This window comes from Brevibacillus halotolerans, assembly GCF_026891775.1.
In the GTDB taxonomy this organism is placed as follows: domain Bacteria; phylum Bacillota; class Bacilli; order Brevibacillales; family Brevibacillaceae; genus Brevibacillus_B; species Brevibacillus_B halotolerans.
Genome location: NZ_JAPTNK010000008.1, coordinates 1 through 115,343, shown reverse-complemented (window position 1 = coordinate 115,343; position 115,343 = coordinate 1). Strand labels below are relative to the sequence as shown.

Here is a 115,343-nt window from a genome sequence, read left to right as displayed (position 1 = left end):
CCCTCTCCTTATTAACCAATATTTACTAATTAAACTATACATCAGCTTTCATCAAAACCCTGACTGAGAAAAATGTATAAAAAGTTAACGCGATAAAAATGGTTTAATACTTATATTAATCTTTTATCGGAACCAGACATCAAAATAACATAAAAAAACGTTTATACGGAGGTCTCTAAACATCCGTATAAACGTCATAACAGGTGCAAGCGCTATATGATTAAGGGACATATATTATGTTTAACCAAAAAACGGAAGGTGAATAAGAATAACTTGGCTCCTTCCACACTTAATACGATTACCCACCTACACCATGTTGATAAGCTATAATTGCCATGATAGCTACATGAAATCCACTAATTAATCTGGTTGACACGGCTAACGAAAATAAAGGTTTCTTCATCCTCACAACCTCCATCCATAATTTTTTGAAAGTAATCTATTTGTTGATCTGATGCATAATCTTTATATTTCCAAAACAATTTCAAAGAACGTTTATACTCCTCATGATGATTGGCGATATCAGCTAAAGCTATACACCTTAATATATCATCTATCCCTGTTCCAATGCGAGAATTTTCAAATTCATACTTAGATTTGTGATACCTGAATTGCAGATATCTACTAACATTTATAGGATCTCTGTAGGAATCAAAACTAATGATTGAGTCAGAAAAACGCTCAAGAATGTCATCTATTGAAAATTTAAATATATTAGCAGATTGCACAATAGTTATTAGTGCAGGTAATATTTCTTCTGAATGATTTTCAAGAAAATCTACATAGTCGGTCAAAATATTTATATTCCCCGATAATAAATCTAGAGTGTATAAATTTGCTTTGCCCCAGACGGAGAACTTTTCTACTTCTCTCTTTCCCACATCATCTAATAATTTAAACCAACTTAAATCCGCGTATCCTTGAAGATATTTTTTAGATTTTTCATATTGTCCTTGCATTTCAAGAGCTACACTTTTCAATAAATATCCTTGCCCATAATATACAACGAGATGTCGATCGATTGTAAGTGGTTCAATGATATTATTATTACTCTTTCTCAATTCATCATTGTAAACAGCTTCTGCCAATTCCCTTAATTCATCTGCATATGTCTCAACTTCTTTCCATCTGTGTAATGTAAAACAAATAGTAGATAATTGTAATAATGCATCTAATTGAAATCTCTCTGGCACGCGTTTTCGAAAAGGATGGAATTGAATAATCGCTTTCCAGTTCTCTTCTGCATTCTTCCCCAGATAAACTCTAAATAATTTGTAGTGGCTGATAGCTAAACGTTCAGAATGACTGTCTTTTTCATGTTCAGTTATAATCTGATAAAAGAAAGCAGACTCTTTCTTTTTTCCATTGTCAAACAATGATTCAGCAACAGAAAACAAAATATCAATGTTCTTTTGATCTTCCAGTAACCTTGGCATAACTAAATTTATGCAGTTAAATTTACTTAGCTCTGAACATCTTATTAAGTATGACACCATCTTATGACGTATTACTTTCTCATTAGAAAAACATTCATCCACGTACAATGGATAAAACCATCCATCACCATATCCAAATGCCCTCGTAATTCGATCAAGTTGTTGTATGGGTATAGGGCGATTTTTTTTTAAAAAGGTACTCAAATTTCCTGTCTTTATATCTGCTAACTTACTTAGCTGTGTGAGATTAAAACCGAATAACATCATGCTCCTTTCAATTTCAGAGCGTAACGTTTTTATTGAACCCATTTTAAAAATCCCCACCTATTGATATAATTGTAATATTTTTTTATTTTAACTTATAATACCAATTATTAGTAATATATGTTATAAAAAAGGTGGAAAGATTATAAATAATAAACATTTAAAAGATTAAGCATTATGAAAGGAAAAAACATGATTACACGATCTTTTTATTACTTATTGGGGACTCAGACGCTTTCAAATATAGCTGATATTATTTATTTGATGGGTCTGATATCCTTAGTATTAAACAGCACTGATTCGCTACTGATAACTATTTTTGTTCCCTTATTCCGATTCTTCTCAAAAACGTTGAGTGGTTTATTGGCACCACTGATACTCTCAAGGTACAGATTACCTGGAATCCTACTTTTTTCGCAATTCGGACAGTTCTTTCTGTTTGCTTTGCTGTTATTTTATCTTTGGATGGTTCCAGAGGAGCGCTCATATACTATCGTTTTTCTCATTGTATTTGGAATGTCCTTTCTGGATGGGTGGACTAATCCAGTGCGTAATGCCCTTGTGCCCCGCTTAGCATTGGGGGAAGGATTGATGAAAGCAAATGGTTTCATTTCCGTAAGTGATCATATTGTAAAATGCGCAGGGTGGGCTCTAAGTGGGGTAATTGTTGTTTTGATTGGCTCGCAATCTACGCTCACGTTAGCGTTGGTCTGTTACTTTATAGCGATGGTGTTTACAGCTTTTATTAAAGATCCTCTGGACATGAATTCAGAAAAGAAAAAACAGCTTGATAAAGAGGAAAATGTAACTGGAACGGACAAAACTACTGAGGAAAAAGAGTCATTTTGGAATGATTTTTCAGAAGGTTGGAAAATCATTGGACATAACCGACGTATTCGTACACTTACCATCATTGATACATTGGACACCATTGGGGGAACAGCCTGGATTGGCGTGTTTGTATTGGCTTTTGTTAAGCAAGTCCTGAATCGTGATGAGATTTGGTTAGGCATCATGAACGGCTCTTTTTTTGCCGGGTCAATTGTAGGGGGTATCCTTGTAGTGGCCTTGGTAAAGCGGCTACAAAAGCGCAGTTTTCTCTTCATGTTACTTGGATTTATCGTATATATCCTACTAGCTGTGTTTTTTGCATGTAATACACACCCTCTACTTGCCCTCGTTCTCATGACATTAACTGGACCACCAATAGAAATAGCTGCTGTAATAAGAAGGACTCTTTTTCAGCAGAGTATAACTGCTCTTCAGTTGCCCAAAGTATTGGCTGCGTTGGATGTTATGGTCAATCTTACATTTGGTGTTTCTTTATTAATGTTGGGATGGTTCGCTGATCGATTCGGTATAGCCAATTTGTATCTTTTAGCTGCACTTCTGACGACAGTAGCTGTTATTGTTGGTTTCTTTAATCGTAATACATTTAGTAAAACAGAAGAATTACAAGAGGCTACGTAAGATAAATTCGTACAATTTAATAATAATGATATCATTGGGAGTCCCTTCAATATTAGTTGTTACTGGCATTGAAGGGACAACACAAACAAAAATCCTTCATTATTTTTGATGAAATACTAAAATTGGACATAGCTTCGCTAGACTCCTGTATCATCCTCTACCGGTTTTCGAACCAGTTTGAGAAAGTTCATACCGTGGTGGTACGTCTTGTCTTAACTGTACTCTCTAAGGATTCGTTAAGTGATAGGGTCTGATTACTATCAGTTGGGCTTATTCTCTCTCTGCATTGAGAGCTTAAGAAGTTCTATAAGCATGAGTCTGATGCGTTTCCACATTCAGTTATACCATTTGACTTTGTCAATTACGGTATGCCTCTTTCTTTTAAGTGATACTTACTCTAAAGAGAATGCTAGAGGACTTATTTATGGTGAATTCTAGCAAGAAAGTCTTGCTTTTCAAGTAATCGAAGATATGGTGTCCTATCGTAATCGAATCAGGTTTGCCCCATCGCTTCCAGACTCTCTGGAATAATCTGACCGCCATCAACGATGATGGTTTGGCCCGTAATATAACCTGCCTCCTTCGAAGCTAAAAAAAGAGCGGCATAAGCGATATCTTCGACGCTTCCGAGCCGCTTGAGCGGGATGGACGCCGTCATCGACTGCAAATAATGATCTCCAAGGCTATCCAAGCCTTCCGTCATTATGTTGCCGGGCATGACGGCGTTAATGGTAATGCTGTAACGCGCGAGCTCGAGCGCCGCACTGCGCATGAATCCAAGCTGAGCGGCTTTGCTTGCGCCGTAGTGCGACCATCCGGCATAGCCAGTAACCGGCCCCGTAATCGAAGAGGTAACAATGATCCGGCCGTATTCCGCCTTCTTCAGAAAGGGCAGGCAGGCTTGAAGGGAAAACAGAGTCCCGCGAGCATTCGTGTTCATCACCTGATCCCAATGCTCGCCGGTCATCTCCTCGATCGGCGCATTCGGAAAAATACCGGCATTGGCGCACAGCACGTCGATCCCCCCGAAAGTACCGGCCGTCTCGCTCGCAACGCACTTCATCGACTCCAAATCGGCGACATTGCCCTGGAAGGCATGAGCAATGCCTCCGTTCTTCCGGATTTCCGCCGCGGTTTCCTCCGCTTTCGTCAGGCTGCGTGCAACGACCGCGACTTTCGCCCCCTGTGTGGCGAAGGTTCTCGCAATTCCTTTGCCGATTCCTTTGCTGGCTCCGGTCACTACGACCGTCTTATCCTTCAGTGGTGTCAGCATTCAGTAACACTCCCATCATATGTTAAATAAGTTATATTTTACTATTTGTTGGATTTCTTATCATCGTACTACAAATCCAAACGTGGAGGCAACTTGCTGAGCAGCCTTTTTTCATCTAGCGAAGGAACTGCACTGTACCACGGATTTGACTTAAAATAAGGTTTGGATCGCTAATGTCGAGATCCCTTGTAAGTGTTTTGTACCCTTGTTCACCGCTCAAATAAAGCCGTACGGTTGAGCGATATCATATCTTTAGTATTGAAAAAACGCCCGGATTTGAAGTTTCGAACGCACAGCACGATTCTCAATCCATTTTCCCATCAATGAAATCTCCTCCTCTGACGGGAATGAATAATCTAAATGACTCATTCATCATGCTGAAGATAATGCTAAGGTATGTTATAGATGGCCAAACCAAATAAGCCTTTCCCTATTTTTATTGGAAGGCTTATTTGTAAATCAGCGATTTTAGTTTTATTATACCTGAGCTGCTTTATTACCATTAAACCGAAAAACATATCCCAAATGATAATCTTACCCAATCCCCAACAGCATGATCTTTATCTACTCCCCTGTCCTTTTTTCAAATTGATAATTGTCACTGAATAGATTGTCATCATGGCAAGCGATGATAAGGATATCGTATTTCTCATTAGCCAAAATCTTTTTCAAGCTGAAATCCGAATAGTAGCGATTGTCTAAAACGGTTAGTTTGTTAAAATGCTGTGCCAGATACGGCGTAATTGGATTCATGTAAGAATCTTTTATCAACAGGACCTTTAATTGATTATTGGCTTTTGGATTTTCATAAGCGATTTTTCGTTTGTCCCCACCATATAGGATCTTATAAGAATAATCGCTTTGATCATGTTTGAAACGATAAAAATCATGAAAGTTCGTGATAACTTCTTTGCCGTCCGTGCTAATTGCCTCAAAATTCTTAAATGTAAACGGCATTTTTGGTTCATAAATCGGCGTTCTATCTGCATTTTTCGGATTTACAGCATAATTGATTTGAGTATTGTAACTACCTTTGAAGTTACCGGTTGTTAATGTAGAAACATTGAATTCATGTAAGGACATTGGCTTGCCTTCAAATTTGGAGGACTTCTTAGATAGCTGCGTAATCATTTCCTGATAAGCTATGAAAGCGCCTTTGATATTCCAATGATGGTCGGTTTCGAAGTAAAGCTCTTCCAACTGCGCCTTTGTAAAGGTATCGAACTTTTCTCCCACGTTAATCACGTTTACATCTTTGTCGAGTTTAGACAAGAAATACTCTTTCGATTGAGCATAAGCGTCGGTTTGAAAATATTTCGGATATAAATGCATCAACGCTTTGGTCCTTGACGGATTAAAGACAAAGTATGCTTCTGTTTTTTGATTTTTGGCGAATGTAACCGCGTCGTTCAATTTTGCCGTCGCAGCGTCGATTTCACTCTTATGAACGACCTTGTTGGGAATTGGCAAAATCCATTTATTGTTTGTCACTACAAGCTTGGACACGATGCGTGAATTTTTTATTTTTGTTCCGTCTTCGGGTTTCCGCGGCTTGTTGGCCTCAAACAAGTTTTCGAATAGCATGGAATTAAAGATCTCTGAATTTTGCTGATTTTGGTAGATTCTAATCATTTCATTGCGAAAAACAATTTGGTCATTCCAATACTGATTTATTTTTTCGAAAAAATTGCCTGTTGTAATGGCTGCGAGGCTGATCTCCGGAAATTTACTCAACGTCCGATTTTCGATGTCGGAAATCTCTTTATCTGGAGAAATGAAGGTAACAATTGCGAAACCATAAATAATAGCTAAAAATATGACCATATAAACGATTGAAATATGTTTATTCACTTCGATACTCCTTTTGAAAAATTAAAATCTAAAATATAAGAAAGGGTTATACGTAGAATTAATAAGATACAAAATCACTTCTGTAAAAAGGAAAAAGTTGAACAGCATTCCAAAAACGGTTTGTACTTTTGTCATCGACTTACTCCATTGCAATTTTTGTAGCTTCGGATATATCGGCGTGGCAACAATCATCGCAATGACAAAGTAGAACCAATTGGAAGATAACAACGAAAGTGCCAGAGAATCGAATATTTCGTTACCCCGGGTATAGAACAGGGAAGCAATGAATTCTGTTGCATATCCAAAATTGTCAGCGCGGAAAAACACCCATCCTATCATGACAAGCAGCAACACAACAACATGGTTTAACGGATAAATCTTGGAAAGCATCTTTTCAAGACCAGCTTTTTCTAAAGCGATTAGGATTCCGTAGTATGTCCCCCATGCAATGAAAGTCCAACTGGCTCCGTGCCAGAAACCGGTTAGCGTCCACACGATAAATAAATTGCGATAGACTTTCCAAGGAGCAACTTTGTTTCCGCCAAGCGGGATATAAACATAATCTCTGAACCAACTGCCAAGAGAGATATGCCAGCGTCTCCAGAACTCGGAAATGCTCTTAGAAATGTACGGATAATGAAAGTTTTCTGCGAACTCGAATCCAAACATTTTACCTAACCCGATAGCCATGTCGCTGTAGCCTGAGAAGTCAAAATAGATTTGTAAGGTATAAGCGATAATACCAATCCAAGCGCTTCCAGTTGAAAGGTCCATTGCAGAAGTGGTGAACACGGTGTCTGCAACGGACCCAAGAGGGTTGGCTAAGAGTACTTTTTTAGACAGGCCTAGAATGAAACGCTTAATTCCCTCGGCGAATTGTATGGAAGAAAAAACGCGTTTGCTAAGTTGTTCAGCGACGGCATTATAGCGAATAATGGGACCTGCTACAAGCTGCGGGAAAAATGTAATGTACAGCGCCAAGCTGAAGAGATTTCGTTGCGCTCTTTCTTTTTTTCTGTATATATCAATCAAATAACTGAGAGCATGGAACGTATAAAAAGAAATTCCTATAGGCAAAGGTACAGGGTCCAAATGAAGATTGGTTTGAAATGCGGCATTGATTACATCAACAAAGAAGTTGGCGTATTTAAAGTAGCCGAGAAGTCCGATATTAACAACGATTGCAAACGTTAAAATCCAGACTCTCTTTTTCGCGTGATTTTCCGATTTATCAATCCAAATCCCATACCCATAGTTAATGAGAATGGATAATACCATGAGAAGCACATACCTCGGTTCGCCCCAGGCATAGAAGACTAAACTGAATAGTAAAAGAATCGTATTTTTTAATTTGAACGGAACAGAGAAATACAGCATAAGAACAAGCGGTAAAAAGCAAAACAAAAATATGACTGAACTAAAGACCAAAACAAACTTCCTCTCTATGTTGTTATTTTGTGTAATGTAATCAGAATTAACAGAGTAAAATGTCTACGGGTAAGTAACCTCTCTCTTTCTGCTCATTCTATAATAGGTTATTCCTAGATGTTTGCAAACCTGAGACAAATTTGTCCACGATGGCATGTCTTTTGTGAAAGTTCATAATCAGTTCCATATCTTGTTTTACCTGTGATGGTTTTAAGGGAGTAAGGTTAGCGAATTGGACTTAGAGATTAAAGGAAAAAAGCTGATCCTGAAAATAAGCATTATAAAACAAACGCCCGAATCTTCAAATTCGGGCGTTTGTTGATATTAAACATTATTTATTACTTTTATCTAACTCAATTATTTATGCTACGGCTTCTGTCCGCTTCCCTTTGAAAAAATGGGTTATACCGATCCAAGCAAAACTTTTTTCCTTACCACTTCGTTAAACCATTATGGAGAAATCCCTTTACTACTTTCGAGGTGATGTTGTGGTTTTTAACCAAAATACACGCACATTTCGTTTGCAGGTTTTATTCTTCTATATTTAACATCCATACCCTTTTTAAAGGTATTTCAGTTTTAATATCTTCACTCAATTTATCGTAATTTTCAAAGAGTTGTTCTATAATTTTCTTTGAATCCCATAGTCTTACCTTAAAAAACTGTTTTGGAATTTCTTTTATCACAGAGGTTTTGAATCCAGTCCAGGAGACCAACAATCCATAGTCGGCATTAAAGTTACTCATTGTTCCTATTAATTGATCCATCGTAGGTCTATCAATAGGTGAATCAGCGGTTTTTACTTGAACACAAATTTTTGTTGAACCAAATCCTAAAATATCAGAAGCTGCTAAGATATCTACCCCATTATCTGCACCTTCTGGACTTCGATAGGTTGTAAATCCCTTGGCTTTTAATATTTCTTCAACCAAAATCTCCATTTTATGGCCTTTAAATTTCTTGATTATATAATCAGAAATTCTATCAAATATGTACTCATCTAAATCAAATCGTATCTCATCATCTGATTCATCAATTTTTTGAGGTATAGTTTTATCCTTTATATTCCAATTATTCTCATACATTATCTTAATTCTTTCTTCCGCATTATTTTTATGTATCCTACATACAGTCATAAAAGCACCCATTGAATATAAGATATCTTGTTCAAATTTATCTCTTGGAATATCGACTGCAAACCATTCTACTTCTCTGTAATGGTAATATGGACTTCCTAAGCTTTTATCATAATTATAATCTCCTACAATCTTTCCAAAATGTATCGTTCTATTAATCTTACTTGGAAGTACAATCCAATCTCCTATTTCCATTCTATGGGCTATGGGATAGATTTGAGAGGCCCAATTTATCGCTGTTTTTTCTTTTTCTAGATCATATTTGTCTACAAGAAACATGTAGAGATCTTCTTTTTTGTTGAAATTTTTTAAATTTATATCTAAGTCATCCCAAGTTAGATATATTCTCTTGTCATTCAAAAACTTACTTTCATATTCTCCATTTGATCCAGCTCTAAATAACCAAATACTCAACCTTAGTTCCTCCTATTACTAAATCTTTATATATTATATAGTAAAACTTACCATTCAATGGGTCCCCATGCAAAAAGACTTGTTATTATTTTTTGATTAGTTAACCACCGTCTCAGTCCTAAGTCTAAAAAACTTCATTACCACTATGCTGACCAACTTATCAATATTTGTCTCTAAGTCCCCTCCCCTACCATTACAAAATTTTATTCATATTTACATAATTATACATTCAAGTTAGAATGTTAAGAAAAATCATGTTTTATTAATTCGGGAAGGGGATTTATATGTCTGATATTTTAGCTTCCACAACATTAGGGGAACTGATAAAAGAAACAAGGGAAGAATTTGGAATTACTTTGTCAGAATTATCAAGAAGAACAGGGGTTAGCAAAGGAATCATTTCCAAAATAGAATCAGGTGAAACAAAGCGTCCAGAACTAAGAAATCTCAAACTAATTGCAGATACTATAAACATACCTTACGAAGAAATTATTGATCGCTACGTTGATGTCGAACTACGTACTGATATCTTGGAGACATTTTTAGCAGAGGCCGTTGAAATTGCAAATATCTCATTACTTACAAAAGTAGCTTTAAAATTCCTTGGAAATCCTAAAAAAGATACTTACACAATGTTAGAACATCTGTATAACCTTACCTCTACACTTGAAGACACTGAAGCAAGGTTAACTCTTTACAATGTCATTGTAAAATACGCAAGACAGCATGGAGTACCGAAGTATATAGCCAAGGGACTATATCAAAAATACATGATTGAAATTCAGAATATCAAAAGAGTAGAGAATACATTTAGAGACGGAGAAGAGATTTTATATTACACAAATTTTTTGAGCAAAGAAGAACGGATAAGTTTTTATTATCAAATGGCATTTCATGCACATGGTATCGAAAAGTATGAAAAGTGTATTGAACTCGGTAAAATGGGACATGCCGAAGACACAACAAGCAATGAGATAAAAGAACGTGTTGCTCTAGCAATTTGTAATTCTTACTTCTATATGGATAAATTTTCTGAGTTAGAGGAACATCTTCAAGAATATGAGAGGTTGGGTTATGTTTTTATATCTGAACGTTCTAAATATTTACGTGCAATTATACTCGCAAAAACTGGACAACATCAGGAAGCTGTTCCTTTGTTAAAAGAATGTGTGGAAGAAGCTCCTGATAACCATCGATTACATAGGGTTAATCAATTATTAGAAGTATTACATAAAATAAAAGATCTAAGTTCTCTACAGCAGGTTTTAGAACATGAAGAGAAGAATACCTTTGTCAAAATTATTACACCTTATAAGTATTTAGAGTTGGGTAAATATTTCAGGCACAAAGGGAAGTACCTTTTAAAATGTGGCAAGTCTGATGAAGGAATAAACGCGTATCTTCAAGGAATACAATTTCTTAGTAATATTAACGCTATAAATGGCATCTTAGATTTTTCTAAAGAAATTTTTAAGCATTATTGTGAACAAGGAAAAGATTTAGATTTATCTCTTCTGAAAAAACTAATGGAAGTATATAATATGGTAAATAAAGGTGAAAAGGAGGGGGATAATTGATGAAGAAATATTTAGTTCTTATCACAACTGTTTCGCTTGTATTATTAAGCTCTCTTTTTACCATGGAAATTACAGGTAAACTCGAAGTCAATAATGTAGCAAGTAGCATGAAACCATATACTGATGACCCACAGGGCTGATAGTAAGAGAACATTATAAGCTCATTTTCTTTAAAAACGCTATTATCTTAGCGTTTTTTTGTTTGTAATTATGTGATTATTTGTCGAAATTTGAAGAACGTTTCAATTTTTTTATTCTCCATTAATTATCAAAACGGTGTGGTAAATTAATACATAGGAGGAAGAAAGGAGGAATTGAAATTAGCCCATAGTCTTTGAAAATCACAAAGGAGTGTTCCCTTTATCGCTAAACTTACGGGAACACCCCACCTTGAGCAACCAAAAATGTCACTAAAGAATATTTTACCATCCGGTTACAGATTATGAAAACAGAAAATTACCAATTAGAGAATGATTTACTAATGTTTATAGAAATCCTCCGCACAGAATTAGAACAGTTGTATATAAGAAAAGGTTCATTTTCACATCCATCCTACAGCAAATGAGTCATCAACTAGACGAGTATATCGTTACTTTTGAGAAATATAAACGCTAGTTGTTAAATATGAATTAGTTGTACGGAAACCTATGACCCCTTTTTTGGGATATACAATGCCGTTTTTCAACTATTCTTATATGACAACTAGAACATTTCGGTGTGAATAGGGAATAGCTCTTATCAAGAAGTCAAAATTGAAAGAATAACCTAAGCAGCAACTTGATAATGAAGCTACAATATTTTGCTAGAAAAAGCAATCTAGCAAGGTTACAACGGTAAAAAAAGTATTAATGCATTCAAAATACTAAAATGAGGTGATACCTATTATTATTTTGTAATCACCCTTAGCAACTGATCAATCTTTTCTTTATCGGTTGGGTTTTCGGATAACACTTCTAAACAAGCTATAAGAGTCTTATTATCCTCTGTATTCAATTGGATACCTAACTTTTGCTGATTCAAAAAGAAATTTACCAATATGTATGAATAGCTACCTACTAATGAACTTTTTTTAGAGTAAGAAGTGTACTCTACTAAACTTTGTAGTTTACTGGAAAAAGATATAGCAAGAATATATCTTGTATTCCAATCAGAGTCACGTTTAAGAGACTTTGCAATGTCAGCCAAATTGGATCTAAAGTTAGTGTCAATTGAAGATTCTATTTTTGTTATTTCAGTGTAATTTTTCGTATAAAAATAGACATTTGAAATGACTAATACCACAAGAATTGTGAATAGAATCATTTTATTTCTTTTCAAATGAAAAACCCCTTTACAAAAAAATATCCCTTTAAGGAGGATTATGATGAATATTGCTAAACCCTTGCTGGCAATAACAATAGGTTTATCTTTTCTTATACCAAATTCATCCGTATTTGCAAATAATAGCAAAAATATTACGGAAGATCAAAGGAAAGTGTTTAAAGAAACCTTCCAGTTTTCAGACAAACATATAAATGATCTTAGTGATGAAGCTATTAAAAAATATCTTTCCTATGAAGACCCTATTGTCTCTAAAAAAGAAGAATACTTTGAGATTACTTATAATAAACACTCCAATCCAAAAGTAGAAGAACTTTCACAAACAGAAGCAGAAGAGAAGGCTAATTTACTCACACGAAAAGAGGAAAAAAACGCTCCAAATAAAGTAGATGCTCTAGGGTCAGATGTCGAAAAAAATGATATTTTGAAACTAGAGACGTGGCTTATTAAAAATAAAGGTGATAAAGAAGCCCAAGCATCCGCACGATTTGAGTTTTTAAGTACTCCTGACTATAGTGATTTTCATCAGGATATTTTGGCAATCGGAACTAGTCAGAACCTCGCTATCGTAAAAGGATCAGAAGATTTCGTTTTTAAATATGACGAATTTAAGTTTACTAGAGAATATGATAGATATGGCCATCCAATATATGATTGGGTCCCAGAAAAAGAAAAAAGCAAACGTGCAGATCAACGCGATTCAGGAGGATATGCTTTTAAATTTGATCTTCCTGATACAGGAAACCGTATTCGTGACATGAGAGGATATATGAAAGTAGATGTTACCCCGAGAAGTAAGAAATGGAGGGGCGAAGTTTATGACATATATAGTCATTATCTTCATTCCACCTCCTCTGTGAAAATAGGATTTTCTATTCCATTAGGTGGGTCGTTCGAAATAGATAAAGGAGACGCTATAAAACTTACTGGCCATGTGCAAGAAGAGTATGATAAGTAATTAGCAATCGAATCATTTAGTTAGTAACATTATGTAAGAAAACGCCCGAATTTGAGATTCGGGCGTTCATTAAAGTTATTATTATAACCATCTCTTTTTGTCTTAAACTAAATTACTTGTTCAACGCCCCCTGTCCGCTAGAAACCCATATCAGTGTTCAAATCCCCTCTATAGAGAGCCTTTTGTACTTTATATATTCGCGTCATATTCGTACACCATTTTCCATGAAGTAATCAGGTTACGTTTATTAAAACTGGCGTGATGCTACATCTTATACTTTAGAAAACAAAGCCATAATACGACTTGCGGCTTCTTTGTACCCGCCAGCATTACGTAAGGAATCACCTAACCGCTCGGCATGCTGTTTATAAGCAGATTCGTTCAACACTTGCAACAATGCGGACTTCAAAGCTTCAGGGGTAAGCTGACTCTTATCTAAAGTAATACCAGCTCCAAATTCCTCTACCTGCTTGGCAACAAGTGGCTGATCTGAGCTTAACGGAATCATCACAAGTGGTACATTATAATAGAGAGCCTCACTTGCACTATTCATGCCGGCATGTGTAATAAAAGCATCGGCTTGCTGGAGCACTTCCAACTGGGGAACATACGGCTCAATGATAAAATTATGTGGAATCCTGTCCTCTAGCGAACTCATATCCGTGCCTTGACCGCTCGCTAACACAAATTGAGCCGGGATATCTTGAAGGGCTTCAAAGCAAAATTTATAAAATTCGATATCTTTGTTTAAGATACTGCCCATTGAAATGTAGACAACTTTGTCATATTGAGCTCGAAGCCGGTCAAGTGGAAATGAAGGAGCATCAAGACGCGGTGTAATGGAGGGACCAGTAAATATATAGCTATCATCAAGCTTATCAGCATCTGGTTGGAAATCACGGCTTGTAAATACAATCTTAATTTGACCATATTGGCGAGTGATATCTTCAATAGCAGGAACAGCTACGTTGCATGCACTCGCGATGCTTTGCGCTGTATTCGTTAGTCTTTCATAAAGAGCCTCTACATCTAAATCTCCTGCATCAATCTCTTCTATAATTTTGCTTAGAGGGCCAGCGAAAGCGAAGTTTGTAACGGAGCAAATCGTCGGAATACCTAACCTTTTCCCTAAAATTTCCCCTCCCCAACCAAATAAGGAGTCAAAAATTAAGTAGTCAAAAGAATCATTCTCTACCTGCCTTAAGATTTCCGGAATATGTGGTTCAATAATGCCTCGCAGCATAAAATCGGTGAATTGAAGCGGATGTCTAATTTCGGTTGGATTAAAACCAAGCTCTCTAAATATCTGTTCGTCCAATTGATAGGCCAAAAATTGTGCCCCAGTCTGGGCAAGCCTAGTCCGATATTCTTCTGAGCACATATAGACGACTTCTTCTCCATTGTCGATGAGCTGCTTTACTAATCCTAATGTAGGATTCACGTGACCTTCTGCTGGAATCGTTACATACAATACCCGTGCCACTAACTACACCTCCCCAAAAATATCGAAATAGAAGATGTTACTATAAATAGAAGATGTTACTATTTGATTATAGATTAGGGAAAATATTGGATCAAGTCTGACGTTAAATCCCTAGCACATTGTATAGGGGCGGCTGGGTTATGGGTAATCTATCAATTTCTATGCTTGTTAAAATGCTTAGACAAATACTTGATAATACCATCCTCTGCATAATGCGAATATTTCCATGGCATGGCACCAGCCAAGTTTTTTCCTTAACGTAGCTGACTTTTGCCTGCAATGATTGCTTATCCTCATACGTTATAACTGTATCTCCATCATACAAGTAAGCCACCTTCGCCTTTCGTCTGTCAGTACTTTTTTGGGGATGGGGGGATAGCTTTCTTAAAAATATAAGATGTCCATTTTCAAAAATAAAGTTAATTAAAACTAAAATAAGGATGTTCCCATAAGCTATTCATGCTTAGGTACACCCTTTAGAAAGATTACAGCAATGCTTCATATACTCTCAAAAACCCTAGTGAGATTGTAAATTTTGCTTATTACAGGCTCCTTTGCAATGATCGGATGACTAATACACCACTTAGAAAGACAAAAAGGGAAGCGCATAAAATAAGCAAATGCGACTCAAATGGTGTAACTAATAAGATACTAGAGAGAATAATGAGTATGCATGATAAAATGAGCAACATTTTCCCTTTTTTTGAACATTCAAACTTCCAACTTCCTTTATTCCCTAAGTTAGACAAAAGCGAAGCAAGATTAATTTCGGAACATGTTGTACATGGTAATATTAATACACAATGAATATTTATAGACAGCATTGCAATCTGCTGACCAATCCGTTGCCGATAAGCTTCATAGCATCGTATCAAACAAAAAGGGCCAAAAATAAATTTCATCCCCAATTCGTCCCCAACGATATATTAACTCTCTTAAAAACCCTTATATATCAAGTATGCCACTCTCTCCACATATCTAGATTAATCAAAATTGACAAGTAAGACACGCTAACCCGCTAGTTAATTCCTCCACTAATTAGCCCAGAACGATCAAACTTAAGCACTATTTATACCATGCATGAGTATGGTTCTTTTGGCTTTTACTCTTCATTTTGACACTTCTTTTATATGTTTTAACATTATATTACTAACAAGTTGATTCTATGGAACTATACAAAATGTTAATAATAGAAGGTATGATTTACCAAAAGGAGTTGATGTTTCTTGAGAATTCTAAACCATTTAAAAGTAACAAAATTACTCATTTGCTTAAGTACAAGTTTATGCATTCTTACTTATCCTTTTATTTCCTTTGCTGAAAAATCTAATACTAGTGTAGCTAGTGAAACAAGCGAGCCTAATGATATTGATACTGGAATAGCTAACTTAAACTATAATGTTCACGATATTTTAGCAGTAAATGGTGATCAAATAGATAGTTATGTCCCAACAGAAGGTGTTAAATCAAATGGTAAATTTATAGTAGTGAAACGAGAGAAAAAATCACTTACAACTTCACCAGTGGATATTTCTATTATTGATTCTGTGGCGAATCGTACCTATCCAGGCGCAATACAACTTGCAAACGACTCTTTTGTGGCAAATCAACCTACTTTGTTAATGGCAAAGAGAAAACCTTTGAATATTAGTATAGATTTACCTGGGATGAAAAGAGAAAATACAACAACTGTTGAAAACCCAACATATGGTAATGTGTCTGGAGCAATCGATGAATTAGTATCTACTTGGAGTGAAAAGTATTCAACATCAAATACTTTACCTGCAAGACTACAGTACGCAGAATCTATGGTTTATAGCAAAAATCAAATAGCAAGTGCTCTTAATGTTAACTCTAAAATTCTTAACAATTCACTAGGAATTGACTTTAATGCTATTGCTAGCGGAGAAAAGAAAGTGATGATTGCTGCGTATAAGCAAATATTTTATACGGTAAATGCAGAGCTACCAGACAATCCATCAGAGCTCTTTGATGATAGTGTTACTTTTAAGGAACTAACCCGTAAAGGGGTAAGTGATGACGCTCCGCCTGTTATGGTGTCAAATGTAGCTTATGGCCGAACCATTTATGTAAAATTAGAAACAACCTCTAAGAGCAAAGATGTACAAGCTGCATTTAAAGCCTTACTCAAGGATACCAATGTAGAAGCTAGCGGACAGTACAAAGACATTTTTGAAGATAGCTCCTTTACTGCTGTAGTATTAGGGGGAGATTCAAAAGAGCATAACAAGGTTGTCACAAAAGACTTTGATGAAATACGAAATATTATTAAAGATAATGCAGAATTTAGTCTAAAAAATCCAGCATACCCTATTTCATATACCAGTGTTTTCTTAAAAGATAATTCAATTGCTGCTATTCATAACAATACAGACTATATTGAGACTACCTCTACAGAATATTCTAAAGGTAAAATCATTCTTGATCATCATGGTGCATACGTTGCTCAATTTGAAGTATCCTGGGATGAATTTTCATATGATGAAGATGGAAATGAGGTACTTACTCACAAAACTTGGGATGGAAACTACAAAAACAGAACAGCTCATTTCTCTACCGTAATACCACTTCCACCTAATTCTAAAAATATAAGAATTTTGGCCAAAGAATGCACAGGTCTAGCATGGGAATGGTGGAGAACAATTATTGATGAATACAATGTTCCATTAACTAATGAAATAAAAGTTTCAATTGGAGGAACTACATTGAATCCATCAGCTAGTATTAATCACTAGAAAAGAGAAGTATCCATTGGAAAAACAGTACCTCTCCTATTTTTAGAGGCTAGCTAGAATAAAAAAGGATTACATGATTATGATGTAAACCTAAAGCATACCAAAGCAATGAATCGGATTAGCGTAATGTAAATCGGTCACACTCTCCTTACGTTTAATCATTTATAAGATTGAGGGATTGAAAAGGGCTAAAATTCTTGCTACACAAGGACTTTAGCCGTTTTCTTTATTCTTATTTTCTCTCCAACAAGCAAGCCTACTCCACATGTGTTGTATGCGGGAACATAATCGGTGTATTTGGTTTATGATACATAATGAAAAAACTCGGTAAACCTCCGTTACTTTTAACGTCAAACTTCTGTGGTTAAGAACATAATTTTCTCAATCATTTTTTATAATCCTCAACTATGCTTTTTATTAGTAATGAATTCATTTGCTCTAAAGAAGATTTATATTTTGTTAGTCCATCCTTTCCTTTTGGAATGTCCATATTTAATTCTCTCTCTGCCTTATAAATATCCTTATAATAACTTGACTGACCTTTTATCTTTTGTAGACTTTCCTTATCTAGCAATTCCTTTATCTGTTTCATAAAGGATACTTGGTTATGCACCATATCAACTATATCTTCGTGGATAACCGGATCAATTACTTTACTATCACCTCTTTTATCGCTCGAAACAATCATTGACACCATAAATTGCGAATTATTGGTCAAATAAGTTTCAACCATTCCATTAATATATGTAATATTATCCTTAGTTTTAATCTCAGAAAGCTTGTTTACAATCTCGCCAAAGTTAAATAAAGAAACAGAGTACCCACGATTAAAAAGATGTACTAATGTCGTATTTGTTGCATGGTTTGTTTCTACCGCCTGATTGCCACAAGAAGTCAGTATGAATATACTTATTATTAATATGAATTTCCGCATCATTCTTTACCCTCCTGTTATTTTGAATAAACTACTCGTAAAGGAGACACCAATAGATGCCTCCTTTTACATTATTACTAATATTTTACTTTAACCGCTCCATCATCCCATTTTTCCCAAGAGCTTTCATTACTAGAAGGGTTTATTGAATAGGACAACGATGTTCCAATATTCCCCTTCCCAAAACTAAAAGATGCTTACCCAATTGAACCAGACCCGCTTGTCACATAAGTATGGGTATATTTCGAACCGTATTCTAACCATTTATCCTTAACTTTAGGTTCAACATATACTGCCGCATAAGTATCAAAATCTTCTCTGTAATCGTATACATTAAACATGTAGATACCTTGTTTTCTTTTGCTTCCATCTCTTAAAGAGGCTCTTTTTTCATTTCCTACTACTGCATCGTAATAGGAAGCAACTTCTGGATCCCATTCAATTGATACTAGATCATATGATCCGTGATCGAAAACAGCATATTTTGCACCAAATGTGGAGATTAATCGATAAAATGAGTCTTTTCCACGCTTAGATTGAGTGATTGAAAATTTTATATCTGCTGCTTCTAAATCCTACGTTTAGTTTATGACAAATTGTAATAATTCGTTATAACCCCTAGCTTTTTCCCTATTGAAAATTGCAGATTGTTTATTTATTTTATAGATATTCTTAAACAACTATCACATATTTTATTAGTATCTGCTTTAAAAATGTAACAATGGAACAATACGCATTGATAAGTAGAGTCTACTCCCTCCTCCAGCAAACAGGAAGCCATGGGTACTTAATATTTTTAAAAACAATACTAATTTCCTTTTATTTTTATTTACAATAATATCTAGTTAAAGTATGATGTGGTAAATAAAATTCCTTATTTTTACAAAAACTAAAGGAGGATAGATTTAATGCACGTCTTGGAATACAATTATCAAGTTTCACAGATAGAATTGCGACAACGTTTACAAGAAACACTTGATCCACAAAGGGTGGAAACGAAAAGATCTTGGACGAGCTACTGGACTTGATTCAGTCCTTATCAGTAATGTAATGAAGAACAAACGCCGATTGGTATTATCTCAATTAGACATTATTACAGAAGCTTTGGGGTTATCTAAGGATACCTTCTATGAGTATTTTATTGGGGAATGCTTTAACGAATCAGGAAAATTGTCGCCTGTAAAAACTGCTGATTTTTTCATAAGTTGTATCACCGTAGAACGATACGATATTACAAAGAGAATCATAGAATTGATCAAAGAGGATACAGACAGAAAAAGGCTTCTCGATAACACCTTTAAGATGGCAGAGCATATTTTTTCTTCCGATCTAAGAAATTACAGTCTGCCCTTATATGACATTGTAATTGCTAACAGTACAACACGGAATGAACGAACAGCCATTTCTTACTTTAGAAGATTTTTAATAGCTAGAGATGTGGATATCACTATATCTGGATATGAAACCCTTTATCAGCTTTTAGAGTACCTTCCTATACTGCCAAAAAAATATAAACTAGAAGCGTATTACAAAATATTAACGTTCTATAACACGGTAGAAAAATGGAATGAATTACTAAAATTTTCTACCGAATTAAAAGCCCTAGCAATGAAGGAAGAAAGCAGAGAATACATTGCTACTGCTCTATTGTATGAATTTTCAAGCTATAAAGGGATGAATGATCTGATTAATGGAATCCGTGTTATTAGGGAATATGCCTGCTATGGTGATGCTAAGCTAGCTCAAATAAATGAAACTCTACTTCTCATTGAAATGGGGCATGTAGAATTTATTAACGAACATTTAAAACTACTTTCCTCTGACTCTCAAAAAATATTTACATTTTTACCTGTAGCTATAGAGGTCTATCTTCAAAAAGAAATGCTGCAAGATATTCAAGTGCTCTTACAAAAGTACAAAAAGGAAATCGAACAATTATCCTGCAAAACAGATAAACTTAGTCAAAAATATAAATTAAGGTTATTTCAAGCGTTAGCGACATATTATCTTATGAAAGGAGAAACTTACTTAGGGTTTAATTATAATATTGAGGCGTTAGAATTGGCACTCATGTTCAAAAATGTTGAACGATTAAAAAGTATTATGCTAATGCATTATGAGTATAACCCTTCTGAAGAGCATAAAGAAAAATTTATTAACATTATGGCAAGGGGGAACAACCATTATGAAAAGAATTTTAACGTCTTCACTCATGATTCTGTTCTTATTAAGTTTTATCGCAATGAATTTTGAAATACCAGCCTCATTCGGAACGGATCAAAGTTTGTCAAGCACTTACACATACGGTGAAGGCTGGTAATCAGAGAGGACATCCTCTCTTTTTTTGATTGAATTAGGAAAAGAATCTATATTAATTAACAGAAATTTCTGTTAGGAAAATTTGTTCCTACTGATATATAATTAACTTCAATGACTGGTAATCAATGTAAAAAATAGAATTTTATATTTTTTATCGTTGTTGTGGTTGCCAGAGAAAGGAGGTTAACTAAAAAGGAATACTCATAGAAAGGAGCTGAAAGATGTTAGCATGGAGCGATGATAGATGTCGAACGCAGGAATCTAAAAAAGCAATAAATACGGGATGTTCCCATATGCCCTCAGAAAGCTTTGGAACACCCCATAACAAGCATTTAAAAAATGCTCTATTCAAGTTTATCATGCCCTTGCGTTCAAAAGGGAAAAAATATTTTTTAATGGAAAAATAGTTGTCTCACATTTGAATAATCTGTACAGAAAATCTTGTAGCAAAATAAAGCCGTGTTTCAACTATTAGTTGAAGACAGCTAGGATGCTTCATCATATTGATAACCATTGGTAGCTATTGGAAGGGGTCTATTTTTGTTTAGTATGCATTTGGATGAGGATAAAAATTAACACCCAGAATATTCCTCCTAATATGATGCTACTCTCTCCTCCGAATAATATCCCTGTAAAATAACCTAATACAACAATAAGCAGGAGTTCCAAAAATATAACCATAAAAAATACCCCCTTTTCCTCTTATAGTTTTTGGTTTTATTAGATAAATGAAAAAACAAAGGTGGAGTTAATATGAAGAAATTTGCAATGCTTTTTTCTGTTGGCGCTATGACTATTTTATCATTAACCCCAATTCCAAATTCAAGTGTACTAGCAAAAAATAAAGAAAAGGAACTAAAAATTATTGAGATATCATTGAACGAAAAATCTTCAAAACCATTAAAATTCTTAAGCAGTGATAAAAACAACTATTATTTTATTCATAATGAGGGGAAAGAAATAGACACCGAAAAAATTGAAGAATATACCAAGGCGGAGCTAAAAATTGATCGCTCCAACACAGATAAAGGTATAGCACCAACTTTAATAGGTGTAGGGGTATACGAATCAGACAGTTCTATTCGTGTAGATTACATTTTTGATCAGGTAGAAGAAGTACCTTTAGATGAAATTCGTACACATATTAAAGACAAAGTTGAAGAAACTGAAAATCAAAATTCAATCTCATCTGATGAGGATACTCGCTCTGAATCTTACACGTATCGAATTAGAGATGAAAGACGAGATGAATTAGCTGGAGTATACACGAGCAACGTTGACTATACAAAAAAAGGAACTTCCACATTAGATAAGAAAAAAGTTTCCGTCTGGGATGTTAAGTATTTTAATCAGTCAGAGCCAAGAAACGATTATCAAACACGTCAATTGTCAATGCGTTATAAACATACTGGATTAGCCGATAATACACAGACCATTCGTTCTTATGGACCATACACTACTGATACCGAATCGTCTGCATCAGTTGGGCTTTCTGGTTTGGTTCCCTCAGTAAGTTGGACGTTTAATACGAAATCAGCAAATATTACAGACCAATCCAGTCTATCAGATAACTATGCTAAATGGAATGTGGATATAGCTTTGGGAACCAACACCTCAAAAAATAATTTTGTATGGGAACCTGGAGTCCGTGTAACAAATAGCAAAGGAAGAATACTGTTTCAACATAACCATTATGTATACTATTACAGAAACCTTGATTCCGCTGTTCCTTTCAATACTGGAACAATTAAAGAAACCTTTAAAGATTTATAAAAAACATTTCGAAAACCAAAGCAATAAAACAAACGTCCGAACCTCAAGTTCGGACGTTTATACTGTTATCTGTACTCATTCCCTTTTCCATGTTAGAAGAACTAAGAAAATACTATCTACAAAGAAAAAGACTTGATAGATTAGGAGATAACTACAAGACAGTAATTATTTCTTCATATTTTGCCATCCTGTTATCAAAGCTTTTCATCAGGAATGCTCTTACCTAGGGTTTAGGAACTTTATTAAGAAGTAATTTAAGATATATCGGATTTCATGGTCTTCATTATACATTGGCTACATTACTAATTAATCAAGGGGTTCATACAAATTTAATTTTGGAACACCTTGGATATGGAATTATTAATACGACAATTAATATTTATGGACCTGCAATACATATGCTGACCAACCTGTTGCCATTAAGTTTGAATTCGTCCCCCAACGATATATTGACTCTCTTAAAAATTCTTATACAACAAGAGGGCACACTCTCCACATGCCCTGAGTAGATAATAATGATGTCGTTTGTGGTTAGTGGTCTTTGGCGACAAAATCCATGTTGAGTAAATACTCTATTATTCCTCAGTAGATTGATAATCACCAGTGGGTTTTTCTACGAATGAATTTGTTAGCTGATTTACGTAGTATTTCACTCCATTTGGCTTAAGCCAGCTATCCAAAAAGCGAAGCAGGTTTCCTTGATCTTTTACAGCTTCTTCTGGCATACCATTGTAACCAAGAATTTCGCCTGTCATAACACCTGTCTTGAAGATGAAAACCGTCTTCTGCCAATCCCCTTTTGATGCAACCAAAACAAACTTTGCGTTCTTCGGTACAATCTTTTCATTGTAGGTGTTCGTAATTTTTTCTACATTATATGGAATATTTCTCATTTCCCTTGTAACTTTAGGTACCTTTTTATGTAGGCGAAGATATAATTTCTTACGAGATGTCTTCACTTCCAAAACAGTGTTATTACCTATGAGCGAGGGTAAAGATGGAGCAGTATATGAGTATCTGTGTGATGTCACTTTTTGTGCTGTATATGCTTCCAATATTAATGGGCTTTCAAACTTTTTTACCTGAACTTTATATTTGTTATCAATAATGAGGTATATTTCTTCTATAACTAGCGGAGATAATGATTTATTTTCCAAAACTACCGAAAAATTATCTCCGTCGGTAATAGAGAAGGATTCAGATATAGACATGAACTTAATTTTTTTTGAAATGAAAGTAAGATAAAATGTGTAAATAGTAATTAATAGAATGCAAATATTTGCAGCAAATGTTACCCATTCTCGAATACTAGAAAAGAAACTCATACCGCGATCCCCCTTTTCATATATTTACTCGAACACTCTATCCAAATGATTTACCATATAGCTCCTTTATCCTGCTTAACAATGAAAAAATAAGCCATAAAATGTATGACTCCTTAACTATTGAATCCTTTTTTTTAATAAAACATATTTACTCCTATGTAATAATTGGTGATGCTGTCAACATAGTGCAAATTGAGAAATTAATTCCTCTTGAAAATCTTTCCCATATAGTTCCAATGGGAAACTAACACTTGCATCGATATTCTTTGCAACCCAGTCTTCGTATATAAATACCACCCTTCGTGCTATTTTCAAGTCTGATGTATTTTCTGTAAATCCTGGTACTCTATGTGCTGAATAATTATTTGGCCATTCAACTACACTTCCCTAGTACAAATCATAATCTTTATCACTTATGTCTAATTCAGACAATATAATTGACTTAAGTTGACCCTTTAATCCGAGCTTCTTCCAGTGTGTTTCATTATTGTTAGTGCCATACACTAAAGATTAATTGACTGAAAGTAATGTGCATTTATTGTATACACCCAAAATTCCTGAGAACCAAATTTACATAGGTCATCAAATTTATTATGTAGATATCTAAAGCTCGAATAATGGTATAAAAAACTTTTTAGAACTTCATACTGTTCAATCAAAACCGACTCATTATAATTCATGTTACTCTCCCTGAAATTATTTACTGTCTAATTCGATTTTTTGTTCAACAATCCTGCCCGTTAGTGCAATAAGACTTACAAAATTAAAGGATTGTGGTCAAAATGTAGTCAATCTCTCCATTCCACCAAATCCCCAAACAAAAAACCCTTGTATCCCAAGGGTTTTCGCCATTTACTTCAATGTAAGCAAAGCCACACTCTCCACATGCCCCGTATTGTGGTAATATGAATCGGTGATGAATTGATATTACTCGTTTTAATTGAAGTGTGTTTTTTATAGCATTTTGTTAATCCTAGTTAATCTAAAGACGAAATAAAATATGTAAGTGTGTGGTCAAAATGTGGTCAATAAGTAAGAATTACATTAGAGTATTTTTAAATAATATAAGATATTAGGATCACCTAAAAGTAATTCCTCTAATATTCCAGATGCACCTTATATTATTATCTCTTCGTCCTCCCTTTCTTCAAATGCAGCCTCACCTTCTTCTATTCTTAGTAATAAATACTTTTGAATTGCATTGTCTACTCTTCCAAAATCTCTGATTATTGAATTTCTCATTCCTAAATTCTCTTTATAAAAATTCATGTAAGATTCCTTTTTTCTTTCTTTATCTGCTTTCGTGGGTATTAAATACTTCCTTATACTGTTTTCTAAATCGTTGAGTAAAGAATCCGAATACAAAATCAAATGGTAATTCTGAAACCAAAATTTTTCATCTGTATTTTCTTTTAAAACCTCTTTATCTTTATCGTTAAATATGCCATCTTTTAAATAATAGGATATTAATATTTGATTATTTGACTTAAATACTACATCTTTCATCCCTTCTAAAATGTCTGTAAAATTAAACATTTTAATGGCATAGTAATAATAGAGTTGTTCTTCATTAAATGATTCTTGCAGTGCCTCTCTATATCTAACCTTAAAAAATTTGTATAATTTACGAGAATCAAAATCGCTCATCGTACTAAATTTTTTAACTGCATACACCATAACCTCAGGTGAAAATTTCATAATAAAGCAGAGCTGATGATAGTCATATCTCCTAATCTGGTATTTCTCAAGATCAAGCTCCATAAAATATCTTGTCTTAAAAAAGTTATTGATAAAAACCGTCTTAAGTTTGTCATCCTCCAACTTAGACATTCTATACACTAGTTGATTAATAAAATATAGTTTATTATTATCTCTCTCTTCATTAAATCTAATATTGCAATAGGCAATTAATTTTTTCCAATATCTTGCGACTAGATTGTAGTTATTATAAGTTTCATAATCCCATACTTCCTTTTTACTTTCGTTTCTTTCAAAGTGATATTTTTCTAAAACCTTATCAAAAATCTTAACCACTTTCTCATTATCATTCTTGTTGCAAAAGAAATAAAAATCATCCGAGAAATACGAGAAATCACATTCAATCTCAGCATTAATTATTTCCTGCTCTATATCATCACTTATAGATTTTAAAATAGTTTCTGCAAAATATAGCGACAAATAGTTGCCCATTAGTAAACCATTCGTTCCACCTAAATTCAAATTAGATAAATAATTTTCTTTTTTGTCCTTAAAATCTATATGATGTGTATAGATTCTTCCATAGTATTCTTTTATATCCATCCTTATCAAATTATCATATACACATAATCTTTCAAAATCTTCTTCCAATTGTTTTTCATATTCACCAGATATAAAATCTCCAGTCTCGATATTCGTAGATAGTCGTTTATGCGAGAAATCTAGCATCTTAACATTGTCGAAATTAGGTAAACTTTTAAATTGCTCATACGCACATGCAAAATTCAAGATATTAGGCATCTTTAGAGTGCGATACTTATCACCTTGCTTTTTCACTCTGAAACTAAAGGGTTCAACCCAGCTCAATTTTTTAATGTCCATAGAAGATACATCATCTGGAAATTTCAAGGAATCTACATCTAAAAAATGCTTAACTGGATTTTTAAAATTATATGCATTATTAAGTTTCATTTGTTTCCTCCATGGTTTTATACTCTCCTTTTTCTTATTAATTTCTCGTTATCCACTTAAACTTAGTCTACATTATCTAGAGTCTCCATCCTTACAAACAATGCTCAACCTCTAGCTAAGTCTCCAAAGTATGTACCATCTGTTAAATTATAACATAAGGCAACTTCATTACTGAAGAATCATCACTAACACCAAAAATAAAATCTCTATACCGAGGAGATCCTTCATAGGGTGGGTGGAGGTACGATGCCCACCCTATGAAGAGTCTCCTTAGTATTAGAAATAAAGCCATATAGCTTAACATCCAAGTTTTTCAGTAGATGTATAAGAAGTAATCTTTCGTAATAACTTTACATCTGACGCATTGACTGCTATTGGCTCATGAATAGGATTGTCACTTGTAAAGATGATTTGATAATCCTCACCTTCATAGTACTCCTCAATATTAGGATAATATCTTTTAATCTGATAATCACCTTCCACAAATGAGACAAACACTATATCGCCAGCTTTTATATTAGCTTTGCTATCTATGTGAATTATCGCTCCCTCGGGTATAGTAGGCTCCATAGAATTATCTTCCATCTTTATATCATATATCTGTTTCGAAAATCCAATATGTTCTTTGTCTTCAAGCTCATCAATTTTTTGTATTTTAAATTCAGTAAAACTATCGCTAAACTTACTTATTTCTTTCATAAATTCAAAATCCGATAATTGATTAAAATGAGCTTCGACTACAGATAATTTATCGTTTGGAACATTATTTTTATAAGCAAGAATGTTTAATTCTCTAGTCACTTTAATTAAATTCTTTATAAATGATTTCATAGAATCTGGTGCTTTTTCTAAATAAGCCTCGTAAAGAAATTCCTCAACATTTGCCCCGCACACCCTAGCAATTGCCTCATTTATTTCATCAGATGCTGGAGACTGCCTAACTGTTTTTAATTTGCTGATATACGACCGGTTAATTTTAACTCCAAAGTCTCTTTCACATCTATCAGCTATTTCTTGTAAAGTAAGTCCACTCTTTTTAAGCATCTCATCTAACAAATCATAATAACCCATCTTTATCACCCCGTTAGAGTTTTACTATACATGATCGTTTCCTACCAGTAACATTGTTGACAATTAAGAAACAAAACATTACAATAAGTTTGCGTGAATTATTAGTAACACAAGTTTCTAAATAGTAACTAATAGGAGGTAATTACTTGTCTCAGCAAGTCACACATCTTTTAAAAGAAATTGAAAAATACTTCCAAATACTAGCGAAGTCTAGAGCCATTCAAATAAGTACCGAAAAAAAAATAATACAAAAAATCGCCGAAGCCCGGCAAGCCATGAAATGAGCGCAGCCGATACCGGCATGGAGCAAAGCGGAATGCTGGCTTGGCCTTGATAGGGAGTGGTAAGGCGTGCTAGGCTTTGCCAGCGGTCAGGCCCTCCCCAAAGGGGCTGACCGCTAAGCCTGACCTGCACGCCTTACAGAGGCTCACTATCAAGGCTGAGGCGTTATTCCGAGATTCCACTGAGGCAACCATATAACATGCCGGGTGCAAATTACAGCAAGAATGAGGTGAAACCCTTGATACTAAAAGGCATAGATACCCTTGAATTCGGATTAGATGTTGAAGATTACTTGCCTACTTTTAATAGTTATCTAGATTATTTCAAAAAATTGAAAGAGGCTGCCCAAACCTCAGGAGTAGAGCAGACACTGACTATCGGGAATCTAACATTAACTGTCCATAGAACTGGAATTCCTTTCTACGCATACAAACTTACGTGTAACGACTTCAGTATCTGCTTTATGGATAAAGAAATGAAAGGGAACTCACCAATCTTTGTTCGTCTGATGTCTAGTTTCTTATGGTCATACGGATACAAGCAAGCATATTACAATTTTCTTGAATGGTTTCTATGCTTTCAACCTAATTTATCTGGAATTAGATTATCACGTTCAGATATATGTGTCGATCTTGATGAAGCTTCATTCAAACAATGCGACTCAAAAGGAGTTGTAAAGAGAGCTAGAAGACAAATTGAACATTTCGTAAATGGCGAATACAAGGAAGGACGAAAATTTAGTGGTTTTACGATAGGTGGCGGAGGACCTATACTAGCAAGAATTTACAATAAATCACTTGAAGTTAAAAAGTCTCAAAAACTATGGTTCCAAGATATTTGGCGTGAAAATGGTTGGAATGAGTCAAAGGAAGTATGGAGAGTTGAATTCCAAATAAGGCGAGAAGCACTTAAGGAATTTTCTATTCATTCAGCTAATGAATTATTTGATAATGAGGATCAACTATGGGCTTATCTTACTGAGGAATGGTTGACTATAAAACAGCCTACTAAAGACAACGTATCCCGTTGGAAAATAAAACGAAAATGGAAACTTGTCCAGACAGCAGGAATGAATTATAAACCATCCCCACTTATAAGAGAAAGAGTAAAGAAGGCAAATCTAAAACAGTTATTAGATCAAGCCGCAGGTCTGATGCTTTCTGTTGCCGCCCTGAGTAATCATGACTCCTTTAAAGATACGACACAAAAGGTACAATCTTGGGCTGAAAATAATTTGATAAAAAAGAATACATCCTTTCTTAAAGAAAAACAGCTTAGAAGAGGTAAATACCTCTTTGCTGAGGATGCTTCAAATATTACTGGAGGAACAGAAAATGAGTCTACATAAAACCAACAAAATCGAAGACTACCCATTAATATTACAGGCTTCACACCTTGCAGAAATCATTGGTGTATCTAAAAGAGTTGCTTATGAAATAATGGATAAAACCGGATTTCCATTGGTTAAAATCGGACGTTGCAAAAGAGTTCCCAGAGAAGCCTTTTTTAAATGGTTGAACGAGCAATATCAACGATAAGAGGTGCATGACGATTAAAGGTTACTTTAGAAAACGAGGAAAATCATGGTCTTTCACCGTTGATGTTGGTAGAAAGTCAGACGGTTCTCGGGATCAAAAAACAAAAAGTGGTTATAAAACAAAAAAAGAAGCTGAACAAGCATGTGCCGAACTAATTTCCCAATTAAATAAAGGCGAGTATTTAGAACCTAGTAAAAAAACACTTCAGGAAGCTATTATGCTATGGCTAGAATTAATCGTTAAGCCCACAGTAAGAATCTCTACATTTGACAACTATTCAAAGGCAGTTTTAAAGCGGATAATACCAGCACTAGGTCACTATAAGCTAAAGGATATGACGATTGAACACGTTCAAAAATATTATCTATCCTTGCTTGCAGAAGGGCTATCTGCTGAATATATCAGATATTTACATGCAATTATAAGAAGTTTTTTTAAATATCAAGTTAGAATACAGAACATAACCAAAAATATCATAGACTTTGTTGACCCACCTAGGATAAGCAGGAAAGAACAAAAAACATGGACTATTCAGGAAGCTACTCAACTACTAGAAGTTGCTAAAGCTGATAATCCAACTTACTACATGATTTATCTACTTGCCTTGTACACTGGACTAAGGCGCGGGGAACTGCTGGCTCTACGATGGAAGGATTGTGATCTAGTCCAAAGGAAGATTAGTGTCTACCAAACCCTTTATTATGCCAAACAAGCATTTTATTTCTTAGAGCCAAAAACAAGCCACTCAGCCCGACTCGTATCTATCCCAGACTATGTAGTTGCAGAACTGAAAAGACATAAAGAATGGCAAGAACAGCTCAAAAAGAAGCTAGGAAATTCATATGAAGATCATGATTTGGTTGTAGCAAATGAAATAGGTCGCCCTATTCATCCTCGTAGCTTAACGGGGCATTTTAATCGAACTATTATTAAAGCAAATGTACCAAAAATTAGATTCCATGATCAACGGCATACTCACGCAACGATCCTATTAAAGCTCGGTGAACATATAAAGATTGTGTCAGAGCGGCTTGGTCATTCCAACTCAGCCATGACCATGAATGTCTATAGTCACGTTACTAAAGATATGCAGGAACATGCTGCAAGAAAATTTGAAATGGCAATGAAAGAATCAATCATAAGTGAAAAGAGATGAAAAATTTTGAATATGACTAGAGAGCAAGCTATTTTCTTTGAAGTCATGGAAGACTTAAATCTTGAGGGGGCTATCGAGGCATTATTTTTTGCCTATCATGAATTTATTGTAGAGACAGATACGGAGAATGCCACTGATCTTGAAGTTCATAGAAAGGCTAAAGAATGTTTACTACGCTGCAAATACTTACTCAACTCCGACATTTGTTTTTATGACTTAAGATGGGATATTCTCAAAAATTTAGCTTTAGATGACGCTGTTTGGGAGTATGCCGATATTGAAAGCAAGCTCCAATTTTAGAATACGGTAAAGGTGATGATTAAGAATGAAACCAAATGATTTTTACGATTATTACAATGTTGAGGTGTTAACCGTAGACAATCTTTATGATGATTACTTCATTGGTATTGGAGAAAACATCTATTATGTAGTCGCCCACCCGAATACAGAATCGCTGAAAACATTCTCTACATATGACGAAGCTTTCATTTATTGTTGGTCAAACTACACCTGGTGCTTGCATTGCGAGACAGTTCATACTAATGAACAATGGAAAAGTAATCATCAACATTGTCCGAAATGCTCTGCTTCTTATTTTAGAGATGGCTGGGCTTGGAGAAAACTAGTAGAGGTTAATAAATATCCTGATGAACCCATTATTGGTAATAGGTATTCTCTCTATCCTAAAAAGTAATAATTAGCCATATATTTTTGCTAATGTGGTCAAAATGTGGTCATTGATGTAAAGTTACAATCGAATCCATACAAAAAACCCTTGATTATCAAGGGTTTTTACTTTTTAATTTCTCTCTAGCAAAGCCACACTCTCCACATGCCCTGTATGCGGAAACATATCCACCGGCTGCACTTCCGCAACCTCATACTTCTCCGCTAACACCTTCAAATCCCGCGCCAACGTAGACGGGTTACAGGACACATATACCACTTTTTTCGGTTGCATTTGCAAAATGGTTGTTAATAAGGCCTCGTCGCAGCCTTTGCGCGGTGGGTCAACGACGATCACGTCAGCGACAATCCCTTGCTTGCGCCAGTTAGGAATCACGACCTCGGCAGGTCCCACTTCAAAGCTGACGTTTTCCAAATCATTTAGTTCCGCATTTTTTTTCGCATCAGCGATGGCCTCTGGTACAATTTCTACACCGTACACGCGCTTGGCCTTCTGAGCTAGGAACAGCGAGATTGTTCCGATACCGCAATAGGCATCAATTACGGTCTCATCTCCTTCTAGCCCTGCGTATTCCAGTGTTTTGCTGTACAACACATCTGTCTGTTCGGGGTTCACCTGATAAAAGGAGCGGGCCGAGATCGCGAACTTAATTGGTCCAATATAGTCATAAATAACGTCATCGCCCCACAACGTGAAGGTTTGGTCTCCGAAAATCACGTTGGTTCTGCGCTCGTTAATGTTTTGGACGATGCTTTTGACTCCTGGCAATTCCGCACGGATGAGCTGGATGAGCTGTTCTCTTTCTGGCAGAAACGCCTCTGTCGTGATAAGCACTACCATGAGGTCTCCTGTTTTGGCACCTACTTTTGCTACGACATGGCGCAATAAGCCTGTGTGCTTTACCTCATTGTATGGCTCAATTCCTAGACGTTCTGCGATCCGCTTTACCGTAGCTACCACTTCATCGTTGGCTTGATGCTGGATCAGGCATTCGTTGATATCAATAATATCATGCGATTTTTCAGCATAGAAGCCACCGATTAGCGCACCGTTTTCCTCTCCAATCGGCACCTGTGCCTTGTTACGATAGCGCCACGGGTCTGTCATTCCGAGGGTAGGAAGTACCTTTACAGTCTTTGCTGGTTCATCGTTATATGATGTAGCCACGGCTGAATTAAAGGCGGCTTTTTCAGAAGACGAAGCTTCACCATTCGCCATTCCTGCTGCTGTTGCCGCTTTACTAGAGACTGTATTTGTTGCCACGCTTTGTCCATTAGCCACAGCGTCTGTGTCTGCTTCTCCTTTTCTAGCCAAGCTCTTCTGCTGCTCAGCCTCGATAGAGAACCCGCCAATTCGGCGCAGGTTATCCATGACGATCTGCTGCTTGTGTCGCAGTTGCTCACTATATACGAGGTGCTGTAAGGAACAGCCGCCACAACGATCGTAGACCGGACAGGGTGGCTTTGCTCGATGCTGGCTTGTAGCCGTTATTTCGAGCAACTGAGCATAACCAAAGTTCTTTTTGGCATGAATGACCTTTGCCTTGACAGTTTCACCAGGCAATGCGCCTTTCACAAATAGGGTATAGCCATTATATCTGCCGACCCCTTCCGCTTCATGGTTCAGACCGGTTATCTCTATTTCCACCACCTGCTCTAGCTGCACAGGGTAATTCTTAGACTGTTGCTCCTTTGATCGATTCGTTTCTTTTCTCTGTTTATTGCCGCGTTGCGATTTTCCTGTTCCTGATTTTCTCACTCTGTCTAGCTCCTTTAATATTGCATAAATCTATGTCATGGTACAAAAATCTCAAAATGATTGGCAAGGGTGTAGCACTCACAAGGTAATTCTCCACCCAATTCTCCATCCAGATTTAGAAGTACCTGTTGTTTGTCCCTCGTTGTTGCTTTGATATAATCCGCTTGAAAATATAATACATGGGAGTCTTTAATGTGGTCCCCTTTGATTGCCATGGTAACGATACGTACGATTTCTGGCAATGTTGCCTTCTTTAAGACGATGCAATCGAGCTTTCCATCTGAAAGACTGGCCGCAGGGGCTATCTTCTCAAAGCCACCCACAGAATTGCTATTCGAAATAAGAAAAAGCATAACTTCCTCATCGACCATGACCTGATTACGTGTTTCGATGCGAATATGTGTCGGCGTGATAAATGGAAGCTTTTCTATTCCTTTTAAATAGTAGGCAAGCTGTCCCACCACGGTTTTTAATTTGCTTGGCACTTCGTAGGTTAGTTCGGTTAGTGTTCCACCGCCAGCTATATTAATGAAATAACGGTCGTTCATTTTTCCAACGTCTATTTTTTGCGTGTGACCGGCCGCGATGATTTGACTTGCTTTTTTTAACGATCTTGGTATACCTAAGGCTCTGGCAAAATCGTTGGTTGTACCAGCAGGAATAATCCCCAGCTTGGGTCTATTTTTCTTTTCCGCCATGCCATTGATTACTTCATAAATAGTACCGTCTCCACCAGCTGCGATAACAAGGTCAAACTGTCTGGATACGGCTCGGGCAGCCTCTCTAGTAGCGTCCCCTTCCCCCTTGGTAGCATGACAAGAAGTTTCGTATCCGGCCCTTTCCAGCGTCTCTAAAATCTCTGGCAACTGACGGCGAACAGCTTCACGCCCTGAGGTCGGATTATAGATTAGACGTGCTCTCTTCACTCGCGTCCCCTTCTTCCGTTTACGTATATATTTTTGAATTTTATCATGATACCATACCCATCATATCCTGTATGACCATTTTTGGGAATCATTATGCGGCTTGTCACATGATTTTGCCTATTTTATCCGCTCTGCTCATGGTACTATTAGTGAATAGATGACTTGTACGAGGGGTGTATGCAGTTTGACGAAGCGTATGATTGTAGGAGTAGATATCGGGGGAACCACGATTAAAATAGCTTTACTAGATCCGAATGGGGAAATTATTACAAAAACACAAATCCCTACTCCTGTTTCTGAGGGAGAAGATGCTATTATTGGGCAGATGACTAACACGATTGACCAACTGATGGCCGAGCAGGGCTTCACCAAAGAAGAAGCCTATGGAATTGGCATCGGTGTGCCTGGGCCGGTAGATACGGACACGGGCTTTGTATATGAAGCGGTGAATCTGGGTATTAAGGATACTGCGTTGAAGGCTAAAACAGAAGCTTTAACTGGTTTGCCCACATATGTAGAAAACGACGCCAACGCAGCCGCTCTCGGTGAAATGTGGTGCGGCGCGGGACAAGGGACCGATAACCTAGTTGCTATTACACTTGGTACAGGTATTGGAGGTGGAATCATTATTGACGGCAAGATCGTCCATGGTGTAAAGGGAGTAGGCGGCGAAATCGGTCACGTAACCGTTAACCCAGATGGCCCACTATGCAATTGCGGTAAAAAGGGTTGCATGGAGCGATATGGTTCAGCAACAGCCATTATTGTAGGGATAGAGACAGCGGCGAAGGAAGGTCGCAGTGCATATTTAGCCAAACAGCTAACAGAGAAAGGCTCCTTAACTGCCAAGGATGCATTTGATGCAGCCACAGAAGGAGATTTAGCGGCTCAGGAGGTCATTGATCAGGCTGCGTTTTATACCGGATTTGGCCTTTCACACATAGCCAACCTACTGAACCCTGCCAAAATTGTAATCGGTGGCGGTGTTTCTGCAGCAGGTGACGCTCTATTCTCGCTGATCCGTAAGTCATTTGATACCTACACCTGGAAAATTGCAGCGGATTCATGCGAAATCCTGCCGGCTACACTGGGTAATGACGCTGGTGTGATTGGGGCTGGCTGGCTAGTAAAGCAAGGGGAATCCAAGTAAATCCAGTAATGATTTCTATCAATAGCTATTAGATAAAGATGACTGTTAGAATCGTTATTCCTGATTCTGCGGATTTATGTCAGTTCTGCTGATCGGATATAATTATTATACAAGCTTGGCTCCTACTAAGAGCCAAGCTATTTTTTATTTCACTAATAAATTCTCCCGTTTAAAGAACTTCGCTGCCACTTTAATCGCAATGATTACATAGAGAAGCGAGGTGAACATTACTAGAAGAGCATGCATCGGTTGAAGCTCACCATAGAAAATTTCTTTAAAAATCGCCACTCCATTAAAGATCGGCAGTAAATAGTACGCATATGGAATATCAATTGGATTAAGAGGCATCATCAGGTAAGCCGGTACTAATCCGACCAAGACGAGTGGTGTCATGTATGTCTGTGCTTCCTTAAAGGATTTAGCAAAGGAACTAATGCTTAGCATGACGCCAGCAAACATAGCTGCCAGCAAGATTAGCACCACAAACAACACGATGAGCGAGCTAGCGGTGAAAAATTGCAAGGAGAGTCCTCCCGCATCGTGATTAATGGGGATGAACGAAAAAATTACCGATACGCTAATTACCGACGCCAACGAACTGACGCCACTCATAATCATGACGGTAAATAGCTTGGCTGTTAACACGCTATTAGCTGTTATCGGGGCACTTATCAATGTCTCCAGAGTACCTCGTTCCTTCTCTCCCGCAACTAAATCTGTCGCGGCTGGCAATCCTCCAGAGATGAGCGAAGCAATCATCAGGATAATCAGAACCCCAGATAAAATACTCCCAGACACCTTCTCATCGCTTGCTACGCTTTCAAATTTGGTTTGCATTGGCTCAATCGCCCCAATCGTCAAGCCCACACGCTGTAAACGCTTGGAGACAACCTCTTTTTCATATTCCTTTATGGATTTTTCAATTAACGTTTTCGCATAAGTAGACTTTTGGTTAGACGGATCGTACCAGACTGTAATATCAACAGACTCACCAGCTTGCAGCTTACTCTGCAAATGCTCCGGCAATTTAATGAACGCTCTTGCATCGCCATCCTTAATTGCTGCTAAAGGGTCTTCTACCTGAATCATTTTTACACTAACATTCTTTTGTAAGATTTTCACAAAGGGATGCTGACTGTCTGCATTAACAATCAGCGGCACGAAGGATTGCGCCTCTTTGACTACCCCATTCATAGAAAAAGACATTAGAAATACAAGTAATGGAACGACCACCAAAGGTATGACTAACGCTCCAATCCACGTTTTGCGGTCCCGAATGAGGTCGGTCATTTCCTTTTGAAAGACAATCCAGATATGCTGTCTATTCATTTTCTTTCTCACCTCCGACCGCTCGCATAAAAATGTCGTCCATATCCCGTAGATCATAGCGTTGGCGCAAATCCGGGATGCTGCCCTCCACAATCATCTTTCCTTTATGCATGATCGTTACTCTTGAGCATAGCTTCTCTACTTCCCCCATGTTATGCGTGGAAAATAAAATCGTTTTGTTCTGCTGCTGTAATTCTTTAATTAATCGTCGAAATACACTAGCTGCTGTAATATCTAATCCTGTAGTAGGCTCGTCAAACAAAATTACCTTAGGATCATGCACTAACGATCTGGCAATCGCTACCTTTTGTCGCATTCCACGGGAAAAAGGCCCCACACGACGATCCAAGAATTCACTCATGTCCAATTGCTTACTAACCTGTTCAATCCGTTGATCCAAGAGCTTCTGGTCCAGCCCATGTAGCTTTCCTATGTATTGAATATTTTCCCTTGCTGTCAGCCTAGCGTACAGCTCCACATCCCCGCCAAATAATAATCCAATGCGTTTGCGGACTTCCATCGGATGCGTTTTAACCGAATAACCATCCATGATAATATCGCCGCTGGTAGGGGTCAAAATTGTTGCCATCATACGCATCGTAGTAGTCTTACCCGCTCCATTTTCTCCTAAAAGACCCAGTACCTCTCCCGGTCGACACAGAAGCGATAGCTGATCGACAGCAACGACATCTTTAAATGCTTTTGTCACATTCTGGACTTCAATCATAGATACCCTCTCTTTCTTGAAAAAAACGCGGTTCGCCCTAATTTTACTCGTTTCCCCAACTTTTTTATGTTATGTATGCATCCCTTTGCTTTGTGACTATACATTTTTTTCATAAATAGATACAATGAAGGCTTGCAGAGATTATTGTTGCACTTCTCCTATTGTACCGCAAGTTTCTTCTCCTGCCTTACACAAGAAAAAAGAAGGCCTCGATTGATGAGCCTTCTTGTAGATTATTCTAACCGTTACGCATTATGCACCTGTTCATCTACAACTTCTTGCAACCACTTCGCTACAAAAGGATGTGGCAGGTATGTTTTACCACTATAGGCATAATTTAATCCATTCAGATTGGAGGGGATGACCTTCTTAGTGAAATACCCCTCGCTTAAGAATAACGGAATCACAATCGTTCTGCCTTGATTGATTGCTTCCTCCGCCCTAGAACGAAGATTGTCCGGATGCAAAGTTCCATAGGTAGCCTCAGAGAATTTCAAGCGCTCCTTCAGAGTCTTGGTCATGCTCTGTAATACTTCTTCCCACTTCCGATGATTTTCACCTTCGTTTGCTCCGTGTCCAACTAGGAACAGGATCTCTTCTTGTGGGTCTGAGGAAAGCTCGCGAATCCGATCTTCTAAAATATCTAAAATAAACGGGTGATCGTTCATTGGAGGGCAATAAATCATCTCCATGGTTGTGTGCAATCTTTCCCACCCATCATCCAATTTATTATCGGTAGCACCTAACAAATAGCCGATCTCATCAATATGTGTACTGCCTTCTGCAACAAAAAGGGGAATCGCAATGACTTTTTCCACACCGCGAGCCTCAAGTTCTCGTAGACCATCCTCAACGAGGCGTCCTTCTACCATTTCCAGAAAACAGGTGGTGTAAGGTACCTGGATGTCTAAACTAGCAACTGCTTGATCCACGAGCTCTACCCATGCTGCACTGCTGGAACCATGACCTATTATGAGTACTCCGACTTGTTTCATTCCGTGCTTCGCCCCTCTATCTATGTCGTTTCTTGTTTGCGATTGTAATCGTGTAATCGCTAAATAAGAATAGTTATCAAATAATACAAATTATATTATGCAAAAATTCGAGGGGAACTGCAATCATTCAAGTGTCATAAACACGTGTTGTCACAAAAATGTGATATTTTGGTCAAAAATATGTCTATTTCTACTCTGTTTCGACGAAATTTTGACATCTCATACCAATGATGAGTATTTTTCTTTCCACTTTTCTATAGAAAACGTTGCAAATAGTTTAGTGAAGGATTCAGCATCATTAAAATAGTGGCGTGATTCTTTGGCCTGGGGATTTTGTTCTAAAAAAAGAGTAGCTGCTACTTGATTGACAGGCACTCCTTCCTTCTCCTGATCGTACACTCCTTGTTGGGCTAGAAGTTTCTCGAAATAGCGGACATAGGTAACAGTAAGCGTTTTCGTTTCTGCCCCTACTTGATAAGTGACAACTGATCGTTCAAAGGTATCAGCAGGTGAGCCTCCTTTTCCAGCAGACACACTTTCCCCTATAACTGACAGAATTTTCATTATCTCTTCCCCTTTTATTCGCATACTCGCAGACCTATATCCTTTATTATAGAATAGAGTGACTATTTCCACAAACTAGTTCATTCCTTTTTAACCCATTACAAACGTCTTTTCATCTCATAATATCCAGTTTGAGCAATTTTTTAGCAGGAAGTGTATGACATCCAAATTCAATCACTTACATTCTCGCCTTGCTAAGCAGTATCAGTGTTGATTCTTGTCGTCCTATACACTCGATTTTAGAGTAAACCGACACACAGGTTACTCCTTAGCAAAGCGTGTCATTTCTTGGGAAATAAATCCCGACATTTTAGATGACAGTCAATGGTCTCTCATATACCTTCCGAATTAGCTCCTCCACCTCAGCTTCATGCATGGATATATCTCCAACTTCTCCCCATCTGCCAACACTAGTAATTAAATCTATGGCAGTAACCAAACGTTTGTCGTAAAGAAACGTTACTTGTTTATCAATCAGCTCGTAGGTAACACCTGCTGGTAATGGGAATGGTTGAGGAGTTGTCTTATACTCAACCTGTAACATGCTAGGTAATCCAATCTGTTCACGCAATTGGTCGATACTCCCATCTGAAATGATCGTACCATGGTTGATAATCATTACTCTGGAACAAATAGATTCTATATCATCCATATCATGTGTGGTGAGGAGAATCGTTTTTTGCTCTTGTTTATTGATCTGCTGTAAAAAAGTCCGAATATTGGTTTTCGCAACCACATCCAGCCCGATTGTCGGTTCATCTAAAAATAATACATCCGGATTATGTAGCAAGGCAGCCACCAGATCAGCTCTCATGCGTTGTCCCAATGATAGTTTACGTACAGGTGTATCAATAAACTCTTCTATATGTAAAAGATCATCATACTGCAATAAGCGCGAACGATACTGCGCCTCCCCAACCTTGTACATTTCCTTGATAATTTCAAAGGAATCACGGACAGGCAAGTCCCACCATAGCTGGGTACGTTGCCCAAATACTACGCCAATCTGATGAGCTAGCTTTCTACGCTGACGTTCTGGATGCAGACCGCTGACCGTGATTTCACCGGAAGAAGGATGCAGAATGCCGCAAAGCATTTTAATGGTTGTAGATTTTCCTGCTCCGTTAGGGCCAATGTAGCCGACCGCTTCTCCTTTGCCAATCTCAAAAGAAATATCATGAACGGCATGTACAATTCGTTTTTCCCGTGAAAAAAGACTTCGAATCGAGGAAAAACGACCCGTTTTCGGCTTTGCCAGCTCAAAGTGCTTATGTATTCCTCGTGCTATGATCATCGTAATTCCTCCACTCCTTCCTCTATTAATTGCCTGTACTGTGATAATGCCGGATACCAAAATTCCAAAAGGAAATAGCCGCTCCAAGGAAAGCAAGGGCAACAAGCGGGCTAACCAGTAGTAGTATCCAGCTTCCTCCCTTATCTAGTAAATAAGAAAGAGCGGTATAGTTAACAAACGCAATCGGCATCAATGTAAAGAACAATGTTTTTAACCATCCGGTATACAAGCTGATCGGATATTTGGAAGCATTCATGGGAGCATAAAATAAGAAAACCTGTAAATCACTGATTCTCCCCATCCAAAAGCTGAATGTAGCTACGATCAGCGACAAAGAAAAACAAATAAGCGCTCCTCCTATAATGATAATAGGCATCCACATCAGGATATCTGTAATATCCTGTCCATGCCTCACCAGTTGAAAAAAAGAGTAGCCACAAACAAGCATACCCTGTCCTAATTGTCCTAGTCTTCCAATATCAATATTGCGACTTAAAAGCAACACTAATGGAGAGATGGGACGAATTAATAACTGGTCGAATTCTCCCTGTAAAATGTATTTTTCAAACTCATGAATTTCGGAAGCAAACATTCGAAACAACGCTTCTGAAATGCTAGCAAAACCAAAAATTAACCCTAATTCATAGAGAGTCCACCCTTGAATGTCAGTAAACTTCCATAATAACACGGTGATTCCCAGGAAATCGACTACAAGCAAGAGCCCTATCATCACATTCGAAATAATGAAATTCCATTTATATTGCATCCGTGAGCGGATACTTGCCCGCAGTAAACGTCCGTAAATTCTCAGCATCGCTCGCTCTCCCTCCTAACCACCTTGGACTTCCAAGCGTTTTTGTGCGAATCTAGCCAAGATCATATTACATACGGTCAGCAAAATAACCCAGACTACCTGGATAAAGATAGCTTGTGGAGCCTGTTTTTCTAGTAGAATCATGCTTGGATAATAGAGGATACCTGCATAGGGCAAGTAAGATAGGATCATCTCAAAAGAACGAGGGAAAAATTCCAAGGGTAACATTTGACCACCTAGTAATAGCATGAAGGACTGATTTAAATAGTGAGCCCATTTTACTTCGGTACTCCAAAAAGCGAAAATACCTACCATAAAATATAAATTAAGACCAATCCACACCGCACAGCAAGCCGATAGGAAAAACCATACTAAGGTTATGAAATTCGTAGGCACATAAAAGCCAACAACACAGGAAAGAATCAAATAAATCGGAAGAAATCGGTGGAAAAAATTATAAATAACCCGGCCTATTTCCTGACTCACTGTATAAAAATAAAAATGAATGGGTTTCATGATATGTAGGGAGATTTGTCCCGTACGAACCCATTCAGGTATAGAAAGTCCTGGAGTAAGAAAAGTAGTGATCCATAGCATACATTGGGTGAGAACCAAATAAAAGAGAACATCATGTAAAGCAAGAGGACTAAGTACTTCTTTTCCATTCATGACACCTGTCCAAATCGCCATCATGACAAAGCTGAAAATACAGCTTCCTAACGTGTTAATAAAATGCGCCATCCGATACTGAATGCTTGCTTTGTAGGTTTTAATTGCCAATACATAATAAACCATAGCCTCCCTCCTTTATCTACCTATATCCTTATTCTGAAAAATCAGTCAAGGGTTTCATACTAGCAAAATCTACTTTTTTTGTAAAGAAAAAAGTTCAGAAATTTTCATTGGATATTCCAACTTTATTACAGCGGAAATTCCTTTCCTCATCCATTTCGTTGAAACAACAGAAATGCCTACCTCGTTCTATGACGAAGCAGGCATTCGTTTCCGTACATTCATATAACAACTTCCAATCACAAATACTAGATTAAATAGCGGAAGTAAATATACAGCGTTGAAATCACAATGGATAGAATCATAAGTGGAAAACCAATTTTCAGGAAGCCAAGGAATGTTATCTTTTCGCCTTCCTTAGCCGCAATGCCGGCAACGATCAGGTTTGCACTCGCTCCAACTAGAGAACCATTGCCACCCAAGCATGCTCCTAGCGCCAGACTCCACCATAGGGGCTCCAGGTTATCTATACCCATTCGCCCCATCTCCTGAATCATTGGGATCATAGTTGCAACAAACGGAATATTATCCACGAAAGCAGATGCAATGGCACTCAGCCACAGAATTAGTAAAGCTGTTGCGGTCACGTTTCCTTTTGTTAAATTAACTGCTTCCTGTGCAAGAGATGCAATAATTCCTGTCTCGACAAGTCCTGAAACAAGTACAAATAACCCTACGAAAAAGAAGATGGTTGTCCACTCGACCTTAGTCAAGGCTTCCTCTAAATAATGCTCGCCCGTAATTAATAACAATAAAAAGGCACCGACTAAAGCTACTGTTGCTGATTCAAGATGAAGTACTTGATGTACAAAGAAGCCAATGATCGTCAGTGTTAAAATGATCAATGATTTTACTAATAACGTCCGGTCTGTAATTTCAGCAGCGGCATCCAGCTTCATAAGCTTTTGGCGCAGCTCTTCTTTTGTATGCAGTTGCTTACGGAACATAAAAGCAAGCACTACAATCGTAACCACAGCGATAAACATAGAGATAAGGGTCAAATTATTGATAAAGGCCACGAAGGAAAGCTCCTTGACAGCACTTCCAATCATGATGTTAGGTGGATCACCGATCATAGTTGCTGTCCCTCCGATATTTGACATCAGAATTTCTGACATCAGATACGGAAACGCAGATACCTCTAATTTTCGTGTAATGCTAAACGTAACAGGTACCATTAATAAGACGGTAGTTACGTTATCTAAAAAGGCAGAACCTACAGCTGTAATAAGCGATAACGCAATTAAAATATACAGCGGGTTACCCTTTGCCTTTTTAGCTGCCCAGATCGCAATAGCTTTAAACAATCCTGTCTTGGCAGTAATCGCAACAATAATCATCATTCCGATCAATAACCCAAGCGTATTAAAATCAATATGGTGTAATGCAGTTTCTTGGCTAACAATTCCTAGCATAACCATACATACCGCTCCCACCATCGCAATAATGGTGCGGTGAATTTTCTCTGAAATGATAATGGCATACGTAACCAAGAAGATTACAAGTGCAATGATTGCCTGTTGTTCCATATCTGCCTCCCCTAAGCATTCTTGTACCTTCTGTTAAATGATTTGTCCATTTTTCTAATACGTCATCCATTTTACCTAATATCAACTATAATCTCTAGGTTTTATAGGTAAAAAAATCCTGCAAAGCACCGTTTTTTTCTTTCCAAGTCAGGAAAAAACGGACTTTGCAGGCTAGTTTGGCATTCTATAGAATCATTCTAAATGGAGGGTTACTTCTCTACATACCCTCTCCATTTGTAAGAACTACTTCATCTCCCTCTTTCAAACCACTCACAATCTCCACGTATTCAGCCCCCTCAATGCCTATTCCCACGTCTTTTGGCATCGGGTTTCCACTTGGGTCCTTAACCATAACCGTAGCTTTGCCTTCCTCCATTACTTCTACAGCATTAGCCGGCAAACGCAGGGCATTGTCTTTCTTATGAATATAGATATCACAATCACCGCTCATGCCATGCTTCAGTTGACTGCTATCCTCAACAGCGATTTTCACTTCGAAACGCACCGATTTATCCTGCTTGCTTCCCTCTTTCGGCAGTTCTGTTACCGTACCCTTAAATGCTTTTGTTCCAAAGGCTGTGATAAATACATCCACATTTTGTCCGACTTTCACTTGTGGAAAATCTAATTCATCTACGGCTGCTTTAAAGGTGACAGAGGAGGTATCCATGATGATTGCCGCAGGATCACTGCCAAGCGCTTCTCCCACCTTCACATTCAATTTCGTGATCTCTCCGCTAATGGGAGCAACTACTCTTCGCTTGGATAGGTCACGCATCTTTTGGTCCATCCCAAGCTGAGCTTCCTTCCAATTTAATTCCTTCTCTTCGATCTCTGATTTATCTGCTTCTCTATCCATTTTTGCTAGGAGCTGATTCTTCTTAATGGTGTCTCCTTTTTTAAACAAAACCTCGCCAACTTTACCTGTAGTGCCTGCTAAAATTTCGATATCATCCGCTTTGGTAAAAGGAGAATTTCCCTGGCTTGCGTATTTCAAGCCTTTCGCATCTGTATACTCAACAGAACCAAGGTCATTTACATACAAGGATCCAGAATTTTTGACCAAAACGTCTACAGCATGCTGTGCCATCTTTCCGTCTTGCTTGGTACCTTCCATATCAATACGGTCGATTTCACCATCTACGTACGTCATTGAGCTTGGTAAAAATACCTTTACCTTTTGCCCTTCCCGTAACAATTCGGCTTCGTAAGGGGAGAAGTAGCCTGTAATTTTTAAATAATTGGGGTCATTTACCTTTGCAATGACTGTCTCAGGTGATATGCTATCTCCACGTTTAACCGATATCTCTTTGACAACCCCACCGGCATTAGCCTCAATTCTGTCTTTTCTAGCTTTCAAATCCTTTATCTCTTTCTCCATACGAGACATCGATAATTTTTGTTTCTCAATTTCGAAGCCAGTATCTGTAGCCTCCATGGTAAATAACAAATCGCCCTTTTTAACATGCTGGCCTTCCTTAACCACTAGACTCTCTACTTTACCACTGACATCCGGCTTCACTTCCTGACGAGCTGTAGCCTCAACTGTACCTGTCGAATACACCGTTTTCTTAACTTCGCCCATATCTACCCCTACAGTCTGAAGCGCAGGTGGTTCAACAACCTCCTGTGATGCATCTGTAGCTGGAGCAAAATATTTATACCCTCCATAACCGCCACCCGCTAGTACGAGCACGGTGATGGCTGAAATAATCACTTTTTTCTTCATAGCCATGCGTTAATTCCCCACATTTCTTCCGTTTATATTTAAAAAACCTTTCTTTGCCAAAGCAGTCACCTAAGCAAAAATCACTGTAACGTTACTGAGAGCGAATAGCCTCCAATGGACTTAGACGGGATGCACGGATGGCAGGAAGAATCCCCGCTAATAACCCGATTACAACTGAGAAAATGATGGCGAATATAGCAAGAGAAGGTGGTACCAATGCAATTTGTGCTGCTACCTCTTCTTCTGCTCCCATTCCTCCTCCCATGCCCATGCCAAAGTTATCTAAAAACTCGCTGTTTTTACCCAGATAATTAATCACCGCTACAGCTCCATAAGCAAGACCCAAACCAGTCAGCCCACCTATTAAACCGATTGAACCCGATTCAATCAAAAAGAGCCAACGAATATTATACACGGTAGCACCAATAACCTTCATAATCCCTATTTCCTTGGTTCGCTCCAGAATGGACATGATCATGGTGTTTACGATACCAATCGTGGCAACTAATAAAGAGATAGCTGCTATACCACCAAGCACTAATTGAATAACAAAGAAAAACTTATTTAGTTCTGCAAGACGACGTGCTGACGAATAGTTATCATAGCCGATATTTTGTAAATCCTTAAGAACCTGCTCCACTGCTTCTCTTGATTCAACCTTTACGTTGATTGAATCATATTCCACAGCTGGCTTTTGATTACGATTCTTGGAACGGTTCGGTTTGTTTATCCCCATTTCCATTTCATAATCGCTTTGTTCCCTCTTTTGTTCCATCCAGGTATTTAGTTCATTAGCCATCTTCATCGGAACATAGATAGTGGCATCACGATAGCCCTTTTCATCCTTTTGCATCTGACCGACGACACGAACACGTATTTCCTTCTTTTCATACTTCGTTTCGTTATCAATGGTGTATTCACGTCTCAGCTCTAATATCGCCGTTTTTCCAACCATTTCTATGATTCCCGGTTCCTTAGAGCCCTCCATATCGAATCTGGGTTTATTTCCGCTCTGGTTAGCATTGCGTTTTCGAGCTTCTCGACGATCCTTCTCCACGTCTCTCATTTGTCTGGGTACTTCGTAGGAAATGACAATTTCATTGTTTGCCCCAGTTAGATACTCACCCTTTTCCAACTCCTTGGTTCTCACAGGTCCTTCTTGTTGCGGATCAACCCCAACAATCTCCAAATATTTTGCCTCTCGACGACCTAGCTTTAAAGTGGCTTCTCCCATCAACCTTTTCTGTGGCATAACCGCCTCAATTCCAGGAACAGCCTTTATTTCCGGTATACTTTTACTATCTAAGTGTTTCATTTGATCTGGCTTTCTCTCAGTGGTCCCATCTGGCATCAAATAAGCTGGATACAATTTAAGCTCAGTTAAGTTACCGAAGTTCTCTAAGCTTTTAACTGCATTCTCTTTTAAACCAATACTAAGCGATAGCATGGTCACAATAGCAGCAGTACCAATCATAACCCCAACCGATGTCAGTACCGTCCGTAGCTTCATACGCCAAAGATTGCGCCAGACGATACGTAGCGAATCAAGCAGTTTCACAAATTACACCTCATTTTTCCCCTTGCCTTTTTAACGGATAAGAGCATATAAATTCTTGTCTTACTACATGAAAGCTCAGGCTAGTCATCGCTGTAGGCCTGAGTATAGCCACTTTCCTTTATTGCTGAATGTAACCATCCCGCAGAAAAATGGTGCGATCAGATTGACTTGCAACCTCCTGATCATGTGTGACAATCACAAAGGTTGTACCACTTTCCCGATTCATTTGACGCATGAGCTGTAAAATCTCTTCCTCTGTTGCTGTATCCAGATTCCCGGTTGGCTCATCCGCAAGCACAATTCCTGGTTCATTGACCAGTGCCCTCGCAATACTGACACGCTGCTGCTGACCACCACTTAGTTCATTTGGCTTGTGGTGCTCTCGATTTTCCAGTCCCACTCGGTTTAAAATCTCTATCGCTTTTTTTCGTCGCATACGCGGACTGACTCCAGAAAAGACAAGCGGCAGTTCCACATTTTCAACTGCTGTCAAATTAGGCAAGAGATTAAACGATTGAAAGACAAATCCTAAGCAACGCCGTCTAAACAAACATAGCTGATTCTCGTTAAACTTAGAGATTTCTTCCCCATTTACATGAATGGTTCCTTGCTCGGGACGTGTTAACCCCGCCATCAGGTTCAGCAGCGTTGATTTCCCAGAACCTGATGTTCCGCATAACGAAATAAATTCGCTTTTTCCAATATGCAGGTTGATATCATGCAAAACGGGAACCTGAAGCTTACCTGCCCTATAAAAATGATTGACATCTCGTACGGTTAATTCACCAATGCTATTACTCACTTTCTCTTCACCTCATAGCTTCCCTCTTCCTAAAATTTTAGATAATTTTTCCTTTATTCAAAAAAACATCATCCTCCATACAGAAAGATTGTTGTTTTGCCTACGTATGTACAGGAAAAAGTTTCTCTTTGAAAAGACGCTTTAGTAGGCCAAAAAGTAACATTATTTTCTTGCACTCTACTAAATTTTGTTGAGAAATGCTGGAATTTATTGCTCATACAATATTAGCCATAAATAGGACGAAGCTCTTAGACGTTCGTTACAAACTATCTATTTTACTCTTTGACATGCTTGCTTTTTATTGCTACGCTGTATGAAATGCTTGAAAATTCATGATACGGAGTCGATTCCATTGTAAAGCCCTTTTCAAGAAAAAGAAAAAACAAATGGAAACATGGTTTGTTGAAGGCAGAATAGCTCTGTCTATCTTTCTCATGAAAAGAGGTTTTTTTGACATGCTTACCAAACAAGTACGCTTTCTTTGGGTTGGCCAAATGCTTGCCAACGCAGGAGACGTTTTTTACATTATTTCTCTACTTACCCTCGTTTTTGAAAAGACACATTCCGCTGTCTATACCGGCTTCGTACCGCTTACTATTATTCTAGCGCAAACCGTAAGCGGCTTTCTCGCGCCCCTTATGCAACGCCGCTTTTCCCTATCTACCCTGCTGTTTTTATCTCAATTTGCCAAAACAATCTTGTTGGGTCTGCTTGTTTTTGTAACACAATGGTCGGCCCTACCCTTGCTTTTCAGTTTAGGTCTTGCGTCTTTCATTTCCTTTTTGGACGGTTGGGCTACTCCTGCACGAAATGCCCTGTTGCCACGGATCGCACAGCCTGTTCATCTGCTGCGATTAAATAGTTTGTTTGCGACCACCGATCAAGTCATCCAATTTATGGGCTGGGCTTTAGGCGGCATGCTCGTAGCTTTTTTAGGAATCACATACCTTTTTGCTGTTAGCCTTGGATTATTCATCCTTTCAACAGTCTGTATGGCTTATTTACATGATCCAATCTTTCAAGCAACAACGCGTACGGATAGCTCCTCCAACAAAGAAGCGCTACTTCGCGGCTGGAACTATATTCTGCGTTCCCGCGCGCTCTTCACACTTACTTGTATGGATGTTCTTGAATCCTTGGCAGGGGCCATCTATGTAGCTGCTATCATGCTGTTTTATGTGTCTGATGTTCTAGGAAAAGGTCAGGAATGGTGGGGATACCTCAATGCCAGTTACTTTGTTGGAATGATTGCAGGGGGCCTGCTGCTAGTCGTTATTGCGACTCATGTATCTCGTTATTTTCTTTCGTTTTTGTTAGGAGCTGGGCTATTTTCTGCCCTCGTAACTTTAGGCTTAGGAGTTACTCATAGCGCCTGGGTTGCCTTAATCCTATCATTTCTTTCGGGACCTGCCACACAAATTCAATATGTTAGCAAGCAAACCTACTTTCAAAGAAACGTAGACTCTCTTTATTTACCTAACGTTCTATCGGCCAAAAGCACAGTGGAATACGTAGGCTACGGCTTATCCGTACTTATCCTAACCAATGTGGTAGCGGTCTATGGTGCGGCTATGGCATATATAGCAGCTTCGGGAATACTACTTACAAGCCTGTTACTTGGATTTATCATGCGTCGAGCATTTAAGATGGAGCTAGGAAAGTTGAACGGGTAAGATATAAATAAAGCATAGAACAATCAAATAAAAAAGCTCCTCCTGCCAATTTCAGATGCAAAGAGGAGCTTTTGTTGTTTACAATGCTTCTAGTGATTCTACCAATAATTTATTGACCACACCTGGATTAGCTTTTCCTTTGGTCTGTTTCATAACTTGCCCTACTAAGAAGCCAATTGCCTGCTTCTTACCCGCTTTGTAGTCTTCTACCGATTGCTGATTAGCTGCAATGATTTCATCAACAATGCGTTTTAATTCGCCCTCATCGCTAATTTGCACCAATCCTTTTTCTTCCACAATCGTTGCTGGGGCCTTGCCTGTTTCCAGCATTTCTGTAAAGACTGTCTTCGCAATTTTAATGGAAATGGTTCCTTTTTCGATCAGCTTCACCATTTCTCCTAAACCCTCAGGCGTCATTTTCACGTCTGAGAAGTCTAGATTGTTTGCATTCAAATATCCAAACAGATCTACCATTAAAAAGTTAGCAACCGTCTTTGGATCAGCACCTGTTGCTACTGCGGCATCAAAGAAGTCGGCTGAATCACGTGTCATCGTGATAACTTCAGCGTCAGATGCAGGTAGTCCATATTGCTCAACATAGCGCACCCGACGAGCATCTGGCAATTCAGGGATAGAAGCTTTTATGCGGTCAATCCATTCGTCAGTAATCGTAGCATTCACCAGATCAGGGTCCGGGAAATAACGGTAATCATGCGCTTCTTCTTTTGAACGCATGACGATGGTTTTCTTATTCGCATCATCCCAGCGTAGCGTTACCTGCTTAATTTCTCCGCCGCTTTCGATTACTTCTTCCTGACGTTTCACTTCATATTCCAAGGCAGCCTGTACATTACGGAAGGAGTTCATATTCTTCAATTCCGTTTTTGTACCTAATTTGGTCTCTCCTACAGGACGAATTGATACGTTGGCATCACAACGAAGGGAGCCTTGCTCCATTTTTACATCAGATACTTCCGTATATTGAATGATTGCTTTTAATTTCTCCAAATAAGCTTTTGCTTCTTCTGGTGAACTAATATCTGGCTCTGTAACAATCTCTACTAACGGCACACCTACACGGTTGTAGTCCATCATCGTACCGCTTCCGTATTCGCAGTGTGTCAATTTACCAGCATCTTCTTCTAAATGAAGACGATTGATGCGAATGCGCTTGGTTTTGCCATTCACTTCAATATCAATCCAACCGTTCTTACCCACTGGTTGGTCAAACTGCGAGATTTGATATGCTTTAGGAAGATCAGGATAAAAATAATTTTTACGATCGAATTTTGTATCACGAGAAATTTCGCAGTTAATTGCTAAGGAAGCCTTGATCGCAAACTCTAATGCTTGTTGATTCAATACAGGCAATACACCTGGATGTCCTAAACAAATAGGGCATGTGTGCGTATTAGGCGGCGCACCAAATTCCGTTTTGCAACCGCAGAAGATTTTACTATTAGTCGATAGTTCAGCGTGAACCTCCAAACCAATGACCGTTTCGAATTTTTGGCTCATGTTACACTTCCTCCCTTCCCAATTGTGGCTTGCTTGGGAACAGATTAGTTGATTGCTCGTACGCATGTGCCGCACGTAGAATCGTGGATTCGTCGAAGGCTTTCCCAATCATTTGCAAACCAATTGGCAGCCCGTTATCAGAGAATCCGCATGGAACTGAAATAGCCGGAAGACCAGCTAAGTTAACCGTTACCGTACAAATATCCTCTAGGAACATTTGCACTGGATCGTTCATTTTCTCGCCAAGTTTAAAAGCTGGGCAAGGAGTAGTCGGATGTAGCACAATATCAAAGTTCGCAAAGATTTCTTCAAAGTCTTGGATAATCAAAGTGCGCACTTGTTGTGCCTTTTTATAAAAAGCATCATAGTAGCCAGAAGACAAGGCATATGTCCCTAGCATAATGCGGCGTTTGACCTCTGCACCAAAGCCTTGGCTGCGAGATTCCATATATAAATCCAATAGATTTTCTGCGTTATCAGCGCGTACACCATAACGAACACCATCAAAGCGCGCTAAGTTGGAAGAAGCCTCTGAGGAAGCTAATAGGTAATAAGCTGGTACGGCATATTTGGTGTGCGGCATTGATACCTCGCTCCAAACAGCACCCATGCTTTCCAATTGCTTCAAGGCTGCTAATACCGCGTCGCGAACCTGTGGATCAATTCCTTCTCCAAGCAACTCTTTTGGTACCGCAATGCGCAAGCCTTTGACATCACCTGTCAGCGCAGATAGATAATCAGGAACTTCAACATCAGCCGATGTGGAGTCGTATGAATCATGTCCTGCAATGGCCTGTAACACAAACGCTGAATCCTCTACGTTCTTCGTCAACGGTCCGATCTGATCTAGTGACGATGCATATGATACCAAGCCATAACGGGATACACGTCCATAAGTTGGCTTCAGACCAACTACTCCGCAGAAAGCAGCCGGTTGACGAATAGAGCCACCTGTATCCGATCCAAGTGTAAAGAAAAATTGGCGAGCAGCCATCGCAGCAGCAGACCCACCGCTAGAACCGCCTGGTACATATTCTACATTCCACGGATTGCGAGTTGGGTAAAAGCCAGAGTTTTCATTGGAACCACCCATCGCGAATTCATCCATGTTTAGTTTAGCAAATACGAGTGCGTCAGCTTCCTTTAGCTTTTGACTAACGGTTCCATCATAGATGGGATCATAGTTAGACAACAACTTGCTTGCGCATGTTGTTTGTAAGCCTTTTGTTACGATATTATCCTTCACACCAGCCGGTAGACCGAACAAGAGGCCGAGATCCTCCGTTCCTCTAGCTAGCTTTTCATCCAACGCTCTTGCTTGGCTAAGAGCAGCTTCCTCGTCAACGAGCAAAGTCGCTTGTACATCCTTGTCCACTTCACGGATACGTGCAAGCGATTCATTAGCTAAATCTGTAACAGATAGCTCTTTCTTTTTTAGCTCGCTATGTATATCAGCTAAGCGTTTATCAAATAGGGACACAATGTCTCCCCCTTTCTCTCCTATTCAAAAACAGCCGGTACCTTGAACTGTCCGTCTTCTTGATCTGGTGCATTGCGCAGTGCTTCTGCATTGGATACGGAAGGACGGTTTACGTCAGGGCGCATAACGTTACGAACGTCAAATGCATGACTAGTCGGCTTCACATTGGTCGTATCCAATTCGTTTAATTGTGCAGCAAAGTCTAAAATCGCATCTAATTCACGCGTGTAGCGCTCTGCTTCTTCCTCTGTTAAACGTAGTCGAGCCAGTTTAGCCACGTGCTCAACTTCTTGTCGGGAAATCCTACTCATCTATTGTCCACCTCCAAATGTCCTAGTTGTACGTTTCTACATAACATTGATATTACTTGAAAAATCCAAGGTTAGTCAATTTGACCTCCCATTTTTTCTTTTTATCAGTAAAGCATGAAAGAGGTTCCCATTATCCTTGAGCATTTCCGAACTGTTAAAAAAACGCCGTTTGCTCTCCTTTCAGCAAAACGGCATTATGGCATCCTTATTTATTATACCAAGTTAATCCAATGGCTCCAGGACCCACATGAGTGGCAATAACTGGTCCAAAATGACTGATTGTCACCGTTACATGTGGATAGGTCGCTTCAATGTAAGCCTTCCATTCCTCTGCCTCTTCTTGAACCTGCGCTTGGATGATGGAAAGCTGTATAGGTTTGCCTGCTTTGGCCTCTGCCTCAAATAATTCCATAATCCCGGCCTTGGCTTTGGCACGTGTTCTGACTTTTTGATAGGGAACAATCTTTTTATTCTCAAACGTTAGAATCGGTTTGATTTTAAGCATATTGCCCAGCATCAATTGAGCCGCTGACAAGCGACCTCCGCGGTACAAGAAATCTAAATCCTCAACTAAAAAGTACGTTTTCATTTGCGTACGTATGTATTCGATACGCTCAAGAATCTCTTCTCGTGATTTACCAGCTTGTGCCATTCTAGCTGCTTCCACGACAACAGCACCCAATGCATATGTAGTAATCTCAGAATCAATGACATCAATAGGAAAATCATCAACCATCGTGGTCGCTGTTACCGCTCCCTGATAGGTACCACTAATACCACTAGACATATGGATAGCAATTGCTCGCTTATGATTTTTGGATAATTTCATATAGGCTTCCACAAACTCGCCTACAGGTGGCTGAGATGTCGTCGGCAACTGATCACTCGTTTTTAGCTTGGAGTAAAAATCAGCCTCCGTTAATTCTACTTCTTCGCGATACGCTTTGTTTCCATAAACCACTTGCAGAGGCACTACTGTAATTTGTAATTCATCTTGGAGCTCTTTTGGAATATAACTGGTGCTATCTGTTATAATTGCAATTTCTGACAAAGATAGTCCCTCCACTTTCTTCATTCATATATGATGCTTAGAGAGGCACTCCCTATTCATCTTTTAGTAACGTTTATCGCTAGAAGCCGGATTTTATTTATATTTAATTATTGTAACATAAAATAGGTCCTCATGATAAAGCCGATAGTCCCTAGAACTTCTCTATGAAAAGTTTTACCCAAGCCAAGCAAAATTGATAAAAAAAAATAGAAGACCCTACCTATGAGTCTCCTATTTCAGCTTTTTTCCTGTATATAATTTACGTAACTCTTTTAATCCACGGTGGGAAATTGTTTTAACGCTTGCTTCTGTTTTTCCTAGGATGTCAGCCACTTGTGCAATGCGAAGATCGCCGAAGTAACGCAAGGACAAAACATCACGTTGGTCGCGTGTCAGCTTTTCTAATGTTTCACGAAGAAGAAGCGTCTCTTCATTTGAGAGAGCATGTTCTTCCGGATTCCATGTATTATCAATACTGCTCTCAAAGAACTCCGTGTGATCCATCGGTAATTCTTTCTTTTTACGACAAAAATCAATAAATGTATGATGGGCTATACTAAAAATCCATCCGGCGAACGGACTTGTACGGCTATATTGTTGGAATTTTTCCAAAGCCTTAATAAATACAACAGTCGTCAAATCGTCGGCATCCCAGGTATTATGTACTCGGCAACGCAAATAACGATTTACACGGTCAAAAAACTCATCATACAATTCATGGAATTCGCGATCCTCATAGTATTCAGTTGTCTGACTTTTAGCGTGCATCGGTACACCCATGTTCAACACCACTTCACCTAATTGTTGTTGAGGAGGCACGTAAGATAATGCAATCTCTTACCTAATCTCGTGCCGTCCCTACATGTACAATGATACATGGTTACTCTTTCATCAATCTTACACAAACCTTAAGATTATCTTAATTTAATGGTAGCATTTTGCTAAACTTGAAGATTAGCAAGTAATTCAGCTTCCATTTCATGCAAAATTTCGGCTTTTACGTTATTTATTTTTCCATACTTTTCCTTATATACATCTTGAACAAAACGATACCATTCTTTTTGTAAGAATCCATCTGTTTCCTTTGTCCATTTTACTAGTAAATGCAGGGGAACCTCTTGCGTATTCTCCCATAACGGTGGTTGCTTGTAAGGAACGCCTTTCACAGGCACCAAGCCATTTCGGCTGAAGAATCGCAATCGGCGCTGAGTCAAGATCTGTTCTTCCTCATCATGTGCATCCTCTTCACGCTCTGTCTCCAATATAAAACCAGTCAGTTCCGCACCATGCTTACGGGCATCCTCTTGCAGAATTTTCTCAATTTTATCCATCATTTTACTACCTACACCACCGCTTTGAATAGCAGGGTTCACCATCATATATACAATAAATCCGAAATTCCATGCTGCCAGGTAATGGAATGTACTAACAGCCACCACTTGTTGATTCTCATTGGTTCCTACTAATAGATGAAAAGCATCTGGTGCTGTTGGGCCTTTATCCGTAAGCCCTTTTAACAATATCTCATTAGGCTCACGTAAATCTTCGGTAAACATTTGCTCGTACAATTCTAGTGCTTGAGGGATTAATGGTGACGTAATGTCCTTGATATCATGCCAAATGATCTCCATAGCTTATTAACTCTCCTTTTCTCGATGTGTAATCTTATTTGGTCGATTCCGTCTCTGAAATCTGTTCCTGCCATATTATGTTGTTACTCGAAAGCCAAAACGATATATGTATCTTCCAGTATATCGAATAAAAATTGCCTCAGCAAATTATGGAACAATTTCGCTTAGTAAGAATCTCGCTCCTCGTCCTATTACAAACTAGGCTGACTGTATGCTGCAAACGAAAAGGGCCTCCCACTCTATCACCTCTATATCTATAGAAAAACACAAAAAATCCCTTTTGCCCCCACCTATCATCAAGATAAGCAGCAAAAAGGATTTTTTTACGTGTTCTTATTCTACAGTTACGCTACTTGCGATTTTTTGCCCCATTTTTAGCACACTGCCTTCTTGAATTCCTTCTGCCCAATTCATCTTGCTTTTTTCAAACAACAAAATAACGGTGGAACCGAATTCAAACCAGCCTAGTTCTCTTCCTTTTTCAAAGAGGGGAGTGCCACCAATCGCTTCACAAACTTGTTTTCCATTTTTTACGTTCGTGGTTTGCGTATTATACGTTACTTTTACGCTACCTACAAATAATGCGCCCACCTTTACCACAGCTACATTTCCACATGCCTTACTCTGAACATAAGTGATCAGTCTTTCATTTCGAGCAAAAAGCTGTTCAACATGCTCAACGCCTATATTGTTCACAGGGTAAAGCTTCCCTGGCAGGTAGGAGTATTTAAACAGCTTGCCTTCAACTGGCATATGAATACGATGATAGTCACGCGGGCTTAAATAGATGGTCATAAAGGAGCCTCCATTGAAGCGGCATGCCACATGTTCATCATTGCCTAGCAATTGGCTGACCGTATACGTTTTACCCTTTGCTTGGATGAGTGTCCCTTGTTGAATATCTCCCATCTGGGATACTTTCCCATCAACTGGACTGACTATCTCAGCATCCATATCGATAGGTCTCGCTTCAGGTTTCAGGCGGCGTGTAAAAAATTCCTTTAACGAGCGATACTCACGAACAGGCTTTTCAATTTCCGACACGTCAATCTGATAATGATTGATATATTTTTGGATGGCAAAACGGCTGAAACGGGAGCTAGCCACTTTTCCCATTTGTCTGGACATTACGTTTTGCGGAAGTTTGTTTATTAGCCCTTGAAACACACGTTTCTTCATAAGACCTCTCCTACTCATGGTATACATTGCTACTCTACCACGACAGGAGGCTCCCCGCAAATACTAGCAGAGGCCTTCTGCATGGGCCTTAATGCAAAGAGTGACGTAAAGAGTGTGAAAGCTCGTTTAATTGGTGAATTTCCTCCGTAATACTGCTGATTTTATCACGCTGTGTCTCAGCCGAAGCGAATAGCTGCTCTAAACTAGCTACAGATTCCTCGGTGATGGAGGTAATATTCGAAACTTCATTTGTTACCTCACTAGATCGTTGCTTTACTTGCACCATGCTGACCTGTACCAGTTCAACTGATCCCATAAAGCCCGCCATTCCTGTACGCACTTTTCCCATGGATTCAACTGTCTTATTGGCTAGTTCCTGCCCCTTGGAAACAGAGCTTTCACCCTCTTTCATATGAACTACAGCAGTTTGTGTATCCTGATGTAGCGCTTCCAAAATTCTAGCGATCTGCTGTGTAGCCGTTGCGCTCTGCTCTGCCAGCTTACGAACCTCATCTGCCACTACACCAAAGCCTCGGCCATGTTCGCCTGCACGCGCTGATTCAATGGCAGCATTTAGGGCTAGAAGGTTGGTTTGCGTAGCAATTTGATTAATCGTCTCCACAATAGCTTCTACCTGGCCAGCCTGTTGATTTAACTTATGAATCGTATTTGACGCCATATCGACCGTACTGACAATATGTTGCATTTGAGCTGTAAGATCGGTCATCATATCAATGCCTTCAGAAAGACGACGATTATTGCGCAAGGCTTCCTCTTTCATTTCATTTGCTTGTTCATTTACTTTCTTTATTTCATGATCAATGGACTGAATATCCTCTTCCACCTTCACAGTGGACTGTGCCTGCTGTTCCATGCCTGTTGCCACTTCTTTAAAGGCAACCAGCATTTCATCCGTGTTTTGCTTCGTGATATCAGCATTTTCATTCACTTGATTAGAGGTCGCATCCAGGTTCTCAATCATAGTTGAGACACGGGACAATAGCTCGGTTAGCTGAGCCTCTTTCACCTCTGCTTCCTGACGAGCCTCTTCTACACACTGCAAGGATGCACGCCCCGACAAGCATAAGTATATCGAAACAATTGTAGTGAATACGACACCAACAAGACGAAGGCCCAGATTAATAAGATCATGCTCACTTTTAAATAAAGTATACCAATCTGTCTGATAACCAATTAGCATAGAAGCTATATACAAAAGACCTGTAAATAACACTACCTTATAATCTAAATAAGCAGACATCAATGCCAACACTACGATTGGTAGGATCGCCATTTCTGGATATGGTGTAAAATGATCAAAGGATAGTGAATAAAAGACAAAGCCTACTGCAACCAAATAACGCAACCAAATGCTATCCTTCTTGATAAAATACCAGAGTGACACAAGCAATGTCACAATGAGTCCTACCGATGTAAGGTTCCACACGGATATACCTGTAAACCATGAGTAGATGATCGACAGCCAAAGATGATCCCATAAAAGAAAGATCATAAATCCCTCTTTGTTTGTCAACGTATTTCGTACTAAATCAATTGTTCCATTGATCAACCTATTGATCATTCCCGCAGCTCTCCTTTTCCCTACACCACCAGAGGGATATGATGTCATGTAGAACGCCTCTGACGATAACAAATTAAATAGTACAATCCAACAGCCAACGGATCTATCGTTTTGTAGGTCGTGCTGTGCGGAGCCAATCCAGATCGGCTTACCTAGATTCTATGTATTTCATGTACAAGAAAACAGGTATAAAGTATGATTTCTTATTTATATACCATACTTATCGTACCATAGATGTAAGAATTTCATAGTTCTACCGAAAGATATTTTTAAAAATTTAAAAAAAGGAAGCAACTCGGTTATCATCCAAGCATTTTTTACAAAAACTGACGGTTCATCGTATTTGTCGATTAAGTTGACAAAAAGAATATGAAGATCAGGGATAAGAAATGTAAAAATAGTGAAAATTCTTGTATAATAAACAATAGAACAATTCTGACAAAAAGGGTGAGGTAAGGTGAGCAATCAAATCGGAAAAGGAATTCGAGAATATCGTAAGAAGCTAGGCCTAACCCAAGGTGAGCTAGCTGAAGGTATTTGCAATCGTAGTTATATTAGCCAAATAGAAAAAGGAGATGTCGTTCCCTCTCCTGAAATCCTAGAAGAACTAGCTAAGAAATTACAGACCGATCTCTCCACTATTTTTACTCCAACTGTCAAACCAGCCTTTACAAAAATTGAAATCGAAAATAACTTTCGCCATCTGGTAAATAGCATTGATGCACAGGATTGGGAGATCGCCCAAAAATGGTTCAATAAATTAGAAGGCGCTGAAATGAGTCTTGAGCAAACGTGTATGTATCTCTGGTCGAAAGCTGTCTTATCGGAGAATAGAAATCATTTCGATATTGCGGAATCCCTCTTTCAAGAAAGCATTAAAATTGCCCGTGAACTTGATAAATATGAATGGCAAGTACGTATCCTTACTTCATTGGGCTTTTATTATTGCAAGACGAAGAAAGCAGATAAGGCTCTTCCCTATTTAAACGAAGCAATGCAATTAACCAATCGTTACCAAATTAATGGCTTATTACATATCACCCTGTTACATGCTACTGGCTATATGCACGTCTCCATGGGTGAAATCCATTCGGCAATCGAACATCTTAGGCAAGCGGAACAGATATGCAAAAGCCTACGCGCCATATATCGGATGGAGTCCATTTATTTATTATTAGGAGTTTGCCATCAAATTTTAAAGCAGTACGAAGTAGCCCAGCGCTACTACGAAAAATCGTTAGATATTCTAAAAATCTCTCCTTCTCTTGCCTTAGAGGCTAATATTTACAACAATTTAGCCGTCATTTATACCGAGCAAAAGCATTATCAGCTAGCACATGAATATATCACGCGGGCTATGTCGCTTCACTCCCCTCAAGACCTTGCGAAACGGATTGAATCAAAGATTGAACATGCGAATATCCTCAAAGGCTTGCAACGCTATGAGGAGGCTAGCCAGCTATGCTTAGACATCTTTGAGCACTCAATAAATGAGCATGCCTATGCAGAGGCCAAGTTAGTCTATGCTTCTATCTTATGTGAAATGGGAAAAGGCTCTGAGGCGCTGTCACATTTAGAAGAAGCCCTGCATTACTTTAATGAGTACAAATCCCAGCGTTATTTGCTAAAAGGACTAGCCTTGTTAGCTAAAATAAACTTAAAGTTTGGCAAAATAGACTCCTTTTACTATCTGTACGAACAGTATATATCATAATTCTTTTCCGGTATAACGTTATCTGCACTTTGATTCAAATCAGATGCATTCAAGTAGCATAGCTTGGCTGGATCATGTCTCGAACAGTAGCTACAGCCAAGCTATCCTGTCTACATCTAGTTAACTCGTGTTCGATCTTACTCATAAATAAAGAGGGTAGCCCAAGTAGTTTATCTACTGCGGGCCCCCTCTTTTTGTCAGGATGCTTATAGTAATTCAGACACTAATTTTGCTTGTGTAAATAACAGAAGGTAATCAGGTCCGCCTGCTTTGGAGTCCGTTCCTGACATGTTGAAGCCGCCGAATGGATGTACACCTACTAATGCACCTGTACATTTACGGTTGAAATACAAATTGCCTACATGAAACTCCTCACGTGCGCGTTCTAAATGAGCACGATTTCGGCTGATAACAGAACCAGTTAGTCCATATTCTGTATTGTTAGCGATTTTTAAAGCATGGTCAAAATCATTAGCTTTGCAGAAAGCCACAAACGGCCCAAAGATTTCCTCCTGCATAATTCGAGCATCTGGAGCCACGTCAGCAAATACAGTTGGCATAATATAGTAGCCTTCCTCCGGCCCTTTTTCTCCACCAGCCATTAATTTACCCTCTTGTTTTCCGATCTCGATATATTCCAAAATTTTATTATATGCTTTTTCATCCACTACTGGACCTGTATAGAACTCAGGGTTGCTGACATTTCCTACTGTTAATGCTTTTGTATGCTCAACAACACGCGCCAGTACCTCGTCGTATACATCTGCATGAATGATTGCGCGGGAGCAAGCCGAGCATTTTTGACCAGAGAAGCCAAACGCAGATGCTGTAATCGCTTGTGCGGCTAATTCCAGATCAGCATCGTTATCAACAATAATCGAGTCCTTGCCACCCATTTCAGCTACTAAACGCTTCATCCATTTTTGACCTGGACGGTGTTTGGCCGCCAGCTCATTAATACGCAGACCTACATCACGAGAGCCTGTAAATGAAATGAAACGAGTCAATGTATGTTCTACTAAATAATCACCGATTTCGCTTCCGCTGCCTGGCACAAAGTTAACAACACCAGCAGGAACGCCTGCTTCATCGAGAATCTCCATGAACTTAGCTGCAATGACCGGAGTAGTAGAAGCTGGTTTTAAAACAACGGTATTCCCTGTTACCAACGCTGCCGTGGTCATGCCTACCATAATAGCGAGCGGGAAATTCCATGGAGGAATAACGATTCCCACACCCAAAGGAATATAGTACAACTCATTATCTTCACCAGGAATGCGCGGTAGTGAATGTCGCTGACCTAATTGATCCATTTGTCTTGCATAGTATTCCATGAAATCGATTGCTTCTGCTGTATCAGCATCAGCCTCAGGCCAGCTTTTGCCTGATTCCTTTACCAACCAAGCTGAAAATTCATGTTTACGACGGCGCAGGATAGCTGCTGCCTTGTACAAATAGCGAGAACGAGCAGTAGGAGCAACACGTTTCCAGGTTTCAAAGGTTTTTGCTGCTACTTGAATGGCTTTCTCTGCTAATTCTTGGTCAGCTTGAGAAACAACCCCGATGCATTCATCTTTTTGGGAAGGGTTCATGGAACGGCTTTTCTTCTCCGTTTTGATACGTTCTCCACCAATGATGAGATCATATTCACGTCCAAGTTCGCTTTCAACTATATCCAAAGCGGCTTGAAATGCTTGCTTATTTTCAGGCAGATTAAAATTAACGAACGGTTCATTTTTGAATTCTACTTGCACTTAGGTTCGCCTCCTACTTCATCTTCCATGATCAACTTGTTACATCAAATAATATATGCAAGATATATGCCATTCTTTATAATTCTGTAAAAACGTACGAAAAAAGACACCAATTGAACAGTTCTGTCTAATTGGTGTCTCACTCTGTTTATACACATGTGTTAATTTCGATAGATATGCATGTACGATTTTCCATCAGCCGGTCGCACATAAATCGCTAATGGTTGATTGATGGACTGAACATAAAAATTAACATGAACCCTTTTATCTATATATTGATCTATTGCTTGAGCAATCATCTGTGTGAACTGAATTACTTCTGTCCGAGAATCATACTCTGCGGTCGCATTGATGGTCAATTCTGTCAAATCCCCATTTAAGAAGCGTGCCGTACCTGTCATTCCCACAAATTCCTGGAAGAAGCTCTGTCCCTGCTTCATCAATTTCTCGTATTGCAAGGAGGCCTGTGGATACTTACTGTATGCCGCATCCCCTGGCAGCAGGAAATATTCTTCATTGATGGGCTGCCATTTCGCAACACTGCTGTCATTCGCATTCACGATACCAGACATGATAAAGTTACCCGGTACTAGGTTAGAGCTTGATTCTGGCACTTGATACATCGCTACAACAAGCGGTATCTCTGGATTCTCCGCTCTTACCTTCATGACGATTTTGGCAGCGATTTGTTGTCCCTTCAACCGTAGCTCGTCCACACTTAACCGTTTTTCCAAACCAGACGGATCTTGATAAATTGGGGATAAAGATAGGCCTAAGACTATACCCGCCAGCTTTTGGTCTTTTTTATCCAGATAATTATGCTCCAGTACGTTGACAAGCAATTTATTGGCTTTATCCGGATTTAAACCTTCCGGGTTCTTCTTTTCCCATTCAATCCAAGTGGTTACCTGCTTGCGGGAGATTCGCTGGCCTTCCTGAAACAAGTACGAACTCGGAGAAAAGCTTTCCTTTGCAATTTCCATCATGCCATACTCTAAGTGGCTAAAATCAATGCGATATTTAGGATTAGAGCTAAGCATGCCTCGTGTTTGGTTCTTTTGATAAGGCATGGCGGCGCTGCCGTAGTAATTTTCGTCCACCTGTAGAACAGAAGACACGGCAGGCGCTACCGGATCTGCGCTATCCTTCTTTCCCGGTAACAATGAACATGCTGACAACAGCACCGAACAAGCTATCAGGATGCAAAGATAACGTACAAGCTTTCTTTTCGTTTTCATATTGCAAACTCCTTACTTGTTACTCCCACTTTTTCCACTTTTCTTGGCTGTATCTATAAATTTGGGCTGATTCTCCAATTCCGATGATAGGTGTATCGGCTGTACCGTAGGAGATATTAATCAGTTTTTCTGGAAGGTCTGAGGATAGGAGAGTCCACTCCTTGCCAGCCTTAATTAAAATGCCTTTATCACTTGCTGCATATAAGGTGTCTGTAGATTTATTTGCTGCAATTGAGTAAATGTGCGAATCGCTTTCTCGCCATTCAACCTGCCAATCGCCACCATGTATATCTATTGATAACAGTTCGTTTTGAGTGAGTACGTACAATTTCTGCTCACTGGGTACATAATCCAAATCATATCCTTCTACTGAATCAATAGGGAATCGTAAATGCCAATTTGCACCGGCATCTGTTGATTCATATACGCCTTCACGGTTCACAAATGCATAGAGGAATGTCCCTTTATCGGTTAAAGCTCCGATTAGAGATTGAATATCATACCCTTGTGGCAATCCTCCCTCTATCCGTTTCCAGGATTTACCCCCATCCTTGGATACCTTGCAAACCTTTTCACCGGCTATATATACCTGTTTCGGCTTCTTCGGATCAAAGTAGATCGTCTTGACATCCGCCTGTTCCAACTCGTCTGCAACTGCTCCCCATAATCCATGATCGGCAGATGCATAGAGTCCCGCATGTGTTGCCAGCCAGACTTGTTCTCCCCCTTGATCCAGAGCCAATGAATTGATACTGTCCCCTTTTTGCAACACGTCCTGATACGTCAGTTCACCTGTGATCTGAGCCAATTTCACCGATTGTTTTACACCCGGTTCTTCCATCGTCTGGCCCGCATCTACGATTTCTGTTTCAACTGATTTATGTGTTGCAGTAGCACAACCACTGAGCAAAAGGAGCACACTAATGCTTGCTCCCATCTGTTTAAGCGTGAATCTATCCATCACCTTCACACCTTTGCTTAATATCTCCTCAGCCCACCTATGATAATAGCGCTAAAAATGCCTCTTCATCCAGTACAGTTATACCCAATTTTTCAGCTTTTTCTAATTTGGAGCCTGCTTTTTCGCCAGCAATTACGAGATCGGTTTTTTTACTAACGCTCCCTGTCACTTTGCCGCCAAGCATAGCAATCTTTTCCTCCGCCTCCTGCCGTGTTAATTGCGTCAGTGTACCGGTTAAGACTACTGTTTTACCTGAGAAGGGAAGGTCCTCACCTGCTTGGACGCGAACACCTTTATATTTCATGTTCACACCAGCATTCTTGAGCTTCTCAATCAATTCTTGTACTTGCGGCATGGAGAAATAGGTTAAGATGCTTTCAGCCATTTTGGGACCGATCTCGTCAATAGCGATCAGTTCTTCTGCTGTCGCCTGCATGATATGATCAATGTCACCGAATTGCTCAGCAAGTACCTTCGCTGCTTTGGCTCCCACCAACCGAATTCCTAATCCGAAAAGTAGGCGCTCCACAGAATTTTCCTTGCTAGCTTCAATTGCTTGTAGCATCTTATCGACAGATTTCTCACCCATTCTCTCTAATTGTAACAGTTGTTCCCGCTTATCGTGCAGATAATATAAATCAGCGACGCTTGTAATGAGACCTGCGGCAAATAGTGAAGCTACCACTTTCTCTCCAAGTCCATCTAAATTCATCGCTTGTCGGGATACAAAGTGAGACATTCCTTCACGAATAACGGCTGGACATTCTGGATTAATACAACGCAATGCCACTTCGTCCGGTAGACGAACCAATTCGCTCGCACACTCCGGGCAGTGAGTTGGCATCATAAATGGACGTTCTTCTCCCGTGCGTCGTTCCTTTAACACTTCTACAATCTCAGGTATAATGTCACCTGCCTTTTTTACAAGCACGTAATCACCTAAGAGTAGACCTTTTTTCATAATAATGTCTTCGTTGTGTAAAGATGCTCGTTTTACCTCAGTTCCAGCTAAAATGACAGGCTGAAGCAACGCTGTAGGTGTCACCACTCCGGTACGCCCAACTGACACCTCAATATCCTTTAACTGTGTCACGGCCTCTTCAGCCGGGAATTTATAAGCAATCGCCCAGCGTGGACTCTTCGCTGTAAAGCCAAGTTCCTGTTGCTGAGCAAAGCTATCTACTTTAATTACCATACCATCAATCTCATAAGAGAGCTCTGGGCGTTTGAGCGTCCAGCTTTGCACAAATTCTATTACTTCTTCTATGTCATCAAAGGTACGGCGTTCCTGATTCACCGAAAAGCCTAGCCGCTCTAGGAAAGTAAGGCCCTCACTGTGAGAATCAATCTGACGCCCTTCTACTTCACCGATCTGATAAATAAACGTGGAAAGAGAGCGAGAGGCTGCAATCTTAGGATCTAGCTGACGCAAGGAACCTGCCGCTGAGTTGCGCGGATTAGCAAATAATGCTTCTTCCCGCTCCGCCCGTTCTTTATTCAAGCGGTCAAAAGCAATTTTTGACATAAAGGCCTCTCCGCGAACCTCCATGGTAATTGGTTCTGGTAAACGCAACGGAATAGAGCGAATCGTTTTCAGGTTTTGGGTGATATCCTCCCCGGTAGTTCCATCTCCACGTGTTGCTCCCTTTACGAAAAGTCCGTTTTCATAACGAAGAGAGACAGCTAGCCCATCAATTTTTAATTCGGAGACATAGCGAACGGTTTGGTTCCCTAAGCCCTGACGCACACGACGATCAAAATCGCGTAAATCATCCTCATCAAAAGCATTCCCAAGGCTTAACATCGGTGTTTTATGCACAACCTTTTCAAAAAAAGGCAATGGCATACCTCCGACACGCTGGGTAGGAGAATCAGGAGTAACCATGTCCGGCCATTGGTCCTCCAGGTCTTGCAATTCACGCATCATTTGATCATATTCCTGGTCCGTAATCTGCGGATTATCCTCTGTATAATAATGACGGCTTTCCTCTTCAATCCGTTTCTTTAGTTTTGCAATTTGTTGTTCTGCAGCAACACGATCCACGTATCTCTTCATCCTTTCCGTTCGTTCAAAATCAACCTTTTTCAATAGGAGCAAACTTAGCAAGTAATTTCTTAATGCCTACTGGACTAGGGAAGGCAATATCCAGCTCGGTGTTGTCACCTGCACCTTTCACACTAACCACTGTTCCTGTTCCCCATTTACCATGCTTAGCCTTATCTCCTACCTTCCAATCTGTTTGCGAGGCTGCTCCGTGTGCCGGCAATTTTGTTGCCTGATTCAAGCTACGAAATGCGCTTGGCTGCATTGAGACAGTGGATTCTGTAGGTTTAGGGGAACGTCCAAATGTACCCCCTGTACGTCCGCCTGCTCCAAATCGACCGGGTTGACCTTTGCGGCCAGCACCAAATCCTGAGCCTGAGCCGAAGACGCCACTTGAACCAAAACCGCCTTCAGACCCACCTCCTGAACCGAGGTCACCAGTAAGTAATTCCTCTGGTATTTCCATGAAAAAGCGGGATTGCATATTCATATTTGTACGTCCATATAGCGTACGCATTCTTGCTCGTGTCATAAATAATTTTTGTTCGGCACGAGTAATTCCCACATAAGCCAGACGTCGTTCCTCTTCCATTTCACTGTCATCAAATAGAGCGCGACTATGAGGGAAAACGCCTTCCTCCATACCTACTAGGAAGACAACAGGAAACTCCAAGCCTTTAGCGCTGTGCAAGGTCATTAGCACGACTTGTCCATCATCTGGTACCGCTTCCTCTGTATCATCATCGCCAAGTGAATCAATGTCTGCCACCAATGCTAGGTCAGTTAGAAAAGCCAGCAAGGTTTTATCCTCGCTCTTTTTCTCAAATTCTTGCGTAACGGACAGAAACTCGTCGATGTTTTCTAAGCGAGCCGCTGCTTCTAGTGATTTATCCTCTTTTAACGATTCACGATAGCCCGATTGCTTCAAGATTTCCTCAACAAGCTCGGTTACACTTAAATAATCCACCATCTGCATCAGGTTCTTTATCATATCTGAGAAGGCTAAAATAGCATTGGTTGTTCGAGAGGCAAGCCCCATATACGCTACTTCCTGGACGGCTTGAAAGAGTGTCAAACCATGTGAGCTGGCATAGGCTTGCAGCTTTTCTACCGTGGTATCCCCTATATTACGCTTTGGTACATTAATAATACGGGTCAAGCTGATATCATCGTCAGGATTGGATACTAAGCGTAAATAAGCTAGTACATCTTTAATCTCCTTGCGATCGTAGAACTTCGTGCCTCCGACGATGGTATAAGGAATAGTCGATTTAACCAACACATCCTCCAGTACACGCGACTGGGCATTCGTACGATATAAAATGGCAAATTTGTCGTATCGTTTATAGGTTTTCAGTTGTTCTCGAATCATATCCACCACAAAGTAGGCTTCGTCATGCTCTGATTCAGCCTGATAGCAATAAATTTTGTCTCCTGCCTCTTTGTTGGTCCACAGATTTTTCTCTTTGCGGTTCTTATTATTTTTAATGACGTGGTTAGCTGCTTCTAAGATAGTTTTCGTCGAGCGATAGTTTTGCTCCAGCTTTATTAATTTCGCATGAGGATATTCCTTCTCAAAGTTAAGAATGATCGAAATATCAGCACCGCGCCATTTATAAATACTCTGGTCTGCATCACCCACACAGCAAATGTTTTTGTGCATGTCGGCAAGCATACTAATCAGCATATATTGGGCACGGTTTGTATCCTGATACTCATCTACATGGATATATTTGAACTTGCGCTGATAGAATTCCAACACTTCCGGCACTTCTTTAAATAAGCGAATCGTCGTCATGATTAGGTCATCAAAATCAAGCGATTGGTTCGTTTTCAGCTTCTTCATGTACAGCTCATATACTTGTGCTACAATGCGCTGGAACTGATCTCCCGCTACTTGCTCATAACGCTTTGGATCTAGCAATTCGTTCTTCGCTCCACTAATTGCGCCTAAAATAGACCGTGGTTCAAATTTTTTCACATCAATATTTAGTTCTTTCATACACTGCTTGACCACAGTCAACTGATCGCCCGCATCCAAAATGGTAAAATTACGGCTAATGTTAATCCGATCGACATCTCTTCGTAAAATGCGTACACACAGAGAATGGAAAGTAGAAATCCAAATATCATCCGCTCCAGCATCCCGACCAACCATTCTTTCCACACGCTCTTTCATCTCACGAGCCGCTTTATTCGTAAAGGTAATCGCCAGAATGCTCCAAGGAAACGCCTGCTTATATCCAACTAGATATGAAATTCGTTGGGTAAGAACGCGGGTTTTACCACTGCCTGCCCCTGCCAGAATCAGCACTGGTCCCTCTGTGGTCTCCACTGCTTTTTTCTGTTCAGGATTTAAACCCGCGAAAAAATTATCTTGAGCTAACATGCCGTAAGCCACCTTTCATTTTGCTTCTTTTCCTTCGTCCCAAAAGAAAGCATATGTTCCTATTTTGTCATATCTTTCCCCGTTATGCCACTCACTCTTTTAGGAAAAAAGACTCCTTTTTTATTCCATTTTTTATCTGAAAGAAAAGAAACTCCTCGGCATTGGCTCAAGGAGTTTCCTGTAAATCATGTGTGAGTAAAACTAAACTAGAAACGACGCTCTGTCTCTTTTACCGCAGCAACAGTAGATAGAGCCTGTTCCAGAGAATCATAGATGATATTGCCAACAACCACTGTATCAGCGATTGCTGCCATTTCACGAGCTTGGCTTGCATCCGTAATCCCGCCACCATACATGAGGTGCCCTTCATCCAAAGCTGTTTTACAGGCCTCAACCATCTGCGGGTCGCCATATGTACCGCTGTATTCGATATACACGATTGGCAAACGACATAATTTTGTAGCCGTTTGCACGTAAGCCTTCGCTTCTGCTTGTGACGAAATGGCACGAGCGCTGGTTACCTCAGCTACCGCCGAATCCGGATTAAACACCAGATACCCCTCCGCTACAATATCATCCCAATGTATATAGCTTCCCAGTGAGCTTAGAGCCTCTACATGCGGAGCAAAAATCACATCTGGATTGCTTGCATTTAAAACGATAGGGATAAAGTATCCATCAAAGCCTGGAACGATGGCCTGCAAATTGGAGACCTCCAGCATGCACGGTACAGCATAGCGTCTAATACGCGACATTAGGTCAAGCGTGTTGTCAAATGTGACACCAAGGGTTCCCCCTACAATAATCGCATCTGTACCTGACTCGCAGATTTGCTCCAATTGATCGTCATCAATAGGCTTTTCTGGGTCCAGTTTAAAAACATGTCGCCAGTTGCTAAATTCAATCACGTTGATACCTCCGCTTTATTTACCGATCCGATCCAATGCCAGCTGGTAACCATCATTACCGTAATTGAGGCATCGCTTAACACGAGAGATCGTCGCTGTACTCGCACCTGTTTCCGATTCAATGTGGTTATAGGTATATCCTTTACGCAGCATGCGCGCCACTTCCAAGCGTTGAGCAAGTGACTGCATCTCATTTACTGTACATAGATCATCAAAAAATTTATAGCATTCTTCCATGTCTTTTAAGGACAAGATTGATTCAAAAAGTTGTTCAATTCCCTTACCCTTCAATTTCTCTAATTGCATGAAAAATCACCCCGTGATCGTCTTGGGAACTTTTTCTCTCTGTAAAGTTTTTAAGTACTAAAGTTCTGCTTTCATGATAGAGCAAAAGACATCTCTGTGCAAGACGATGTTTATCAATTTTACCTGTTTCCTAAAGTTTGGTTATTGAAAGCTAAGATGCTGGTCTAGGCTTGGTGTATTCGGCACGATGTTTACCCATGTATTACCCGGGAGCAAAGGAATTTCCTGCGTTAGAGTAGCGTCCTCAAATGCCCGAATAACGCCATCCTTTCTTGCCCATTTGATTGGTTTTGCTTTTCCTTGCTGGAACAGATAACCTTCCCCAGGGCCATTTACATCGACCTCACGCCGGCCTTCATTATCTAGAACCTTATGCTTAGTGGAAATCACCAGTACATTCGTTATTTCAAGTTGTTTGTCTGATGTTAGATCCTTATGAACCTCACCTTGTGTAAAGCGTAAATATTTCCCCTTATCCGCATCATATTTGTAACTAAGCGAGTATTGTGGATGCGGTTTGACCTTAATTTCTGCCGCAGGCTGTCCTTGCTCTATTTTGGTGTCTTTAGGCAGGAAGGGGAAAAACGGTAGATCAGAGGTCAAACGCATATTTTTCGCCTGCATCGCTTTTTCGATATGGCTTAGATCGGTATATACATTATGAGGAGCGGAACGGAACTTTTCCCTCCAGAAATACGTACTGTTACTGATCTCATTAATATCGTCATCTGCGCCTTTAAGTATGGTGAGAGCATCCGGGCTTCCACCTACATGCACCAGAATAGAATCTAAGCCTCTGCCCAATTTAATAAAGTACGGACGAATACTTCTTACTGGTCCAATCGTTTTAGGAGTTTGACTGTGAAAAATGGCTAAAAAGCGTGTCACTTCACCTTCCGACAGCACTTCGTACACGATATCAGCTTTATCCAGTCCAGATTGCGGTCTAGCTTTTGGATGATTATTAACCATAACCATTACGGGACGATGATCAATTCGCTCATCCACCCCCACCCCTGTTAGCGGAGCTGTATAAGGAAATGTCTTTTCTTGTAAAGGTTCAGAAACTGGTGGCGTTACCGGATTTGGTTGCGGTGGTTGTTCTTTATTTGCAAACGGATTACATGATGCCAATAAAGCTGATGCTGTAACAACGACAACCGCATACTTCCAGAAATGTGTCATATATGCCTCACTCCTTTTTTGTCCCTACTATTTTTCGAGCAAGTTCCGCATAATTCCTGCCACAACTTTCCCACATTCCTTCTATTTGGTTCCCACATGTTTTTATGCAAGCTATGGTACTATGATAGGTAGAAAGGAAGGGTGACCATGACTCAGACCACACCTTATCTGGTTTATCTGGTTGATGATGAAACGAATTTGCTAGAGCTATTGCGCTCCTATCTTGTGCGGGCGGGTTTTGAAGTAAAAACCTTTCAAAGCGGTGAAGAGGTTCTAGCTGTCCTTGACGATACGAAACCACACTTATGGATTCTTGATATTATGTTGCCTGATATAGATGGATACGAGCTTCTTAGACTAATCCGAAATAAATGGGAAGACGTTCCGATCATGTTCATTTCTGCTCGGGATCAGGATATTGATAAAATTATCGGGCTAGAGCTAGGTAGCGATGACTATTTGGCAAAGCCCTTTTTGCCTCGTGAGCTAGTCATTCGCACACAACGTTTGTTGCATCGCACCTATGAAAAGACTGGACTATCTGTAACAACACCTGCCCAATCTCCGGTAGTGTATGAGGACTGGATAAATGTCTCTTCATATTTCATTTCAGAAAAAGGCAGATTGGTTAAGGAAAACGAGCAAATGATTGATTTAACGACAAAAGAGTTTGATTTGGTGCTTTACTTTATAAAAAATCAGGGCCAAGCTTTGCAGCGCGAGCAAATCCTTACGGCTGTTTGGGGCGATGACTACATCGGATCAGATCGTGCCGTGGATGATCTGGTAAAACGGATTCGTAAAAAGATGCCTGATTTTCCATTGGAGACGGTATATGGCTTTGGTTACCGGATGACGAAATGAGAGAAAAATTTTCGTTGCAGAACATGCCGTTAGCCAAACAGATTTTTTTACTGTTTTTATCTATGACAATCGTGCTTGGGGCAAGTGTAGCCATTCTATATCCTTATACCTTAAAGCAGATTCTACTGGATAATACGTATTCATTGCTTGAGGATGAATTTGAGAAGGTGTCAGATCAAATCTCCTTTACGCAACAGCACGAGCTTGTACCACTACCATCTTTCACTTCTCCACGAATGCTGATGTTATTGTTACAAAACTATAACTTTTCTTTTCAGATGATGGTGTTTAGTAAAGATGGTCAACTGATCGGGTTCCAGCATCTGCCCAAGGAGGGCGTTCCACTGAAGGTTGCAGCTGGACTTTTTAAAGAAGCTTCTGCTCACAAAGGCTCAACCCCTTATAAAGGAAGCACCGAGTGGGATAATGAAAATTTCTTGATGGTAAGCCAGAAAATGGACTATTTTGGATTCCCTTATTACCTCGTGATTTTTACAAAGGAAAAGGAAATCATTCAAATCAATAACATGCTTACCAAAAGATTCTTCATTATTTTTGCCTTTTTTATCTTTGTCAGCTTGTTATTAGCTGGTTGGTTTAGCGGGTATTTGAGTACCCCCTTACGCCGTTTAGAGGAATCCTGCCAAAAGATTGCGCGTCGTCAATTTGACATTCCTCTAATGGTTGATCGCAAGGATGAGATCGGTCAATTGGCTCGCTCCTTTGACATGATGAAAAAGCAATTGAAGGATCATGACGAATCTCAGCAACACTTTGTGCAAAATATTTCTCATGAATTAAAAACACCAATTATGGCGATTCAAGGCTATGCACAAGGCTTGATAGACGGCGTTTTTCAAGGTGCTGAGGCCCAAAAAGGCTTATCCATTATTATGGAGGAAAGCAACCGTTTGGAGAATGTGGTTGAACAACTATTGTATTTAACCAAAGTAGAATCAGTTGATAAAATGATGACCTTTACTTCATTAGACTTAACAGAAATGATAGGTCTATTACATCAACGCTATCATCTTCTGCACCCACATTTAGCATGGCAGATCGAGATACCGGAAACCCTGCCAATGAAGGGCGACGGTGAACAGCTTTACAGTGCTTTTACTAATATTGTGGAAAATCAGCTACGATACGCCAAAACCACAATCACCATCACAGCCAAAGTGGTAAAAGAACAAATCGAAATCGCTATTTCTAATGACGGTCCACCTATTGAGGAAAGCGTCATGCCCTATTTATTCCAACGTTTCCGGAAAGGGAAAACAGGTAAGCACGGCTTAGGTCTGGCTATTGTACGTGCTGTTCTAGAAGCGCATGGAGGATCGATTACGGCTAAAAATATTTCTGAGCAGCAGGGGGTTATGTTTATTGCGACCTTACCGCAAAAGCAATCTCATTTAGGATAACAAAACGGTAATTGGGAGGAAATTTCCCGATTACCGTTTTTTAATCTCTTCCAGTTTGAGTCTATTCTCACAAGTAACATGTATAACTTTTTATCAATTGCCACATGTTAAAACTAACAATCAGGATAAAACTACCTTTATGATTAAGAAAGGAGAGAAGAAATGCCACGTCTCTTCTCACGCTTCTTCACCTTGTTGTTGGTGATTAGCTCTTTGCTGGTAGCTTCTTGTCAATCCGGTTCACCGTCCCAAAATAAATCTGCTACCTCTGCTCGAAATACTTCTCCTCATTTTGCATCCGTTCACGAGACTCCTACTATACAAAATGTAATTTCTAGCACCCGCCCCAGAGAGGTGCTTGGCTTTTATACAGAAGCAGAGGAGCCTTATCCTGGATCTCTTCCAACCTTATCTGCTCAGCATGAACAGCTTAGTACAATCGTACCCTTTTGGCATAAGCTAGATGATAAAAATCCTGGATATTTACAAACAACCCTTCCAAAAGAAGAGCAGCAAAAGATCATAGATCGGGCACATGCCAATCAGGTTCAAGTCTATCTGTTAGTTCATAATCTGTTCTATGGTTCTATCCAAAAAGGAAAGGATGTTGCGCGAGATATCTTACGCAATCCTAAGAATCAGCGTTATTTTTTGCGTAATTTAGAACGTGAAGTGCTTTCCATGGGCTATGACGGCATTAATTTGGACATTGAGAATCTATATCTAGAAGACAAGTTTGCATTCACTCAGTTAGTAAAAAATGTAACGGAATTGATGCACCGTTATGGTAAGACCGTGACAGTCTGTGTTCCTGCAAATACAGGCGATGAGCGTTCCAATGTATGGTCTCCTTGGTTTGATTATAAGCTACTAGGTCGCTACGCTGATCGCTTGGTGATCATGGCCTATGACGAGCATAATCCGCGAACCAAACCAGGACCTGTTGCCTCCATTCAATGGGCTGAAGATACGGTGCGCTATGCACTCTCACAGGGGGTTCCTGCTCAAAAAATCTTACTTGGGGTTGCTGGGTATGGTTGGAATTGGAACAGCAACGGCGAAAAAGCGGAGTATCAATCCTATAAAAGTCTTATGGATCAAAGCAAAACCCACGGAGCCACTCTTAATTGGGATCAGGAACGCCTCTCTCCTCACATGCAATACATGGATGAGGCGGGGAATATGCACATCGTTTGGTTTGAAAACTCTTTTAGCACCCGCTCCAAGCTAGATTTAATTGAGAAATATGATCTGGCTGGGATAGCCCTTTGGCGCTTGGGACTAGAGGACCCAACCATTTGGGATAACCTTTCCAATCAAATTAACGTCTGGAAAACAGATATGATTCATTAATGAAAGGGCAAGCCCTATACACAACAAAAACCTTGAATTCTGGAGTAGATTTCAAGGTTTTTGTTGCTATTCTATGCCAAATACGCCTCTCTCACCTGAGGATCTGATAGCAGATTTTTTGCATCATCCTTCAAAATGATCTCACCCGTCTGGATGACATAGCCTCGGTGTGCAATGGCAAGTGCCTGATTTGCATTCTGCTCGACCAACAGGATGGTCATACCCTCTTGATTTAATTCCGTGATGATCTCGAAGATTTGCTCAACTAAAATGGGAGCTAATCCCATAGATGGCTCATCTAACATCAGAATTTTTGGCTTCATCATTAATCCACGAGCGATAGCCAGCATTTGCTGTTCACCACCTGACATCGTGCCACCTTTTTGAGATACTCGTTCTTTTAAGCGTGGAAAATAATGAAAGGCTCGTTCGATACCCTCTTCCATCACTTTTTTATCCTTGATAGAAAAGGCCCCCATCTCCAAATTTTCCTTCACTGTTAATTTTGGAAATATCCGCCTTCCCTCCGGAACATGAGCAATTCCTAATGCTGAAATTTCATGCGGTTTTTTACCAGTAATAGCTTGCCCGTTAAATAACACTTGGCCTTCTTTGGTTCGTACTTGACCACATATGGCTTTTAAGGTAGTTGACTTTCCAGCTCCATTAGAACCTATAAGAGTTACAACTTCTCCCTGCTCTACCGTAATACTTAGACCTTTTAACGCATGGATGCCACCGTAATAGGTATGAACCTCCTTCAATTCCAATAATGCCATCGCTCTTCCCTCCTACGAAGCTTCTGTTGCGCTCTTGCCCAGGTACGCCTCAATTACTTTTGGATTGGTTCTTATGTCGTCTGGAGTACCCTCCGCAATCTTCCTGCCGTAATCCAGAACATGAATATACTCGGACAGCCCCATAACCAGCTTCATATCATGCTCGATTAAAATAATGGTTAATTCCAATTCGCGTTTGAGCTGACGTATGAAGTCTGTCATTTCCACCGTCTCTCTTGGATTCATTCCTGCCGCTGGCTCATCTAACAAAATGATTTGAGGGTTCGTAGCTAAGGCCCTAGCGATCTCTAGCCGGCGCTGCAATCCATACGGCAGGCTTCCCGCGGTTTCATTAGCAATCTGTTCAATCCCTACATATTCAAGAATTTGATAAGCTTCAATTCGTGCTCGTTCCTCTTCTTCCCGTACTCGTTTTGAATGAAACAAAATTCCCAGAAGACCAGCTTGCAGGCGTCCATGCTGCCCAATCATTACGTTCTCTAACGCCGTCATTTGTTTGAACAGTCTGACATTTTGGAATGTCCGTGTAATGCCTCGGTTTGCTATTTGATCAGGTTGAAGTCCTTTAATACTCTTTCCATTTAGGACAACATCCCCCTCGTCTGGCTCGTAAAAGCCTGTCACCATATTAAAAAAAGTGGTTTTACCTGCCCCATTTGGACCGATGACTGCCGTGATGCTTCCTTTTTCAATATCAATCGACACGTCTTCATTAGCTACCAGACCACCGAATTTCTTAGTTAAATGTCTCGCTTCTAACAATGCCATGCTACTCCCTCCTCTAACCTACTTTGTTTCGTCCAGTCAGCTTAGCAAGAATGCCCTGCCGTTGTTCAACCTGAGCGTGATTTTTAATGGACTCCATATTTTCTTTCCTTCTTTTTGCTGGAATTAAGCCGTTTGGACGATAGAGAGCCGCTACTACCAGCAGAATTCCAAACACCATCCGCTGTAGCTTAGACGGGTCTAGCTGACTGGGTAGATACAGGATTCCTGCCTGAGATAGCTCATGTAAATAATTAGATAGCTCTTTTAAAATTTGAACCTGTAGCAGTGTCACAAACGTTGCACCTAAAATAACGCCAGGAATGCTGCCACTCCCACCTAAAATAACCATTACCAAGATGCTAAATGACTCCATCAATGTAAAGGAGGTAGGATCAATAAAGGTTTGCTTTGCCGCAAAGATAACTCCCACTACCCCTGCAAAGGATGCTCCTGTAGCAAATGCCGCTAATTTCGTTTTTAACAGAGAAATGCCCATAGACTGCGCTGCCAGCTCATCTTCACGAATCGCAATCCATGCCCGCCCTAGTTTGGAATGCTCCAAGCGAATGTTGGCAAATACAATCAATAAAATCACCACGAGCACAATAAAATAGAAATGAAAAGCATCAGAAAAGGGTTCACCCCATATCTGCGGGGCATTAATAGAAGTTATCCCCTGAGGTCCATTTGTTATATTGATTGGCTTATCCAAATTATTAAAGATTATTCTGATAATTTCGCCGAATCCTAAGGTAACAATGGCTAGATAATCTCCTTTTACACGGAGAACGGGGAGTCCTAGCAGAATTCCAAAAATGGCCGCAACCAGCAAACCAACCACTAAAAATGCCCAAAACCACTCTCCACTTAACGGGAACAAATCTCCCGGAATAAAATGATTAGCCTGTGCGGTAGCAAATATGCCATATGCATATGCTCCAGCGGCAAAAAAAGCAATATAGCCTAAATCCAATAATCCTGCAAATCCAACCACAATATTTAAGCCAAGCGCCATCGCTACATAAATACCGATATTGGTCGCCACTTCCATATAATAGCTGTTATCATAAGCAAGTAATGGAATAAGACCAAACAGCACGAATACCCCTAAAAACACTTGTGTCCATTTATTCGTATTCGTGTAGTAAATGAACAATACGGAAAAAATGAGCCCCACAAAGCTTGTTACCGATTGCTGTAATAAATAAAGGGCTACAGAGCATACTACAATCCACACCAGCGTAAGAGGAAGCGGGATTGGTTTTTCCTTTGCTAGCACATTTTTAAGAGTTCCCATTTCTTTCACCTACACTTTCTCTTTTACGGCTTCTCCAAGCAGACCCTCTGGTTTGAACAGAAGCACTAGAATGAGAATGGCAAAACCGAAGACATCCTTATACTCTCCACCGAAGGCTCCCCCTGTTAACGGCCCCATATATGCACCAGCCAACGACTCAACCAAACCAAGAAGCACTCCGCCCAGCATCGCCCCTCTGAGGTTGCCAATCCCGCCTAATATAGCAGCAGTAAAAGCTTTCATGCCCAAAATGAAACCAATGAAAGGATCAATCGTTCCATAGTTTTGTGCAAACAACACACCTGTTGCTCCACCTAAGCTTGAGCCAATAAGGAAGGTTAGCATAATGACTTTGTCCACATTTATGGTCATAAGTGATGCTGTGGATTGATCCTGTGAAACGGCACGCATCGCGATACCCCATTTTGTCTTATTAATAAAAAAGGTTAATGTACTCATCATTACGATTGCTACGATAACAACAATTACAGCTTTGGAGGGAACTTGAGCAATTCCGATATCGATTTTTCCAGGGAATAAAATCGGTCCTGTTAAATAAAAGGTATCCCGATGAAGCGCTTCTGCAAAACGAACGACATCCTGCAAGAAGAAGGACACACCAATAGCAGATATCAACGGAACCAGCCGCGGGGCATTACGTAGAGGTCGATAAGCAACCCGTTCAATCCCCACACCCAATAAACCGGTTACGATCATACTGATAACGAGAGCAAGAACAAGAGCTAAAAATGGATTCATTCCTTGCAATACACCGTTAGCATCCATAATCAGCAGCACTTCTGTTCCGACAAAGGCTCCCACCATAAAAATTTCTCCGTGGGAAAAGTTAATAAATTCCAATATTCCATAAACCATTGTGTAACCTAGGGCTACAACTGCATACATGAAGCCGAGGGTAAGTCCATCGACCAAAACTTGAGGTAGGATCTGCCACATGTACATTCCTCATTTCTTTATATTTTTATTTTTACTGTAAATGCAGATCATTTTCCCTAAAAATAAATAGGGCTTTTCCTCAATCATTCACAAAAGAAGGGCGCTTCTATGTGTCGTCCCCTTACTACAACAGTAGAAAGCGTCCTTTGTAATTCCTACTCAATTTTGCCTACATATGTGGCTTTGCCGTTTTCAAATTTATAAACAAATATCTGAGCGAATTCATTGTCTCCTTTTTCTGTAAAGGTGACTTTGGTAAATTGACCTTGAAAGTCTTTCGTTTTATGAACGGCGTCTAATACTTGCTCTCTGCTAGGCTTCTTATTTCCATTTGCCTTAATAGCGTTTTGTAGGCCGTGCAGTAATACCTTCATCGCATCATATCCGTAAACGGAATAGGCTTCTAGCTTTTTATTAGTTGCCTTCTCATAAGCTTCAGCCCACTTTTTTCCTTCAGCAGTTTGGGTAACGTCCCCCGCTGCCGATGTATAGATCACTCCTTCAGCGGCACTGCCAGCAATCGTCACTAATTCTGAGGAATCAATTCCATCCCCGCCCATAAATATGCCCTGGTACCCTTTATCACGGGCCTGCTTAAATAACAGACCTCCTTCCGTGTAAATCCCTCCAAAGAAAACCAGGTCTGGTTTTCTTGTAACTACTTGATTAACCACAGCACTATAATCCTTTTCCCCTACAGTAATGCCTTCGAAACCCAGTATTTCCATTCCATCATTTTCAAATTGAGCTTTTACTTGGTCAGTTAATCCTGTTCCATACGCCGTTTTATCAGTAATAATGAATACGGTTTTTACGCCAAGCGTATTTTTGGCGTATCTAGCTGCTGCGGGGCCTTGTGCATCATTACGTGCGCAAATGCGATGGACTGTCTTCTTCCCTTCTTCAGTAAGATTGGTGCCTGTGTTAGCGGGAGAGACCATGACCAGTTTGCCAGCTTCATACTTAGAAGAGGACGGAACAGCAACACCAGTATTGTAATGGCCGATCACTCCCAATACGTCCTTGTTTGCAACCAGCAGCTGGGCATTGGTAACACCCTGTTTGGGATCAGCCTGATCATCCTGAGGAAAGAGCTGTAGATCGAATCCCATTTTCGCAAATTCTTCCTTCTCCTCCTGCAACGCGTACCCTGCTCCCTGTTTAATCGCGTCCCCAATGTTTGCGTATGCACCAGATAGCGGGCTTTGTGTAGCTATTTTTATTACTTCTTTTCCGGTGCCTTGGCCTGCCCCTGCACAGCCTGATAAAGCTAATCCAGTAATCAATATGGCGGTCAAGAGTCCCATGCTAGCTTTCTTGTTCATGGAATCAAATCCCCCTTATTTTTCTTCTTTCAACTAAATCAGTGTATTCTCAGATCGTCAGGATTTTGACAACTATAGGGTAGGAAGATTCGTTTTGCGTTAATGATTATTTTTTATTGTAAAATAACTCAGAAAATTTACAAGAAAAAAATAATTTTTATCAGAGCGATTTTACCGCGTCATTGGTACTATTTTACACATCTCAATAAGGAATAGAAGCTTTATTGATAACCTATCAGCCAAACCTTTAGATCGAACTAGCTGGATAAATCATAGTACCTGTCTTCACTTCATAGATTCCAGACTTCGTAAAACGAACAAAGGGTAAATGGGTAGCTGTAAAAAATAATAAGGAATAAATTGGATCATCAAAACGATAGCCACGTGCTCTCATTAAAGTGGTAAAAAGCTCGCTTTTTTCCATGACAAGCTCCATCGGTTCACCTGTCATTTTCCCACCTATAGGCAGGGGCATATGAAATAACACTTCTCCCTTTTCAATGATCGCCACTCCTCCTTTTGATGCTACGATCTCCTGAAGGGCCGCTTTCATGGCTTGTGGATTACGACCTAATACGAGAAATTCTGTGGATGCATGGAAGGAGGTCGCTAATGCTTCTAGTTCAACAGCAAAGCCTCGTAAAATGGCCTTTGTGAGTTGTTTCGTCTTGGGATCAATTAAGACTGCAAGCATCGCGTCCGGTATTTGTATAAGCTCCTCCCAATTATGAATAACAGTTGTTGTATCTAATTTGCTAATAACTGCATTTATCATACAGATGACAGGGAGAGCATCTAAGTGAAGGGCTGGTTCTTGCTCTTGTTCTGGAAACTGAAACCAATGATCAGACACCTTTTCTTCCATGGTGGAGCCAATAGAAATAAACTCACTTAGTTGCCTTTTTGGTATCTTTGCTTTCGCTTGTCCCTCCCCAGCGATGAGAAGACCATTTGCGATAACCGTTTCTGGCGTTGGATTACTTCTCTCTGTAAGCAACAATATATCAGCCAGGCGTCCAGGAGCAATCCCACCTATTTCCGTATCCATTTTGTAATAAGTAGCAGGATTTAATGTTGCCATCACGTAGGCTTCTTCCATAGGCATACCGGCCTCAATTGCCACTCGGATCGTGTAGTCCATCACTCCGTTTCGAAGCATCGGCGCTGTAGCTCCATCTGAGGTAAGCATCATGCGGGGTGACCAAGGTAAGCCTAATTGCTTCCATTCTTTAATCAATTTGGGCAGATCAGGCCGAATGGAGGAATGACGGAGTGTAGCATACATCCCTACTTGCAAGCGATGTAGTAGCTCGTCGGCCGTCATACTTTCATGACAAGCTCCTACACCATGAGCGGCCGCTAAAGTCAATGTATGATAAGAAGCCCCCGGATGGTGGCCCTCTATTCGTTTACCCAAATCCAGAGCATAGCGCATCCCTTCTAACAGCTCTTCTCGCTCATCCAATATTCCTCTCCAATCCGTTAATTCTCCAGCCTGAATCACTAGAGGATGGTCTAATAGCTCCTTTATTCTTTCTCGCTGGAATACTCCTTCTGGATCAGGCAGCGTTTGTGAATCCAGCCTAGCCCAAAAAAATTGCTTCACGGAATGCTTATTTATCTCATCTAAAAGCGAAGACAGCTTATCATAGGGCAACAATTGAAAAAAGAACAAGCTATCACTTACCATCGTCGTAGTCCCTGTCTGCAATGCATAATCAGCTAAGGTGAACGGATTGTACCATTGAAAAGGATGGGCATGCGGTTCGATGTATCCCGGGACGATATACTTGTCTTTTGCATTTATACAAATTGTATCCTGATTTACTAATGGTGCTTTTTCTCCCACATAAGCAATTCGCTCCCCGGACAAGACGATGTCTGCTTGGCGCCAAGACTTCGTATATACATCTAATATGGTACCTCCCGTAATCCACACACTAGCAGCTTCAAGTCCTTTTGCTGTACGAATCATTTGTTTATAAGCCATTTCTGTTAGTTTTCTTGCCCTCACTCATTCCCTCTCCTCTTGTGTTAGCATCGTTATTTACTACTTATATGACTCACTCATGGATCCCTGCTTTTCTGCCATTTTTTCCTTGGGTGGACGATCGCTTCTCAACACAAACTAACACAAGGAAGGAGGCTGGATGAGCATGAAAAAGAATGTTGGTAGGCTGGACGCCTATATTCGTATAACCTTGGGGCTAATCGGGCTAGGGTGCGCCATTAGCAAAATGTCAAATCATCGCTATCGTAGAAAACCTTATGGTCTTTTGCTTTGGTCTGCTACGAAGGTAGCCGAGGGCATCACGCGCTTTTGTCCAATCCTCTTGATGTTTGGTATCAGTACCAGAAAAGAGGATTTAATACGTCAAGCGATGGATAAAATTATTCCGACTGGTCTTTCGCTTTACAACAAGACTAGAGAAGCTACGTCGTCGATGAAAAACCGAGTATCAAAGCGCACCTCCACTGATCATACCCAAACAAATTCTCAGAATGAGCAGGCAACAAACCATAATGCTGAAAACACGCAAGCTGAAGAGCTTGCTCTCAGGGCATTCGAAAGCTTTGTTGAAAGCGAAAAACAAGGGGAGCAAGCACCTTTTCAACCATCTACTCAGGAAAAAGACTAACATCTTGATCAACCCCGGAATAAAAACGCGTCTAATCATGATGCTAAGTAAAATCAAACAAAGGGATCAGGCCACAGAGGCCCAATCCCTTTTGTTTGTTCAATCCACACTACTTGTTCTTTCTGACTGTCTACACCTTTTTAAAAGCTTTATCAGCAATGTCTCTACGATAATGTGCACCTGTAAAGGATATGTTGGCTACAGCCTGATATGCCTTTTCTTTGGCTAGCTGCAAGGAGTCGCCTAAAGCAGTTACTGCAAGCACCCGTCCACCATTTGTTACAAAATGACCAGCTTCTTGCTTCGTACCAGCATGGAATACCATTTCCTGTTTGTCTTCTTGAGGCGAATCAGTTACAGATACATCCAGACCACTTATAACAGCTCCCTTAGGATAATCTCCCGGATATCCTGGTGAAGCCATAACAACCGTAACCGCACTCTGCTTACTCCATTTGATATCTAAATCAGCCAAGGTTCCATTTATTGTGGCCATCACAATATCCACTAAATCCGTTTCCAATAATGGCAGAGTGACCTGTGTTTCTGGATCACCAAATCTGGCATTAAATTCTACAACCTTAGGACCATCCTCGGTAAGCATTAATCCCGTGTACAAAACACCTCGAAACGGGATACCTTCCTTTACCATAGCAGACGCCATCGGTTGAACAATCTTATCTATTATATGCTGTATATCGCTATTCTTTACTTGAGGTACAGGAGCATACGCCCCCATTCCGCCGGTATTCGGCCCTTTATCCCCGTCAAATACCGTCTTATGATCCTGAGAAGGAATCATTGGCTTAACAGTCTCTCCATCAATAAAGGAGAGCAACGTCAATTCTTCCCCGCGCATAAACTCTTCAATAACAACGCGACTTCCAGCTTGACCAAACTTACTATCCTGCATGATCTGACGGATTGCTTCTTCTGCTTCCTCTAGGCTAAAAGCTAGAATGACACCTTTTCCTTGTGCCAGACCGTCCGCTTTAATAACGATAGGCGCCCCTTTTTCTCTTACATAAGCGATAGCAGATTCATAATCGAGGAAAGATTCATATTCCGCAGTTGGAATATTATATTTTTTCATCAGACATTTAGCAAAGGATTTACTGCCTTCCAGCTTTGCGGCTTTTGCACTTGGACCATATATAGGTAGATTACGTAGAGTAAAGAAATCTACAATTCCTCCTAAAAGCGGATCTTCAGGACCTACAATGGTAATATCAATTTCCTCATCTTTGGCAAACTGTGCCAGTGCCGCATAATCTGTCACTTGGATCGGAACGTTTTGCACCAGAGCAGCGGTTCCACCATTACCCGGAGCGCAGAAAATTTTCTCCACTTTAGGGCTTTGTGCCAGTTTCCACACGAGGGTGTGTTCCCTTCCCCCGCTGCCTACTACCAAAACTTTCATTCTATTTGTCCTCCCCTTAATGTTTAAAATGACGGACACCTGTGAAAATCATAGCAATGCCATGACGATTGCACGCATCGATCGATTCTTGGTCTCGAATAGAGCCACCAGGCTGAATAATAGCTGTAATTCCTGCTTGAGCGGCTGCTTCTACTGTATCAGACATTGGGAAAAATGCATCTGAGGCAAGAACTGCTCCCTTCGCTTCTTCTCCAGCTTGTGTGATCGCAATTTGGGCTGAACCTACTCTGTTCATCTGCCCCGCACCAACTCCGATCGTTTTATCTGATGTAGCTAGAACGATCGCATTAGACTTAACGTGTTTGACCACCTTCCAAGCAAACTCTAGTTGAGTTAGCTCTTCTTCACTTGGTGAACGTTCAGTTACGACCATTATAGCAGTAGGGTCAAGGGATTTGCGATCCCATTCCTGGACAAGCGCTCCACCATGCACAGAAGTAATTTGATAAGCTGAACCCAATGCACCTTTATGCTCAGTAGAGGCTATCTCGTCCATCTGAAGTAAACGCACATTTTTCTTTTCCTGCAAAACAGCCAATGCCTCTGGTTCAAACGCTGGGGCAATAATGATTTCTAAGAATACCTCTTTTAGTAGTAAAGCTGTTTCACGATCAATCGGACGATTCGCCGCTACAATCCCACCAAAAATAGAGACGGGATCAGCATCATACGCTTTTTGATAAGCCTGATGAATGGTCACTCCCACACCTACCCCGCATGGATTGGTATGTTTTACGGCAACCACTGCTGGCTCGTTGAATTCAGCCAATATAGCCAATGCAGCATTAGCATCGTTAATATTATTATAGGAAAGTTCTTTACCGTGAAGTTGTTTGCATGCAGCGATATTGCCGCTAGTGGACAAAGCATCTCGATAAAAGGCTGCCTTCTGATGAGGGTTTTCTCCATAGCGAAGCTCCTGAGCCTTTTCATAGGTAACCGTGAAGCTCTCTGGCAATTCCTCGCCTGTTTGTTCGCTTAAATAGCGTGAAATGAGAGAATCATAGGCAGCCGTATGACGAAATACTTTAGCTGCTAGGCGTTTGCGCGTTTCTAAACTGGTGTTTTGTTGTTCGCGGATTTCATTCAACACAAGCTCATAGTCATTAGCATCCACAACTACAGTCACGTATGCATGGTTCTTTGCAGCCGAGCGCAGCATCGTTGGGCCGCCAATATCAATATTTTCAATCGCGTCCTCATAGCTGACATCTGTACGAGAAATTGTTTCCTTAAACGGATAAAGGTTCACCGCTACGATATCAATATATTCAAAACCTTGGGCCGCCATTTGCTCCGCGTGCTCTTCATTATCGCGAACCGCGAGCAAACCACTGTGAATAGCTGGGTGCAGAGTTTTTACCCGACCATCCATCATTTCTGGAAATTGGGTTACCTCCGATATTCCTGTTACCTTAACTCCTGCATCAGCTAAAAGAGTCGCTGTACCTCCAGTTGAAATGACCTCAAAACCTAGCTCGACAAGCTGGCTTGCAAATTCCACCACGCCTGTTTTGTTAGATACGCTAATCAGTGCTCTCTTTTTCCCCACGGAAAGAACCTCCTGACATGTAATTACTCGTTTAACACGAACATTTCAAGCTAATCATATTATAAATGTACGCTTTTTTCAACTTTTTTACTGCTCAAATAGCCTATTACCTTTTATTTACTTTATAATTACCTTCTATCATAATGTTCTTTTTTTTCTGGCAAAAATAGGAGATAATAAGAAAGATTGAAGAAGTCAGAAAGGATTGTTGACATGCTCCAAAAGAAAACAGCCCTTCTTGCGGGCGCAAGCGGACTGGTAGGAGGACATTTACTCACTTTTTTATTAGAAGCTCCCGAATACGAGCGTATTTATGCGGTTGGGCGAAAGGCGCTATCCATTGATCATCCGAAACTCGAACAAGCTGTTCTTTCTTTTGAAAATCTGGATCAATACGCCTCTCTTTTCTCATGTACGGATATCTATTGCTGTCTTGGCACCACACGAAAGAAGGCCAAAAGTAAGAAACAATTTGAGCAAGTTGACTATGAATATCCACTGGCTATGGCACTCCTAGCTAAACAACAAGGTGCTGAAAAATTTCTATTGGTTTCTGCTCTAGGTGCTAATGTACACTCGCTTTTCTTTTACAATCAAATAAAAGGGAAGCTGGAACGAGATATTGCAAATCTACAATTGCCTACTGCCTTGTTCTTTCGTCCTTCCTTATTACTAGGTAAACGTGATGAGTATCGAATTTCCGAACATTTGGCAGGTAAGCTTGTTCCTTTGCTCTCTCCTTTGTTGATTGGCCCCTTAGCAACATATCGTGCTATCCCTGCCGAAGAAGTAGCCTATAGCATGTACCAAGCCGCCCAACAAAGCATTTTCGGAAATCATGTGTACGACTCATCACTTATACATGATATGGCTCAATCACGTTTTTCTACATCCTAATCTACAGTGCAGATACCTGCCTAGTCCCTTGTCACGCATGCCAACATAAACTGATTACTAAGTCGTCAGAGAGGAGGAGGAATCATGCCAGCGACATCCGATTTAGTGAATCTTGGTGTTTCGTCAGATAATTTAGCATTTTGGGCTGCTATACTTAGCATCATCAGCTCTGTTCTAACCTTCCTCGCCCTTGTAATTGATAAGCAAAAAAAGAAATCCAAAAAATGCTAACAGATTTTTCTTTGCCATCAAAAGGCCATGGTTATCATCTTTACCTTCCATTCGAATAAATGAATGGTTGCATAAATACTCAGCCATCCGAGTAACAGATAAAGGATTTGTTGGTTTCTTGGAGATGAGTTTTTTACATTCATGATTAACAAAGATCCAACTACAACACCGATGGTAAACCATGCTACTTGTATAGAAGGTACCATTCCCTCAGCGTTATTCCACATCAGCACCCATATCAATGTGGCAACAAAATAGGAAGCAATAAATCGCCAAAACGAGTTCACTGTTCTCACCTCACGACCACTTGACATTCTTATTTACAAATAAAATACTGAAACTGTATAAACACCTTACTTTTTACAAAAAAGGAACCGATATAACTAGTGGATATATTATTTTTATATAGCAACTAGTATCGTTCTATATGATGGGGGTCACTTACTTTATAATATATATATTACAATCAAAAGAGATTGCAACGGACAATCAGATCAAAAACTGCTGTCTCATTATTCCGGGGGGTATTTCATGTGCGCAAAACCTTTTTCCGCATTTTTTGGTTCTAACCACAGCAAGAAAGCGTTCTCACTAGATGAGCAAGCGCATGCCAAGAATGTATCTCTAAACGTGTCAAAACATTCCGATGTCGTGAAACAATTGGAAATGATTCAACTTTCCGAATCCGATCTTCGAATTGCCAGGTGTCTTCAGCCACTCGTTGAACAGCATATCGATGAGATGGTAGAGCAATTTTACAAGAATCTAAAGCACGAGCCTTCTTTGATGGTTATCATTGAACGCCACAGCTCTATTGACCGTTTAAAATCAACACTGCGTACTCATATTTTACAATTGTTTAACGGCATTATAGATGAGAACTTCCTACAACAGCGTAAGCGCATTGCAATCGCTCATGTTAAAATTGGTTTGCTACCAAAATGGTATTTATGTGCCTTTCAGGATTTATCCATCTCGTTATTTAATATGCTAGACATACATATAGACAGTAAATCTGATTACCATAAATCAGTAAAAGCCATTACCAAGTTATTAAATATCGAACAACAAATCGTGCTGGAGGCGTACCAGGATGAGATCAACCGTTTACGTAGCTTAGAAGAAGATAAGAAAGTGATTGTCCGAGAAAAAGTCAATCAATCTGCTCAGGAATTAGCTGCAATCTCTGAGGAAACTAGCGCTTCTGTTGAGGAGCTGAGTGCCCAGGCTGGGGAATTTGTGATTCATGCGAAGCAAGGAACAGCTTCTTCTATTGAAGCACAAAATTTGTCCATAGATGGTACCACCAAGCTTGACGAGCAAGTTAGCCAATTTGATCTGCTTCAGTCTAGTATGAGAGAAATCTCCGTTGAAATGAAAGCTCTAGAAAATACTTCAGAGCAAATTCGAGGCATCGTTAGTGTAGTAACGGGTATCGCCGAGCAAACCAATCTCCTCGCCTTAAATGCGGCCATCGAGGCAGCGCGTGCTGGTGAACAAGGGAGAGGCTTTGCTGTTGTTGCAGATGAGGTGCGCAAGCTCGCGGAACAAACGAAAAAGTCGGTTTCTGGTGTAACTCAATTGATTGAGCAAACACATAATCAAACCTCCAGAGTGTCTTCGCTTCTCGACCGTGTAGAAGAATTGATTGTATCCTCTACGTCTTCGATGAGCGAAATCACCTGCTTTTTTGCCAATATCCAAAAAGCTGTCAGTATTAGTAAGGAACGCAGCAACCTGATTGAACAAGAGCTTGTCACTTTTTCACGCGTCATTGAAGAAATGAATCAAGCTGTTTCTCATGTTGCGCATTCAGCAGAGAACTTATCTGAGGTAATGGATACGTTATAGGAAATGTTGCTGGGAATAACCGTACCTCCCATATGGGCTGTACGGTTTTCTTTAATTTTATACACGCTTCTTTTTCCCTTTTTTATTGCTTAGTTTTTTAAGACTATGATAGAGACTTTTAGACCTTTTGTTTGATTTTTTATGCAAAGATACCTTTGCATATTCTTCTTTTGTTCTTTTACTTGATTTGTTCTTTGCTTTTTTCTCTTTTTTATCCAGACTACATTCGATAGGTAATTCCAACTCTTCAACAGGATGATTTAGCACTTCATTTTTAATACCGGTGTAATCCTTGTTTTTGACTTTACTTAATACCTTATCACGTGCCTCTTGGGACACGTTCAATCCCATGTCAGATATCTCATTTAGCACTGAAGTTATATTTTTACTATTTACTTCAGGTAGTTTTTGCGCCAATCGATATATGTCATGAATGCTCCACTCTCTTCCTGTTCGCTCACTAAGCTTGCTAAGCAAATTGGATACGATATCTGCCATTCCAGTTGTTCGCCTCCTTGTGTGCGTGCCCACTTGCTTTATCGTATGAATAGGGCAAGTAGTTGGTGAGTGAGAAAGTCGTGGAATGATACTTTTGGGTGTTTGGGGTCGTTTCTCGCCTTGCTGAGATGAAACGCGAAAAAGCGTTTTCCTTCATCCAGAAGGAGAACGCTTTACTTATGTTGCTTGCCTCGCTGTTTAATTAGTTTAGATTCCCCTTACCTTCTATTCCTAACTGGGCTTCTTCGCTAAGACCCTGTAACACACGAATTAACAGCCTATGCTCTACCTCATGTATCTTTTGCTGCAAGCTTTCTTCGGTATCTTCCTTATGAACAAAAATAACTTCCTGATCAATGATGGGACCTGTATCCATTCCCTCGTCAACAAAATGAACAGTCGCACCCATCACTTTTACTCCATATTCCCATGCTTTTTTAATAGCATCTTTTCCCGGGAATGCCGGTAATAAAGATGGATGTAGATTGATCATTCGCCCCTGGTAGCTGGTAAGCAATACATTCCCTATCAATCGCATATAGCCAGCTAGTACAATAAAATCAATTTCTTCTTGCTTTAATTGAACCAAAATCTCTTGTTCAAATGCTTCCTTAGACACATAATCTTTGGCTGAAAACAAAAATACAGGGATGCCAAGACGCTCTGCTCTCTTAATCGCATAAGCTTGAGCTTGATCACAGACTAACAGAGCTACCTCTACAAAGGGAAGGCGTCCATCTCGAGTTGCTTGCACAATCGCTTCAAAATTAGATCCGCTTCCAGAAGCAAACACCGCTATCCTCATTGATGCTCCCCTTCCACATAGACAACACCGCTATCTCCTTGCTGTACCTTTCCAATCAGATACGCTTCTTCTCCAGCCTCCTGAAGCATGTTTACTACATGTTCAGCATCATTCTTGGCCACTGCAAGCACCATTCCAATTCCCATATTAAAAGTCAGGAACATATCCTGCTGGTTGATATTGCCTGTTTTTTCGATCAATTCGAAAATTGGCAATATCGGCCAACTTCCTAATGTAATGGAGGCTTGCAGTCCGTTTGGCAGCATTCGGGGAATGTTCTCTGTAAATCCACCGCCTGTAATATGAGCCATTCCTTTCACTTCAACCTGTTTTAGTAAGGAGAGGATTGGTTTAACATAAATCTTTGTAGGAGTAAGTAAGACCTCACCTAAGCTTTTTTCAAAGCCTTCTACTTTGTCGTGCAACGAAAACCCGGCATCCTGAAGCAATACCTTTCGTACTAAGGAAAAGCCATTACTATGAACACCACTCGAAGCAATGCCAATTAAAATATCCCCTGCTTGAATTTTACTTCCATCAATTATTTTGGATTCCTCAACCACTCCAACCGTAAAACCCGCGATATCATATTCACCGTCTGCATACATCCCCGGCATCTCGGCCGTTTCTCCGCCTATGAGAGCACAGCCTGCTTGCTCACATCCGTCTGCGATTCCCTTTACAATGGACTCCAGCTTCGTAGGGATTACCCTATCACATGCAACATAATCTAAGAAATATAAAGGCTCAGCGCCTTGCACCACAACATCATTGACACACATCGCTACCGCATCAATTCCAATTGTATCATGATGATCCATTTGAAAGGCGAGCTTTAGCTTAGTCCCAACACCATCTGTTCCAGATACAAGCACGGGTTGCTTGTACTCTGCTACATTTAGACGAAATAAGGCGCCAAAACCACCGAGTCCACTCATCACCTCAGGCCGAAACGTGCGTGTAACGTGTTTTTTCATTCGCTCAACCGCTTCATTTCCAGCAGCGATATCAACACCAGCTTCTTTATATGCTTGACTCATCTGTAATCGCTCCCTTTTAGCATTTCGTGATTGGCAAGGCTTCCTCGAAGTTAACCTCTGTCGGGTATCTACCTGTAAAGCATGCTAAACAATGCCCACGATCCGGTGCGTTATCGCTGTCTACACGCCCAATAGCATCTACCATGCCCTTTGGTGTCATAAAGAGTAAAGAATCCGCTCCAATGTACTGACGAATCTCTTCAACCGATTTATTCGAAGCGATCAGCTCATCAAAGGATGATGTATCAATGCCATAAAAACACGGATTTTTTACTGGTGGCGAACTGATTCGAACATGTACTTCGATAGCTCCCGCGTCTCTTAGCATCTGCACAATACGACTACTTGTCGTTCCTCGCACAATCGAATCATCTATCATGATCACTCGTTTTCCTTCTACAACTTTACGAACCACCGAGAGCTTCATGTGCACTCCACGCTCACGCAGTTCTTGAGAAGGCTGAATAAAGGTGCGACCCACATAACGGTTTTTAATAAACCCGATTTCATAAGGAATACCTGTCGCTTCAGCAAAACCAATCGCCGCTGAAGTACTGGAGTCGGGTACCCCGATAACTACATCACCTTCTGCTGGCGCTTCATAAGCTAATTGCTTCCCAAGTCGTTTACGAGCCATGTGTACATTAATCCCATCAATGTCACTATCCGGTCGTGCAAAATAAATATATTCAAACGTACATAATGTACGATTTATTTTCGGTGCAAATCGCTGTGATTGAATACCATGCTGATCAATAATCAATAACTCGCCTGGCTCAATCTCACGCCAATAGGAACCTCCTACAATATCAAAAGCGCATGTTTCTGAAGCAACGATAACCGCTTCACCCAATGTTCCAAGCGACAATGGACGTAAGCCATTTGGATCAAGCGCAACAATTAATTGATCCTCGTTCATGACCAACAGCGCATAAGCGCCTTTAATTTCCTGCAAGGCTTCCATAACCGCGGAAGGTAAATCCTGCTTCGCTGAACGGGCTATAAGATGCGCAATCACTTCTGTATCGCTGGTTGTTTGAAAAATAGAACCTTTTTTCTCCAGTTCCTTGCGAATAACTCCTGCGTTTACTAAATTTCCATTGTGAGCTACAGCCATGCTACCTTGTGCATAGTTAAAAAATAAAGGTTGCGCATTTTCAATCCTACTTGAGCCTTGTGTCGTATAACGTGTATGTCCAATAGCTAAATGCCCTTGGAACTTTGCTAATTCGCCTTGCCCAAATGCTTCACTTACTAATCCCATTCCGCGATGCTTATACCATTTTTCCCCGTCAGAGGAACAGATTCCGGCGCTCTCCTGACCTCGGTGTTGAAGAGCATGCAGCCCCAAATAAGTAAGCGGGGCTGCCTCCTTGTGATTGTATATTCCAAAAACACCGCACTCTTCATTTAATTTATCCCACATTATTGGATCAAACATGGTATCGCATCCTTCCATGCTGATTTTAGGCGAGTAAGTGATGCATTCACGATTTCTTTGCCCTGATGAGTGATAACCAAATGATCTAATCCTGTTGTGCCAAGCACTTGGCAAGCCACTCCCTGCTCTGCTGCTAGTCGTTTCATCTGATTAACATTGTCCTGAGTCGTGCTCACTAGAATACGTGATTGTGATTCACTGAATAGCGCTAGATCAGCTCGCAAGTCGTCAGTTAGTTCAATCGTTGCTCCAATCTCTTTTCCGAAGCAGCCCTCAGCAATAGCGACAGCCAATCCGCCCTCTGCCAAATCGTGAGCCGATTGTATATACCCTGCCCGAATTGCAGATAGCACTACTTTTTGAACATTTGCTTCCTTTTCTAAATCAATTTGTGGAGGGCGACCGGAGATTTTGCCTGTCAGTAGCTTTTGATACTCGGAGCCTCCTACTTCTGCGTGAGTTTGACCCAATAATAAAATGACGTCTCCCTCTTGTTTAAAATCCTGAGTTGTAATATGGTCCACGTCTGTAATGAGTCCAACCATTCCGACTACTGGTGTTGGGTAAATAGCCTCACCACTACGTTCGTTATAAAGGGAAACATTCCCGCCGATGACAGGGGTAGACAAGGCATTGCAAGCGGCACTCATCCCATCCACTGCTTTCTCGAATTGCCAGAAAACCTCTGGTTTCTCTGGATTTCCAAAGTTCAGGCAATCTGTGATAGCTAAGGGCTCAGCCCCTGAACAAACCACGTTTCGTGCCGATTCGGCAACCGCTATTGCTCCACCTACTTCTGGATCAAGGTAAACATATCGCCCATTACAATCCGTACTCATAGCCAGAGCCTTACGAGTTCCGCGAATCATGACCACTGCTGCGTCTGAGCCTGGCGTTACAGCAGTTGAGGCGCGAACAATGTGATCATATTGCTCATATACCCATGCTTTATTAGCAATTGTGGGCTGTGCTAGCAATTGGACTAGCGTTTGATTTAGGTCAGCAGGCATTTCAAAGTCCGTGGAATCTATATTCGCATTCTGCTCGTAATAAGCAGGTACCTTTGATGGCTTATGATAGACAGGTGCATCCTCTGCTAGGCTATCCACTGGTACATTGGCGACAATTTCGCCATGATGAAGTAGGCGCAGCATGCCATCGTCCGTTACGCGTCCGATTTCTGCTGAGTAGAGACCCCATTTCTCAAAAATGGCTGTAACCTCTGACTCTCTTCCCTTTTCTACGACTACCAGCATACGTTCTTGCGATTCGGAGAGCATCATTTCATAAGCGCTCATACCTTTTTCACGCTGAGGTACTAGGTCTAAATTCATTTCAATTCCGTTCCCTGCTTTAGATGCCATTTCCGCGCTTGAAGAAGTAAGTCCCGCTGCTCCCATATCCTGAATGCCTGTCACTGCACCTGTCTCAATTAATTCAAGACAAGCCTCCAATAGCAATTTTTCCATAAACGGATCGCCAACCTGTACAGCAGGACGTTTTTTCTCTGATTCCTCACTTAGTTCCTCTGAAGCAAAAGTAGCACCATGAATGCCATCCCGACCAGTGCTGGCTCCGACATATATGACTGGGTTACCAATTCCTTTAGCTACACCCTTTTGAATCTTGTCGTGATCAATTAATCCCACGCACATGGCATTTACAAGCGGATTTCCTTCATAGGTAGGATCAAAGCTGATTTCCCCTCCCACGGTAGGTATCCCAATACAATTACCGTAACCAGCAATTCCAGCCACAACATTTTTAAATAAATAATTGACCCGAGACATCTTTAATTCCCCAAAGCGCAGAGAGTTCAGTAACGCTACCGGACGAGCTCCCATCGAGAACACATCGCGGATAATACCACCGACACCAGTTGCTGCTCCCTGATAAGGTTCGATAGCTGAAGGATGATTATGGCTTTCGATCTTAAAAACTACAGCCTGATTATCACCGATATCAACAATTCCTGCTCCTTCACCCGGCCCTTGCAAAACACGTGGCCCTTTGGTTGGAAAACGACGAAGCACTGGTTTGGAGTTTTTATAAGAGCAATGCTCCGACCACATCACACTGTATAGCCCGATTTCCGTCCAATTTGGCTGCCTGCCTAGCAAGCGAACAACGCTTTGATATTCTTCATCTGTTAAACCTAGTTCACGGTATAGATGTTCTTCTGCAATGCGGCTTGCTGATGGTTCCTTATGCGTAAGTTGTGACACCGTTTTTCTCCCTCCAGGCATTCAGAATTGAGGTAAACATGGTACGACCGTCGGCTGATGTCATCCAGCTATGCACAGCACGCTCTGGATGCGGCATCATACCAAGCACATTTCCGCGTTCATTCGTAATCCCTGCGATATCATCCAAGGAGCCATTCGGATTTTCCCCATCGTAGCGAAAGACAATCTGCCCGTTTTGTTGCATCCTTCTTAGTGTTTCCTCTTCGCAGAAATAGTTGCCCTCTCCATGCGCAATCGGGATTTCAATTCGCTCCCCTTTGGCAAATCCATTGGTAAATGGAGTCTGATTATTTTCTACACGTAAGGTAGATAGTTTACAGCGATAAGTAAGCGATGTATTCCGTAACATAGCTCCCGGCAACAAACCTGTTTCTAATAGAATTTGAAAGCCATTGCAGACTCCCATAATGAATTTACCCTCCTGTGCCGCCCTTACCACCTGCTCCATCACTGGTGAGAAGCGGGCTACTGCACCACAGCGCAAATAGTCACCGTAGGAAAAACCTCCTGGTAAAAGAATGACATCGTAAGCTGATAAATCTGTTTCGGTGTGCCACACGTAGTCAACAGGCACCTGCATGCAATCTTCTACTGCGTTATACATGTCCACATCTGCATTCGAACCGGGAAATACGATAACAGCTACTCTCATCTTATCCCTCCACCAGTTCTACCAGCTCATAGCGGTATTCTTCAATGACAGTGTTAGCTAATAGCTTTTCACACATCTCTTTCACCTGCTCCTCAGCAGCTTGTCGATCAATTGTATCTAACGTCAATTCGATATATTTTCCGATGCGGGCATCCTTTACTTGTTGAAATCCTAAGGTATGAAGGGCTCCTTGTATCGCATGCCCTTGAGGGTCTAGTACGCTTTCACGCAAGGTGACATAGATAACAGCTTTACACATGAACTTCTCCTCCTAATCGTTTCAGCATTTCTTGATACGCCTCTTCCACGTTCCCTAAGTTGCGGCGAAAACGATCCTTGTCCAGCTTCTCCAACGTCTCTGCATCCCAGAAACGACAAGTATCCGGTGAAATTTCATCCGCTAACAATACCTCTCCATCTGAGGTTCGGCCGAATTCTAATTTAAAATCAACAACAAGTACGCCTCTTGCCCCCATATATTCCTGTAAAAATTCATTTACTTGCAAAGCCGTTTCTTTTATTACCGCCAGTTCCTGTATTGTGGCAATTTTTAAAATGGCAATGTGATCATTATTAATGAGCGGATCTCCTAGTTCATCATTTTTGTAATAAAACTCCACTACTGGTTCATCTAATGGTACGCCCTCAGCCCATCCCAAACGTTTAGCCAAGGACCCGGCAGCAATGTTACGCACAACTACTTCTAACGGGATAATGTCGACCTTTTTAACCAATTGCTCCGTTTCAGATAACAGGCGGATAAAATGATTGGCAATGCCTTTTTCAGTTAACGCCTTAAACAAAATCGCGCTAATCTGATTATTCCATCTGCCTTTATTCACGATTGTCCCTTTCTTTTCGCCATTAAAAGCAGTGGCGTCATCCTTGTAAACCACCCAATACACATCTGGATCTGAAGTAAGATAAACCTGCTTCGCTTTTCCTTCATATAGCTGCTCGCGCTTTTCCAAGAAAAATTCTCCTCCCGCTACAAGCTTTATGCGTGTTTTAGTCAATAAATCACTTTCAACTTGATTAAAACATAAACCAAACAGATAATCAACGAATATTATACAGGATATATTCGACAATTGTTCGTATTTTACACTTTGCACTTCCGTTTAGATTGCCAAAATGCCATTGTGGTACAATATAGACACGATTTATGTTCGGATTTTCTATCGAACGCGAAACTGTTTTTTAATGAAAAGAGGCGATGGTACCATGTACCCTTTCCAGGTTCAATTTCCCACTCATATCTACTTCGGAGTTGGAGAGCTTGCACGTGTCGGCACAGAAGTGCGTGCATTAGGAACAAAAGCTTTGCTGGTGACAGGCGGACAATCTGCCAAATCAACAGGACTATTAGCAAAGGTAGAACAGCTCCTACAAGAAGCAAACGTACCGTACCAACTATTTGATCAAGTAGAACCCAATCCACGCACCTCCACAGTAGACCGCGGAGGACAGCTTGCCCGCGAAACAAACTGCGATTTCGTCATCGCACTTGGTGGCGGATCTGTCATGGATGCGGCAAAAGCTATTGCTGCTGTAGCACTATCTGGCCGATCCAGCTATGAATACCTGCGTGGTAATCCCCAAAACACAGCAAAGGAACTGGTTCCCGTAACGGAAGCTCTACCTTTGCTGACCATTCCTACTGTGGCAGCAACAGGCTCTGAAGCTAACAATATCACGGTACTAACTCATTGGGAGACCCATGAAAAAAGCTCCTTTTCAGGCCCAGCCCTATTCCCTAAAGTAGCTATCCTTGATCCATCTCTGACCTACACAGTCCCAGCTCGGGTTACAGCCGAGTCTTCTGCAGATATCTTTTCGCATTTATTTGAAGAGTATTTGGTTGGCCCTAATGACGCTCATGTACAAGATGGCGTCACAGAAGCATTGATTCGTTTAGTCGTTGAATTTTCTACAGTTGCTATGACGGAGCCTGATAACGAAGAAGCTCGCTCCACCTTATTGTGGGCAAGCACATTGGGCATTTCTCCATTTGCCCGAGCAGGTCGAAATGCAGGGTATCCACTACACAAGATCGAACATCCTTTAAGCGGACATTTCGATATGTCGCATGGACGTGGACTTGCTATCCTATCTCTACCATATTTCGAACAGTTTGTAGCAATAGATCGTCCTGAAAGACTCGCACGTTTGGGACGCGAATGCTTCCGGGTAAAGGCTGAATCTGATCAGGACGCAGCGCAGGCTACCATTCAGGCGATTGCTCATTGGTATCAGCAGATGGGGATTACTCAACGCCTGTCCGACTTTGGTATTTCACGCGACGATTTGCCAGTTCTGGCCCGAGAAGCAATTCGTACTGGTGGAGGAATTGACCACATTCCAAGTACAAGAGCGCTATCAACCGATGACGTCCTTCGCATCTATGATGCTTGCTTCTAGGAAGGGGTCATCTTGATGATATATTCATGTTGTACATATTATAAAAAGAGGTGTTAAAGCATGGATTCACGCATCAATGAACTTGCAAGCCGATTAATACGTTACTCTCTGAATTTACAAAAAGGGGAAAAGGTGCTAATCGAAAATATTGGACTCCAGCCAGCATTGGTTAAAGCGCTGGTACGTGAAGCTTTTGCAGTAGGAGCCCTTCCAGTAGTTACCGTAAAGGATCAGGAAATTATGCGTTCCTTGATTATGGGCTCAAGCGAAGAGCATATGGCTCTTTTTGCCAAGCATGAATTAGCACGCATGGAAGATATGGATGCGTATATCGGGGTACGTGCCTTTGAAAATGTAAATGAGTACTCTGATATTCCAGAAGAGAAAATGGGGCTTTATTCTCGAATTTATTACAGCACAGTCCATCTGAAGGAACGCGTTCCAAATAAACGCTGGGTCGTACTTCGTTATCCAAACAAAGCCATGGCCCAAGCTGCTAACATGAGCTTGGAAGGCTTTGAAGATTTTTACTTCTCTGTATGCAATCTAGATTATGCGAAAATGTCCAAAGCAATGGACCCCTTAGTGGAATTAATGAATAAAACAGACCGTGTGCGCATTGTAGGCCCAGACACTGATCTACGATTCTCCATTAAAGGAATTCCAACTATCAAATGCGATGGTAAAGCAAATATTCCAGATGGCGAATGCTATACCTCTCCTGTGCGTAATTCCGTAGAAGGTACTGTTTATTACAATGCAAAAACCAATTATCATAGTACGACCTTTACAGACGTGAAGCTTACGTTTAAAGAAGGTAAGATCGTAGAAGCTACTAGCAGTAATACAGCCTTGTTAAATACAATTTTAGATACAGATGAAGGTGCCCGCTACATTGGGGAGTTTGCAATCGGATTTAACCCTCACATCCTACAGCCAATGGGCGACATCCTATTCGATGAAAAGATCGCGGGAAGCTTCCACTTTACACCTGGTAATGCCTACGATATTGCTGATAACGGTAACCGCTCCTCTATCCACTGGGATTTGGTACAAATCCAACGCCCTGAGTATGGTGGGGGAGAAATCTGGTTTGATGACGTGTTAATTCGTAAGGACGGTATCTTCGTCTTGCCTGAACTACAAGGCTTGAATCCTGAGAATTTAGTGTAAAAGGAACCGAATGTAAGAGATTCGTCTTCTTAAAAAAGAGAAAAGGAAATAGGCTTTTCATGAACTCGAAATGAGCTTCTGAAAAGCCTATTTTTTGCTGTTATTGCTCCTACAAGAGAACGATTACTTACTTTCAGTCAATCCCAAACGGGTAAAAATAGTGTCCACATGCTTCAAATGATAACGATAGTCAAAGCATGCCTCCAGCTCTTCTGCGGTCAGCATTTCCTTCACCGTTTCATCCTCACTGATAATCGCTTTAAACGAACGCTGCTCCTCCCAAGCTTGCATCGCACGTGGTTGTACAGTGTCGTAAGCTTTTTCGCGGCTCAAGCCCTTATCAATTAATTTAAGCAATACTTGCTGTGAATAAATTAATCCAAAGGTACGATCCATGTTGCGTTTCATATTCTCAGGGAACACCGTTAGGTTCTTCACGATGTTCATAAAGCGACGTAGCATATAGTTAAGCAATTGTGTTGCATCTGGTAAAATAACACGCTCAACAGAAGAATGCGAAATATCACGCTCATGCCATAGCGGCACATTCTCATAGGCAGACAGCATATGGCCACGGATAACACGAGAAAGTCCAGAGATGTTCTCAGAGCCTATTGGGTTTCGCTTATGTGGCATTGCTGAAGAACCCTTTTGTCCTTTTGCAAATGCCTCTTCCACTTCACGAATCTCACTCTTTTGCAAGCCCCTGATTTCTGTAGCAAATTTATCTAAAGAAGTAGCGATCAATGCGAGTGTAGCCATATACTCTGCATGACGATCACGCTGTAGGGTTTGGGTCGAGATAGAAGCTGCTGTCAGACCAAGCTTCTTACATACATGCTGTTCTACATATGGATCAATGTTCGCATACGTTCCAACTGCCCCTGACATTTTGCCCGCTTCTACTTCCACACGTGCAGCACGGAATCTTGCCAAATTACGCTTCATTTCTTCATACCATAGTGCTATTTTCAACCCAAAGGTAGTTGGCTCGGCATGAACTCCATGTGTACGCCCCATCATAACTGTATCTTTGTGTTCAATCGCTTTCTGTTTTAAAATTTCCAGAAAGTCCATAATATCCTTTTCAATAATTTCATTAGCTTGGCGAATCAGATAACCAAGCGCCGTATCTACTACATCGGTAGAGGTTAGGCCATAGTGAACCCATTTTTTTTCATCGCCCTCCATCGTTTCCGAAACAGCACGAGTAAAGGCTACGACGTCATGACGTGTCTCTTGTTCAATTTCATAAATACGGTTTACATCAAAACTAGCGTTCTTCCAGAGCTTTTCAACGTCCTCTTTTGGAATAACCCCTAACTCTGCCCATGCTTCACACGCCAAAATCTCTACTTCCAGCCATGCCTTATACTTATTTTCTTCTGTCCAGATGGCGCGCATTTCTGGTCTTGAATAGCGTTCAATCATTTGTTCATTCCTCCGTTTATGACCATATTCCAAGTTTTTCAGCCTGTTGCAGTGCTACATCTACTGATTCGGCTACAAGATTTATATGACCCATTTTCCGCTTTTCTTTGGCCTCTTGTTTTCCGTACAAATGCAATTTTGCTTTCTTGGGTAGTTGATCTATTTTTTTGAGTAAAGGTGCTACATGCTCACCTAAAATATTAACCATAACGACCGGACTAAGCAACTTCGTGGAGCCAAGTGGCAAGTTACTGATTGCTCGAATATGCTGCTCAAATTGCGAGGTCAAACAGGCGTCCATTGTATAATGACCTGAATTGTGGGGACGCGGAGCCATCTCGTTTATATAAAGCTCCCCCTCTTTTGTCAGAAACATCTCGACTGCAAGCAACCCAACCATCTCCAGCTTTTCTGCCAACTCTATGGCTATTTGCTCAGCCTGCTGTTGAATTTTTATATCAATCCGAGCTGGGACTATACTCTGATGCAAAATGTTATCTCGGTGAATATTTTCGGCTGTAGGAAAGACTGCTACTTCCCCTGATAAATTACGAGCTACGATTACAGATAGCTCCTTTGTAAAAGGGATAAATTTTTCAACGATCAGTTCTGTGTTAGCTTTTGCAAGGCACGAAAAGGCTTCTTCTATTTCTTCCAAAGAGCGTAATACCCACTGCCCCTTACCGTCATAGCCTCCTGTAGCTGTCTTCATAACAGCAGGCAAGCCCAGCTCTGCAACAGCCTCTCTCACGTCCTCTACTGAAGCGACGATTCGAAAAGGCGCTACAGGCAAACCATAGGCTTGTATCGTAGTCTTCTCCTTAACGCGGTGTTGTGTAATGCCCAATAACTTACTTCCCTGTGGCACAAAAGCTTCCTCTTCTAAAATGGCTGCAACACCAGCATCCACGTTCTCAAATTCATAGGTGATCACATCACTGAGCTGGGCTAATTTTCGCGCCGCTAGCTGATCATCATATCCTGCGACGATTTGCCGATCGCTTACCTGACCACATGGTGAATCCTCTGTAGGATCTAGCACTACAAACCGATACCCCATCGCTCTGCCAGCGAGTGTAATCATTCTTCCTAGCTGTCCTCCGCCTAGCAAGCCAATGGTACTGCCCGGTTTGATTTGCTTCTGTTTATTCATGAGGCAACTCGCTCGCTTCCATCACCTTTTTTTGGATAGCTTCTCTTCGTTCGGTTAAACGTCGACTTATCTCCTCGTCATTCATCCCGATCATTTGCGCTGCTAACAAACCAGCATTTATAGCCCCTGCCTTACCTATCGCTACGGTAGCAACCGGAACGCCACCCGGCATTTGCACGATCGACAATAAAGAATCTAATCCGTTTAAAGCGGCTGATTTCACTGGCACACCGATGACAGGAAGAATGGTCTTTGCCGCTACCATTCCCGGAAGATGAGCAGCTCCACCGGCTCCAGCAATAATTACCTTCAGACCTCTCTCTTTAGCAGTCTCTGCATACGTAAACATCAGATCAGGTGTACGATGAGCAGAAACTACCTGCTTTTCATAGGGAATCTGCATCTCCTCTAGTATGTGGCAAGCTTCCTTCATTGTTTCCCAATCAGAAGTACTTCCCATAATGACTCCAACAATCGGTGTAACCACGCCGCTTCCCCCTTGATCTTTCATTTTTCATTTTACGTATTTAAGATCATTTCACGTTCAGTTTAACAAAATAAATCATAAAACGTCAACAAAACACGAACATTTTAGTTTTATACCAAAATTTCATTCTCCTTTATTCAATTCCTTACACCAAAAAGAAAAAGCCTTCCGATCTGACTCAAATGAAGACAGTTCAAGAAGACTTTTTCATGGTGATAATCTAGTGATATTCCAAAATCAAATATTGTAAATATCAAAGCTAGTAGCTTTTGATAAAACAACCTATTCACGGAACCAAATGAAGTAAACCAGGAAGATGACAAATAGTACATACATCGCCGGGTGGACTTCACGTGCTTGGCCTTTACATGCTTTCGTCACTGGATAGAAAATGAATCCACAAGCAATACCTGCTGCAATACTAGAAGATAAAGGCATCATTAGCATGGTAAGGAAGGCCGGCAATGCTTCTTCTAGCTTATCCCACTCAATATTGCGTAGGCTACTAGCCATCAGTACACCTACAATAATCAGGGCAGGTGCTGTAACAGCGGGAGTAATAACAGACAGCAATGGAAAGAAGAACAGAGACAGCAGGAACATAATTCCGATGACTACTGCCGTAAAGCCAGTTCTACCTCCTGCGGCAACACCAGCAGTTGATTCAATATAGCTTGTTGTTGTAGAGGTCCCTAACAGCGCACCTGCCATTCCAGCAACAGCATCAGAAGCAAGTGCCGACCCAGGACGCTCCAGCTTCCCATCCTTCAAAAGCCCTGCCTGATTGCAAACGCCTAGCAATGTACCGGTTGTATCAAAGAAATCAACGAATAAAAAGGTGAACACAACAATGAACATGCCTTGAGAAAAAATAACACTCGGATCTAATAAATATGGTAAGGCAACACCAAGTGTCGGAGCTAAGCTAGGAGGAGCCGATACCACTTGGGAAGGAAGCTCTACCACTCCAAAAATCATGCCGGCAATCGCTGTGACCAACATTCCAAGGAATACTCCGGCGTGAATACGTCTTGCTAATAAAACCCCCGTAACCAGTAGTCCAAAGACTGCTAGCAGCGCATTTTTCACTCCTAGAATTTGAGTAGCATCCATTCCTTCTTTAAAGCTTAAATGTCCCATTGTGACTAAAGTAGCTGGTGAATCTATAATAATCCCAGCATTTTTTAGACCCATAAAAGCGATAAACAAGCCAATACCTGCTGTTGTAGCATTCTTGAGATTCTGCGGAATGGCATCAATAATCTGCGAACGAATACCTGTTAAAGACAGGATGAGAAACAAAGTACAAGAAACAAACACACCAGCCAAAGCTTGTTGCCAAGGAATTTGCATAGTTAGAACTGCTGTAAAAGCAAAGAACGCATTTAAACCCATTCCCGGTGCTTGACCGATCGGTAATTTACCGACAATCCCCATAATAAGTGTACCAATAGCCGCAGCAAGTGCTGTAGCAGTAAACACCGCATCATGCGGAGGAAATTTTGCTTGTAGCTCCGGCGGCAATCCTGCCCCGCTTAAAATGTTTGGATTGACGGCTAAAATATATGCCATTGCCAAAAAGGTTGTTAAACCAGCAATTATCTCTCGACGATACGTGGTGCCATGTCGATCAAACTCAAAATACTTACGCACCCTTTGTCCCTCCTAATAGTAACCTCTTTAAGTCATATTGCTAAAAAGACAAGTTTCGTTCGAATAATGACGTATAACATTCGGTAATAAATAAAAAACGTGCGATAATTCCTGCTAAACAAGTCGTTATAAGTCGAAAATCCGAACAAAAACTCGAACTTCTATCTTACAACGAAAGTTTAACAAGAACATCGCACGCTGTCAACACAAAACACGAACGTTCATGTTAATTTAATATGAATTATACGTATTTACTATTCCCACTCGAGAAACCGCTAAAATTAATAAGTATAACTTTATTGGTGTAACGATGTTTTTAATAAGAATCTTTTGCTTAAATTAACTCTAAATTATATTGTTATCAATCAAGTTATCACTTATTCAACTGAAAATTCACGAACAATTTTTTTTTCTTCTTCATCCAATCGATAAAGATTCATTACATATTCATCAATTTCACAATCAATTACTTTAATCTTCTCTTTGGTTTCTACTGATTGTTCAGTTGAAGAATGAAGTTTAAGTTGTTTTGAAACCAAACCACCTAAGTATTCTTGCTCTTCTTTAGTCGCATTAGGAATTGGAAATTCCCTTATCTGCGTAAGGCGAAGTTGAGGAAAGGTTTTTCTTTGGAAGAAATCAAATTTATTGATAGCGTAGTAACTCTCTACTTTGGAGTTCAATACACCTAATAAAAACAATGGATTAATCTTGATCTCCCTAATAGCGATAAGACTACGTTCATGCACATACGGTTCCTCTGTATAAGATGCTGTAAGTGAATAAGGTTCCTTTTTAGGAATTTGACGAATTATTATTCTACCACCTTGAAAGACTTCAGGGCTTCTAGGTGCTGCAAGATTTTTACCATATTTCAAATACTCCCCTGTCCATTTAACAGTATATCTTTCTATGTTCCTTCCGATCAAGAACTTCCTATAATCTGAACTTTCTTCAAAGTTCGAGAAGTAAGTTCGACTATCTGTGAACCGTTTAAATTCGTCCTTATCTTTTGGCTGAACTGGATTTCCAGTTCCCCTCTCATACACTTTTAACCCATCCCGTACTATTGCATAATTTGGCTCAAGGGCTTTGGAGTTTTCTTCTATGCATTTAGTGATGCTTAACACAGCTAAAGGATTATTTGCTTCCTTAAACGCTGAAATATTAATTACATTATGCTGAAGTAATTCATTGGCTTCAATTTGATTGATGATATTAATTTCTTTATTTTTTAATTCTGCCAGAGCAACTTTAGATGGCGCTGACACTTTTGCATTCACAATACAATTATCCACGGATGCATCTTCAAAGATTTTATCCTGTGAATTAAGAATAAAAACATCTCCGGTTTTTTCTAAAATATATCGGCGCATTTTTTCATATTGATTGACAGTTAAAAAAGTATTTGGAATGATCATTGACATATATCCATTTTTCCGGAGAAGTTTCAATCCCAATTCTAAAAATAATCCAAATGTATTTGCTTGGTATTGAACAAGTTTATATTCCTTTTCAAAATATTGTTTTTCAGACTCACTGAAGAAACCATCTTGAGAATAAATATAAGGAGGATTAGCAATTATAACATCAAATCCCACAAAATTTCCTTCATCATCCAGTATTTCTGGAAACTCCATACGCCACTCTAAACCTTCACGGAACAGAGGATTTTGACGGGAATCCTTTAACTCGATCTCTGCTTGTTTGATTTTCTTTTCAATTTCAGCAAATTCTTTACGTTGTTTTTTAGTATCATGACTGGAAGCAAACAAATCGAATTGCCCAACTTTTGCCAAATCGCGTCTTAATCGTTTTATACGTCGCAATTCAGGTGTTTCAATGCTAGATAAGAACCTCTGTTTAATGTCATCAATCTGTATCATCAATTCCTGTTTCTTTCGTTTGTCATTTGTAATCTTATATTCGGAAACAAGTTGTGTATAATTTTTAAAATCAGAAAAACGTTTATCTAAAATATCATGAATACCGAATTTATGAAGCAAACTATTCCCTACTTTGATATTGATATCAATATTAGGCAATGTGATTAATTGCTGTGTACCGGATTCTTCCTCAAAATAATAGTAAGAGTGCTTGAGCAATTCAATCCATAATCGTAAACGACAAATATTTACAGAGTTAGGGTTAATGTCTACACCAAATAAGCAGTTTTCAATTAGTTTTCTTTTTTCATGAAATATTGCTTTTTGAATACGCTCAGAATCTGCATTCCCTCTTCTATAAATAAAATTATCACCATTTAAGTCTTGAATGATTAATTCATCATTAACAACCGTACAACGAATACCATTCATTGATCGCTCTTCGGTATCAACTAATGCGTGAAGTTCACTCTTAATTGCAATAAGTTCATTCAATACGGAAACAAGGAAATGCCCTGATCCAACCGCAGGGTCACAAATTCTGAGCGTATCTATGATTCTGCTAATTTTTTTTGCTTCATCTAATGATGTGATTCTAAATTGAACATCGTATATATTCTGACAATCCCAACCTTTGACCTCATTAATCTTTTCAACTACGGCTTTTCTAATAATATTTCTGCTCATATACATTGTAATGCGACCAGGCGTATAGAAAGAACCATCACTATAACCATTAATTTTCTCGAAGATTAGCCCTAGCACTGCAGCGTTGATTAAATCGTTTTTATCTTTTTTATTGTGTCTAACTGAAGTAGAAAAATCATATGCACTTAAGAAATCAAACAGATAAGTCAGAAATTCAACTTTCCCAGTTTTTCGTTTCCCATTATTCCCCTTCAATGCTGTGTTTGAATAGAATTGAATCTGTTGTTCACGTAACCGGTCTATCCCTATTCCATCTCGAGATAGTTCTAATTCAGTTTCTTCAAATAAGCTGCTATTCAAATATGGAACTTCAGGGAATTTTGCTTTCATCTCGCTACTTCTTTGATGAACTTTTTTGGCAAGCACTCCAAAAAATAAATAATAGATATCATCAAATGTTGAAAGTAAATCTTTTGTCAAGAACTTATACTTTTCCTCACCATTGAAAGATACTAGCTGACTTTCTAACAACTTTAAGAACAAAATACGGTTTACCCATACTACAGTTAATTGTATGGCGATATCATACTGTCGTTCCTCAGGAACATCATTCATTTGTAATCTATCGATAACATTTTCAACGAATGACCCTATTTGACGCTTGTTTTTTGGTAAACGTTGAATAATCTTTTTATTATCAACTGTTACTTCTTCTAGCCCCATGAGATAAAGTAATTCATCATAAAATCCCTTGTTTAATTTATTGGAATCCGAAAAAATTTCTTTATTTAATAAATTTTCAGGTGTGAAGAATCGATATAACTGTGTAAGATTATTCTTCTTAATCTCGATTTGCTTATTTTTGCTTCATGGCATCACGTAAGTCGAAGTGAGCAAGTTTTAATCCATTTTCAATAGCTTTATCAATGGCTGGCTCTATCACTTCTTTATATAAAAAATCTGTATTTGTACTCGATAACTGAGCAAAGCGCCACTTATCATATAAGTCAATTAACTTCTTATTTTTCAAGAAGTGTTTTTCTACTTCTTTTGATTCAATAATGAACCATTCTAAACCGTTAGTTATTATACATTTTTTCACTTCAAGATTCTTATGTACCAATCGTTCGTTTAAGTAATAATGAATAATTTCTTGAAACGCCTTAGCATTGTAGCTTATTTTTGACATCATTTCATTCTTATTCGTCAGACTTTTAGATTCAAATAAAACTCCCACAGTTGATTCTGGAGAAGAACCATTATAGATAGCTAGATCAGTTCTTCCATTTGTATTAATGAAATTGTCCGGTAGACACTTCTGTATAAAATCCTTCAATAAATTTTTTTGAAACTCTTCTGATTCATACTGCTTCGCACGAAGATTTTCAAGAAATTCAATCAGATTTGTTTCAAATACCAACTTATCCTCTTCTTGTGGCATTATGGCTTGTATATTCTTCGACATACTTTGTTTAAGCGATAATCCTTGTATCCCCATCAAATCACTCTCTCTTAAATGTTCTGAGTAAATTTTACCATAAATTAATTACTGAAATTAAAACTAATAATTGAACAGATTACCGTTCGTTAGGAGTTACTTTTCCCCATTTATTAAACCAGCCAACATTTTTATCTTGAAAGTTTTTTCTTTTTCGAAATTGGACATGCCTTTATTTAGCTCTGCGAATCTTTCATGCATATCCATAAAGACTTGAACAATTCCTTTGAAAGTAAGTGTTCAGTAAATGACATAGATAAAATAAGTTTTTTTATACCTCCTTCTGTATGCAGTTTTTTTCTCTAAAAAAGACAGTAGATTATTGTTTCACTCTCTTTCGACTCTTATATTAACATTGTATGCGTAAATAACTACTGGCTTCGTTTCTCTTATTTCAGTTAGTATAGAAAAAAGGTTACTGATATTTTTTCGATTCAATTTCCGATGTTTGAATTATAGCCCAAAGGAAGTCCATTCATGAATGTCTAAATTGAGAAAGATGTAAAAACATTTCGGTGAAACCTGCAGATATTCCAAACAAATAGAAATGGCAGTTATTCTTAGGATGGTAAATAAAAATTGAGATAAACAAGTTTAATCAATTTCAAAAGGAAAAGTTGATGTTAAAATTTAGAAGTATCCAGAATTTGAAAAAGATCTCGCTACATTGAATTTTGATGACTACTATGAACATTATTCTTTCGTAATGATTTATTTTATGACTGGTTACTGGTAAATGAAGCAACTACATAATATGGGATAGAGATATTAGCTTTGAAAATAAGACACTTACCATTCAGTGAGTATAAAAAGTAAATGGAAATTTGGATCAACAAAAAAAGCCAGTAAAAGAACTCTTGCACTAGGTGATGATTCCTATCTTGAAGGAATGAAAAGAAAGACAACAAAAAATTGAAGAATTAATTTTGTTCTCATATGATGGAACTCCATCTTTAAAAAGTACTATTAACCGTATGGTAAAAAGACATGAAAATTAGCGGGATTAAAAAAGGCCGAAAGAGATTCGGCATTCTGATTGCTTCATGACAAAACGTTAATCCTCTGTTATTAAAGATATTTTAGGACATGGAAATATTATAGCAACGTTAGGAACTTCATCTATATGGCAACATAAACTTGGAAATAGCTAATAATTTATCAGGCACTATCTCTATTAAAACGTAAAAAGATAAGAAAACTAATCAAGTATGATAATAAGTCAGATATCGCATCATAATTGAAGATAAATGGAGAGTAAAACAAAACCGAGTGAATAACACTTGAATAAACTTAGATTGTTATCAAAAATGTTTTCAGGTAACAAATAAGCTTGGAAACCTTATAAGATTCCCAAGCTTATTTGCTTTATTCCCACTCGATAGTTGCAGGTGGTTTAGAAGTAACATCGTACACAATACGGTTTACGTTGTCCACTTCGTTAACAATACGTACAGAAATTTTCTCTAGTATATCCCATGGAATGCGAGCCCAGTCTGCTGTCATACCATCAATAGATGTTACCGCACGAATCCCTACTGTATAAGAGTACGTACGTGCATCACCCATTACCCCTACACTCTTCATGTCAGGCAATGCAGTGAAGTATTGCCAAATCTCACGGTCCAAACCAGCTTTTTGGATTTCTTCACGCAAGATAGCATCAGATTCACGAACAATTTCTAGTTTCTCTTCAGTAATTTCGCCTAAAACACGAATACCTAGTCCAGGACCTGGGAAAGGCTGTCTCCATACGATTGCATCAGGAAGCCCTAGCTCTGAACCTAATTTACGTACTTCATCCTTGAATAGCGTGTCCAAAGGCTCGATTAGCTTAAACGTCATATCCTCTGGCAAGCCGCCTACATTGTGATGAGATTTAATTGTTTGAGCAGTAGCTGTCCCACTCTCAACAATGTCCGTGTACAATGTACCCTGAGCTAGGAAGTCCATATCCGTAAGCTTAGCTGCCTCTTCATCAAATACATAGATGAATTCGTTACCGATGATCTTACGTTTTTGCTCTGGGTCAGTTACACCTTTTAATTTGTTTAAGAAACGTTCACGAGCATCAATTTTGATTACCTTCATATCAAATTTGCCAACAAACGTATCCATTACGCTTTCCGCTTCACCTTTACGCAACAATCCATGGTCAACAAACATGCAAGTTAGCTGATCACCGATCGCACGATGAATAAGAGCCGCAACTACAGAAGAATCTACTCCGCCGCTCAAAGCACATAATACGTTTTTATTTCCAACGGTTTCGCGAATTTCTTTGATCTTGTCTTCAATAAATGTCGTCATGCTCCAGTCGCCAGCGCATTTACAAATATTGAATAGGAAGTTGCTTACAAATTCATGTCCTTTTACAGTATGACGAACTTCTGGGTGGAATTGTACACCATATAGGTTACGCTCTGGATGACTGATAGCAGCAATCGGGCAAGAGTCGCTCACTGCGTCGATCACGAAGCCTTCTGGCAATTCTACTACTTTATCTGTGTGGCTCATCCATACAACCTCAGAAGGTTCCCAGTTGCTGTATAGATCATGTTTGTTTTCAAGACGTATTTCTGCTTTTCCGTATTCACGTTTACCGGCACGTTCTACTTTGCCCTTCAATGTTTGGGACATTAATTGCATTCCATAGCAAATACCCAAGATAGGTACACCTAAGTCAAAAATTGCTGGATCAATTTGTGGTGCTCCTTCTTCGTATACACTAGCCGGTCCTCCAGAGAAAATAATCCCTTTTGGGTTAAGCTCCTTAATTTTTTCCACTGGTGTATTGAAAGGCAACAACTCACTGTATACGCCTAAATCACGTACACGTCTTGCGATCAATTGGTTATATTGCCCCCCAAAGTCTATTACTACCACTAATTCCAACGGCTTTTCCACGGAAAGATCCTCCCTTAACCTTGTATACTTGTGCACTCAGTAGACATGTCCAAAACGTTCTTGAAGATATTATCTCCCTTTCTCTTTTTTGGTATGAAGAAAAAAATTTCTCCCGTTCCATCAAAAAGACAGGCCACCCACCCGTAGATGAAATCGTCTGACATCTTCTAAGGGCAAATGTCCCTGTCTTTAACGTTGTCATTCAAAAAAGAGGCAGTACCGTTTCTCCTGCTTACTGCTACCAAAGTATCATATTGTCAAAAATTCTAGCAGATGATGGGGAAATGATCAAGGTTTCATTTGGCGCAACAAACGCTCAATGGTCTGTTGCCACAACGATCTCGTTTTCCCTTCCATTTCCTTCAAGCCATACAACATTTTTTCATAAATAGTTGTTAAATAAAGTAAATCCTGACGCTCATCTCCACTAATTTGAAGACGATTCACATACTCGCGCAGCGTTTCACCTGAATAACGCGGGGAAACCATTTTTTCAAATATCGTTAACACTAACGTAAATCTGCGTGGAAAATCATCCTGAGCATATTGTGTCATTTTCCGCTGTAGCCACCATAAATACATCTCCTGACGTTTTTTCCACAGAATCCATACACTGACTGCTATCAAAATACCAATTCCCCATAGCCAGCTCCATGAGAATCCGGCACTTGTTTTCACTATAGGCTTGTCTGCTTCTTCCATTTGATCTAACTGTTTAGGCTTGTTCGCTTCTTTTTCCTCTGTGGAAGCAGGAATATTGAACTCATTGGCCTCATTAGCAAGGCGATCATAATTTACTTGTAGTGGAGATGTAAAAGAAGCTGTTGCCTCAAACGGTATCCAGCCGCTACCTGGGAAGTAAACCTCAACCCAGGAATGTGCATCTCTATTTCTCACTTCAATCGTCATATTATTGTTCGCATCACGACTAATCTCCTGACCGGGAGCAAACCCTTTTACCCAGCGTGCGGGTATATCAATAGAGCGAAGCATGACCACCATCGAAGTTGAAAAATGATCGCAGTAGCCTCTCATGGTTTCAAATAGAAATTGATCTACAAAGTCTTGTCCTTCCTTAGGTATTGGTACATCTTTCGTTTCATAGCGATATCTGCCTGGAGAACGCAAATAATTCTCTATTGCTCTCGCTTTATCGTACGGATTGTTTGATCCTTCCGTAACTTTTTCAGCTAGCTGCTTGATCCGATCAGGAAGACTGTTAGGCAATTGCAGGTAACGTTCTTCTATATCTTTTGGATAATTGGTCCCCGCCGCAATGATTTTCTTTTCACTAATCACGGGAATCTCGGCTTGTAGCTGATAATGGTCCATATACTGCTGAACAGGTGTAGGAATCAAAGTGCTATCGTCTCTTTCAACAAACAGGCGACTATTTGAATCCTTTTGCATAGCTCCATTAAAGGTAAGAATCCCCTGAGAAATCGTATCATAGGTTAATGTTGTATTTTCTGGGTTTAACTCTTCAATGCCTTTAAGCTGTCCTGGATAAAAAATGGCCGGTAGCTGTTCTCCCTCTGCCTGCACAACAGCCATGACCTTTTTGGTTTCCAATCCGGAAAAAAGCGTGTCATTCCAAATATAGTTTTTAGGATGTACAATGGACTCCAATTGTTTATCGCTTTTTATCCAGCCTTTGCCGGTATATACATCCTTAGCATCCCCGCGCAAGTAATATTTATCATTTGTGGTAATTGTAAATACCTTAGTATCATCCTGCTGAAAGGGACCTCCCAGCGTCTTATCATTGGTATCATATCCCACTCTGCGGATCGCTTCGCTCTGACCAGTTACAGATTTTCCTTGCAGAAAACCGATCGGATCAGGCCAATTAGGCTCTGCCTTTGGGGACGCGTATCCTACCCCTATTGCTAATGAAACGATCATTAATGGAACTACAAGCGTTTTCCAGATTGCAGATTGCGTTCCTCGATAGATAAATCCCTTCTGAATAGCTGATAAATGCAGGGTCGTAATTAGCATAAAGCCAATCATCAACGTCCGCATGATCGCCCCACTACCATTAAAAGGCATGAAGGTATCTAATACAGCAAGGTACGAAATGGTGATAAATACAAACCATAATCCTTGTCTTTGCTCTAGCACTAAGTAATTAAGCAGGGACACCAATACTAAAATCATGCCCGAAAAAAGCAGATTTCTTGAAATGATACTCATATTTGTCCACTCTTGATTAACTATCCTGCTAAAGTCTTCACTTACTGCTTGCAATGTTTGCAAAATCCACTCCGGATTAAACAATGAAATTTCCACAAAAGCGGCATGGAAGATGACAAGAGTACCGATGATTTTAATCAATAAACCCAGCCAGTGACTTCGGAAGGTCATATCTACTAAAATGATCCCTGCAACCAGATAGAGAAAGCTACTGATGCTCCCTGTATCTGAAAGGGAGGGTAGCGGTAACAGCCATTCACGTAACAATAAAAACAAAAATAAGGCAGATAGCCATTCTAGCGCTTTTTTTTGCTTTAAAAAGGATGCTCCTAACATCTTAGGCACCCCCTATCTGTTTTAGCTCTTCATATGCATCCACATGAACTGGTGTACACATTACTTTCACAGATCTTAATCGCTTTAATGCTTCGTTTTCCTCCACAGTTGGAATCACATGATCGTGTACCCAGAACAATTGAATGTTACGTCCAGACCTAGCTAAATTGCCCACTTGCAGCACGAGGTCTTTTGTTAATGCAGAGGTAATCAGTACGAGAGTATATCCTTTGGGAAATTCCATTGCCTCCCTCCCGATCACTCTCGCAAAAGAATCTTCGCCATCCGAATGAACTCTGGCTAGCTGATCAAATACCCGAAAAAAATGCTGCTGTGAAATAGCTGGCGGTATAATGATTCGCTCTTTTCCGCGTGCTACAAAACCATACGAATGCATATTAATGCTTGAATAGTAAATGAGGCTGGCGGTCAGCTTTACACTGGTTTCAAAAATATGATGATGAATTTGAGTTGATGCAGGCTTCTGTACGTCTAGAAAGAAAATTAACTGATTCATAGCCTGATGTTCAAATTCCTTCGTTTTAAGCCCGTGGCCCCTAGCAGATGCCCTCCAATGAATCTGGCTTAACCGATCCCCTCTCTGGTACTCTCGGACGCCTCTGACAGCTGCTACATCATCTGAACGCAGGTGTGCTACATGTACATTGCCACTAATACGACCGTCTCCTGCGGACCAATGGCTAATTTGCTTATAGCTAGGGTAAACCAAAAAATCATTAAAAAGCTCTATTTTCTTCTGGCGATGTAAAAAGCCAAAAAAGTCACCACCGACCAGAATACATTCTTTCATCTGGTAATGTCCACGTGGGATGGCTGGAATTAAATAATGAATGACCTGTTCTCTTTTGAATCCTGGAAAGATTACTTGTTGATGCGGTTCAAAGTAACCTGATAATTTATCAGGAAGAGGTTCGACAATCAAGTTCCAGCCAAGCGGAAACCAAAATCGTCTGCGGAAGGTTAGTGTTATCATTACATCATCGCCTTCCTTAAGTCTTTGGCGATCCACCTCTCGCGTAACCTCCAAGGTTGCAAACATCAACAAGTATGTTAATCCTTCATAAATTCCAAGTATACAAGCGCTATAAAATAAAAACCAACTGACAAAACCACCTTGAAATTGTGCATATACATAACAAATCAGCACTAATAGCGCCAATAAGGCTTTGTTATACTTTCTCTGTTTCATTTAGACACCGTCCTCTCAATGTACAGGAACTCGTGTCTCTTGTAACAACCGGCTGATGAAGCGCTCCGGTGTTTCCCCATCCATTCGTGCCTCTGGCTTCAAAATTAGGCGATGTCTAAAGATAGGAGGTACTAGCACCTTTACATCGTCTGGGATAACGTAATCACGACCTTGGATAAAAGCATAAGCTTGGGCAGCCCGGCATAGAGCCAATGTTCCACGAGGGCTAATTCCTAAGTAGACGCTTGGGTTGCTCCTTGTTTTCTGAGAAAGCCTTACCATATACTCTTTCACTGAGTCTGTTACTTTGATTTGAGTAATCATCGCTTGTAATTGAACGATTTCTTGTACACTAATAACAGCCTTCAAGCTCTCTATAGGGTGAACAGCACCCATACGAGTTAGAATGGCCATTTCTTCTTTTTCTGTTGGATACCCAAGCTGCAGTTGCAACAAAAAACGATCTAGCTGTGCTTCCGGAAGCGGAAATGTTCCTTCGTATTCAAGAGGGTTCTGTGTCGCCATAACAAAAAATGGCTGATTTAACTCATAGGTATTGCCATCAATCGTTACAGAGTGCTCCTCCATCGCCTCTAATAGGGCAGATTGCGTTTTTGGTGAGGTGCGGTTAATTTCATCAGCAAGCACCACATTTGCAAACAGAGGCCCTTTACGGAATTCAAACTCCATTGTTTTTTGATTGTAAATGGATACACCCGTTACATCAGTAGGAAGGAGATCTGGAGTAAATTGAATCCGTTTAAATTCTCCACCAATCGATTTAGCTAACGCACGTACAAACATTGTTTTTCCTACACCAGGTACATCCTCTAGTAAAACATGACCTTTTGCCAATAAAGCAACCAAGCCAAGTTCTATCATTTTTCTTTTACCGATAAGGACTTTTTCAATATTCAGTATTAGATCTTCTATAGAGTGATGGGGACGATCCATCTGGATCATACTCATATTTACAACCCCTTTTTGATTACATTGTCATGTGTCGATTTATTATTTGGATGTTTCATGTAATGATTGTTTTCCTTCTACCAAGTTACTGGAAGATATCTGGAAGAACAAGTGTTAAGTTTTAGTAAATACTCTTTGAATTATAAACTTCATTAAATTCTATTGCATAAAACATTCGGTTTTTACCTTGTCATTTCCTGCGCCATGTATCATCTTCCGTTAGCCAAAGAAATCTATGACAATCGAGTAGCTTTAACCACGCCTTCTATTATAGAAAAACAAAGCTATGTAGTTCCATTGTTAATGGATCACTATTAATGTAACATGCATCCCTTAATAGTAGAAAAAAGCTTCATCAACAATGCTGACGAAGCTTTTATATGGTTTGTAGTAATTGATTTTTATAGGTAGCTCTTTATATGACGTTTTTTAAATGGTTTACGTGACAATAAATGATATAAACAAAAAAAGCCTGCAATATTTGCGGCTTTCTACTTTACATGTGTGGTGCGGGTGGAGGGACTTGAACCCCCACGGTCGCCCGCCAGAACCTAAATCTGGTGCGTCTGCCAATTCCGCCACACCCGCATATGAAACTGGTGAGCCATGAAGGACTCGAACCTTCGACCCTCTGATTAAAAGTCAGATGCTCTACCAACTGAGCTAATGGCTCATAATGGCTGGGGTACCAGGATTTGAACCTGGGAATGACGGAGTCAAAGTCCGTTGCCTTACCGCTTGGCTATACCCCACCAAAATGGTGCCGGCGATAGGACTTGAACCCACAACCCCCTGATTACAAGTCAGGTGCTCTACCAATTGAGCTACACCGGCATTATTTACAATGGTGGCTCGGGACGGAATCGAACCGCCGACACGAGGATTTTCAGTCCTCTGCTCTACCGACTGAGCTACCGAGCCTTATTATTTCTATAATAGTAATTCCAATACACGATAAAAATCTTATTCCACCAATTGAATAAATGGCGGAGCTGACGGGACTCGAACCCGCGACCTCCGGTGTGACAGACCGGCGTGAACTCCAACTTCACCACAGCTCCAAAATTTTGGTTGCGGGGACAGGATTTGAACCTGCGACCTTCGGGTTATGAGCCCGACGAGCTACCGAACTGCTCCACCCCGCGATAATAGAAAGAATTAATGGTGGAGGATGACGGGATCGAACCGCCGACCCTCTGCTTGTAAGGCAGATGCTCTCCCAGCTGAGCTAATCCTCCAGATAAATGGTGACCCGTAGGGGATTCGAACCCCTGTATGACAGCGTGA

Annotated in this window: 92 protein-coding genes and 8 tRNA genes; 25 read left to right on the top strand and 75 right to left on the bottom strand. The window is 40.0% G+C overall.

Annotated elements, in window-relative coordinates:
* Positions 1-356 precede the first annotated feature (356 nt).
* Positions 357-1,745 (bottom strand): DNA-binding protein, encoded by a 1,389-nt coding sequence (locus O0550_RS12205; protein ID WP_121473381.1) that lies wholly within the window; start codon positions 1,743-1,745, stop codon positions 357-359.
* 132 nt (positions 1,746-1,877) lie between these two features.
* Here O0550_RS12205 and O0550_RS12200 point away from each other — a divergent pair, with 132 nt between their 5' ends.
* A complete protein-coding gene (locus O0550_RS12200; RefSeq protein WP_309304380.1) occupies positions 1,878-3,170 on the top strand; it encodes an MFS transporter in 1,293 nt (430 codons plus the stop codon).
* A 493-nt stretch (positions 3,171-3,663) separates the two neighbouring features.
* On the opposite strand, the gene fabG is transcribed toward O0550_RS12200, so the two are convergent.
* From fabG to O0550_RS12180, 4 genes are all read right to left on the bottom strand, one after another.
* Entirely contained in the window at positions 3,664-4,443 is a 780-nt protein-coding gene (gene fabG / locus O0550_RS12195) for a 3-oxoacyl-ACP reductase FabG (protein WP_258426426.1), read from the bottom strand.
* Positions 4,444-5,007: 564 nt separating this feature from the next.
* The gene (locus tag O0550_RS12190) at positions 5,008-6,294 is read right to left on the bottom strand and encodes a DHHW family protein (protein ID WP_258426425.1); all 1,287 of its coding nucleotides are present in this window, start codon (positions 6,292-6,294) and stop codon (positions 5,008-5,010) included.
* 21 nt (positions 6,295-6,315) lie between these two features.
* Positions 6,316-7,722: an MBOAT family O-acyltransferase gene (locus O0550_RS12185; RefSeq protein ID WP_258426424.1), complete on the bottom strand. Its 1,407-nt coding sequence runs from the start codon at positions 7,720-7,722 to the stop codon at positions 6,316-6,318.
* 530 nt (positions 7,723-8,252) lie between these two features.
* Positions 8,253-9,272 (bottom strand): restriction endonuclease, encoded by a 1,020-nt coding sequence (locus O0550_RS12180; protein ID WP_068793757.1) that lies wholly within the window; start codon positions 9,270-9,272, stop codon positions 8,253-8,255.
* A gap of 284 nt (positions 9,273-9,556) precedes the next feature.
* Between O0550_RS12180 and O0550_RS12175 the strand changes: the two genes are divergently transcribed.
* Together O0550_RS12175 and O0550_RS12170 are read left to right on the top strand one after the other, a co-directional pair.
* Positions 9,557-10,849 carry a helix-turn-helix domain-containing protein gene (locus tag O0550_RS12175; RefSeq protein ID WP_096887901.1) on the top strand — a complete coding sequence of 431 codons (1,293 nt, stop codon included), beginning with the start codon at positions 9,557-9,559 and terminating at the stop codon, positions 10,847-10,849.
* Positions 10,849-10,989 carry a hypothetical protein gene (locus O0550_RS12170; protein ID WP_258426423.1) on the top strand — a complete coding sequence of 47 codons (141 nt, stop codon included), beginning with the start codon at positions 10,849-10,851 and terminating at the stop codon, positions 10,987-10,989. Before O0550_RS12175 ends, O0550_RS12170 begins: the two co-directional genes overlap by 1 nt.
* A 745-nt stretch (positions 10,990-11,734) precedes the next feature.
* Here the strand turns inward: O0550_RS12170 and O0550_RS12160 are convergent.
* Entirely contained in the window at positions 11,735-12,166 is a 432-nt protein-coding gene (locus tag O0550_RS12160; RefSeq protein ID WP_003335618.1) for a hypothetical protein, read from the bottom strand.
* A 46-nt stretch (positions 12,167-12,212) separates the two neighbouring features.
* On the opposite strand from O0550_RS12160, the gene O0550_RS12155 reads away from it, so the two are divergent.
* On the top strand, positions 12,213-13,127 hold the full coding sequence (locus O0550_RS12155) for a hypothetical protein (protein WP_003335619.1): 915 nt from the start codon (positions 12,213-12,215) through the stop codon (positions 13,125-13,127).
* Between the two features lie 271 nt (positions 13,128-13,398).
* Here O0550_RS12155 and O0550_RS12150 read toward each other — a convergent pair whose 3' ends face one another.
* On the bottom strand, positions 13,399-14,610 hold the full coding sequence (locus O0550_RS12150) for a macrolide family glycosyltransferase (RefSeq protein WP_258426422.1): 1,212 nt from the start codon (positions 14,608-14,610) through the stop codon (positions 13,399-13,401).
* 1,226 nt (positions 14,611-15,836) lie between these two features.
* Between O0550_RS12150 and O0550_RS12145 the strand changes: the two genes are divergently transcribed.
* Positions 15,837-17,366 (top strand): thiol-activated cytolysin family protein, encoded by a 1,530-nt coding sequence (locus O0550_RS12145; protein ID WP_096887904.1) that lies wholly within the window; start codon positions 15,837-15,839, stop codon positions 17,364-17,366.
* Between the two features lie 385 nt (positions 17,367-17,751).
* On the opposite strand, the gene O0550_RS12140 is transcribed toward O0550_RS12145, so the two are convergent.
* Complete coding sequence (locus O0550_RS12140; RefSeq protein ID WP_258426421.1) at positions 17,752-18,303, bottom strand: hypothetical protein; 552 nt, start codon at positions 18,301-18,303, stop codon at positions 17,752-17,754.
* Between the two features lie 1,047 nt (positions 18,304-19,350).
* On the opposite strand from O0550_RS12140, the gene O0550_RS12135 reads away from it, so the two are divergent.
* Entirely contained in the window at positions 19,351-20,553 is a 1,203-nt protein-coding gene (locus O0550_RS12135) for an XRE family transcriptional regulator (RefSeq protein ID WP_258426420.1), read from the top strand.
* Between the two features lie 819 nt (positions 20,554-21,372).
* The gene (locus O0550_RS12130; RefSeq protein WP_258420316.1) at positions 21,373-22,392 is read left to right on the top strand and encodes a hypothetical protein; all 1,020 of its coding nucleotides are present in this window, start codon (positions 21,373-21,375) and stop codon (positions 22,390-22,392) included.
* A gap of 575 nt (positions 22,393-22,967) precedes the next feature.
* On the opposite strand, the gene O0550_RS12125 is transcribed toward O0550_RS12130, so the two are convergent.
* The 3 genes from O0550_RS12125 to O0550_RS12115 all read right to left on the bottom strand — a co-directional run bounded on the left by O0550_RS12125 (position 22,968) and on the right by O0550_RS12115 (position 27,458).
* Positions 22,968-23,717, bottom strand: a complete 750-nt coding sequence (locus tag O0550_RS12125) for a hypothetical protein (protein WP_258426419.1) — start codon at positions 23,715-23,717, stop codon at positions 22,968-22,970.
* A gap of 1,116 nt (positions 23,718-24,833) precedes the next feature.
* Positions 24,834-26,387, bottom strand: a complete 1,554-nt coding sequence (locus O0550_RS12120; RefSeq protein WP_258426418.1) for an RNA-dependent RNA polymerase family protein — start codon at positions 26,385-26,387, stop codon at positions 24,834-24,836.
* Between the two features lie 297 nt (positions 26,388-26,684).
* On the bottom strand, positions 26,685-27,458 hold the full coding sequence (locus O0550_RS12115; RefSeq protein ID WP_258426417.1) for a LexA family transcriptional regulator: 774 nt from the start codon (positions 27,456-27,458) through the stop codon (positions 26,685-26,687).
* 146 nt (positions 27,459-27,604) lie between these two features.
* Here O0550_RS12115 and O0550_RS12110 point away from each other — a divergent pair, with 146 nt between their 5' ends.
* From O0550_RS12110 to O0550_RS12085, 6 genes are all read left to right on the top strand, one after another.
* The gene (locus O0550_RS12110) at positions 27,605-27,742 is read left to right on the top strand and encodes a hypothetical protein (RefSeq protein ID WP_258426416.1); all 138 of its coding nucleotides are present in this window, start codon (positions 27,605-27,607) and stop codon (positions 27,740-27,742) included.
* 197 nt (positions 27,743-27,939) lie between these two features.
* Entirely contained in the window at positions 27,940-29,088 is a 1,149-nt protein-coding gene (locus tag O0550_RS12105; protein ID WP_258426415.1) for a replication initiation factor, read from the top strand.
* A complete protein-coding gene (locus O0550_RS12100; RefSeq protein WP_258426414.1) occupies positions 29,075-29,278 on the top strand; it encodes a helix-turn-helix domain-containing protein in 204 nt (67 codons plus the stop codon). The genes O0550_RS12105 and O0550_RS12100 overlap by 14 nt, the downstream gene beginning before the upstream one ends.
* Positions 29,279-29,291: 13 nt before the next feature.
* Positions 29,292-30,434 (top strand): site-specific integrase, encoded by a 1,143-nt coding sequence (locus tag O0550_RS12095; RefSeq protein WP_258426476.1) that lies wholly within the window; start codon positions 29,292-29,294, stop codon positions 30,432-30,434.
* A gap of 6 nt (positions 30,435-30,440) precedes the next feature.
* Positions 30,441-30,734 (top strand): hypothetical protein, encoded by a 294-nt coding sequence (locus O0550_RS12090; RefSeq protein ID WP_258426413.1) that lies wholly within the window; start codon positions 30,441-30,443, stop codon positions 30,732-30,734.
* A gap of 25 nt (positions 30,735-30,759) precedes the next feature.
* Positions 30,760-31,128, top strand: a complete 369-nt coding sequence (locus tag O0550_RS12085; protein WP_258426412.1) for a hypothetical protein — start codon at positions 30,760-30,762, stop codon at positions 31,126-31,128.
* Positions 31,129-31,233: 105 nt separating this feature from the next.
* Here O0550_RS12085 and rlmD read toward each other — a convergent pair whose 3' ends face one another.
* Together rlmD and O0550_RS12075 are read right to left on the bottom strand one after the other, a co-directional pair.
* Positions 31,234-32,880, bottom strand: coding sequence for a 23S rRNA (uracil(1939)-C(5))-methyltransferase RlmD (gene rlmD / locus O0550_RS12080; RefSeq protein WP_258426411.1), 1,647 nt, complete (start codon positions 32,878-32,880; stop codon positions 31,234-31,236).
* Between the two features lie 35 nt (positions 32,881-32,915).
* Positions 32,916-33,806, bottom strand: a complete 891-nt coding sequence (locus O0550_RS12075) for a diacylglycerol kinase (protein ID WP_003335635.1) — start codon at positions 33,804-33,806, stop codon at positions 32,916-32,918.
* Positions 33,807-33,990: 184 nt separating this feature from the next.
* Between O0550_RS12075 and O0550_RS12070 the strand changes: the two genes are divergently transcribed.
* The gene (locus O0550_RS12070; protein ID WP_258426410.1) at positions 33,991-34,956 is read left to right on the top strand and encodes an ROK family glucokinase; all 966 of its coding nucleotides are present in this window, start codon (positions 33,991-33,993) and stop codon (positions 34,954-34,956) included.
* Between the two features lie 144 nt (positions 34,957-35,100).
* On the opposite strand, the gene O0550_RS12065 is transcribed toward O0550_RS12070, so the two are convergent.
* The 11 genes from O0550_RS12065 to O0550_RS12015 all read right to left on the bottom strand — a co-directional run bounded on the left by O0550_RS12065 (position 35,101) and on the right by O0550_RS12015 (position 47,089).
* The gene (locus O0550_RS12065) at positions 35,101-36,285 is read right to left on the bottom strand and encodes an ABC transporter permease (RefSeq protein WP_258426409.1); all 1,185 of its coding nucleotides are present in this window, start codon (positions 36,283-36,285) and stop codon (positions 35,101-35,103) included.
* Positions 36,278-37,012, bottom strand: a complete 735-nt coding sequence (locus tag O0550_RS12060) for an ABC transporter ATP-binding protein (RefSeq protein WP_258426408.1) — start codon at positions 37,010-37,012, stop codon at positions 36,278-36,280. The genes O0550_RS12065 and O0550_RS12060 overlap by 8 nt, the downstream gene beginning before the upstream one ends.
* A 245-nt stretch (positions 37,013-37,257) precedes the next feature.
* On the bottom strand, positions 37,258-38,007 hold the full coding sequence (locus O0550_RS12055) for a sirohydrochlorin chelatase (RefSeq protein ID WP_003335640.1): 750 nt from the start codon (positions 38,005-38,007) through the stop codon (positions 37,258-37,260).
* A gap of 219 nt (positions 38,008-38,226) precedes the next feature.
* Positions 38,227-38,571 (bottom strand): hypothetical protein, encoded by a 345-nt coding sequence (locus O0550_RS12050; protein WP_258420321.1) that lies wholly within the window; start codon positions 38,569-38,571, stop codon positions 38,227-38,229.
* Positions 38,572-38,881: 310 nt separating this feature from the next.
* The gene (locus O0550_RS12045; RefSeq protein WP_004432726.1) at positions 38,882-39,865 is read right to left on the bottom strand and encodes an ABC transporter ATP-binding protein; all 984 of its coding nucleotides are present in this window, start codon (positions 39,863-39,865) and stop codon (positions 38,882-38,884) included.
* A gap of 25 nt (positions 39,866-39,890) precedes the next feature.
* On the bottom strand, positions 39,891-40,679 hold the full coding sequence (locus tag O0550_RS12040; RefSeq protein WP_035318745.1) for an ABC transporter permease: 789 nt from the start codon (positions 40,677-40,679) through the stop codon (positions 39,891-39,893).
* Between the two features lie 15 nt (positions 40,680-40,694).
* Positions 40,695-41,474, bottom strand: a complete 780-nt coding sequence (locus O0550_RS12035) for an ABC transporter permease (RefSeq protein ID WP_258426407.1) — start codon at positions 41,472-41,474, stop codon at positions 40,695-40,697.
* A gap of 245 nt (positions 41,475-41,719) precedes the next feature.
* Positions 41,720-43,000, bottom strand: a complete 1,281-nt coding sequence (locus O0550_RS12030) for an ArsB/NhaD family transporter (protein WP_003335645.1) — start codon at positions 42,998-43,000, stop codon at positions 41,720-41,722.
* A 217-nt stretch (positions 43,001-43,217) separates the two neighbouring features.
* Positions 43,218-44,735 (bottom strand): permuted SH3 domain-containing protein, encoded by a 1,518-nt coding sequence (locus tag O0550_RS12025; RefSeq protein WP_035318746.1) that lies wholly within the window; start codon positions 44,733-44,735, stop codon positions 43,218-43,220.
* 85 nt (positions 44,736-44,820) lie between these two features.
* The gene (locus O0550_RS12020) at positions 44,821-46,287 is read right to left on the bottom strand and encodes an ABC transporter permease (RefSeq protein WP_004432737.1); all 1,467 of its coding nucleotides are present in this window, start codon (positions 46,285-46,287) and stop codon (positions 44,821-44,823) included.
* 118 nt (positions 46,288-46,405) lie between these two features.
* Positions 46,406-47,089: an ABC transporter ATP-binding protein gene (locus tag O0550_RS12015; protein WP_258418285.1), complete on the bottom strand. Its 684-nt coding sequence runs from the start codon at positions 47,087-47,089 to the stop codon at positions 46,406-46,408.
* 455 nt (positions 47,090-47,544) lie between these two features.
* Here O0550_RS12015 and O0550_RS12010 point away from each other — a divergent pair, with 455 nt between their 5' ends.
* Complete coding sequence (locus tag O0550_RS12010; protein ID WP_258426406.1) at positions 47,545-48,762, top strand: MFS transporter; 1,218 nt, start codon at positions 47,545-47,547, stop codon at positions 48,760-48,762.
* 78 nt (positions 48,763-48,840) lie between these two features.
* Here O0550_RS12010 and gatB read toward each other — a convergent pair whose 3' ends face one another.
* The 8 genes from gatB to O0550_RS11970 all read right to left on the bottom strand — a co-directional run bounded on the left by gatB (position 48,841) and on the right by O0550_RS11970 (position 57,514).
* Positions 48,841-50,280, bottom strand: coding sequence for an Asp-tRNA(Asn)/Glu-tRNA(Gln) amidotransferase subunit GatB (gene gatB / locus O0550_RS12005; protein WP_004432748.1), 1,440 nt, complete (start codon positions 50,278-50,280; stop codon positions 48,841-48,843).
* A gap of 1 nt (position 50,281) precedes the next feature.
* The gene (gatA, locus tag O0550_RS12000) at positions 50,282-51,760 is read right to left on the bottom strand and encodes an Asp-tRNA(Asn)/Glu-tRNA(Gln) amidotransferase subunit GatA (RefSeq protein ID WP_004432752.1); all 1,479 of its coding nucleotides are present in this window, start codon (positions 51,758-51,760) and stop codon (positions 50,282-50,284) included.
* Positions 51,761-51,780: 20 nt separating this feature from the next.
* On the bottom strand, positions 51,781-52,071 hold the full coding sequence (gene gatC / locus O0550_RS11995; protein WP_003335653.1) for an Asp-tRNA(Asn)/Glu-tRNA(Gln) amidotransferase subunit GatC: 291 nt from the start codon (positions 52,069-52,071) through the stop codon (positions 51,781-51,783).
* Positions 52,072-52,276: 205 nt separating this feature from the next.
* Positions 52,277-53,146, bottom strand: coding sequence for a DegV family protein (locus O0550_RS11990; RefSeq protein WP_031308964.1), 870 nt, complete (start codon positions 53,144-53,146; stop codon positions 52,277-52,279).
* A gap of 207 nt (positions 53,147-53,353) precedes the next feature.
* Positions 53,354-53,902: an RNA polymerase sigma factor gene (locus O0550_RS11985; protein ID WP_022584205.1), complete on the bottom strand. Its 549-nt coding sequence runs from the start codon at positions 53,900-53,902 to the stop codon at positions 53,354-53,356.
* A gap of 161 nt (positions 53,903-54,063) precedes the next feature.
* Complete coding sequence (locus O0550_RS11980) at positions 54,064-54,753, bottom strand: GNAT family N-acetyltransferase (RefSeq protein ID WP_258426405.1); 690 nt, start codon at positions 54,751-54,753, stop codon at positions 54,064-54,066.
* A gap of 333 nt (positions 54,754-55,086) precedes the next feature.
* Entirely contained in the window at positions 55,087-55,932 is an 846-nt protein-coding gene (gene asd, locus O0550_RS11975) for an archaetidylserine decarboxylase (RefSeq protein WP_003335664.1), read from the bottom strand.
* An 88-nt stretch (positions 55,933-56,020) separates the two neighbouring features.
* Positions 56,021-57,514, bottom strand: coding sequence for a methyl-accepting chemotaxis protein (locus O0550_RS11970; protein WP_096887929.1), 1,494 nt, complete (start codon positions 57,512-57,514; stop codon positions 56,021-56,023).
* Positions 57,515-57,971: 457 nt separating this feature from the next.
* Between O0550_RS11970 and O0550_RS11965 the strand changes: the two genes are divergently transcribed.
* Positions 57,972-59,228, top strand: a complete 1,257-nt coding sequence (locus O0550_RS11965; protein ID WP_096887930.1) for a helix-turn-helix transcriptional regulator — start codon at positions 57,972-57,974, stop codon at positions 59,226-59,228.
* Between the two features lie 206 nt (positions 59,229-59,434).
* Here O0550_RS11965 and pruA read toward each other — a convergent pair whose 3' ends face one another.
* From pruA to O0550_RS11925, 8 genes are all read right to left on the bottom strand, one after another.
* Entirely contained in the window at positions 59,435-60,982 is a 1,548-nt protein-coding gene (gene pruA / locus O0550_RS11960) for an L-glutamate gamma-semialdehyde dehydrogenase (RefSeq protein WP_003335667.1), read from the bottom strand.
* A gap of 161 nt (positions 60,983-61,143) precedes the next feature.
* On the bottom strand, positions 61,144-62,220 hold the full coding sequence (locus O0550_RS11955; RefSeq protein WP_003335668.1) for a CamS family sex pheromone protein: 1,077 nt from the start codon (positions 62,218-62,220) through the stop codon (positions 61,144-61,146).
* A gap of 19 nt (positions 62,221-62,239) precedes the next feature.
* Complete coding sequence (locus tag O0550_RS11950) at positions 62,240-63,181, bottom strand: WD40/YVTN/BNR-like repeat-containing protein (protein WP_022584210.1); 942 nt, start codon at positions 63,179-63,181, stop codon at positions 62,240-62,242.
* A gap of 37 nt (positions 63,182-63,218) precedes the next feature.
* Positions 63,219-65,225: an NAD-dependent DNA ligase LigA gene (gene ligA, locus O0550_RS11945; protein ID WP_258426404.1), complete on the bottom strand. Its 2,007-nt coding sequence runs from the start codon at positions 65,223-65,225 to the stop codon at positions 63,219-63,221.
* Between the two features lie 31 nt (positions 65,226-65,256).
* Positions 65,257-67,614 carry a DNA helicase PcrA gene (gene pcrA, locus O0550_RS11940; RefSeq protein WP_258426403.1) on the bottom strand — a complete coding sequence of 786 codons (2,358 nt, stop codon included), beginning with the start codon at positions 67,612-67,614 and terminating at the stop codon, positions 65,257-65,259.
* Between the two features lie 206 nt (positions 67,615-67,820).
* Positions 67,821-68,522 (bottom strand): heptaprenylglyceryl phosphate synthase, encoded by a 702-nt coding sequence (pcrB, locus tag O0550_RS11935; protein ID WP_004432782.1) that lies wholly within the window; start codon positions 68,520-68,522, stop codon positions 67,821-67,823.
* A gap of 15 nt (positions 68,523-68,537) precedes the next feature.
* Positions 68,538-68,828, bottom strand: a complete 291-nt coding sequence (locus tag O0550_RS11930) for a YerC/YecD family TrpR-related protein (RefSeq protein ID WP_003335673.1) — start codon at positions 68,826-68,828, stop codon at positions 68,538-68,540.
* 141 nt (positions 68,829-68,969) lie between these two features.
* Positions 68,970-70,013: a DUF3048 domain-containing protein gene (locus O0550_RS11925; protein ID WP_004432787.1), complete on the bottom strand. Its 1,044-nt coding sequence runs from the start codon at positions 70,011-70,013 to the stop codon at positions 68,970-68,972.
* Between the two features lie 147 nt (positions 70,014-70,160).
* Here O0550_RS11925 and O0550_RS11920 point away from each other — a divergent pair, with 147 nt between their 5' ends.
* The 3 genes from O0550_RS11920 (at position 70,161) to O0550_RS11910 (ending at position 73,651) form a co-directional block, all read left to right on the top strand.
* The gene (locus tag O0550_RS11920) at positions 70,161-70,877 is read left to right on the top strand and encodes a response regulator transcription factor (RefSeq protein WP_003335676.1); all 717 of its coding nucleotides are present in this window, start codon (positions 70,161-70,163) and stop codon (positions 70,875-70,877) included.
* Entirely contained in the window at positions 70,874-72,298 is a 1,425-nt protein-coding gene (locus O0550_RS11915) for a HAMP domain-containing sensor histidine kinase (protein WP_004432793.1), read from the top strand. The genes O0550_RS11920 and O0550_RS11915 overlap by 4 nt, the downstream gene beginning before the upstream one ends.
* 162 nt (positions 72,299-72,460) lie before the next feature.
* Entirely contained in the window at positions 72,461-73,651 is a 1,191-nt protein-coding gene (locus O0550_RS11910) for a glycosyl hydrolase family 18 protein (RefSeq protein WP_258426402.1), read from the top strand.
* Between the two features lie 71 nt (positions 73,652-73,722).
* Here O0550_RS11910 and O0550_RS11905 read toward each other — a convergent pair whose 3' ends face one another.
* The 6 genes from O0550_RS11905 to O0550_RS11880 all read right to left on the bottom strand — a co-directional run bounded on the left by O0550_RS11905 (position 73,723) and on the right by O0550_RS11880 (position 80,812).
* Complete coding sequence (locus tag O0550_RS11905) at positions 73,723-74,430, bottom strand: ABC transporter ATP-binding protein (protein ID WP_003335679.1); 708 nt, start codon at positions 74,428-74,430, stop codon at positions 73,723-73,725.
* Between the two features lie 12 nt (positions 74,431-74,442).
* Positions 74,443-75,219, bottom strand: coding sequence for an ABC transporter ATP-binding protein (locus O0550_RS11900; RefSeq protein ID WP_003335680.1), 777 nt, complete (start codon positions 75,217-75,219; stop codon positions 74,443-74,445).
* Between the two features lie 13 nt (positions 75,220-75,232).
* Entirely contained in the window at positions 75,233-76,516 is a 1,284-nt protein-coding gene (locus tag O0550_RS11895) for a branched-chain amino acid ABC transporter permease (protein WP_258426475.1), read from the bottom strand.
* A gap of 9 nt (positions 76,517-76,525) precedes the next feature.
* Positions 76,526-77,473, bottom strand: coding sequence for a branched-chain amino acid ABC transporter permease (locus tag O0550_RS11890; protein WP_258426401.1), 948 nt, complete (start codon positions 77,471-77,473; stop codon positions 76,526-76,528).
* 155 nt (positions 77,474-77,628) lie between these two features.
* Positions 77,629-78,798: a branched-chain amino acid ABC transporter substrate-binding protein gene (locus O0550_RS11885; RefSeq protein ID WP_258426400.1), complete on the bottom strand. Its 1,170-nt coding sequence runs from the start codon at positions 78,796-78,798 to the stop codon at positions 77,629-77,631.
* Between the two features lie 247 nt (positions 78,799-79,045).
* Positions 79,046-80,812, bottom strand: coding sequence for an adenine deaminase C-terminal domain-containing protein (locus O0550_RS11880; protein WP_258426399.1), 1,767 nt, complete (start codon positions 80,810-80,812; stop codon positions 79,046-79,048).
* 142 nt (positions 80,813-80,954) lie between these two features.
* Between O0550_RS11880 and O0550_RS11875 the strand changes: the two genes are divergently transcribed.
* Complete coding sequence (locus O0550_RS11875; RefSeq protein ID WP_258426398.1) at positions 80,955-81,437, top strand: YgaP family membrane protein; 483 nt, start codon at positions 80,955-80,957, stop codon at positions 81,435-81,437.
* A gap of 130 nt (positions 81,438-81,567) precedes the next feature.
* On the opposite strand, the gene purD is transcribed toward O0550_RS11875, so the two are convergent.
* A complete protein-coding gene (purD, locus tag O0550_RS11870; RefSeq protein ID WP_258426397.1) occupies positions 81,568-82,857 on the bottom strand; it encodes a phosphoribosylamine--glycine ligase in 1,290 nt (429 codons plus the stop codon).
* Between the two features lie 16 nt (positions 82,858-82,873).
* Positions 82,874-84,430: a bifunctional phosphoribosylaminoimidazolecarboxamide formyltransferase/IMP cyclohydrolase gene (gene purH / locus O0550_RS11865; protein ID WP_003335687.1), complete on the bottom strand. Its 1,557-nt coding sequence runs from the start codon at positions 84,428-84,430 to the stop codon at positions 82,874-82,876.
* A gap of 186 nt (positions 84,431-84,616) precedes the next feature.
* Between purH and O0550_RS11860 the strand changes: the two genes are divergently transcribed.
* Both O0550_RS11860 and O0550_RS11855 read left to right on the top strand, forming a co-directional pair.
* The gene (locus O0550_RS11860) at positions 84,617-85,327 is read left to right on the top strand and encodes an NAD-dependent epimerase/dehydratase family protein (protein WP_258426396.1); all 711 of its coding nucleotides are present in this window, start codon (positions 84,617-84,619) and stop codon (positions 85,325-85,327) included.
* An 84-nt stretch (positions 85,328-85,411) separates the two neighbouring features.
* On the top strand, positions 85,412-85,558 hold the full coding sequence (locus tag O0550_RS11855) for a hypothetical protein (protein WP_003335690.1): 147 nt from the start codon (positions 85,412-85,414) through the stop codon (positions 85,556-85,558).
* A 17-nt stretch (positions 85,559-85,575) separates the two neighbouring features.
* Here the strand turns inward: O0550_RS11855 and O0550_RS11850 are convergent, their stop codons facing one another.
* Positions 85,576-85,854 (bottom strand): hypothetical protein, encoded by a 279-nt coding sequence (locus O0550_RS11850; RefSeq protein WP_138976968.1) that lies wholly within the window; start codon positions 85,852-85,854, stop codon positions 85,576-85,578.
* 235 nt (positions 85,855-86,089) lie between these two features.
* On the opposite strand from O0550_RS11850, the gene O0550_RS11845 reads away from it, so the two are divergent.
* Positions 86,090-87,409, top strand: a complete 1,320-nt coding sequence (locus O0550_RS11845) for a globin-coupled sensor protein (RefSeq protein ID WP_022584227.1) — start codon at positions 86,090-86,092, stop codon at positions 87,407-87,409.
* A 57-nt stretch (positions 87,410-87,466) separates the two neighbouring features.
* On the opposite strand, the gene O0550_RS11840 is transcribed toward O0550_RS11845, so the two are convergent.
* The 8 genes from O0550_RS11840 to purC form a co-directional block, all read right to left on the bottom strand.
* Positions 87,467-87,907, bottom strand: coding sequence for a hypothetical protein (locus tag O0550_RS11840; RefSeq protein WP_004432830.1), 441 nt, complete (start codon positions 87,905-87,907; stop codon positions 87,467-87,469).
* Between the two features lie 202 nt (positions 87,908-88,109).
* Positions 88,110-88,712, bottom strand: coding sequence for a phosphoribosylglycinamide formyltransferase (gene purN / locus O0550_RS11835; RefSeq protein WP_003335694.1), 603 nt, complete (start codon positions 88,710-88,712; stop codon positions 88,110-88,112).
* Positions 88,709-89,752, bottom strand: coding sequence for a phosphoribosylformylglycinamidine cyclo-ligase (gene purM / locus O0550_RS11830; RefSeq protein WP_258426395.1), 1,044 nt, complete (start codon positions 89,750-89,752; stop codon positions 88,709-88,711). Before purM ends, purN begins: the two co-directional genes overlap by 4 nt.
* Positions 89,753-89,768: 16 nt before the next feature.
* On the bottom strand, positions 89,769-91,193 hold the full coding sequence (gene purF / locus O0550_RS11825; RefSeq protein ID WP_035318751.1) for an amidophosphoribosyltransferase: 1,425 nt from the start codon (positions 91,191-91,193) through the stop codon (positions 89,769-89,771).
* Positions 91,178-93,418 (bottom strand): phosphoribosylformylglycinamidine synthase subunit PurL, encoded by a 2,241-nt coding sequence (gene purL, locus O0550_RS11820; RefSeq protein ID WP_309304379.1) that lies wholly within the window; start codon positions 93,416-93,418, stop codon positions 91,178-91,180. The genes purF and purL overlap by 16 nt, the downstream gene beginning before the upstream one ends.
* Positions 93,399-94,091, bottom strand: coding sequence for a phosphoribosylformylglycinamidine synthase subunit PurQ (purQ, locus tag O0550_RS11815; protein WP_022584232.1), 693 nt, complete (start codon positions 94,089-94,091; stop codon positions 93,399-93,401). Before purQ ends, purL begins: the two co-directional genes overlap by 20 nt.
* A gap of 1 nt (position 94,092) precedes the next feature.
* Entirely contained in the window at positions 94,093-94,350 is a 258-nt protein-coding gene (gene purS, locus O0550_RS11810; protein ID WP_003335700.1) for a phosphoribosylformylglycinamidine synthase subunit PurS, read from the bottom strand.
* Positions 94,343-95,062 (bottom strand): phosphoribosylaminoimidazolesuccinocarboxamide synthase, encoded by a 720-nt coding sequence (gene purC, locus O0550_RS11805; protein ID WP_004432844.1) that lies wholly within the window; start codon positions 95,060-95,062, stop codon positions 94,343-94,345. The genes purS and purC overlap by 8 nt, the downstream gene beginning before the upstream one ends.
* Positions 95,063-95,315: 253 nt before the next feature.
* Between purC and O0550_RS11800 the strand changes: the two genes are divergently transcribed.
* Both O0550_RS11800 and O0550_RS11795 read left to right on the top strand, forming a co-directional pair.
* Positions 95,316-96,512: an iron-containing alcohol dehydrogenase gene (locus O0550_RS11800; RefSeq protein ID WP_258426393.1), complete on the top strand. Its 1,197-nt coding sequence runs from the start codon at positions 95,316-95,318 to the stop codon at positions 96,510-96,512.
* A 60-nt stretch (positions 96,513-96,572) separates the two neighbouring features.
* Positions 96,573-97,685, top strand: coding sequence for an aminopeptidase (locus O0550_RS11795; RefSeq protein ID WP_003335703.1), 1,113 nt, complete (start codon positions 96,573-96,575; stop codon positions 97,683-97,685).
* A 123-nt stretch (positions 97,686-97,808) separates the two neighbouring features.
* Here the strand turns inward: O0550_RS11795 and purB are convergent, their stop codons facing one another.
* The 18 genes from purB to O0550_RS11705 all read right to left on the bottom strand — a co-directional run bounded on the left by purB (position 97,809) and on the right by O0550_RS11705 (position 115,294).
* Complete coding sequence (purB, locus tag O0550_RS11790) at positions 97,809-99,116, bottom strand: adenylosuccinate lyase (RefSeq protein WP_258426392.1); 1,308 nt, start codon at positions 99,114-99,116, stop codon at positions 97,809-97,811.
* A gap of 16 nt (positions 99,117-99,132) precedes the next feature.
* Positions 99,133-100,269, bottom strand: coding sequence for a 5-(carboxyamino)imidazole ribonucleotide synthase (gene purK / locus O0550_RS11785; RefSeq protein ID WP_258426391.1), 1,137 nt, complete (start codon positions 100,267-100,269; stop codon positions 99,133-99,135).
* Positions 100,262-100,780 carry a 5-(carboxyamino)imidazole ribonucleotide mutase gene (gene purE, locus O0550_RS11780; RefSeq protein WP_031412109.1) on the bottom strand — a complete coding sequence of 173 codons (519 nt, stop codon included), beginning with the start codon at positions 100,778-100,780 and terminating at the stop codon, positions 100,262-100,264. Before purE ends, purK begins: the two co-directional genes overlap by 8 nt.
* Before the next feature lie 258 nt (positions 100,781-101,038).
* Positions 101,039-102,409: an NCS2 family permease gene (locus O0550_RS11775; protein WP_004432854.1), complete on the bottom strand. Its 1,371-nt coding sequence runs from the start codon at positions 102,407-102,409 to the stop codon at positions 101,039-101,041.
* Positions 102,410-102,786: 377 nt separating this feature from the next.
* On the bottom strand, positions 102,787-105,666 hold the full coding sequence (locus O0550_RS11770) for a type IIG restriction enzyme/methyltransferase (protein WP_258426390.1): 2,880 nt from the start codon (positions 105,664-105,666) through the stop codon (positions 102,787-102,789).
* Between the two features lie 133 nt (positions 105,667-105,799).
* On the bottom strand, positions 105,800-106,441 hold the full coding sequence (locus O0550_RS11765; protein WP_258426389.1) for a DUF7149 domain-containing protein: 642 nt from the start codon (positions 106,439-106,441) through the stop codon (positions 105,800-105,802).
* Positions 106,442-107,806: 1,365 nt separating this feature from the next.
* A complete protein-coding gene (gene guaA / locus O0550_RS11760; protein WP_003335708.1) occupies positions 107,807-109,345 on the bottom strand; it encodes a glutamine-hydrolyzing GMP synthase in 1,539 nt (512 codons plus the stop codon).
* A gap of 288 nt (positions 109,346-109,633) precedes the next feature.
* Positions 109,634-111,877 (bottom strand): transglutaminase TgpA family protein, encoded by a 2,244-nt coding sequence (locus O0550_RS11755; RefSeq protein ID WP_258426388.1) that lies wholly within the window; start codon positions 111,875-111,877, stop codon positions 109,634-109,636.
* Between the two features lies 1 nt (position 111,878).
* Complete coding sequence (locus O0550_RS11750; protein ID WP_022584240.1) at positions 111,879-113,087, bottom strand: DUF58 domain-containing protein; 1,209 nt, start codon at positions 113,085-113,087, stop codon at positions 111,879-111,881.
* Between the two features lie 15 nt (positions 113,088-113,102).
* Positions 113,103-114,056: an AAA family ATPase gene (locus O0550_RS11745; protein ID WP_035318754.1), complete on the bottom strand. Its 954-nt coding sequence runs from the start codon at positions 114,054-114,056 to the stop codon at positions 113,103-113,105.
* 505 nt (positions 114,057-114,561) lie between these two features.
* Positions 114,562-114,644 (bottom strand) — tRNA-Leu (locus O0550_RS11740).
* A 9-nt stretch (positions 114,645-114,653) separates the two neighbouring features.
* Positions 114,654-114,729: transfer RNA gene (locus O0550_RS11735), tRNA-Lys, on the bottom strand.
* 4 nt (positions 114,730-114,733) lie between these two features.
* Positions 114,734-114,808, bottom strand: a tRNA-Gln gene (locus O0550_RS11730).
* 6 nt (positions 114,809-114,814) lie between these two features.
* Positions 114,815-114,890: transfer RNA gene (locus O0550_RS11725), tRNA-Thr, on the bottom strand.
* Between the two features lie 11 nt (positions 114,891-114,901).
* Positions 114,902-114,977, bottom strand: a tRNA-Phe gene (locus tag O0550_RS11720).
* A gap of 63 nt (positions 114,978-115,040) precedes the next feature.
* Positions 115,041-115,117, bottom strand: a tRNA-Asp gene (locus O0550_RS11715).
* 7 nt (positions 115,118-115,124) lie between these two features.
* Positions 115,125-115,201 (bottom strand) — tRNA-Met (locus tag O0550_RS11710).
* 17 nt (positions 115,202-115,218) lie between these two features.
* A tRNA-Val gene (locus tag O0550_RS11705) sits at positions 115,219-115,294 on the bottom strand.
* Positions 115,295-115,343: the final 49 nt, after the last annotated feature.

Coding starts and splice junctions, on each gene's coding strand:
- O0550_RS12050 (WP_258420321.1), bottom strand. CDS start 38,571: ATGAAAATTCTGTCAGTTATAGGGGAAAGTGTGTCTGCTGGAAAAGGA.
- O0550_RS12040 (WP_035318745.1), bottom strand. CDS start 40,679: ATGCTGAGAATTTACGGACGTTTACTGCGGGCAAGTATCCGCTCACGG.
- O0550_RS12200 (WP_309304380.1), top strand. CDS start 1,878: ATGAAAGGAAAAAACATGATTACACGATCTTTTTATTACTTATTGGGG.
- O0550_RS11895 (WP_258426475.1), bottom strand. CDS start 76,516: ATGGGAACTCTTAAAAATGTGCTAGCAAAGGAAAAACCAATCCCGCTT.
- O0550_RS12130 (WP_258420316.1), top strand. CDS start 21,373: ATGAAGAAATTTGCAATGCTTTTTTCTGTTGGCGCTATGACTATTTTA.
- O0550_RS11970 (WP_096887929.1), bottom strand. CDS start 57,514: ATGATCAATAGGTTGATCAATGGAACAATTGATTTAGTACGAAATACG.
- O0550_RS11900 (WP_003335680.1), bottom strand. CDS start 75,219: ATGGCATTGTTAGAAGCGAGACATTTAACTAAGAAATTCGGTGGTCTG.
- O0550_RS12155 (WP_003335619.1), top strand. CDS start 12,213: ATGAATATTGCTAAACCCTTGCTGGCAATAACAATAGGTTTATCTTTT.
- O0550_RS11890 (WP_258426401.1), bottom strand. CDS start 77,473: ATGTGGCAGATCCTACCTCAAGTTTTGGTCGATGGACTTACCCTCGGC.
- purS (WP_003335700.1), bottom strand. CDS start 94,350: ATGTGTAAAGCTGTTATCTATGTCACCTTGCGTGAAAGCGTACTAGAC.
- purK (WP_258426391.1), bottom strand. CDS start 100,269: ATGAATAAACAGAAGCAAATCAAACCGGGCAGTACCATTGGCTTGCTA.
- O0550_RS11930 (WP_003335673.1), bottom strand. CDS start 68,828: ATGCAATTAGAGAAATTGAAGGGTAAGGGAATTGAACAACTTTTTGAA.
- purN (WP_003335694.1), bottom strand. CDS start 88,712: ATGAGGATAGCGGTGTTTGCTTCTGGAAGCGGATCTAATTTTGAAGCG.
- gatC (WP_003335653.1), bottom strand. CDS start 52,071: ATGAGTAGGATTTCCCGACAAGAAGTTGAGCACGTGGCTAAACTGGCT.
- purD (WP_258426397.1), bottom strand. CDS start 82,857: ATGAAAGTTTTGGTAGTAGGCAGCGGGGGAAGGGAACACACCCTCGTG.
- O0550_RS12140 (WP_258426421.1), bottom strand. CDS start 18,303: ATGATGCGGAAATTCATATTAATAATAAGTATATTCATACTGACTTCT.
- purE (WP_031412109.1), bottom strand. CDS start 100,780: ATGAAAGATCAAGGGGGAAGCGGCGTGGTTACACCGATTGTTGGAGTC.
- O0550_RS11980 (WP_258426405.1), bottom strand. CDS start 54,753: ATGGAGATCATTTGGCATGATATCAAGGACATTACGTCACCATTAATC.
- O0550_RS12055 (WP_003335640.1), bottom strand. CDS start 38,007: ATGAAACAAGTCGGAGTACTCATAATAGGTCATGGTTCCAGCAGTGCA.
- purB (WP_258426392.1), bottom strand. CDS start 99,116: ATGATTGAACGCTATTCAAGACCAGAAATGCGCGCCATCTGGACAGAA.
- O0550_RS11745 (WP_035318754.1), bottom strand. CDS start 114,056: ATGAGTATGATCCAGATGGATCGTCCCCATCACTCTATAGAAGATCTA.
- O0550_RS12085 (WP_258426412.1), top strand. CDS start 30,760: ATGAAACCAAATGATTTTTACGATTATTACAATGTTGAGGTGTTAACC.
- O0550_RS12125 (WP_258426419.1), bottom strand. CDS start 23,717: ATGAGTTTCTTTTCTAGTATTCGAGAATGGGTAACATTTGCTGCAAAT.
- O0550_RS11925 (WP_004432787.1), bottom strand. CDS start 70,013: ATGACACATTTCTGGAAGTATGCGGTTGTCGTTGTTACAGCATCAGCT.
- O0550_RS11750 (WP_022584240.1), bottom strand. CDS start 113,087: ATGAAACAGAGAAAGTATAACAAAGCCTTATTGGCGCTATTAGTGCTG.
- O0550_RS12115 (WP_258426417.1), bottom strand. CDS start 27,458: ATGGGTTATTATGATTTGTTAGATGAGATGCTTAAAAAGAGTGGACTT.
- purF (WP_035318751.1), bottom strand. CDS start 91,193: ATGTTTGATCCAATAATGTGGGATAAATTAAATGAAGAGTGCGGTGTT.
- O0550_RS12025 (WP_035318746.1), bottom strand. CDS start 44,735: ATGGCTATGAAGAAAAAAGTGATTATTTCAGCCATCACCGTGCTCGTA.
- O0550_RS11855 (WP_003335690.1), top strand. CDS start 85,412: ATGCCAGCGACATCCGATTTAGTGAATCTTGGTGTTTCGTCAGATAAT.
- O0550_RS12120 (WP_258426418.1), bottom strand. CDS start 26,387: ATGAAACTTAATAATGCATATAATTTTAAAAATCCAGTTAAGCATTTT.
- O0550_RS11955 (WP_003335668.1), bottom strand. CDS start 62,220: ATGAAAACGAAAAGAAAGCTTGTACGTTATCTTTGCATCCTGATAGCT.
- O0550_RS12010 (WP_258426406.1), top strand. CDS start 47,545: ATGCTTACCAAACAAGTACGCTTTCTTTGGGTTGGCCAAATGCTTGCC.
- O0550_RS12060 (WP_258426408.1), bottom strand. CDS start 37,012: ATGATTGAAGTCCAGAATGTGACAAAAGCATTTAAAGATGTCGTTGCT.
- O0550_RS11840 (WP_004432830.1), bottom strand. CDS start 87,907: ATGGCAGATATCGTATCCAATTTGCTTAGCAAGCTTAGTGAGCGAACA.
- O0550_RS11795 (WP_003335703.1), top strand. CDS start 96,573: ATGGATTCACGCATCAATGAACTTGCAAGCCGATTAATACGTTACTCT.
- O0550_RS12105 (WP_258426415.1), top strand. CDS start 27,940: ATGCCGGGTGCAAATTACAGCAAGAATGAGGTGAAACCCTTGATACTA.
- O0550_RS11845 (WP_022584227.1), top strand. CDS start 86,090: ATGTGCGCAAAACCTTTTTCCGCATTTTTTGGTTCTAACCACAGCAAG.
- O0550_RS12205 (WP_121473381.1), bottom strand. CDS start 1,745: ATGGGTTCAATAAAAACGTTACGCTCTGAAATTGAAAGGAGCATGATG.
- O0550_RS12100 (WP_258426414.1), top strand. CDS start 29,075: ATGAGTCTACATAAAACCAACAAAATCGAAGACTACCCATTAATATTA.
- O0550_RS12030 (WP_003335645.1), bottom strand. CDS start 43,000: ATGGAACAACAGGCAATCATTGCACTTGTAATCTTCTTGGTTACGTAT.
- O0550_RS11770 (WP_258426390.1), bottom strand. CDS start 105,666: ATGGGGCTAGAAGAAGTAACAGTTGATAATAAAAAGATTATTCAACGT.
- O0550_RS11915 (WP_004432793.1), top strand. CDS start 70,874: ATGAGAGAAAAATTTTCGTTGCAGAACATGCCGTTAGCCAAACAGATT.
- O0550_RS12065 (WP_258426409.1), bottom strand. CDS start 36,285: ATGAATAGACAGCATATCTGGATTGTCTTTCAAAAGGAAATGACCGAC.
- O0550_RS11990 (WP_031308964.1), bottom strand. CDS start 53,146: ATGAAGAAAGTGGAGGGACTATCTTTGTCAGAAATTGCAATTATAACA.
- pcrA (WP_258426403.1), bottom strand. CDS start 67,614: ATGTTAGCTCAAGATAATTTTTTCGCGGGTTTAAATCCTGAACAGAAA.
- O0550_RS11885 (WP_258426400.1), bottom strand. CDS start 78,798: ATGAACAAGAAAGCTAGCATGGGACTCTTGACCGCCATATTGATTACT.
- O0550_RS11910 (WP_258426402.1), top strand. CDS start 72,461: ATGCCACGTCTCTTCTCACGCTTCTTCACCTTGTTGTTGGTGATTAGC.
- O0550_RS12135 (WP_258426420.1), top strand. CDS start 19,351: ATGAAGAACAAACGCCGATTGGTATTATCTCAATTAGACATTATTACA.
- O0550_RS11985 (WP_022584205.1), bottom strand. CDS start 53,902: ATGGGTGTACCGATGCACGCTAAAAGTCAGACAACTGAATACTATGAG.
- O0550_RS11765 (WP_258426389.1), bottom strand. CDS start 106,441: ATGGGGATACAAGGATTATCGCTTAAACAAAGTATGTCGAAGAATATA.
- O0550_RS12170 (WP_258426423.1), top strand. CDS start 10,849: ATGAAGAAATATTTAGTTCTTATCACAACTGTTTCGCTTGTATTATTA.
- O0550_RS11875 (WP_258426398.1), top strand. CDS start 80,955: ATGAAAAAGAATGTTGGTAGGCTGGACGCCTATATTCGTATAACCTTG.
- fabG (WP_258426426.1), bottom strand. CDS start 4,443: ATGCTGACACCACTGAAGGATAAGACGGTCGTAGTGACCGGAGCCAGC.
- O0550_RS11755 (WP_258426388.1), bottom strand. CDS start 111,877: ATGTTAGGAGCATCCTTTTTAAAGCAAAAAAAAGCGCTAGAATGGCTA.
- asd (WP_003335664.1), bottom strand. CDS start 55,932: ATGAAGAAACGTGTGTTTCAAGGGCTAATAAACAAACTTCCGCAAAAC.
- O0550_RS11800 (WP_258426393.1), top strand. CDS start 95,316: ATGTACCCTTTCCAGGTTCAATTTCCCACTCATATCTACTTCGGAGTT.
- O0550_RS11950 (WP_022584210.1), bottom strand. CDS start 63,181: ATGGATAGATTCACGCTTAAACAGATGGGAGCAAGCATTAGTGTGCTC.
- O0550_RS12175 (WP_096887901.1), top strand. CDS start 9,557: ATGTCTGATATTTTAGCTTCCACAACATTAGGGGAACTGATAAAAGAA.
- gatB (WP_004432748.1), bottom strand. CDS start 50,280: ATGAGCCAAAAATTCGAAACGGTCATTGGTTTGGAGGTTCACGCTGAA.
- purQ (WP_022584232.1), bottom strand. CDS start 94,091: ATGAGAGTAGCTGTTATCGTATTTCCCGGTTCGAATGCAGATGTGGAC.
- O0550_RS12045 (WP_004432726.1), bottom strand. CDS start 39,865: ATGATCATAGCACGAGGAATACATAAGCACTTTGAGCTGGCAAAGCCG.
- purM (WP_258426395.1), bottom strand. CDS start 89,752: ATGAGTCAAGCATATAAAGAAGCTGGTGTTGATATCGCTGCTGGAAAT.
- O0550_RS12035 (WP_258426407.1), bottom strand. CDS start 41,474: ATGGTTTATTATGTATTGGCAATTAAAACCTACAAAGCAAGCATTCAG.
- O0550_RS11920 (WP_003335676.1), top strand. CDS start 70,161: ATGACTCAGACCACACCTTATCTGGTTTATCTGGTTGATGATGAAACG.
- O0550_RS11905 (WP_003335679.1), bottom strand. CDS start 74,430: ATGGCATTATTGGAATTGAAGGAGGTTCATACCTATTACGGTGGCATC.